Origin of the sequence: Noviherbaspirillum sp. ST9, from assembly GCF_048799745.1 — a bacterium.
Classification (GTDB): Bacteria; Pseudomonadota; Gammaproteobacteria; order Burkholderiales; family Burkholderiaceae_D; genus Noviherbaspirillum.
In genome coordinates, this window is sequence record NZ_JBLWFR010000003.1 from 220,622 (window position 1) to 335,964 (window position 115,343).

Here is a 115,343-nt window from a genome sequence, read left to right on the forward strand (position 1 = left end):
CCGGACTGGTCGACGAATTCGTCGTCGCCAGCTGCAATGCCTTCGCCGGCGTCCATGACCGCGACGGGTTCGGCTTCGACCGGGCTTGCCGCCGGTTGGGCGGCAGGAGCGGCGACTGTTTCGGCGCGGTGGGCGGCTACTTCTTCAAACAGTGCTTCGAGATCGTCGTCTGCTGCGTCGGTCATGGTGATGCTTTCCTATTGGTGTTGTCAGCTTTTGTCTTACGGATGGCGTGAAACCGCGACAGACGCACCCAGGCAGGATGTCCTGTCATGGGTTCGATTATCAGTCACGGTTTTCTTGCGCGCAACTTGGACATCATAATCTCATGCGCGACATGGTCAAAGTGCGGCTTTCCGAAGTGTTGCACTTAGGCGGTGGCTTCAATCAGTTTGATGGTTTCTTGCTGCAGCGCATGGCCCGGCGTGGCGAAGGCGTCGCAAATTGTCAGGTGGTTCGCCTCCGGCAGTGCAACATCGACAACGTGGTTCTGCTTCCATGCGTTTGCGATCAATGCCGTCTGCCGCCCGAATTCTTCGGACTCATGGCCTCCGAACGCAGTGATGAACCGTGCCGCGTGCGATTGCGGCATGCGGTACGGCGACAAGGGGGCGATGTCGTCCTCGCCCAGCTTCAGGTCGACATTGACGAAGTCTGCATGGCGCACTGGTTCCAGGTCGTAGACGCCGGACAGCAGGACGCCGCCTTTCACCAGGTCCGCCGGCAGGTCGTCGCCGAACACCGGCCACATGGCTGCCATCATCATCGCCGCGAGGTGGGCGCCTGCGGAATGGCCGGCAACGACGATGCGCTTGGGATCGAAGTCGTATTTTTCGGCGTTGCGATACAACCAGGCCAGGGCGCGCAGTTGCTGCAGGACGATCTCCGCAATGGACGCTTCCGGGGCGAGGGTGTAGTTCGTCAGGGCGACATTGATGCCTGCGCGCGTATAGGCGGGGGCGATGAAGGAAAAGTCGGACTTGTCCAGCGAGCGCCACCAACCGCCATGGATAAAGACGAGCAGTGGCGCGTCGCCGCGATAGGTCGGGAAAAAGTCGAGCCGTTCGCCGCTCGCTTCGCCGTAGGGGAGGTCGAACAGGGCGGCATGCGTACGCCGTGCCTGGGCGGAATCCTTCAACCAGCGGGTAAAGATGTACGGGTGGTCGGGGATCATGGCCCGCGCGTTGTATTGCTGGCTATAGTATTCGGCCTTGTTTTTCATGTTGGTTGTCTTGTTGCGCTGGAAAGATGCCGACAGTTTACTTGCAGCCGGGCGCGCAGGAAACAATTCCTGTAGTCCTCTTGCCGAATTGACTCCAACATGCGGCGCGCATACACTTTGCGCGTTCTGGTGCCCGCGCGCGTTTCCATGCGCGCAGTTAAACGGGAAACACGAGGCTTGCCAATAAGCTAACGTGTGCTGCCCCCGCAACGGTAAGCAAGCGTCGCCTCACGCGACGGCCGATTACTCCACGCCACTGTGCACTGCATGGGAAGGCTGATCGGTCCGACTTGCCAGCCCGGATACCGGCCGGAATGGTTCCCTGTTTCGTACGACGGGAACGGCGTCACCGCGGACGGGGTTTGCCGCGGCCCCAGTTACTTTTCCTGGCCACGCCTGTCGTGGCACAACCATGCATATTCCTCACATCCAGACTACGGCCGATTCCGCGCTGTCCGCTGCGCTCGACGCCGCCATCAACAACAAGACCAAGCCGCTAGGCAGCCTCGGCATGCTCGAGCAACTGGCGAAACAAATCGGCCTCATCCAGCGCACCGCTGCGCCCCGTATCGAGAATCCCGCCATCCTGGTATTCGCCGGCGATCACGGCATCGTGGCGGAAAACGTGTCCCCGTATCCGCAAAGCGTCACCTGGCAGATGGTGGAGAACTTCCTCGCAGAGGGAGCGGCAATCAATGTGTTCGCGCGCCAGAACGGCTGTGCCCTGCACGTGATCGATGCCGGGGTCAATCACGACTTCGGGTTCCGCGAGGGCTTGATCGACAGGAAAGTGGCCAACGGAACGCGCAACTTCCGCATCGAGCCGGCGATGACCGCGGACCAGTGTTCCATGGCGCTTCGCCATGGTCAGGCGCTGGCCGCGACGCTGCAGGGTAATGTCGTCGGCTTTGGTGAGATGGGTATCGGGAATACAAGCGCGGCGGCGGCCTTGATGCACAAGCTGACCGGTGTACCCGTTGCCGGATGCGTCGGAGCAGGTGCTGGCCTGTCGCAGCAGGGCGTCGAACACAAGCGCCGGATCATTGAACAGGCTGTGGCGCGATATGCGGTGGTCAACGATCCGATGGACATCCTTGCGACGTTCGGCGGATTTGAAATCGCGATGATGGCGGGCGCCATGCTCGGTGCCGCGGAGCGCCGCATGGTGTTGCTGATCGACGGCTTTATCGTGACAAGCGCCTTGCTGGTTGCCGCACGTCTGCAGCCGGCGATCCTCGACTATTGTGTGTTCTCGCATTGTTCCGACGAACGCGGCCACCGGCATATGCTGGAGCACCTCGGCGTCCGTCCGCTGCTCCAGCTCGGGCTGCGCCTGGGCGAGGGCAGCGGATGCGCGCTGGCGATTCCGCTGCTGCATTCCGCGGTCAACTTCCTGCGCGAGATGGCAACGTTCGAATCCGCACAGGTCAGTTCGGCGGACAAGTAGGCGATGCAAACATCTGCTCCGGCCACCGGACGCGTCGTTCACCAGGTGCGCCTGTTCTTCATCGCAGTGCAGTTTTTTACGCGCCTTCCGATCCCTCGCTGGGTCGGGTTCGAGGTGGACTGGCTGCATCAGGCGAGCCGTTATTTTCCGGCGGTAGGGGTGGTGGTGGGCGTGGCCGTCTCTGCGGTGTACGCGCTCGCGCAAATGGTGTGGCCGCCGGTGGTTGCGGTCCTGCTGTCCATGGCAGCCGGCATCTATCTCACCGGCGCCTTCCACGAAGACGGCTTTGCCGATGCCTGCGACGGCCTTGGCGGGGGCGTGACGAAACAGCGTGTCCTCGAAATCATGACCGATTCACGCATTGGCGCGTACGGCGCGATCGGCATTGGCTTGTTGCTGGGGCTTAAGTGCGCAACGCTGTCAGGGCTGCCGGTGCAGGTTGCGATTGGATCGCTCTTGCTTGCGCATCCGCTCTCCCGCCTTGCGGCGACGGTGTTGATCTGGAAGCTGGATTACGTCAAGCAGGAAGGAAAATCCAAACCGCTTGCGCAGCGCATGTCCAATTTCGAATTTGCCATTGCTTCAGTGACGGTCCTCGCCGTACTGATGGTCATCGTGTCAACCGGTCTGCTTTCCTGGAGCGCCTTGGCCGCAGGCACGGCCTTGGCTGCATTGTCTGCGGGATGGCTGGCGCGAAAGTGTATTCGGCGACTCGGCGGGTACACAGGCGATTGCCTCGGTGCGATCCAGCAGTTGAGCGAGGTCGCGTTCTATCTCGGCGTTCTCGCGGTCGCCGCACCGTAATGCGCCTCTACCTCATCCGGCACGCCCGTCCTGTCGTGCAGGAAGGCGTGTGTTACGGCAGCACCGATCTGGGTGTCGATGAAGGACATCAACGGCAAGTGCTGTCGCAACTCCTTCCCGTATTGCCTGCTGGCGCAGCCGTTTTTTCCAGCCCATTCAAGCGTTGCCGCTCGCTGGCGGAGGAGGTCGCGTGTGCGCTCGGCGCCGAGCCGGTTTTCGACGCACGCCTCGTCGAGATGAATTTCGGTGCGTGGGAAATGCAGGCCTGGAACAGCATTCCCCGTGCGGAGATTGATGCGTGGGCCGCTGACCTGCTGCGTTATCGGCCCGGCAATGGAGAGTGCCTGCTGGATGTGGCAGGGAGGGTGAAGTCCTTTCATGAAGCCTTGTGCGCGCGACGGACGGGTTCTGCGGTTGTTATCGCGCATGCCGGGACCATACGCCTGCTGCATGCCGCCACGCAGGCCGCGACGCCGGAGGAAATGGCGTCAATGGCCGCCGCTACTCCAAACAGCATCGCCTATGGCGAACTCACGACAATCGATTATCAAACAGATAACAAACGCCGCGGATGACACTTTTCCTTGTTGTCGGTCTGTATTGCAAGCCTTAAAATGATCGGGTTTTGGTGCCCGCGCGCATGTTCATGCGTGCAGTTAAACGGGAAACACGAGGCTTGCCAGCAAGCTAACGTGTGCTGCCCCCGCAACGGTAAACAAGCGTCACCTGGAATGTCGCGTCTCCACATTCCGCATTGACAAGCGGTCCTTCATAGCCACTGTGCAGTCTGCATGGGAAGGTCGGCCGCTTCGCCTTGTCAGCCCGGATACCGGCCAGAACAGGTGGAAGTGTGCGGACGGGGATCTTCGCGACGCGAATGCGGCATGCCTTGCGGCGTGTTGCGATTCCTGATCGTCAAACCTGTCCGGAACTTCTGTTCATCCAGCCTGCGGGGAAGCGGGCTGGTTGTCTTTCTCTGGAACTTTGTCATGACATCACCCGTTCTTCTGCGCGCAGGCAAGCCGCTTGCGATGGCTGTCGCCGTTTCCGCGGCATTTTCCGTTTCCTCCTACGCGCAGGAAAAAAAACTCGATTCCGTCGTCGTCACCGCGACGCGCTCGCCCCAGATCGCCAGGGAAGTCCTGGCCGATAACGTCGTCATTACCGCGGAAGAAATCGCGAAGTCGGGCGGCACCTCGCTCGCGGACGTGCTGCAGCGTCAGCGTGGTATCGAGCTCGCACGCAATGGCGGCCCGGGCACGCAATCGTCCATCTTTATCCGCGGCGCAGATAACAAGCAGAACATCGTGCTGGTCGACGGCGTACGCGTCGGTTCTTCCACCAGCGGCGGTACGAGCTGGAATGCCATCCCGCTGTCGCAGATCGACCGGGTGGAAATCGTATACGGCCCGCTCAGTACGATGTACGGCGCGGATGCAGTCGGTGGTGTGATCCAGATTTTCACGAAGCAAGGGAACGGAGCGCCTGCTCCTGTCGTTTCCGTCGGCGCAGGCACCTATGGCACGCGTAACGCCGAGGCCGGGGTATCGGGCTCCAGCGAAGGCTTCCGGTACGCAGTGCGTGCAGCACACGAGCGCTCGGACGGGTTCTCCGCCACAAAGCGTGGCAACTTCTCGTTCAATGCCGATAAGGACGGCTATACCAGTAGCAGCGCCAGCGGCCAATTCGGATACGAGTTGGCCAAGGGGCATGAGCTCGGCGCAACCTTCCTGCACAGCCTGCTCAAGAACCAGTTCGATTCCGGCCCCACGATGGACGACAGGACGCGCACCAGGGTGGGTGCCTACAGCCTTTATGCCAAGAACAAGATCCTTCCGAACTGGAACAGCCATGTGCAGCTGTCGCAGTCGGCGGACCACAGCACCAATGACGCGTCGTTCGGCCATACCGAGTTCGATACGACCCAGACAACGATCAGCTGGCAGAACAGTTTCACTGTCGGTACCTCGGACTTGGTCCAGATCATTGCGGAACACCGCAAGGAAGATGTCGAGTCGACCGAGGCCGCGATGAATCGTGACCGCACGACCAATTCCCTTGCAGCCGCTTACCAATTGCGGCGCGGCGCCCATCTTGCTGCGCTGAGCGTGCGCGGTGACGACAATTCGCAGTTCGGCTCGCGCACGACGGGCAGCATTTCCTACGGTTACCGGCTGACCGGCGCGCTACGCGTCAACGCGAGCGCAGGGACAAGTTTCCGCGCGCCGACTTTCAATGAACTGTACTTTCCCAATTTCGGCATCCCGACACTCGAACCCGAAAAGGGCAAGAATGCAGAAATCGGCATGTATTACGAAGACGGCACAAGCCAGTACAGCGCGGTCTACTATCGCAATCGCCTGACGAATCTGCTGGTCTTCACGCCGGTTTGCCCGGTCACTCCTGCCGCGTTCCCGTTCGGCTGCACCTATAACGTCAATGAAGCACTGCTAACGGGCCTGACGTTTGGCGCGAGCACATCGGTCGGGCGCTTTACCTTCCGTGGATCGCTTGATCTGCAGGATCACAAGGACGAAACGACAGGGCGCCAGCTTGCCCGCCGTGCGAAGAAGCACGGCACGCTCGGCGTGGACTACAAGACTGGCGAATGGACGGCCGGTGGCGAACTCGTCTTCTCGGGTGACCGCTTCGACAACGCGACGAACACGACGCGACTAGGCGGCTATGGCGTGCTGAACCTGCATGCCGGCGTTGACTTGTCGAAAGATTGGAACCTGTTCGCACGCTGGAACAATGTGCTCGACAAGACCTATGAGCTGACCCGCCTCTACAACACGGCCGGCTCCAACGTCTTCGTCGGCCTGCGTTACGCGATGAAGTAAGAAAGGCAAGGACACCGTGCATACCGAGGCCATCATGCTGCCCGCATTCCGCGAACGCCGCCGTGCCATCACGATCCTCACCGTGCTGGTGGTGGCAGCCGTGTGCAGCATCCTGTTGGCCTGCGGCGTCGGTTCGGTGTCTTTGTCCGTCACGGAACTGTTCGGAGCGCTGGGCGAGGTCGCCGCAGGCAACCCATCCACGCTGGCGGCGACCTTGCTTGAATTGCGGCTTGGGCGTGCGCTGTCGGCGTTTGTGACCGGCGCCACGCTCGCACTGGCCGGCGTGATGATGCAGGCATTGCTGCGCAATCCGCTGGCGGACCCGTACGTACTCGGCGTGTCCGGCGGCGCGTCCGTGGGTGCGCTGACCGCGATGCTCTTTTTCACCGCGGCATGGCTGGTGGACGTTGCGGCGTTTGCCGGTGCGATTGCTGTCGCATTCCTGCTTTTCGCCCTCGCATGGCGCGACTTGCGCGGCAGTGCGGGCGATGGCAGTGCGCCCATGCTGTTGCTGACCGGCGTCATCATCGCGTCGGGTTGTGGCGCTCTGGTGACGCTCATGCTGTCGATTGCGCCGGACAATCGCCTGCGCGGCATGGTGTTCTGGCTGATCGGCGATCTTTCCGCCACACAGGCGCGCTGGCTGCCCTGGATAGTGTGGCTGGCGGCGCTCGTTTTCGCAGTGCGGGTGGCGCGCGCGATCAATGTCATGGCGCTGCATGCCGAAGCGGCAGTAACGCTTGGCATCCGCGTGACACGGCTGCGCCAGGGACTCTTTCTTTTCTCCGCGCTGCTGACGGCAAGCGCGGTCAGCACGGCGGGCAGCATCGGCTTCGTCGGATTGATCGTGCCGCACGCATGCCGCTTCGCCTGGGGCCCGGATCATCGCCTGCTCTTGCCGGCGGCGACGCTGGCCGGAGGAACCTTCCTCGTGCTTGCTGACACACTGGCGCGTACCGTGGTCGCCCCGCAGCAGTTGCCGGTCGGCGTCATCACCGCCCTCATCGGTGTGCCGGTATTCCTCCTTCAACTGCACCAGATCCACAGGAAATAAGCCATGCAAACGCTCAACCTGGGATTGCGTGCGGGCGATCGTGAGCTCGTCGCCGCATTGAATTGGACCGTGGATGCGGGGCAATGCTGGTGCGTGATCGGCCGCAATGGCGCCGGCAAGAGCACCTTGCTGCGCACCCTCGCAGGCCTGCGGTCGCCCGAGCACGGATGTGTTCATATGGGCGGGCGCGCATTGAGCGAGTGGCCTCTGCCTGCACTTGCCCGCGAGCGCGCCTACCTTGCACAGGGCCGGAACGACGCCTTTGGCTACCGCGCCATCGATACCGTACTGGCTGCTCGGCATCCCTATCAGGATGACCGCTACTGGGATGCCGAAGCGGACTACCGGATCGCCCACGCCGCATTGCGCGCACTCGACGTCGGGCACCTGGCCGAGCGCGACGTGCGCACGCTCTCCGGTGGCGAGCGCCAGCGTGTTGCCATCGCGGCGGTCCTGTCACAGGAAACTCCGTTGCTGCTGCTCGATGAACCGGCCAGCGCACTCGATCTCGCACACCAGGTCGGCGTGATGGAATTGCTGGCGCGGCTGTGCCGGTCCGAAGGCAAGACGGTCGTGCTGGTTAGCCATGACCTCAATCTGTCGCACAGCGTGTCCACGCATGCGCTCCTGCTGATGGGCGACGGCGAATGGCTGGCGGGCCCGGTCGCAGAGGTGATGACCGCCCCGGTATTGAGCCGCTGCCTCGGCTATCCCATCGAAGCCGTGCAACATGGACGGCGCACTATATTCATCCCCGCCGAAGAGGGAAACAATGACTGATGACATCAACGAGCGCCATCGCGCGCGCATGCAACGCAAGAAGGACGTGGTCGATCGCAAGATCGAAGCCGCATCGCGCAATGCCGGCGTCCTGCTGGTCAACACCGGGAACGGCAAGGGCAAGAGTTCAAGCGCCTTCGGGATGGCCATACGCGCCCTTGGCCACGGGATGAAGGTGGGCGTGGTCCAGTTTATCAAGGGCGCCAAGTCGACCGGCGAGGAGCTGTTCCTGCAGCGCTTTCCGGACGAGGTCAGTTTCCATGCCATGGGCGAGGGCTACACCTGGGAAACGCAGGACCGGGAACGCGACATCGCCGCTGCTGAACGTGCGTGGGAACGCGCGAAGGTTTTCCTTAGCGATCCGAGCATCGGTTTTGTGGTGCTCGATGAACTGAATATCGCACTGAAGTATCGCTACCTCGACGTGAACCGTGTTGTTGAGGATTTGCGTGCCCGCCCGCCGATGCAGCATGTCGTCGTCACGGGACGTGCGGCGCCGCCGGAACTGATTGCCGCTGCCGATACCGTCACGGAAATGCAGCCGGTCAAGCATGCGTTTGCGGCGGGCATTGCGGCACAGCCCGGTGTGGAATGGTAACGACAGCGTCATGACACGAAGCCTTGTATTCGGTGGCGCTCGCTCCGGCAAGAGCGCCTATGCGGAAAGCCTGTGCGCTTCGAGCGGGAAGCCTGTGGTGTATGTGGCGACCGCGAGGGCAGGGGACGCTGAAATGCAGACGCGCATCGCCCACCATCGCGCGCGCCGGGATACAGCGTGGATGACAGTTGAAGAGCCCCTCGCACTCGGGAACGTCCTGCGCGACATGTCGGCGCCCGGCAATGTCGTCATGGTGGACTGCCTGACGGTGTGGCTGTCCAATCTGCTGTTCTGCGATGGCAGGATCTATCCCGAAATTGGCCACATCGATCCGCCGGAACACTATTTCCTCGAGCGGGATGCCTTCCTTTCCGCACTCGAACAAGTTTCCGGCGAAGTGGTGATCGTGTCGAACGAGGTCGGCATGGGGATCGTGCCGCAGGGAGCCATCTCGCGCTGGTTCGTCGATGAGGCGGGGCGGCTGAACCAGGCCGTTGCCGCCCGGTGCGAACGCGCGGTCTGGGTGGCCGCCGGATTGCCGCTTGTGCTGAAAGGACCGACATGCTGACGGGTCTTGAACTGTCCCAGGTGGCACTCTTGATGGCAGGCGGTATTGTGCTCGACTGGTTGCTTGGGGAACCGCGCAAATGGCACCCGCTGGTCGGTTTCGGCAGATTTGCCGGTACCGTTGAACGCGGCATGAACAAGGGGCATGGACGTCGATGGCGCGGCGTGCTGGCATGGATGGTCGTCGTACTGCCGCTGGCCGGTGCGGCTGCATGGGCTGTTACTACTGCATCCGCAGTGGTGGGCTTTGCTCTCCACGCCTTGCTACTGTATTTCTGCATCGGTTTGCGCAGCCTGCGCGATCACATGCTCCCCATCGCGCGAGCGCTTGAAGCGGGAGAACTCGCTGAAGCCCGCATGCTGACTTCCCGCATCGTCAGCCGCGATACACGCTGCTCCGGCGAGCCGGAACTGGCCAAGGCTGCGGTCGAATCCCTCCTGGAAAACGGCAACGATGCCGTCTTCGGCACCCTGTTCTGGTTCGCCGTCGCCGGCGGCCCTGGCGCACTGCTTTTCCGCCTGGCCAATACCCTGGACGCCATGTGGGGTTACCGCAATGAACGATTCCACGCCTTCGGCTGGATGGCGGCGCGCACCGACGATGTGCTGAACTGGATTCCCGCAAGGCTCACCGCGCTGTCCTACGCCATCCTTGGCGACACCCGCAGCGCATGGACGTGCTGGCGCACCCAGGCCGCATTGTGGAGCAGCCCCAACGCCGGACCGGTCATGTCGGCTGGAGCGGGGGCCTTGCGCCTCGCACTCGGCGGCGCGGCGGAATATGACGGTGAAATCGAGAAGCGGCCCTTGCTCGGCATCGGCCGTCCTGCTGCCGCAACCGACATCAGACGCGCGTGGAGGCTGGTTGCGCGAACCTGCATCATATGGCTGGCCGTTGCTGCCGCCATGGGATTTCTCATTGAAAGGATGGCCCATGCTTGAGCACGGCGGCAAACTCCGCGAAGCAGCCAGGCAATTTGGACGGCCTGTCGAAGAATGGCTCGACCTGTCGACCGGCCTTAATCCGGTGCCGTATCCGGCGCCTGTCCTGCCTGCGATGGTGTGGCACCGACTGCCCGAGGACGATCCGGCGCTGCTGGAGGCGGCACAGGCCTACTATGGCGCGCCGCACATGCTCGCCGTCGCCGGTACGCAGGAAGCGATCCAGTCGCTGCCACGCCTGCGTTCGCGCTCGCGCGTTGTCGTTTCCGCGCCGTCGTACGCGGAGCATGCCCACTGCTGGCGCCAGGCGGGCCATGCCGTGCGCGCAGTACCATTCCACTTGCTTGACCAGAACGTGGAAGAAGCCGAGGTCATGGTCGTCTGCAATCCCAACAATCCGACTGGCGCGACCGTCGCGCCGGAACTCCTGCTCGCGTGGGCCGACAATCTCGCCGCGCGCGGCGGGTGGCTGGTCGTGGACGAAGCATTCGGAGATGTGATGCCGCAGCTCAGCGTTGCGCCGCATGCGGATCGGCCTGGCCTGATCGTGCTGCGCTCGATCGGCAAGTTCTTCGGACTGGCCGGATTGCGCCTGGGATTTGTCGCCGCCGAACCGCCCATGTTGAACCGGGTTGCGGAATGGATCGGCCCGTGGTCGGTGAGCACGCCGGCGCAAACCATCGGGCGTTCCGCCCTTGAAGACAGGACATGGCAGGAGAGCGCGCGCGTTTGCCTGGTGCAGAACGGCATGCGCTTGCAAGGCATGCTGGCCGACGCTGGCATCCACGCCGCCGGGACCGCGCTTTACCGCTGGTGGCCCGAACAGCAGGCGGAAGCCTTCCACGTCCACATGGCGGAACATGGCATTTGGGTTCGGCTGTTTCCAGACAGGGCACGGGGTATCCGGCTCGGCCTGCCGCCGAACGAATCCGGCTGGCGACGCTTGCAGGAAGCGCTAGGCGCATGGAACCCGTCGCAAGGAAATACCCGATGAAAAGGCTTCTGCTGATGTTGGCGAGCGCCGTCGCTCTTCATGCCCAGGCAGCCATTACCGTAACCGACGATGACGGTCAGACGGTCACCCTGCAGCAGCCGGCGCGCCGTGTCGTCTCCCTCGCGCCGCACGTGACGGAAATGCTGTTCTCTGCTGGTGGCGGCGACCGTATCGTCGGCACCGTCAAGTTCAGCGACTATCCGCCCGCGGCACGCGACATCCCGCGCGTCGGCGACAACCGGCTGGTCGACATCGAACGGCTGCTGTCGCTCAAGCCCGACCTGCTCGTCGTGTGGCGGCACAATGCGTCCTCGCGCCAGATGGACCAGCTGCGCAAGCTCGGGATCCCCTTGTTCTACAGCGAACCCCACAAGCTGGAAGACATCCCCGAAGCGATCATGAAACTGGGGCAACTCATGGGCACGTCGCAACAGGCGCAACAGACCGCGTCGCAACTGCGCACGCAAATCGACACGCTGACCACCCGTTACCGGAACCGTCCCCCGGTACGCGTGTTCTACCAGGTGTGGGCCCGGCCGTTATATACACTGAACGAGCGCCATATCATCAGCGACGCCATCCGCGTCTGCGGCGGCGACAACATTTTCGCCAAACTGACGCTGGTTGCGCCCAGCCTCAGCCCCGAGGCGGTGCTGCAGGAAAATCCGGAAGTGATTGTCACCGGCGACCGGAGCGACCAGACGACGAGCGGTGTCGAGTTCTGGAAGCAGTACCCGTCGATGCTCGCGGTTCGTCGAGGCAACCTCTTCGCGCTTGACGCGGACCTCTTCAATCGTTCCGGACCGCGCATCATTGCCGGTGCCGCACAACTCTGTGAAAAGCTCGACCTGGCAAGAAGCCGAAGGGGAGAACGGCAGTGACCTACCAACGCATTGTCTGCCTCAGCACCGAGGCAGTCGAAACGCTCTACGCCCTCGGCGCCGAGGACAGGATCGCCGGCATCTCCGGCTTCACAACGCGACCGGCCAGGGCGCGTGCAGAGAAGCCGAAGGTCAGCGGTTTCTCGTCGTCGCGGATCGAGCGCATCCTCGCGGTGCAGCCCGACCTCGTGATTGGATTTTCGGACATGCAGGCCGACATTTGCCGCGACCTTGCGGGTGCCGGGGTGGAAGTCCATCTTTTTAACCAGCGCGACGTGGCGGGGATTTTTCGCATGGTTCGTACGCTCGCCGCGATTGTGGGGAAGCAGGGAGCAGGGGAGACACTGGTCACCGAATTGCAGGCACAGATCGACACTGTGCGCGCTCAGGCAGCGCAATGGCTTGTTCGGCCAAAGGTCTACTTCGAAGAATGGAACGATCCATTGATCAGCGGCATCGGCTGGGTGTCCGAGCTCATCGGTATCGCCGGAGGAGATGATGTCTTCCCCGAACTTGCCGGTCATTCGAGCGCCAAGGCGCGCATCATCGCAGATCCACTCGACATCGTGCACCGTGCACCGGACATCATCATCGGATCGTGGTGCGGCAAGAAATTCCGCCCCGAAACAGTGACGGAACGCCCGGGCTGGAACGCCATTCCGGCTGTGAAGGAGGGCATGGTTGCGGAGGTCAAATCCGCCGATATCCTTTCTCCCGGGCCGGGCGCGATTACCGAAGGGCTGCCGCAGATTGCCGCAATCGTGCGCCAATGGCAGGAGCGGCGCGCATGAGGTTTCCGTATTCCACGCTGATGGTCCAGGGCACGACGTCGGATGCCGGCAAGAGCACGGTGGTCGCCGCTCTGTGCCGGCTGCTTGCGCGCGAGGGCGTGCGCGTCGTTCCGTTCAAGCCGCAGAACATGGCATTAAACAGTGCGGTCACCACCGATGGCGGCGAGATCGGCCGTGCCCAGGCGCTGCAGGCGCTGGCCGCCGGCCTTGAGCCGCATACCGACATGAACCCGGTGCTGCTCAAGCCCTCCAGCGACACGGGCGCGCAGGTCATCGTCCACGGCAAGGTACGCGCCGACATGAATGCGCGCGACTACCACCAGTACAAGACCGTCGCGATGCAGGCGGTGCTGGAGTCCTACCAAAGGCTGTCGGACACCTATGAGTCCGTCATCGTCGAGGGGGCCGGCAGTCCGGCGGAAATCAACCTTCGTGAACGCGATATCGCCAACATGGGATTTGCCGAGGCCGTCGATTGCCCGGTGATCCTCGTTGCCGACATCGACCGGGGCGGCGTCTTCGCACACATCGTTGGCACGCTGGGCTGTCTGTCCGAGAGCGAACGCGCGCGCATCGTCGGTTTCGTCATCAACCGCTTCCGTGGCGATATCAGCCTGCTGGAACCGGGATTGGATTGGCTTGAACAGCAGACCGGAAAGCCCGTGCTCGCCGTGCTCCCGTACCTGCATGGACTCTTCCTCGATGCCGAGGATGCGATCCAGCCGGCGCAGGTGGACAAGGGGACATTCCGCATCGTCGTACCTGTCCTGCCACGCATCAGCAACCATACCGATTTCGATGCGTTGCGTGCGCAACCTGGCGTGGACTTGCGTTTCGTCGGCCCTGGCCATGCAATTCCGCCAGCCGACCTCATCGTCCTCCCGGGCAGCAAGAATACACGCGCTGATCTTGCCTGGTTGCGTGAGAACGGCTGGCCCGACGCCTTGCGCAAGCATTTGCGTTACGGTGGAAAGGTGATCGGGATCTGCGGGGGCTACCAGATGCTCGGCAATACCGTGACAGATCCGTCAGGCGTTGAAGGGGCGCCCGGCACGTCGGCAGGCTTGGGACTGCTGGATATCGAGACTGTCCTGGCGACCGAGAAGACCTTGTCGCGCGTGAGTGGACAGTGTGCGTTTGACGATGCACCGGTGGCCGGTTACGAGATTCACATGGGCGTGTCGCGCGGTCCGGCGACCGCGCGGCCGGCATTCCACGTCGGCGGCATCGCCGAAGGCGCACGCTCCGTGGACGACCAGGTAATGGGCTCCTACCTGCATGGCCTGTTCGACCTCCCCGAAACGCTGGGCGCACTGTTGCGTTGGGCCGGCATGGCCGAGGTCGAAGCGGTCGATCTTGTCCGCCTGCGCGAGCAAAGCCTCGACCGCATTGCCGACGCCGCAGCGCCGTTGCTGTCGGCCTTGATGGAAAAGAGAAACCGGTCTCGTCAGCAGCAGGGTGGCGTTTCCTAAACCCAGTTTTCCTGCTCTGCCTTGCGGCAGTGCTTCAGACACCATTGCAGCAGCGATGCCAGTTCCGGCGTTAGTACCGGCATTTCGAGCAGAGATTGCGCCAGACGCACATCGCGCTCTGACATGGGCAAGGTATGTCGGGCGCTTCCCGCATCGTCGACTGACATCGCAAACGCTTCCCACTCCAAGCCGCGATCGATCCACAGACGGGCTGCATTGAGCACAATCTGCACACCGTCAGGATCGGCATCGCAACTGATACGCGACGGAAGCGGTAGTGCATCGAGAAGTTTCCTGACCGTTTCCTTCCACCAGCCCGGTGCATATCCCGGAAGCCAGACAATAATCTCGGCGCTGTTTGCCGTTGAGCGGGCAGCCAGATTTTCAAAGCTGGTCCGGTTTTCGACAAGCCGATAGTGCGTCGCGCGTGTCGCCGCGCCAGTGAGACGGTCGAATACCGAATGTTTCAATGCGATGAAATCGCCGGTTGCGCCGACGTCGAGCAAGCGGGTGCCGAATGTCAGTTGCACATCGCCGGCAATCGACAAGGAAGGTGCATGCTGGTCTACACCGCATGTGCCGACGTCGATGCACTCGGACAGCCATGCCCATTCCGCCGGCTTGATCTGCTTGGTCGCTCCCCGTGCGAACAACGCAAAGTCACGGCGCGTGCCACTGCGGCCGAGGCCAAGCCATTCGTCGAGCTTGCACAGGAGCTCGAGGCGTGCCAGGCCCGCGTCCGGAGCCGCATCAACTAGGGCACTGTACGCATCGGCCAAGGCGTCGCGATTCCATACCCTATCGGCGGCCGCCGCCCATGCCTCGGTGAACGTATTGCGTTTTACCGTTCGCGTGGACATGCCGAGCGATGCACATATGGCTTCGTAGTCGTGCCAGGCAAGCGACTCGATCAGCCATGACGAATACGCAAGACGTTCCTCCAGGATGACCGCACCGCATGCGGCCAGAGCGTTCGCAAGGGATTCCGCAGTCTCGATGCGGGATGGACCAGCGATTTTGAGCAGAGAGTCCCACTTGCGCATTCTGCTTTCGCTTTTCAGCCACTCGCGCAGCAGGACAATTTGTTCGGACGGCAGGATAGCTAACGCGTCGAAGTCGATGTGTCCCGCCGTACGACGGCGCTTGTTGCGGGAAATCGGCTCAATGCGTTCAGCGTTCATGCAGCTTTTTCCACCGTTCCGTTGCGCCGCTGCAGCACGAAGATCGGTTGCGCCCAGTGCGTATCCTTGCGCTTCTTGCTGGTGATCAGCGTCAGCTCCGAGGGATCGTAGACGTCCGTGTTGTGTGTCAGCGGCGTGGTCATCAGGTACTGCGCATCGGTGTTCTTGAGGAACTCGCCGACCAGCTGGATGTTGCGGATATCGAGGTGAGCAAACGGTTCATCGATGAACACAAAGCCACCCGAGCCCTCGTCGGATTTCAGCAGGCCGATCAGCAGGATCAGCGACTTCATCACCTGCTGGCCGCCGGACGCTTCGCCGTCGTTCATCCCGATCGGGCCCTTGCCGTCGAACTTGAAGCGCACATGCAGACCTGCCTGGGCAAGCTGCACGTCGTCGTTCTCCAGCCGCACCGGATCGGTGTGGACCTCGATGTTGGCCAGTTCGCCCAATGCCTTGATGTTGCGGCTGTAAGTCTTGATCGTGTAACGCAGCCGCTCGATATACGCACCGCGTGCATTGTCGGTTGCCTCGATGGCGCGGTTGTTCTGGTAGCGGCGCTCGCCGGTTTCCTGCTGGCGGGTCTGCAGCATGGCCTGAAGGCGTGCATGCTGGTCGACTACTGTCGCGTCGGTTTCCCAGTCGTCGCGCGCAAGATCTTCGTTGAGATGGTTGAGTCGCAATTGCACCTGGTGCGCGTTGTCGTGTTCCTGCACCAGGGCCTCGCGGCGGGCGAGTTTGCGCCAGCCGGAGGGGAGGTGACGCCATGTTTTCCGGAGCGCGGCCAGTCCCTGCGCGTGCGCCGCACGGTCTTCCGCGTTGCGCTTCTGTGCGACACGCAGGTGCGATTCGCTGTCGGCCAGTGTCTTCTTGGCGGCCTGCCACGCATCCTCCGCGCGAGAGCGTGCCACCGCCGCATCGGTAATCAACGGTGACAGCTCACCGAGGCGTCCGCCAACCTCTTTCCGTTCCGCCTTCAGCGGCAGCGCGCAGCGTTCTGCTTCCTCGAATTCCGCCTGGCGCGCGACGAGTTCCTTGGCGGCGTCCACACCGGCCAGGCGCGCCTTGAGGGCGCTGACTTCGCCGGCCAGCTTGCTGATCTTCAGGGTCAACTGGTCTTCTTCCGCTTCCAGCTTCGGCAGCGTCTTGCGCAATGCTTCCAGACGCTGCGCGCGTCCGGCCTGGCCGAAGCGGTAACGTGCCTGCTCGACGAACAACGATCGCCCGCCGCGCCGTTCGCGGTGATACGCCTCCGGCGTGATCCATTCTTCCGATGCCGCCAGCCGCATGCCGTCCTCGACCGAATCAACCCGCGCAATGCGCGCGAGCTGCTCAATCAGCCAGGAGGGCGCAGGGGCGGAAAATCGCACGACCGACAGCAGGCTGCGGTCGCGCACTTCGGGCGCCTTGACACGCTCCGGAACGATGAAATGTCCGTAACGCTCCTTCTCACCCAGACGGTAGGCAGCCGCTGCGTCGCGGGTGTTTTCCAGCAGGACGACCGAGGCGTAGCTGCGCAGCACGCCTTCCACCGCGCCTTGCCAGCGCGGATCGGTAACTTCGACGATGTCGGGCAGCATCGCGTGTTCGATGCCTGCTTCACGCAGTGCGCGGCGCATGGACCGGACGTTTTCCGGCTCGGGCAATGCGGCCTTGCCTTCCAGCGCCGCAATTGCAGCACGGTCAGTTTCCAGTCGTGCAGTAATGTCGCGACGCGCCTGGCGCAATTGCAGGAGCTCGGACTCTTTCTGTTCCGCTTTACCAGCAATGTCGGCAACGTCCTCGCCGGCTTCCGCTGCCCGTTTCTGGAGTTCGGATTTGCGCTCCAGCAGGCTTTCCTGCGGCTTGAGCCGGGTGTTGATCTGCTTCAACCGTTCCTGCAGCACCGACTGTTCCTTCTCGAGCGCGTTCGCCTTTTCGTGTGCCGTGCTCAATGTCTGCATGCGTTCGGCAACTTCGGCACGTTTCGACGACAGTTGCGCGTCCTGTGCCGCCAGGGATTTTTTCGTATCGAGCAAGGTCTGGCTTTCGCGTCCGGCCTTTTCGCGCGCTTCGTGGTACTGCAAGGTGGGTAGGATTTCTTCCTGCAGGTCGCGCTTCTCCTTGTTCAGGCCTTCCCAGCGATGGTAGTTCGCCATGCGCAGCTTCAGCTTCTCCACATTGGTCTCGGATGCAACCAGCTCCGCCTCGAAACGCTGCAGCTCGGCTTCGGTTTCGCGCTGTTGGCGCCGTGCTTCCTCGTAGGCGTCCAGGACTTCCTTGTCGCCGAATACCTGGAACACCAGGTCAAGCAATTGCCGCGGCGCGTATTCGCACAGCTTGTCGGTCTCACCCTGTTCCAGCGCCAGCACCTTGGCCATCGCGGGCGAAAGGCCTGCGTTGGCGAGGCGCTTGCGGTAGGTCTCCAGGCCGAGCCAGTCGGTCGCATCCTGCACGGCCTCGATTTCGACGGCGCCACCGCGCATCAGGTACTGGCGCTTCCAGTCGCCGCCGTTCTTCTGGATCTGGCAGAACAGCGTGACTTCGTCATCGTAGAGGCCGGAGCTGCGGAACGGTCTGTTTGAGACTTGCCGACCAACTACGCTGTTATCCACCACGGCGCGCAGCCACGAGACCTGCTGTCCCGAGTGACGCGCGTAATGCTTGTACGAGCGCCCCATGGAGCAGTCGAGGCCGAACAGCGTGCGCAGGGCATCCAGCAAGGTGGTCTTGCCGGAGCCGTTCTGACCGGCGATGGTGATGATCTTGGCATCCAGCGGAATGTTCTTGATGCGCTGCCAGTAGTCCCAGTGGACCAGTTCGAGGGATTTGATGTGGAACATGCGAAATCTATTCGGAGTGCGTGAGGAGCTGCGCGTCGGTGTCGTCGGGCGCGCGGCGGAAGATGTCGGACAGCGCACCGTTCACAATGCGCTCCTTGAGCATGTCGGTATCCATCATGAGATCCAGCAGCGGACCTTCGAGGATCATGTCGCCCTTCATCTCGACAAAGCCGAGCTTGGCGAGCTGGCCGAGGTTCATGGTCATGCGCGTCTTTTTGCCGAGCTTGTCGCCGAAGTCGGCGAGCAGGGCCTTGAAGGAAATGCCGGTAGAGGCATCCTCCGCGCGCGGCATCGGTTTTTCCTTGCCGAACATGTCGTCCTGGTCGGTTGCGGCATTCTGGTGCGCTTCCTGCCGTTCGCGCTTGGGCAATACGATCAGCGCCCACAGTACGACCAGCAGTGCCACGCCGTCCCGCGCGAGGCCGAAATTATTGTTCTGCCACGCATCGCGTGCACCAAAAATCTTCGGCTCGACATCGCGTACCAGCGCCAGCGCGACGTGGTCGGCATAGACGTTATCGAGCAGCTTCAAGCCGCAGGCGGCCAAGCGGACGTCGAGGTCGGCGCGGAACAGCTCGTCCGACAGTGCGCGCTTGACCAGCTTGTCCTCGCGACGGAGTGTCTGATTGGCCAGCAGGCGTGCAATCAGGATTTGTGCATCATCATTCATTCTGGGGAAACCGTTTGCTTCTCTGTTTTCGGGGAAAGGGTGGCCTTCGATATCGCGGCAACCTGTGGATCGTCCAGCTTCACCATGCGGTCGCCGGGAGTGAATTCGAGCGGCAGGCGTGCCATCGTCGCCGTTCCGCCTTGCAACGCGGCTTCGCTCTCATCGCCCAGCAGCGGCAGCAGCGACGCGCGATAGGAAGCGACCGCGAAACTCGCGGGCAGCAGGGCATCCTGAACCGGCGCGCCGGGATTTCCGTTGAAGCCCGCCAGGCGAGTCAGCCACGCATCGAGTTCGACCGGCATCGAGGCGGCATCGGTTTGCTCCACCCGCACGTCCTCTCCGGAAGGCAGCGCCGATTCAACAGTCGCGATGCGGTCGGCAATCAGTTCCGATTCGGCGACATCGACCATTTCGGATGGCGTGATGAACAGTGGCGTGACGGGCACGGAGATGGCGCCCTCGGCCAGGGATGCGAGGTTTTCCTGTCGCATCAGCCAGGTCTTGATATCTGTCGTGGACAGGCCGGACTGGCCAAGGTGGACGCGTTGCCGCTCGATCTGATTGAGGGCGCGCGAGAACATGCCCTGCATGTTCAGCAACTTGCCTTGCGCGCGACCAATCGCTTGCGCCGCGCGATGCGTCGCATCGTCGGCACGCGGATCGTTGGTGATCGCGTGGATGATTTCCGATCCCTTCTCGACCCAGTCGCATGCGGTGTGCCACTTCGCTTGCGCGGCGCGGAGCCTGAACTCAGACCCGGACGCGATCGCATCGCTGAATTCTTCGGTCAGGTCGACCAGCCGGCCCAGCAGGTGCTGGAGCTGCTCCACGCCGACGCCGCCAACGGCTTGCGCACCGGCCACCTGGGACAGCAGGAATCCCATTTCCGCGTCGTCATCGCCTTGCCCGAGCGCCATCAGGTTATCGATGGCCGCGAGCACGTTGCGGGCAGCCGGCGACACACGGTACACGCCTTGCGCGGCGTCCCAGGACAGCAAGTGATGCGAGCGCAGGCGCGCCAGTACCGTTTCGAGTTTGTCAGCGTCGAGATAGCCGAGCCGCGCGTTGATGTCGGCGCGCGTCAGCGCTGTCGAGGCGGTGTCGCCCGCCAGTTCACCCAGCACCAGGAGACGGAGCAGCACGCCGTCGAATCCGCCATGAAACAGCGCCGTGAACGCCTGCAGCAGCGGTTGCGCGCGCTTGAGGCGGAACACCTGTTCGATATCGTCGGGAGCAATGCCGGGCTTGAAGTGCGCCTGTAGCGGTTCCTGAATGTCATCGGGATCGCTCAAGGCTTCGGTCGAGAAATTTTGCATGGGCGGTATTTTAAGTGAGCTTTAGTCCTGAAAATCGCCCGTGCTATGCTTGCCGGCAATGTTGCGTTCGTACTACGGTCAGAACGATATAAACCATGCAACTTATTGGAGGACAGACATGCCAGTGATCGTCATTGCCAACCCGAAGGGCGGCGTCGGCAAGAGCACTATCGCCACCAACCTGGCTGGTTATTTTGCCAAGCAGGGGCATAAGGTCATGCTGGGGGACGCGGACGTGCAGCAATCCTCGCGCGCATGGCTGTCGCTTCGACCCGGCAGCCTGCCGCCCATCGCTGCCTGGGAAATCGCCAACGGACATGTTGCGAGGCCTCCGAAGGGGACAACGCATATCGTGCTCGATACGCCCGCCGGACTGTCCGGCAACCGGCTCGACGAAGTCCTCCGGATCGCGGACAAGGTGGTTGTCCCGCTTCAGGCATCGATGTTCGATATCCTCGCGACCCAGGAATTTCTTGCCAGGCTGGCATCCGGCCATCACGGAAAGGCGAATGTGGGCGTGCTCGGCATGCGCGTCAACGTGCGCACCCGTGCAGCCGACCAGCTGGCGCACTACGTCAGCAATGTCGGGCTACCCGTGCTCGGTTACCTGCGTGACACCCAGAATTACGTTCAGCTCGCGGCGCATGGCGCCACTGTATGGGATGTCGCTCCATCAAGAGTCGAGAAGGACCTGGAACAGTGGACGGACCTCGTGAAGTGGGTCCAGCACTGAAATCCTAGCGTTCCGTCCGCTTTGCACGAACAGCATCGAGCTTGCGGCACAAATCCTCCGTGCCGTCGAGAATGCGCGGACCGGCGCGATTCATGAGATTGCCGTCGATGGAGATCAGGTTGCCGCGTTTTACCGCCCTGAGGCCGGTAAAACGCCGCCATGGAGCAAAGACATCATCCTGCTCACCACTGCTGGCGATGATCGCTTCCGGATCGGCCTTGATGACGGCCTCTTCGGTTACCGTCGGAGCAAGTTGCGGCAACTTGGCAAAAATATTCTCGCCGCCGCAGAGGCGCAGCGCCGACGACACCAGATGCGATCCGTTCAGCGTCATCAATGGCGAACGCCAGATCTGGTAGAAAACCGTGATGGGCCGGCGTGCCTGGTAGGTATCCTGCAGTTTCTGCCAGCGCTGGCGGAAGGCCGTCGCCGCAACTTTTCCTGCTGCATCTGTCCCGGCAAGGCGCGAAAGTCGCTCCAGCGAATTGGCGATCGTGGCGAAATCGTAGGGTTCGCTCTTGTAGATCGGAATGCCCAGCGGTTCCAGCTTTGCCAGTTGGGTCGCCGCCATGCCGTTGTTCCAGCCGACGACGAGATCGGGCTTCAGCTGGATGATGCGTTCCAGGTCTAGCGACACGCCGCTGCCGACGGACGGGATGCGTTTTGCTTCGGGAGGATAATCGCTGAACTCGGTAGCGCCGACGATATACGCGCCCGCGCCCGCGGCAAAAAGCATTTCCGTCGCATGCGGGGCAAGGCTGACAATGCGGCGTGCCGGAGCGGGCAGTGTGACCGCCCGGTTGGCGTCGTCGACGACGCTTACCGCACCCTGCGTGGCGCCCGGCAGCGCGAGCGCAAGCGCACAGACTGCGGCGAGTTGCTTCACGCTCAGATTTCGAGGTTGTCGATCAGGCGAGTCACGCCGAGCTTGGCGGCTGCCACCACGACCAGCGGTGCGCCTTGTGCCAGGTCGCCGGCGGATGGCGGCTGCAGGTCGGAACGCTTGCGCACCGAAATGTAATCCGGCTTCCATCCACGCGCTGCCAGCTTGGCCATGGCGTGACGCTCCAGTTCGAACATGTCGAGATGACCGGAACGCACTTCATTGGCGACTTCGTTGAGCAACTGGTAGAGCTGCGGCGCTTCGGCGCGTTCTGCTTCCGACAGGTAGCCGTTGCGCGAGGACAGCGCCAGGCCGTCTTCCGCACGCCAGGTTTCGGCAGCAATGATCTCGGTTGGCAAGGCGAACTGCTTGGCCATATTCCGCACGATCATCAGTTGCTGGTAATCCTTCTTGCCGAACACAGCCACGCGTGGCTGCACGCAGGAGAACAGCTTCAGCACCACGGTCGTCACACCGGTGAAGAATCCAGGACGGAACTCGCCTTCGAGGATGTTGCCGAGGTCATCCGGCGGACGTACACGGTATTCCTGCGGCTCCGGATACAGGTCCTTTTCGGTCGGCGCGAAGAGCACATACACGCCTTCCTTTTCCAGCTTTTCCACGTCGGCCTGAAAGGTGCGGGGATATTTGTCGAAGTCTTCGTTCGGACCGAACTGCAGACGGTTGACGAAGATCGACGCGACCACCGGATCACCGTGCTTGCGGGCCAGGCGCATCAGCGACAGATGGCCTTCGTGCAGGTTACCCATCGTGGGCACGAACGCCGTGCGCAGTTGTCCGCGCAGCTGGTCGCGCAATTCGTCAATGGAGGAAATGATTTTCATGGGACGGCCTTGCTACGTTAGTGCCACGTTGTTGCAAGCGTGCGGCGGATGAATGGGAATTCAGGTCGGTGAATAGGCGAGGCGCACGTAGATCGGCGCAAAGGCTTCCGCCTGCGTGATCTCGATCAGGGTTTCCTTGGCCAGTTCGAGCAGCGCGATAAAGTTCACCACGACAACCGGCACGCCGCGCGACGGATCGAACAGGTCGGCGAACTCAACGAACTTCGCCGATTGCAGCCGCCGCAGGATACCCGTCATGTGTTCGCGCACGGACAGCTCTTCGCGGGTAATCGTGTGATGCTGCGTGAGCTTTGCGCGCCTGAGGATATCCGCCCAGACGGCCTGCAACTCGGAGATGTTCACCTCCGGCCATCGCGGCGCGATGCTTTGTTCGATGTAAATCTGCGTGCGGACATAGTCACGGCCAAGCTGTGGCACTTTGTCGAGCTGTTGCGCGGCGAGCTTGATCTGCTCGTACTCCAGCAACCGGCGCACCAGTTCCGCGCGCGGGTCTTCCGCTTCCTCGCCGGTATCGGCCTTCTTCACCGGCAGCAGCATGCGCGACTTGATCTCGATGAGCATGGCCGCCATCAGCAGGTATTCCGCCGCCAGCTCCAGGTTGCGCGAGCGGATCTGGTCGACGTACTCCAGATACTGGCGCGTCACGTCCGCCATCGGGATGTCGAGGATATTGAAGTTCTGCTTGCGGATCAGGTAAAGCAGCAGGTCAAGCGGCCCCTGGAAGGCTTCGAGGAAGACCTCGAGCGCATCCGGCGGGATGTACAGGTCGTTCGGCAGCTTGAATAGCGGTTCGCCGTACAGCTTCGCGAATGCCATGCCATCCACCACGTCCGGCGTCGTATCCGGCTGGTTCGCGAGCGCGTGCTCGGGTGCGTCAGCCGGCAGGTGCGCCAGCCGGGTGTCCTGCGTGGACATTAGTGGTTGGACTGATAGACGTAAGGCGATTGCTTGACACGCGATTCTTCTTCGCGGCGGCGGACGTCGAGGTCGATGGGCGCCTTGTCCCAGAGGATGGCACGGCCGGCGCGCTGCTTTTCTTCGAGCGACGGATTGTTCTGCTTCAGTTCGGTGATGAACTTGGTGAATTCGGACACGTACGTCGTCTGTTGTTTGCTGAATTTCATGGCGAATAGGGTTCAGGGATGGAAAAGCAGGCGCTATTTTACCTTGTCTTCACTGCTGTTCCGTCAATACGGCGACAGTGTGTGGCACGGCTGATCATATTCTTGTCATTCCGTCAACGGCAATCGCGAAGGTGTAGCGCCGCCCGGCCAATGCCAGTATGATTTCCAGAAGGGAATTTCCACGGAAACAGCCAAGGGTTCCCAATGCGTGTGCTGATGAAGAGGGCGCTACATGTTCCTGGCTTCCGAAGATAGCGTGCCGGATATTCTCGTCGTCGACGACACGCCGGCGGATTGCCATTTCATGGCAGCCATCCTCACATCCCTGGGATACCGTGTACGCACCGTGCACCACGGCCGCGCCGCGCTTGCGGAAGTCGATTCTGCCGCGCCGGACCTCATCCTGCTCGACATCAACATGCCCGACATGGATGGCTTCGAATTGTGCCGCCAGTTGAAGCAGTCGCTGCAGCACGCCAGCATCCCGGTCATCTTCATCAGTTCCTACGACGACACCGACATCAAGGTATCCGCGTTCAATGCCGGCGGCATCGATTACGTCACCAAGCCTTTGCGGGTCGCGGAGCTCAAGGCGCGCATCCAGGCGCACCTGCAGCTCAAACGCGCGCAGGACAGGCTGGGCTACCAGGCAGGCCACGACCCGCTGACCGGCCTGCCCAACCGGAGCCTGCTCGCCGACCGCCTGCACCAGGCGCTCAGTTTCGCTGAACGTTACGGTGGCCAGGTGGCCGTCGCCTATATCGACCTCGACAAGTTCAAGGCAGTCAACGACCGCTTCGGCCACAAGGCGGGCGACCAGTTACTGGTCGAAGCGTCGCACCGCCTGCAGGCTTGCGTGCGCGATTCCGATACGATCGCTCGTATCGGCGGCGACGAATTCGTCATCGTCTTTTACGACCAGTCGTCCGAGAATTCCACGGCCTTCGTCATGCAGCGCATCCTCGACAGCATCGCTGAACCGATCTATTTCGATGGCTGTCCCGTCTTCCCGAGCTGCAGCATCGGCTTTGCCGCTTTTCCGCAAGACGGCCGCGACGCGGACACGCTCCTGCGGAATGCCGATACGGCGATGTATCACGCCAAGGAGCTCGGACGGCATAACTTCCAGTTTTATACAGGCGAACTCCGCCGTCGCATGAACGCGCGGATGGCAATCGAAAAGAGCCTGCGTGACGCAATCGCACACGACGAGTTCGAATTGCATTACCAGCCGCGCATCGCCCTCGGCAGCGGGCGCGTGGTCGGACTGGAGGCATTGATCCGCTGGCGCCATCCGGAAATGGGCTTGTTGCCGCCCCTCCAATTTATCCCCATGGCCGAGGAGGCCGGTCTTATCGATCAGATCGGCGAGTGGGTGGTGCGCAGCGCATGCCGGCAGTACGTGGCATGGCAACAGCATGGGCTGTTGCAGGGCCCGATCGCGATCAATATTTCTGCAAACCAGTTCCTCAAGCCAGGCTTTGCCGGCACCATTGCCGCGATCCTGAAAGAGACTGGCGTGTCGCCCGAGCAGCTTGAGCTCGACCTCAAGGAATCACTGCTCATGCATGATCCCGTCGAGTCCATGCGTGTCCTCCAAGAACTCAAGCAAACCGGGATCGGTCTTTCCATTGACGATTTCGGGACGGGATTTTCCAATCTCGGTTTCCTCAAGCGGTTCCCGGTAGACCGGATCAAGCTTGATCCGACGTTCGTGAGCGGTGTGCAGCGCAACCCGGATGACCTGGCCATTGCTGATGCCGTCATCACGATGGCGCATCGACTGGGACTGAAAGTGGCCGTCGAAGGCGTCGAAAACGGCAGCCAGCTTGCGTTGCTGGCGGAGCATGGATGCGATGAAATGCAGGGTGATTACTTCAGCCCTGCCTTGCCGGTCGAACTGTGCACGGCGCTGCTGCAGGAAAGGCGCGAACTGCCGGAGGAAAAACGACTACGGCGGTATGCCGGCCGTACCTTGCTGCTTATCGAGGGGAGCGATGGGCCGGGACGGTCTGCCATCGACATTCCGGAAGCGCCCGCCTATCGGGTGCTCCAGGCCAGTGATGCAGGCTCGGCGTTCGACATCCTGGCGGCGGAAAATGTCAGCGTAGTGATCTGCGACCGGCAGGTCAGCGACATGAGCGGCGCCGAATTCCTCAACCGGATCAGCCGCATGTATCCCCGCACCGTACGCATCATGTGCAGCGACAACAATGATGCTGGACTCATGGCGGATGCGATCAATGTCGGCAATGTGTACCGGTTCGTCCCGAAGTCATGCAAGCGCGACGAACTCGCGGCGATGATTGACGCCGCGTTTGTCCGCCACGAAAGCGAAAGCGGGCTGCAACAGTCCGCTTAAAGGGAATTGGCGCGCATCACCGCGTGCGTCAGGTCTTCCACGCAGTTGTCCACGCCGAGCCGGTCGAGAAAGCCGGTGCGCGTCATCAGGCTGAGCGGCTGGTGATTCGGGCCGCACAGGATAAGTGCGCAGCCATTCTTCTGCAGCGTCTTGTGCACGGTTTCCAGCGCGTCGAGACCCGTGGTGTCGAGGTTGATGAGCTGGGTCATCTTCAGGATCATCGCTTTCTCGGGGATACGGCTTGGCAGGGTCAGGACTTCCATCTTGCCGACGGCGCCGAAAAACAGTGACCCGAAAATCGAATACGCAACGACGCCCGGTGCAGGCCAGACCGGTAACGCCGGTGCGGGAATCTGTTCAATCTGCGTCAGGCTGGAGACGCGGAAAATGAAAAAGACGCAGGCCAGCACCAGTCCGACCTCGACAGCGACAGTCAGGTCGAAAATCACCGTGAGCAGGAAGGTCGATACCAGCAGGATCCGGTAATTCAGCGAGAATTTGCCGAGACGGCGGAATTCATGCCATTCGCCCATGTTGTAGGCGACATGCAGGAGGATGGCGGCCAGCGCCGCGAGGGGCACATTGGTCGCCAACGGCGCCGCCGCCAGCACGATGACCAGCAGTCCAAGCGCATGCACCATGCCGGCGACCGGCGACGTGGCCCCGGTGCGGATATTCGTGACGGTGCGGGCGATCGTTCCCGTCGCCGGAATGCCGCCGAAGAAAGGCACGATGAAGTTCGCAGCGCCTTGGGCCATCAACTCCTGGTTCGGGTCGTGCCGCTGTCCGGTGATGTTGTCGGCCACGCGGGCGCACAGTAGCGATTCGATCGCGCCCAGCAGCGCGATGGTCAGCGTCGGTGCAAACAGCTGTTTCACAACGTCCCAGGAAAGCGGCGGCAGCGTGAAGTTCGGCAGGCCCTGCGGGATGCCGCCGAAGCGCGAACCGATGGTTTCGACAGGCAGGTCGAAGAGGGTGACGGCGGCCGTGCTCAGCACCAGGACCAGGATGGGGCTGGGCAGGGGCTTGAGCAGGCCGGCCAGGCGCGGGAAGCGGAAGGCCTTGGGCGATCCGTCGGGGTTGTTGCGGAATACCGCGGGCCAGCTGAACATCAGCACCAGCGAAGCGGTGGCGATGGCCAGCGTGATCGGCTGGACGGTTTGTGCGTGGGCCAGCAGCACGTTGATCTGTGCGAAGAAGTCGCCCGGCATCCGGACAATCGCCAGCCCGAAAAAATCCTTCAGCTGTGACAGCGCGATCAGTACCGCGATGCCGTTAGTGAAACCGATGACGATCGGGACCGGGATATAGCGGATCCACGTGCCGATGCGGAAGACGCCCATCGCGAACAGCAGGACGCCGGCGCAGATGGTCGAGATCAGCAGTCCGCCGAGTCCGTATTTCTCAATGATGCCGTAAATGATGACAATGAAGGCACCGGCCGGTCCGCCGATCTGGACGCGCGACCCGCCGAGTGCGGAAATCAGGAAGCCGCCAATGATGGCGGTGAAGATGCCCGCTTCCGGCTTGGCGCCGGAGGCGATGGCAAAGGCCATTGCCAGCGGCAGCGCGACGACGCCAACCGTCAGTCCGGCGGCGATATCATGGATGAAGCGTGTCCTGTCGTAACCCTTGAGTGCGTCCACCAGCGCCGGACGAAAGCGGAAGCTGGAAATATTCATGCGGTGAGGCTCCCGGGATGCCTTCTTGTGCCTGTTTTCATGATCAGGGCGGGCGCCCTGTCTTTGATATTGTCTACGTTTTTGCGTTCGCGCGTCACGCTCAATAACCCAGTATCCGGCGCATCACCATAGGCGCGGGCTCAAGCGGATTGGCGTGGGTGTACTCGATTTCCGGCGCAAGTTCGAAACCGAACGCCGAATACAGATCGAGCAGGCGTTCCTGGTCCGCGCGCACGCCGAGGCGCAGTTCGCGCACATCGGCGGCGAACGCGCGATGGATCACTGCTTCAAGGAGATGCTGGGACAGATGTTCGCCCCGGTACGACGGCAGCACACCCATGCGGACAATTTCCCAGACATCGGGTTCGGAGTCGAGGGGCAGCCAGCGCACTGAGCCGATTTCCTCGTCATTGCGCAGCAGGATGAAGCCGCCGCCATTCTGCAGGTCCTGCAGCACGCGCACCGCCGTCTCGCGGTGGCCGCTAGACGTGACGGCCACCTTGCCTGCCCATGCCGCGCGCGTGAGTTCGGCGATGAGCTGGGCGTCCTCCAGGGTTGCCTCACGGACCACGATGTTCATGGCAACCGCACCTCAAGGACGCGTCGACTGGGAGACTCTCCGGCAGGCATGGCTTAACGCACCCGCATGCCCGGCTCGGCACCCGGCCAGGGATTCAGGACATAGATACCGGGGTTGGCCTTTTCGTCGGCGGACGATGCTGCCAGCACCATGCCTTCGGAAATGCCGAACTTCATCTTGCGCGGCGCGAGATTGGCCACCATCACGGTCAGCTTGCCCACCAGTTCTTCCGGCTTGTAGGACGACTTGATGCCCGAAAACACGTTGCGCGTGCGGCCTTCGCCCACGTCAAGCGTCAGGCGCAGCAGCTTGTCGGAGCCTTCGACGTGCTCGCAGTTGACGATCTTGGCAATGCGCAGGTCGATCTTGGTGAAATCGTCGATCTTGATTTCCGGAGCCATCGGTTCGATGCCTTGCTCCTCGGCGGCCTTCTCCGCAGGCGCTTCCGCGGCGGCAGGGGGCTCGAACAAGGCATCCAGCATCTTCGGGTCGACGCGCTGCATCAGGTGCTCGAAGGTGCCGATGGCGGTCGGGCTGGTCTGCAGATCGGCCCAGGTCAGGTCGCGCTCGATGCCGAACAGCTTCGATACCTTGCGCGCCAGCGCCGGCAGGATCGGGGCGAGGTAGATCGTCAGGCAGTAGAAGCTGCGCAGCAGGTTGCTGCACACATCCTGCAATTCCTGGTCGTTGGCCGGATCCTTGGCCAGTTCCCACGGCTTCTTGGTATCGACGTATTGGTTGACTTCATCGGCGAGCGCCATGATCTGGCGGATCGCCTTGCCGAATTCGCGTGCTTCGAAGGCTTCGCGGATTGCCTCTTCCTGCTCGCCGAAACGCAGTCGCCAGCTCATGGCTTCGCCACCGGTGACAGGGTCGCTCAACTTGCCGCCGAAACGCTTGGTAATGAAGCCTGCCGCGCGGCTGGCGATGTTGACGTACTTGCCGATCAGGTCGGAATTGACGCGAGAAACGAAATCATCCGGGTTGAAATCGACGTCTTCCACCTTCGCATTCAGCTTGGCCGCGATGTAGTAGCGCAGCCATTCCGGATTCATGCCGATGTCGAGGTAGCGCAGCGGCGAGATGCCGGTGCCGCGCGATTTGGACATCTTTTCGCCGCTCACGGTGATAAAGCCGTGCACGAACACGTTAGTCGGCACCTTCAGCCCCGAGAACTTCAGCATGGCCGGCCAGAACAGCGTATGGAAGTAGATGATGTCCTTGCCGATGAAGTGGTACTGCTCGGTCGACTGGTCTTCCATGAAGGCCTGGTAGTCACGACCGGTCTTGTCGAAATAGTTCTTCAGCGAAGCCAGGTAGCCGACCGGCGCATCCAGCCAGACGTAGAAATATTTGCCCGGTGCGTCCGGGATTTCAATGCCGAAATAGGGCGCATCGCGGCTGATATCCCAGTCACCCAGGCCTTCTTCGCTCTCCAGCCATTCCTTCGCCTTGTTGACGACCTCCGGCTGCAGGCGGTTGGGCTCCTGGGTCCATTCACGCAGGAATTCCGTGCATTTCGGATTGGACAGTTGGAAGAAATAATGTTCGGACGATTTCATCACCGGCGTCGCGCCGGTGAGGGTGGAGTACGGGTTCTTCAGCTCGGTCGGCGTGTAGACGGCGCTGCACACCTCGCAGGAATCGCCATACTGGTCCTTGGCGCCGCACTTCGGGCACTCGCCCTTGATGTAGCGGTCCGGCAGGAACATATTCTTGACCGGATCGAAGAATTGTTCGATGGTCTTGGTCGTGATCAGCTTGGAATGGTCGCGCAGGCGGCGGTACAGGTCCTGCGACAACTGGTGGTTTTCCGGTGCGTCGGTGGAATGCCAGTTGTCGAAGCTGATGTGGAAGCCGTCCAGGTACTGCTTGCGGCCTGCGGCGATGCGCGCAACGAATTCCTGCGGCGTGACGCCGGCTTTCTCGGCCGCGATCATGATCGGCGCGCCATGGGCGTCGTCGGCACCGACGAAATGCACCTCATTGCCCTGCATCCGCTGGAACCTGACCCAGATGTCGGCTTGGATGTATTCCATGATATGGCCGATGTGGAACGCGCCGTTGGCGTAGGGCAGGGCAGTGGTGACAAACAGCTTGCGGTGCGGTGTGGTGCTCATTTGGCAATAATGCTTGGAGAAATAAAACTGCCATTTTAGCAGTGCGGGGGCTCTTATCGCAGGTCAGCGGTGTCAAACGCGGGCGGATTCGGCCACGAATGGTTTAGACTTGCTGTTACAAAATTCAGGAGAAACAATGAGTATCACCGTTGAGGCCGTCAAGACGGCACTGTCCCAGGTTATCGACCCGAATACCGGCAAGGACCTCGTATCGGGCAAATCAGCGAAAAACATCCAGGTCAACGGCGCCGATATCCGGTTCGACGTCGAGCTGGGTTACCCGGCAAAAAGCCAGATCGAGCCGATCCGCGCGATGGCGGTCAATGCCGTGCGGACGCTGGCCGGCGCCGGGCACGTCGAAGCGAACGTCTATTCCAAGATCATTGCCCACGCGGTGCAGCGCGGCGTCAAGCTGATGTCGAACGTCAAGAACATCATTGCGGTGGCGTCCGGCAAGGGCGGCGTGGGCAAGTCAACTACCGCCGTCAACCTGGCGCTGGCCCTGGCGGCGGAAGGCGCGCAGGTCGGCATCCTGGACGCGGATATCTATGGCCCATCGCAGCCGATGATGATGGGCATCTCCGGCCAGCCGGAATCGCTGGACGGCAAGACCATGGAGCCGCTGGAGAACTACGGCGTGCAGGTCTCGTCGATCGGTTTCATGATCGACCCCGACCAGCCCATGGTCTGGCGCGGTCCGATGGTCACGCAGGCCCTGCAACAACTGCTGGAGCAGACCAACTGGCGTAATCTTGATTACCTGATCGTCGACATGCCGCCCGGCACCGGCGACATCCAGCTGACACTGTCCCAGCGCGTGCCGGTAACTGGTGCGGTCATCGTGACCACGCCGCAGGACATCGCGCTGCTCGACGCACGCAAAGGCTTGAAGATGTTTGAGAAGGTGGACATCCCCATCCTTGGCATTGTCGAAAACATGAGCATCCATGTCTGCTCCAACTGCGGTCACGCGGAGCATATTTTCGGCGCCGGCGGCGGGGAAAAGATGTGCAAGGAATATGGTGTCGAATTCCTCGGCGCCTTGCCTCTGACAATGGCCATCCGCGAGCAGACCGATTCCGGCAAACCGACCGTCGTCGCGGATCCGGATGGCAAGGTCGCCCATATCTATAAAGAGATCGCACGCAAGCTGGCGGTCAAGGTGGCGGAAAAGGCCAAGGACATGACCAGCAAGTTCCCGAGCATCGTCATCAAGAACGACTGATTTCCCGGGCGTTGCCGACAAGGTAAAATAACGCACTTTCCATTTCCACGGCTTTGGCAATCCAAGGCCGTTTTTTTATTTGATTTGCCATGACAGTCCGCACTCGATTCGCACCCAGCCCGACCGGCTACCTCCACCTCGGCGGCGCGCGTACCGCGCTTTTCTCCTGGGCATTCGCCCGTCACCACGGCGGCACCTTCATCCTGCGAATTGAAGATACCGACCTGGAGCGGTCGACACCGGAAGCGGTGCAAGCGATTCTTGACGGCATGAACTGGCTCGGCCTGCATCACGACGAAGGCCCCTTCTATCAGATGAAGCGCATGGACCGCTATCGCGAAGTTGTAGGACAGATGCTGGCTGCCGGCACCGCCTACCATTGCTATTGCACGCCGGACGAGGTGGAAGCCATGCGCGAACGCATGCGCGCTGCCGGCGAAAAGCCGCGCTACGACGGCACCTGGCGTCCCGAACCCGGCAAGACTCTGCCGACTGTGCCTGAAGGCCGCAAGCCGGTTGTGCGCTTCAAGAATCCGCTCGACGGCGACGTCACCTGGAACGACATGGTCAAGGGCACGATCACGATTTCCAACCGCGAACTGGACGACCTCGTCATCGCGCGGCCGGACGGCACGCCGACCTACAACTTCTGCGTTGCGGTCGATGACTGGGACATGAAGATGACCCACGTGATTCGCGGCGACGACCATGTCAACAACACGCCCCGTCAGATCAATATCCTGCGCGCGCTTGGCGCATCGCTGCCGGAATACGGCCACGTCCCGATGATCCTGGGTGCCGACGGCGAGAAGCTCTCCAAGCGCCATGGCGCGGTCAGCGTCATGGAATATCCGGCGCAGGGCTTCTTGCCGGAGGCGATGCTCAACTACCTGGCCCGTCTCGGCTGGAGCCATGGCGACGACGAGATTTTCTCCATGGAGCAGTTCTGCCAGTGGTTCGACGTCGAGCACCTGAACAAGTCGCCGGCCCAGTTCAATCCTGAAAAGCTGGCGTGGCTGAACAACCATTACATCAAGCTCGCGGACAATGCGCGTCTTGAAGGCCTGGTCCGTCCGCTGATGGAGCAGGATGGCGCGAAGTTCGACGGCGCACCGGCGCTGCAGTCAGTGATCGCACTCATGAAGGAGCGCGCGAACACCACCAACGAGCTGGCGGACGCGGCGATGCTGTTCTACCGCGAGCCCAATCCGGACCCGGCGCTGGTAACGCAGCACGTGACGGATGCTGTGAAACCGGCGCTCGTGCAATTTGCGGACGCATGCAAATCCATCGAGTGGAACAAGGCAACGATTTCTGCGACGACGAAAGAAGTGCTCGCTGCGCACAAGCTGAAGATGCCGCAACTCGCCATGCCGCTGCGCCTGATCATTACTGGTCAATTGCAAACCCCGTCGATCGACGCCGTGCTGGAATTGTTCGGCCGCGATACCGTTGTCGCGCGTCTTCAGAAATTTATTTGATAAATTTTTCGAAGAGCATTTACACGCGAGAAAAATCTTTGCTATACTCTCGTTTCTTCGCACACGGGGGTATAGCTCAGCTGGGAGAGCGCTTGCATGGCATGCAAGAGGTCAGCGGTTCGATCCCGCTTACCTCCACCAGCGACAAGAAGTGCGGTAGAAAAAGAAGTTCAAAAGCAATATAATAGGCTGCAGTTCGACAGGTTTCTGTCCCCATCGTCTAGAGGCCTAGGACATCACCCTTTCACGGTGAGTACCGGGGTTCGAATCCCCGTGGGGACGCCACATTAAAACGCCACGCAATTGCGTGGCGTTTTTCTTTTCCGCAGTAACATTTGATTCCGGCTTCGCTGTACACGCGAGTCGCGGCACAAGCACCATTTAGCTGGAAGGACATCACCGACCATGCTCCTCGATAGATCACGCGCAACTTCACTGGCCATCTTCTGCAAGGTCGTCGACAACTACGGCGATATCGGCATCTGCTGGCGCCTCGCTCGGCAATTTCACGAGGAACACGGCATTGAGGTCACGTTGTGGGTTGACGATTTGCACAGCTTCCGACGGATCTGCCCGGACGTTGCCCTGAATGTTGATCTCCAGCGTGTCGACCATGTAGAGGTCCGCTACTGGCGCGACCAGGATGGGCAGTTCGCACCGTGTGACGTTGCGGACATCGTGATCGAATTTTTCGCTTGCGATATCCCGCCGGGGTATATCTCCGCCATGGCGCAATGCGAACCCCGTCCGGTCTGGCTCAACCTCGAAGGACTCAGCGCGGAGGAGTGGGTAGAGGGATGCCATACCTTGCCCTCAATGCATCCGCGCTTGCCGCTGACGAAGTATTTTTTCTTCCCCGGCTTCACGGCAAAAACGGGAGGCTTGCTGCATGAGTCTTCGCTCGAGGAAGCGCGCGAGCAGTTTCAGTCGGATCAGGCAGGTATGGCGGCATTCCTGGCTCGCTTCGGACTGACACCTGCGGAAACCGCTTCGCTGAAGGTGTCCTTGTTCTGCTATCCGCACGCTCCAGTCCCATTGCTTCTGGATGCCTGGCAAGGTGGTGACGCTGCAATCACCTGCCTGGTGCCCGAGGGAGTAGCCAGCGATGCGATCCAGGCCTTTCTCGGCGAGGAGGCAAGGCCGGGCGCGGCGCGGAAGCGGGGTGCGCTCACCGTGCGCGTGCTGCCTTTTGTCGCGCAGCCGGACTATGACAGGCTGCTCTGGTCATGCGACCTTAATTTTGTGCGCGGGGAAGATTCCTTTGTTCGCGCGCAATGGGCCGAGAGGCCATTCGTCTGGCATATATATCCGCAAGACGAGAATCTGCATCATGTCAAATTGGGCGCATTCCTGCGTCGTTATGCGACAGGGGTCGAAAGCCTGAGCGTGTTTTCCCGGGTGTGGAATGGAATGGCTCCAGACGGCGCCGCCGTGGATCCAGACTGGAATGGCCTGTGGACAGAGTTGCATGCCGATATGCCAACCATGCTTCGTAGAGCCAAAGATTGGAAGCAGGAAGTGCTTGCAAATGGCGATTTGGTATCGAATTTGCTCAATTTTGCTCGCCTGCGTGGGTCGGAGGCAGGGTAAAAGGCGATATAATCCTGCGTCGATTGATTGCGTTTGACGACGATCAAACGCAGGCTTACGGTGCCGTTGCCACGACGTGCCCGATGATTATTACGAAACCTATTTTTACGACCATTCCCTATGAAATTTGCAAAAGAAATTCGTGTTGGCAACATCATCATGGTTGACGGCAAGCCTTTCATCGTTCTGCGTTCCGACGTCAACGGTTCGAGCCGCACGGGCTTCACCTACAAGTGGAAGATGAAGAATCTTCTGACGAACGCGCCGCTGGAAAACGTTTTCCGCGGCGACGACAAGTTCGACGTCGTCATTCTCGACAAGAAGCCGGTGACCTTCTCGTACTTCGCCGACCCGCTGTATGTCTTCATGGACGAAGAGTACAACCAGTACGAAATCGAAGCCGAGAACCTGGGCGACGCACTGAACTACCTGGAAGACGGCATGGCGTGCGAAGCCGTTTTCTACAACGGCAAGCCGATCTCGGTTGAACTGCCGACCACCATCGTTCGCGAAGTCACCTACACCGAGCCGGCCGTCAAGGGCGACACTTCGGGCAAGGTCATGAAGCCTGCCAAGCTCTCCACCGGTTTCGAAATCCCGGTTCCGCTGTTTGTGGACATCGGCGACAAGATCGAAATCGATACCCGCACGGGTGAATACAAGAGCCGCAGCAAGTAATCGGCTTTTGGTATCAAAGAAAGCGCTGCCGGAAACCGCAGCGCTTTTTTTTTGCGTGCCTCAAAAATCCAACGAATTTTCCAGCTCACGGGCGCCAGCTTTGCAATGCCGGAGTGTGACGGTATAAACTGAGCGGCGTTGCCCGGAGGGCGACGACAAGAAGAATCATTTTGGCTTGCACAGACAGGGAGAAAGTCGCATGAAGTACATCCGCACGTTGGGCGTGGCCGTTTCCGTATGCATTCTCGCGGGCTGTTCGTCTACCGGGCTCAAGCTTCCCGACTGGATTCCGTCGTTTTCGTCGGCGCAGCCGGCTCCCGCGCAGGAGTCGCCGGCACGGGCGCGCAACGGAGCAACTACCTCCGATATCAAGTTCAATGACGGTGCGGGCGACGTGACGCTCCAGACCGTGGACTTCCGTCCAGGCACATCGTCCACAACGGTCGAGCGGCTTGCAAAACGGTTTGGTTGCGAGGGTTCCACTGGCGCCGGCCTGATTACGGACAAGGGCCCCGTCGAGATCTACCGGATGAAGTGCGACAACGGCACGACCTTCATGGCGCAGTGCGAACTGCGCCAGTGCCGGCCGATGCGCTAATCACTTGGCGCCGCGGATGCGCGCGATGCGCTCCGATGCCGGCGGGTGGCTGGATAAATAGGGCGAGTGATCGTCCGATTCCTTTTCCAAGGCTTCAAAGACGCGGATCAGGGCAGCGCTGTCGATTCCATTCTTCTTCAGCATCGCGAGCGCATAATCGTCTGCCTCGCGCTCGGCATCCCGTGAGTACTTCAGGTCCAGCATCACGGTCGGGATGTTGGCGATCACCGAGGACACATCCCCGAACAACAGCGTTGCCCCCGCGCCGATCATCGAGCCCTGGATCAGCCGACGTGTAAGGTGGCGCTCATGCAGATGGCCCAGTTCATGGGCAAGGACGGCGATCACAGCGTCGTCGCTATTGACAAGGTTCACGAGTTCGTCGGTCAGGACAATGTGTCCGGAAGGCAGGGCGAATGCGTTGGGGCCGATCCGGCTTTTGCGAAAGACAATCGCGTAAGCCGGCATGCCATCTGCTGGAGGAACAAGGGTCCGGAAGCGGCTGATCAAAGCCTGCTGCCGAGCCGCGTCAAGCGCGGATGGCGTCAGCATGCGCTTGTCGAGGAAGGCCAGCGTTTCCTTGCCGATCATGTGCTCCACGCTTTCCGGCAAAGCCTTGGCGGCAAGATCAGCGGCTGCGGGTAGCGCATAGAGGTAGCCGATCACGAGCAACGAGGCCGTCATGGCAAACGCCATCAGCGTGCTGCGCCAACTTTGCTGCATGCGGACGACGAATGAATCCTGAAATCCTGTACGGGCAAGCAGTGCATCGAAAGCGACGGGGTCAAGGATTTCGAGATAGGCGCCGTCGGGAAAAGTCACCTTGCGCCTGGCGTTGCGGAAGCGCTCCGACACGCGCAAATCGCCAATTGCACATTCGCGCCGGACATCGCCGCTGATAACGGCGAGTCCGTTGCGTACGGCGAGGGTGACCGAATGGCGGCGCGACGATTTTCCGTCGAAGTAAAACGCCGCAACGATCAGTTCCGAATTCATCATCAGAGAGACAGGTCGAAATCGAGCAGGTCGGCTGCGGCTTCACCGGTCGAGGAGGCGTTTTCCTGCGCGTCGGCGATGAAATCATCGAGACTGCCAGAGGGAAGGATTGCCATCGACTCGATCCGGTACCGCATTGTGCGGATTTGGGCGAAAGGGATGAACAGGCCGAGTGTGGCAACGATGCCGATCATATTGCTCAGCGCGATGAACGCCATCTTGCCGACGCGCATGCGGCTCATGAAACGATGGTTGCCCAGATGCGTGTGGTTCCAGATCAGGTTCTGAATCAGCGTGAGGAACAAGGGCAGCAGCGAGAACAGCCACGCATATACAACGAGCAGAAAGATCAGGATCGTCCCGACGGCGGCCGCCCCAGCGTCCTTGGGGCTGCCTGCCTTGATGATGGCAGCAAACGTGCCACCGAAGGCGGCTGCAATCGCGACCAGGCCACCGAGCGCGACGAGAAAAGCAATCAGGTAGGCCTTGTAGAAACTGCCCGCCGATGCATGAAAGGAAAATGACGTGCCGCCATACCGGCTGTGCTCATGCTGGAACTTCTTGATGCGCTGGTGCGTGAAAGGCGCAAGGAGGTAGGCACTAAGTAAAGTCGCGAGGGGAAGCACGAGATAGGTGAGGTAGACCTTTCCTGCCGTGCCGCCGAAGCCGAAGCGGATGCCGCGGTAACTGGAGTTGTAGAGCTTGAACTGCAGGCTTTTCCAGATCAGCCAGGGAATGGCCGCGCCGAGCAGCGCGAGGGCAGCGAAGCCGGCGGTGTCCGAAATCATGAACGCAATGTTGTATGCACCGAAAAATGCGAGGGCGACGAGGCGTCCGCGCAGGATGGACATGGGGCTGCCGTGATACTCGAAGCTGGCGCCCGCAAGGATCGTGTTGTCGTAGAAATAGCGCGTCTTCCGTACTTTCGCCCAGGCCGAATAGACGCCGAGCGTGACGATGGTAAGGAGCAGGTTGACGATCCAGATGCGGAAATATTCGCTGCCGCTACCAGTGAATTCGAAAGCTTCCGGGGCGGACAAGTCCTTGCCGGGGAAGTCTGTTTTGGCAAGCAATTCGTCGGGGTTCAGCATGCATCCTCTCCTCGCAGGTTGTATTGTTCTTTGAGCAACTGCGAGAGGGTGACCGTTGGCAAGATAAATGTCAATCGATATGCCCGCACAGCTGTAAACGGCGAATGGCACAGTTGCCTGTGCCATTCAGTCGCAGCCGAAACTTAAGTGTTACTCGTCCTTGGCAACCTGCAGGATCAGTTTGCCGAAGTTCTTGCCTTCAAAAAGCATGAGCAGCGTTTGTGGGAAGTTGTCGATCCCTTCAACGATGTCTTCGCGCGTCTTGAACGTGCCTTCCTTCATCCACTTTGCCATTTCGGTCACGCCGAGATGGTAGCGATCAGCATAGTCGAACACGACGATGCCTTCCATGCGCGCGCGATTGACCAGCAGCGACAGGTAGTTGGCCGGGCCCTTGACCGGGGTGGTGTTGTTGTACTGGGAGATCGCGCCGCAAATGATGATGCGCGCCTTCATGTTGATGCGGGTGAGCACGTCATCCAGGATGTCGCCGCCTACATTGTCGAAATAGACGTCGACGCCTTTCGGGCAATGCTGCTTCAGGCCTTCGCGCACCGATCCACTCTTGTAGTCGATGCAGGCGTCGAAGCCAAGCTCGTTGACCACGAAATCGCACTTGTCCTTGCCACCGGCAATGCCGACCACGCGGCAGCCCTTGTGCTTGGCAACCTGGCCGACGGTCTGGCCCACTGCTCCCGCCGCGCCCGAGACGACGACCGTTTCACCGGCTTTCGGCTGACCGACATCCAGCAGCCCGAAGTAGGCGGTCATGCCGGGCATGCCCAGCGCGTTCAAGTACTTCGGCAGCGGTGCGGCCTTGGGATCAACCTTGTAGAAGCCTGCTGTCTTGTCGTCCGCCGGTCCGGTCCAGTATTCCTGGACGCCGATCCCGCCAGAGACATAGTCACCCACCGCGAACTTGGGCGACTTCGATGCGACCACCTTGCCGATACCGCCGGCGCGCATGACTTCGTCGATTCCAACTGGGCGAATGTAGGACTTGCCCTCGTTCATCCAGCCGCGCATTGCGGGATCCAGCGAAAGGTAAAGCGTCTTGACGACGATTTCACCGTCCGCGATATCACGCACCGGCTCGGAAGTGAAGTTCCAGTCGCTGCGCTTGGGCATGCCGACAGGACGCGCAGCCAGGCGGATTTGGCGATTCGTCAGAGTAGTAGTGGTCATCTTGTCTCCTTCTCGGAATGGGTAGGTGAGTGATCATACATTAAATTGAACGACCGTGCTTTTTTGTCAAAGTGTAACAGTTTCAAACATTCGGGAATTCGGTTGAACTTTCCAAGCGTCATGCTGACCAAGTGAGGAGCCGCAACATTGCTGTGGCTTAAGAGGTGGGGAGGCCGGTAGGTTTGGCTCTTATTCCTGCAGCATAAACGCACGTGAAGTGTTGCCACGTTTTCGATGCGATGGGAATGCTGAGGGCGTTTTCATGACATCGAAAACCGTTTTTAACTTTCGCACTATTTTTTTGGAGATAACATGCTTCGTTCCGAAACCCTCTTTGGCAAGCGCGATACCAACACGCCAAATTCGCCCCTCAGCACCGCCAGCGGCATTGTTCCGACCGGTACTTCGGGTATCTCCAAGCCGATGACTTCCACTGGTACCGACACGCCGGCCAGCAGCACCAACGAGGGTGGCAGCAAGCTGATCGTCGGACCGAATATCAAGCTCAAGGGCGTTGAAATCACCGATTGCGACACGCTGTGCGTTGAAGGCCGCGTCGAAGCGACCATCGATTCCCGCGTGATCCAGATCGCCGAGCGCGGCGCGTTCAAGGGCTCCGCCGAAATCGACATCGCTGAAATCCACGGCGAATTCGACGGCGAACTGACCGTGCGCCAGAAGCTGGTCATCTACTCGACCGGCAAGGTCTCCGGCAAGGTCCGCTACGGCAAGGTCGTGATCGAAGAGGGCGGCCAGCTCTCCGGCGACATCCAGGTTGGTACTGCTGCTGCGTCCAACAAGGGCCTGTCCGTCGCCAAGGTCGGCTAAGCAACAAGAACTATTCTTCGGAGCGCCTTTGGCGTTCCGGACTGCCCGGATCTCGCGGAAGCGACTCCGGGTTTTTTGTTTGTCCACGCGTGCCGTGCGACAATAGCGCCTTTCGTTTTTCGCCTGCTGCATTGCCATCATGACCACGACGCACCCCGAGTACATCCTTACACTGTCCTGCCCTGATCACCGCGGTATCGTTCATCGCGTGTCCGGCTTCCTTGCCGAGCACGGCTGCAACATCATCGATTCGGCACAGTTCGGCGACGCTCAATCGCAGCTGTTCTTCATGCGTGTGCATTTCGCCGCGGAGGACCCTGCCATCAACGATACGCAGTTGCGCGCCGATTTCGAGATCGTTGCGAAGGAGTTGGGGATGGATGCGCAACTGCACGACGCGCGCAAGAAGCCGCGCGTCATGCTGATGGTGTCCAAGATCGGCCATTGCCTGAACGACCTGCTGTTCCGCTACAAGAGCGGCCTGCTTCCGGTCGAAATTCCCGCCATCGTCTCGAACCACACAGATTTCTACCAGCTCTCGGCAAGCTACAACATTCCCTTCCACCACTTGCCGCTGGCAACAGGCGCCCCGGCTGAGGCCAAGCGTGCGCAGGAAGAGCGGATCCTGGAAATCGTCAAGGCCAACGATATTGATCTTGTCGTGCTGGCACGCTATATGCAGATTCTGTCGCCGCAGATGTGCGATGCGTTGAAGGGCAAGGCGATCAACATCCATCATTCCTTCCTGCCCAGCTTCAAGGGCGCGAAGCCGTATTACCAGGCCCACGACCGAGGCGTGAAACTGATCGGCGCGACGGCACACTTCGTGACCGGCGACCTGGATGAAGGCCCGATCATCGAACAGGATGTCGAGCGCGTGGACCATTCGATGGAACCGGATACGCTGACCGCCATCGGCCGCGACGTGGAGTGCGTGGTGCTCGCGCGCGCGGTCAAGTGGTTCGTCGAACACCGCATCCTGCTGAATGGACACAAGACGGTGGTGTTCAAGTAAGTAGCTTGAACGGAAAAATCAAAGGGCGGGTCGCATGATGCGAACCCGCCCTTTTTTTATTGCGGTCAGCCTGGATCAGGCCAGTATTTGCCGAAGCCAAGCGCTCACATCGGCGATCTCTTCCAGGCACACCGAATGCTCCATCGGATAGTCGTGCCACTCCACGGCGTAGCCAAGCGCCTGCAATACATCGCGCGATTTTTCCGCGCGGTCGATCGGAACGATTGGGTCATGGCGACCGTGCGCGAGGAAAATGGGCGTGTCGTGGTTGGTGGCGTGCCGTTCCGCCTCCAGCTTGGTGTGGATGGGCAGGTAGCCGGACAGGCCGAGCAGGCCGGCAAGCTGTTCAGGATGGCGAAGACCCGTCTGCAGCGTCATCGCGCAGCCTTGCGAGAATCCGGCGAGAATGATGCGGCTGGCCGGAATGCCGCGCGCCTTTTCTCTCGCGATCAGTTCTTCGACCAGCACCTGCGACTTGCGCAGGCCAGCTTCATCCTCACGGTTGGTCAGGTCGGTGCCGAGGATGTCATACCACGCCCGCATGACATAGCCGTAATTGATCGTGACCGGCATGGTTGGCGCATGCGGAAACACGAAACGGATTGCAGGACAGCCGCGGAGGTCGAGCTCACGCACGATGGGCACGAAATCGTTGCCGTCCGCGCCCAAGCCGTGCAGCCAGATCACCGCGACTTCCGGGTTCGGGGCGGTTTCAATCTCGATGGTTTCCAGGCTCGGCGTCGTCATGTCATTTCTGCCGGATGGCGGACTTCGGGCGGAATGCCTTGCACACCGCCTCGTTGGTTTCAATATAGGGGCCGCCGATCAGGTCGATGCAGTACGGTACCGCGGCGAAGATGCCCGCGACGACCTGCTTGCCGTCGGCATCCTTCAGTCCTTCCAGCGTCTCCTTGATCGATTTCGGCTGGCCGGGAAGGTTCATGATCAGGGCGGCGCGGTCGGCCGTTTCGCGGATCACGGCAACCTGACGCGACAGGATGGCTGTCGGGACAAATTTCAGGCTGATCTGGCGCATCTGCTCGCCAAAGCCCGGCATTTCCTTTGTGCCGACGGCGAGGGTGGCCTCGGGCGTAACGTCACGCCGCGCCGGGCCTGTGCCGCCGGTGGTCAGGACGAGGTCGCAACCGGCTTCGTCCACCAGCTCGATCAGCGCTTTTTCGATTTCCGCTTGCTCATCGGGGATCAGGCGCGTTTCCATCTTCCATGGGCTCGTCAGGGCGGCAGTGAACCAGTCGCGCAGGGCGGGGATGCCCTGGTCTTCGTACACGCCGCTGGAGGCCCGGTCGGAAATGGATACCAGGCCGATCAGCAGCTCATCGGGGTCAGTCTTCTTCGGCGTTGTCATTCTGTTCATCGTCGGCGGCCGGGGCTTTGGACTGCTGCAATTGCTTGAGGATCTGGAAGATTTCACGGTAAGCCTTGGGAGGCTTGTTCTCCGCCTGTTCCTTGCGAGCGTTACGGATGAGGACGCGCAGTTGCTGAACGTCGACTTCCGGATGCGCTTCCTTCAGCTCGGTAAGTGCCTTGTCGTCGGCCAGCAGCTTCTCGCGTCGGCGCTCCAGCGCATGCATGGCGGCAGTCTCGGCCTTCGATGCACCCTTCCAGCTGTCGATCACCTTCTGGATGGCCGCGATTTCGTCCTCTTCCAGCGTGCGCATCTTCTTGCCGACGTACTGCATCTGGCGTCGGCGGCCTTCGTGATCCTTGATCTTCTGGCATTCGAGGATCACCTCGCGCACATCTTCCGGCATCGGCACGCGCATCACGCGCTCCTTGGGCTGGGACACCAGTTCTTCGCCCAGTTCCTGGAGTGCGGTCATTTCGCGCTTGAGCTGGGACTTGGAAGGACGGTCGTACTTCTGTTCGAATTCGTCGGAGCGGTAGCCGACGCCGCCACTGCCGCGGTTGGGATTAACCATGATGAATCAAAGCCATTCTGTAAACGACTGCTATGATAACCGTTTTAGCCACTTCCAAAAAAACAAGCTCATGAGCAATCCCGTATTTACCCATAGCCAGGACCAGCTGAAACAGATCGCGCAGGACGTACTGCGTTTCGCCAGGGAAAAGGGCGCGTCGGACGCTTCCGTGGAGATCAGCGAGGGCAGCGGCCTGGCGGTAACGGTGCGCAAGGGCAAGATCGAGACGATTGAGCAGAACAAGGACAAGGGAATCGGCGTCACCGTCTATCTCGGCGAGCAAGGGCATATCCGGCGCGGCAACGCCAGCACCTCGGATTTTTCGACCCAATCCCTGCAAGACACGGTCGAGGCGGCATACAACATCGCACGCTTCACCGCCGAGGACGACTGCGCGGGCTTGCCGGACGAAGACATGCTCGAAATGGCGCCTCGCGACCTGCAGCTTTGCTACCCGTGGCTGATTTCCACGGAAGAGGCGGTCGATATTGCTACCCGCTGCGAAGCGGCGGCCTTTGCCGTTGACAAGCGGGTGACGAACAGCGAAGGCGCAAGCGTCTACGCACAGCAGTCCCATTTCATGTCGGCCAACAGCCGGGGCTTCATGGGCGGCTATCCGTATTCGCGCCATACCATTTCCGTTGCACCGATCGCGGGCAAGGGCGCCAGCATGCAGCGCGACGACTGGTATTCATCGACCCGGGATCCGAAAAACCTTGCGCGTCCCGAGGACATCGGTCGCTACGCGGCAGAGCGTGCCCTGGCCAGGCTGAACGGCCGGAAGCTGGATACCCGCAAATGCCCGGTGCTGTTTGAGGCGCCGCTGGCTGCCGGTCTGCTGGGTGCTTTCGTCCAGGCGATCTCCGGTGGCGCACTGTACCGCAAGTCCACCTTCCTGCTCGACTCGCTCGGCAAGCCGGTTTTTGCACCGCATATCCAGGTGGTGGAGGATCCGCACGTGGTTGGTGCAGTCGGTTCGGCGCCGTTCGATGAAGAAGGTGTGAAGACCAGCCGACGCGACGTCGTCAAGGATGGCGTGGTACAGGGCTATTTCCTGTCCACCTATTCGGCACGCAAGCTGGGCATGAAGACCACGGGCAATGCCGGCGGCTCGCACAACCTGACGATCGTTTCCAATCTCACGCGCCCGAGCGACGACTTCAAGGCGATGCTCAAGAAGCTCGGCACCGGCCTGCTGGTCACGGAATTGATGGGGCAGGGCGTGAACTACGTCACCGGTGATTATTCGCGCGGTGCTTCTGGCTACTGGGTGGAGAACGGCGTGATCCAGTATCCGGTCGAGGAGATCACGATTGCGGGCAACATGAAGGACATGTTCCAGCAGATCGCCGCGATTGGTGCCGACACGCTGGTGCGGGGTACGAAGGAAACCGGTTCCATTCTCATCGAGAGCATGACGATCGCCGGCAGCTGATCGGATCAACTCAAACTGAATCGGGCCTGGAGTGCGGCGCATTCCAGGCCCGTTTTCTTTGCATGGCGAATATGACCAGGCCGCCTTGAAACAGCCCTGTGTTTTGAACGTGCCGACGTAAAAAAAACAGCCCGCGAACGGGCTGTCTTTTTGTGAGAGGAGGTCCGCTTTTATGCGGCCTTCGGTGTCACCGGCATGTGGGTTTCAGTCAGGTCCAGAACTTCTTCCGGCTCTTCAGCTTCCTCGAGCGTCTCATTGTTCAGATGCTGGTGCATCTGCGCGACATCGAGGTCGCCCGTCCACTTGCCAACAACGACGGTAGCAACACCGTTACCGATCAGGTTGGTCAAGGCGCGGGCTTCGGACATGAATCGGTCGATGCCGAGGATCAGCGCCAGGCCGGCAACCGGGATGCCGCCGACAGCGGACAGGGTCGCAGCCAGCACGATGAAGCCGCTGCCGGTGATACCTGCGGCCCCTTTGGAAGTCAGCAGCAGGACAGCGAGCAGGGTGAGCTGCTGGGTCAGGGTCATCGGGGTGTCGGTTGCCTGCGCAATGAATACGGCTGCCATCGTCAGGTAGATCGAGGTGCCGTCCAGGTTGAACGAGTAACCGGTCGGGATTACCAGGCCGACGACGGACTTCTTCACGCCGAGGTTTTCCAGCTTGGCCATCATGCGGGGAAGCACGGACTCTGAGGAGGAGGTGCCGAGAACGATGAATAGTTCTTCCTTGATGTACTTGATGAACTTCCAGATCGAGAAGCCATGGATCATGGAGATCAGGCCGAGCACGACGAAGATGAACACCAGGCAGGTCAGGTAGAAGGTGCCCATCAGCTTGCCCAGCGAGAGCAGGGTGCCGACGCCGTATTTGCCGATGGTGAAGGCCATTGCGCCGAACGCGCCGATCGGGGCCACTTTCATGATGATGCCGACAATGGAGAACAGCACGTGCGACGACTTTTCGATGAAGTCGAATACCAGCGTGCCGCGGCCGCCGAACTTGTGCAGCGCGAAGCCGAACAGGACCGAGAACATCAGGACCTGGAGGATGTCACCCTTGGCGAACGCGTCGAAGACGCTGGTCGGGATGATGTTCATCAGGAACTCGGTCGTCGTCTGCATCTTGCCCGGTGCGGTATAGGCGGCAATGCTCTTGGTGTCGAGAGAGCTCGGATCGACATGCATGCCGGAGCCAGGCTGCACCACGTTGACGATCACGAGGCCGACGACGAGTGCGATGGTGCTGACGACTTCAAAGTAGAGCAGGGCGAGGCCGCCGGTCTTGCCGACCTTCTTCATGTCTTCCATGCCTGCGATGCCCACAACCACGGTGCAGAAGATGATCGGCGCGATGATCATCTTGATCAGCTTGATGAACGCGTCGCCGAGCGGTTTCATTTCCGCGCCGAGCGACGGATAGAAGTGCCCGAGCAGAATGCCGATGACGATCGCGGTAACGACCTGTACATACAGCGATTTGTAAAAGGGTTTCTTTCCCGAGTGTTGCATGTCTTGCTTCTCCGTTTGGTTGAGCTGCGCGCGCAAACGTTGGATGAATCGTTGCGCGGATGCGTGGCGCGGGTGATGCGCAATGACTGGCATGCGCGCCCTTTCGCCAAGTGCACGCATTGTGGTGATCTGCGCGCAGCACGACAATTGTGGACATCCACACAAATGCCGCATTGAAAAAGTTGTCGATGATTGATCTTGAGTGTTGATTATTTCGGAAAGATGTTTATCAATTGCATGAGCGATGTTGAGCATTCCTGGCAATGCGAATCCGTCTGACGCCACGCGTGGGTCCGTCTGGTACTGCAGAAGTGGGAATCGTCTACGTGTTACTACCTAAGCACTTGCACCTGAGTGCCTAAATATTCATTGTGAATTTCATATTCGCCCTCCTAGAATCAATGAGGCTTTCATCCGGCATGCGACTGGGTATCAAGGCTCTTCTCAAGAAATCTTGAGTTCAATTCAACTGGAGACAACATGGAACGTCGTTCATTCATGAAGAACGCGGCAGCTGGCGCCGCAGTCGGAGCGGTCGCTGCACCGGCGATTGCACAGACACTGCCGACGATTAACTGGCGCCTTGCGTCCAGCTTTCCGAAATCGCTCGACACGATCTACGGCGCGGCCGAGACCTTCTCGAAGCGTGTGTCGGCCCTGACCGGCGGCAAGTTCAACATCCGCGTTTTCGCCGGCGGCGAAATCGTACCGGCACTGCAAGTCATGGACGCTGTCCAGGCCGGCACAGTCGAAATGGGACACACCGCGTCTTACTACTACTTCGGCAAGGATCCGACGTTCGCGTTCGATGGCGTGGTGCCGTTCGGCCTCAATTCCCGCCAGCAGACTGCATGGTGGGACCAGGGCGGCGGGCGTGACCTGACGCGCGAGTTTTATCGCGACTACGGCATCATCAACTTCATGGGCGGAAACACTGGCACGCAAATGGGCGGCTGGTTCCGCAAGGAAGTGAAGACGGTTGCCGACCTGAATGGTCTGAAGATGCGTATCGGCGGTTTTGCCGGTCGCGTCATGCAGCGCCTGGGTCTTGTGCCCCAGCAGATCGCCGGCGGCGATATTTATCCGGCATTGGAAAAGGGCACGATCGACGCCGCGGAATGGATCGGCCCGTACGACGATGAAAAGCTCGGCTTCTTCAAGGTCGCGCCGTATTACTACACGCCGGGCTGGTGGGAGGCAGGTCTGCAGGTGTCGTTCTACATCGGCATCAAGGAATGGGAAAAGCTGCCGAAGGAATACCAGGCAGCAGTCGAGGCCGCATCGTATGAAGCACATGTGGTGATGCAAGCCGAATACGACGCCAAGAACCCGCCCGCGCTGGCCCGCCTGCTGAAGAACGGCGTCAAGCTGCGCCAGTTCTCGCGCGAGATCATGGATGCATGCTCCAAGGCAGCCAACGAGGTGATGGACGAAGAAGCGTCGAAGAACGCGAAGTTCAAGAAGATTTACGAGCCGTGGAAGCGTTTCCGCCAGGATCAGAATCAGTGGGCTTCCGTCGCGGAACTGCCGCTGCAAAACTACATGGTCACGCGCAAGTAATGCTGCGCATCTGAAATAGCGATCGGACCCGCCGCACGCGAGTGCCGCGGGTCTTTTCTTGTCGCATTCCGATTGCGCGCAAGTGAACCTGGTTCGCGCAGCGTTGCCTAAAATTTGGGCAGGCGTAGCGGCCTTCAGCGAATATTGCAAAAACATGCGACGATTCTGCGTCGCAAGTTTTTTTACCCAAGGAGCCTTCATGGAACGTCGTTCCTTCCTCAAGAAAGCGGCTGTCGGTGCATCCGTCGGCGCAGTCGCAGCGCCGGTTCTGGCGCAGTCCCAGCCAACCATCAACTGGCGTCTTGCTTCAAGCTTTCCAAAATCCCTGGATACCCTGTACGGAACGGCGGAGGTATTCAGCAAACGTGTCGCGCAACTGACCGGCGGCAAACTGAACATTCGCGTCTTCGCGGGCGGTGAAATCGTTCCGCCGCTGCAAGTGGTGGACGCGGTGCAGAACGGCACGGTGGAGATGGGGCATACCGCGCCTTACTACTACTTCGGCAAGGACGCGACCTTCGCATTTGACTGCGCGGTACCGTTCGGTATGAACTCTCGCCAGCAAACCGCCTGGTTCGATCAGGGCGGCGGCCGCGACCTGATGCGCGAGTTCTACAAGGACTACGGCATCATCAACTTCCTCGGTGGGAATACCGGTGCGCAGATGGGGGGCTGGTTCCGCAAGGAGATCAAGACCCTCAATGACATCAAGGGCCTGAAGATGCGCATCAGCGCGTTCGCAGGCAAGGTGATGCAGCCGCTGGGCCTCGTGCCGCAACAGCTCGCCGGCGCAGACATCTACCCGGCGCTGGAAAAAGGCGCGCTCGATGCCGTCGAATGGACGACGCCGTACGATGACGAAAAGCTGGGCTTCTACAAGGTGGCGCCGTTCTACTATGCGCCGGGCTGGTGGGAAGCGGGTGCGCAGTTGTCCTTCTATGTCGGCATCAAGGAATGGGAAAAGCTGCCGAAGGACTTCCAGTACGCCATCGAAGCGGCATCGTTCGAGGCGCACGTGTCCATGCAGGCCGAGTATGACGCCAAGAATCCGGCCGCGCTGGCCCGCCTGATCAAGAACGGCGCCAAGCTGCGTTTCTTCTCCAAGGAAATCATGGAAGCCAGCTACAAGGCTGCCGTGACGACCATGAACGACGAGGCGGCGAAGAACGCCAAGTTCAAGAAGGTCTACGACCACTATTCGCGTTTCCAGCGCGACCAGAACCAGTGGTTCTCGGTGGCTGAACTGCAGATGCAGAACTTCATGTCGAGCCGCAAGTAATCGTGCTTCCTCTGGCCGGCCGCGTCCTGCGGCCGGTTTCTTGACCTGCGTCAGGTCTGGCGCGTTGCTGGCGCTCGCCTCGACTCACGCCAGAGCAGGTGCTTGAAATTTTTTCAGCCACGCTACCGTACCGGAACGCCCAAATGCTTCCGGCCGCGCGGTCTCGTCCATGAATCCCGTTGTCTTCGGGCGCAAATTTTTTTCAACTACGCAATTTTTTGCCCGCCATACAATCGACCGCGACATATAGCAGGTCTATGTGTACCGCGTACCGGTCCGTATGGTTTTGAAGTCCAATCCGAGGAGACAACATGGAACGTCGTTCCTTCCTGAAGAAAGCATCCGTAGGCGCAGCCGCAGGTGCGATGGCAGCACCCGCACTGGCACAATCACTGCCGGCCCTGAACTGGCGCATGGCGTCGAGCTTCCCCAAGACGCTCGATACCGTTTTCGGCGCATCCGAAACATTCTGCAAGCGCGTCGCCCAGCTTACCGGCGGCAAGTTCAACATCCGCCTTTTCGCTGGCGGTGAAATCGTCCCCGCGCTGCAGGTGATGGATGCGGTGCAGAACGGCACCATCGAAATGGGCCACACCGCGTCGTACTACTACTTCGGCAAGGATCCGTCGTTCGCATTCGATTGCGCCGTTCCGTTCGGCATGAACTCCCGCCAGCAAACCGCCTGGTTTGACCAGGGCGGCGGCATGCAGCTGATGCGCGAATTCTTCAAGGACTACGGCATCGTCAACTTCCAGGGCGGTAACAGCGGTTCGCAGATGGGCGGCTGGTTCCGCAAGGAGATCAAGGGCGTATCCGACCTGCAAGGCCTGAAGATGCGTATCGGTGGCTACGGTGGCCGCGTGATGCAGCGCCTTGGCCTGGTGCCGCAACAGATTGCGGCAGGCGACATCTATCCGTCGCTCGAAAAGGGCACCATCGACGCAGCGGAGTGGATTGGTCCGTACGACGATGAAAAGCTCGGCCTGTACAAGGTCGCGCCGCACTACTACGCACCGGGCTGGTGGGAGCCGAGCACGCAGTTCTCGTTCTACGTTGGCATCAAGGAGTGGGAAAAGCTGCCGAAGGAATACCAGTACGCGATCGAAGTCGCTTCCTATGAAGCGCACGTCACGATGCAGGCGGAATACGACGCCAAGAATCCGGCGGCGCTGGCTCGCCTGCTGCGCAACGGTGTCAAGTTGCACTACTTCTCGAAGGACATCATGGAAGCCTGCTACAAGGCAGCCAACGAAGTGAACGAGGAAGAGGCATCGAAGAACGCCAAGTTCAAGAAGATCTACGAACCGTGGAAGCGTTTCCGCCAGGATCAGAACCAGTGGTTCTCGGTTGCTGAAGCAACCATGCAGAACTTCATGGTCACGCGCCGCTGATCGCTTTACCCGCATCGCCAGAACCCGCGTCGTGCAAGCGTCGCGGGTTTTTTTTCGTCCATGCCGCCTTTATTTGGGCTGTGGATTGTCGTCACGCTGACAGTTCACGTAGAGGCGCGGCCTTATCCTGCTGCAAATGATTTCGGCTGCGTAATACTACGCAATCTCGGCTTTTTCGATGGAGGAATTCATCTACGTGTTTTCGCGGGCACAATTGCTGCGACGCAAAATGAGTATGTATTGCCAGTGAAAAATTGACCCCATACAATCTTCGCAACATACAGGATTGTATGGATAACAGACACTCTGGTCACAAACCGGAATTCGATGCGTAACCCCCTAGGAGACAAAATGGAACGTCGTTCCTTTATCAAGAAGGCATCTGTTGGCGCCGCGGCAGGCGCTATTGCAGCACCGGCACTCGCGCAATCGCAGCCGACGCTCAACTGGCGTCTGGCTTCCAGCTTCCCAAAATCGCTGGACACCATTTTCGGCGCCGCAGAGACGTTCTCGCAGCGCCTCTCACAGATTACGAACGGCAAGTTCAACGTCCGCGTGTTTGCGGGCGGTGAAATCGTTCCGGCACTGCAGGTGATGGACGCTGTGCAGGCCGGTACCGTCGAGATGGGGCACACCGCATCGTATTACTACTTCGGCAAGGATCCGACGTTCGCATTTGACTGCGCGGTTCCGTTCGGCCTGAATTCGCGCCAGCAGACGGCGTGGATCAACCAGGGTGGCGGCATGCAGCTGATGCGCGAATTCTTCAAGGATTACGGCATCGTCAACTTCCTCGGCGGGAATACAGGTTGCCAGATGGGCGGCTGGTTCCGCAAGGAAGTGAAGACCGTGCAGGACCTCAACGGTCTGAAGATGCGTATCGGCGGATTCGCCGGCCGCGTCATGCAGCGCCTCGGCCTGGTGCCGCAGCAGATCGCCGGCGGTGACATTTACCCCGCACTGGAAAAGGGCACGATCGACGCCGCGGAATGGGTGGGTCCGTATGACGACGAAAAGCTTGGCTTCTACAAGGTCGCGCCGCATTACTATGCGCCGGGCTGGTGGGAAGCCGGTCCCCAGCTGTCCTTCTACATGGGCATCAAGGAATGGGAAAAGCTGCCGAAGGACTACCAGGCAGCCGTCGAAGCCGCGTCGGCGGAAGCGCACATCGTGATGCAGGCCGAGTACGATGCAAAGAACCCGGCATCCCTGGCCCGCCTGCTCAAGAACGGCGTGAAGCTGCACAGCTTCTCGAAGGAAATCATGGACGCCTGCTACAAGGCAGCGACGGAAGTGATGGACGAAGAAGCCGCGAAGAATGCCAAGTTCAAGAAGGTCTACGAACCGTGGAAGCGTTTCCGCCAGGACCAGAACCAGTGGGCGTCTGTCGCGGAAGCACCGCTCCAGAATTATATGATCACGCGTCGCTGAGCCATTCGACGCCATTCAACCCGCAGCGCGCAAGCCCTGCGGGTTTTTTGTTTCCTTCGGGGTTACACGAGGAAGAATGCTGCGGCAACCGCAGTCGGCAGCAGCGCGCCGAGGAGGAGCCCGCCGGCGCCGATCGACTCATCCTCGAAACCGTTGCGCAGCAAGGCAACGCCTGCCGGGTTGGGCGCATTGGCGATGACGGTGAGTCCCCCGCCCGCGACGGCGCCTGCGACGAGCATGTACTTCGACGTGTCTGAAATTCCCTCGATCAGGGAGCCCAGATAGGTCAAGGCGGCATTGTCGGTAATGGCGGTCAGCGCAAGCGCACCAAAGAATAAGGCAGTCGGGTCGAGGGAGGAAACGATGGGCTGCAGCCACCATTGCTGCATGCCGCCGAGGACGACCAGCCCGGCCAGGAAGAACCCGACCAGCAGTCCCTCCTTCAGGATGAGCGGACTTTGGTAACGGTCATACGCCTGCGTAAACCCGAGGAAGAACAGGAACAGGCCGAGGAAGATCACCGGATGATGCGCGACGAGCACCACGCTAGCGAGAAAGAGGAGGTGAATGGCGCTGACGAGAAGGGGGATAGGGCTTTCCGTTGCATTCCCGGTGTTCTCCGGAACATGGGATCGAAGCAGCCAGGTCATGGCACTGGCGTTGAGGATAACGGCAGCAGCCGCCTTCCAGCCGAAGTTGCCGAGCATGAAAAGCGTATCCCAGTTCCAGGTCGACGCGACCATGAGAACGGGCGGCGCGGCATAGGAAGTCAGGGTTCCGCCGATGGACACGTTCACGAACAACACGCCAAGCGCGGCATACTTCATCCGCTCCGGCATATCGCGGCGGAATACCAGCGGTGCAAGCATCAGCGCGGCGAGCGTCATGGCGGCCGGCTCGGTAATCAGCGAACCCAGCAAGGGAACCGCGGCGAGGCCGAGCCATACTTGCGCCAACGTGTCGCGCAAGGGGACAAGGCGGGCGACAGTCAGGATAGTGGCGCGGACGGTTGCAAGCACCGGCCGGGAAGCGGCTACCACCATGACGACGAACACGAACAAGGGCTCGGTGTACTGGCGGGATTCGACATAGTTGATTGCGTCTTTGCCGCCTGCGGCAAGTGCCATGGCAATCATCAGGATGGCTGCCCAGAACCCGAAGACCACTTCCACTTCGCCAAGCAGGTGGAACAGGCCGGCGTGCTTCGGAAAGCGATCGGAAAGGCGTTCGAAGGATTTTGCTGCGAAAGTATGGATGAGCGCGGCGGCGAACAGGCCTGCGGAGATCACCTCGATGGTCGTCATGGACATGGCATTGTTGCTTTTAAGGTCCGACATTATCCATCACTTGCGACACATTGCTGCAGGCAACAAAAAACCCCGCAGGGCGAACCGTGCGGGGTTTGTTGCTGGCCGGGGCCGGAATTACTTCTTTTCTTCCGGTTCGGTTGAGAAGTTCAGCTGCGGAGCGCCGCCGTCCTTGTTGTCACCTTCGGTCGAGAAGTTCAGCTGGGGAGTCTCGCCACCCTGGTCCTGGCCAGGAAGGTCGATCTTCAGCTCGATCTGTTCCTTCATGTCAGTCTTTTCGGCGATCGAGACGATGTCCGGGAAGCCGATGATCAGGCCCACCATGATCACCTGGATCAGCACGAATGGCACCGCACCCCAATAAATATCTGACGTCGTCACTTCCTTTGGTGCAACCGACCTCAGATAGAACAGCGCGAAGCCGAATGGCGGGTGCATGAACGAGGTTTGCATATTCACGCCGAGCAGCACGCCGAACCAGATCAGGTCGATGCCAAGCTTGTCGGCCACCGGACCGACGAGCGGCACCAGGATGAATGCGAGCTCAAAGAAGTCCAGGAAGAACGCCAGGCCGAAGAACAGCAGGTTCACCACGATCAGGAAGCCCATCGTGCCGCCGGGCAGCGAGGTCAGCAGGTGTTCCACCCACAGGTCGCCGTTGACTGCGCGGAAGGTCAGGCCGAACACGCTGGAGCCGATCAGGATGAACACCACGAAGCAGGACAGACGGGTGGTCGAGTCCATTGCCTGCTTCATCAGCGACCAGGACAGGCGACGGTTCATCAGCGCCAGGATCAGTGCGCCGAACGCGCCCATGCCGCCGCCTTCGGTCGGGGTTGCAATACCGACGAAGATCGTGCCGAGCACCAGGAAGATCAGTGCCAGCGGCGGGATCAGCACGAAGACAACTTTCTCGGCCATACGCGACAGCAGGCCCATTTTCAGCTGGCGGTTGATCAACGCCAGGACAAACGCGCCGATGATCGCGACTGCTGCGGAGTAGATGCCGACTTCGTCGCTGGCAGCCTTCGGATGCGTAGCGGCGTAGTACTCGGCGAATGCAAACGCTGCACCGGTTGCAACGGCGATTAGTGCGAGCAGGGAAATGACACCGCTCTTGCCGTTCGGCTCGCGCAGGTTGCGCGCTTCCGGCGGCAGGGCAGGAACCGAGTGCGGCTTGAAGATCGACATCGCCAGCACGTAGCCCGCATACATTGCCGTCAGCAACAGGCCCGGAACGAATGCGGCCTTATACATGTCGCCAACGGAACGGCCAAGCTGGTCGGCCATCACAATCAGCACCAATGACGGCGGGATGATCTGCGCCAGCGTGCCGGACGCAGCGATCACGCCGGATGCCAGTTTCTTGTCATAGCCATAACGCAGCATCACGGGCAGGGAGATCAGGCCCATCGAAATCACGGATGCAGCCACCACGCCGGTGGTTGCCGCCAGCAGCGCGCCGACGAAAATCACCGCGTAGGCAACACCGCCGCGCACCGGGCCGAAGAGCTGGCCAATGGTGTCGAGCAGGTCTTCCGCCATGCCGGAGCGCTCAAGGATGAGGCCCATGAAGGTAAAGAACGGAATGGCCAGCAGCGTATCGTTGGCCATGATGCCGAAAATGCGGTTCGGCAGTGCTTGCAGCAGTTCAGGTTTCAGCAGGCCGAGTTCGATGCCCATCAGGCCGAAGAAAAGGCCGTTTGCCGCCAGTGCGAATGCGACCGGGAAACCCGATAGCAGGAACACGACGAGGGTACCGAACATGATCGGCGCCATATTCGCAATCAGGAATTGCTCCATTTAATCTGTCTCCGGACGATCAGTTGAGGTTGTTCGCGGCTTTGATCGCCTCGATTTCTTCTTCGGGGGTGGTCGAATGCTTGTCGAATGCGCTTGCATCCACCTTGCCCTGCAGGAAGCCGATACGCTTGATCAGTTCGGAAATACCTTGCAGCGTGAGCAGCAGGAAGCCGGCCGGGATCAGGAGTTTTGCGGGCCAGACGATCAGGCCGCCGGCGTTGCTGGAGACTTCCTGGTTGTGGATGGATTCCCAAGCGTACGGTACGGCGTAGTAGAGAACGAGCAACGTCATCGGCAGCAGGAAAACCAGGAAGCCGAAGACATCGATCCACACCTGGGTGCGCTTCGAAAAGTGACCTACAACGACGTCGATGCGGACGTGTTCGTTGCGGCGCAGGGTGTACGATGTGGCGAGCAGGAAGATCGCCGAGAAGAGATACCACTGGATTTCCAACCAAGCGTTGGAGCTGGTGTGGAAGACATAACGGACCAGCGCGTTGCCGGTACAGATGAGCACCGAGATGAACAAGGCCCAGCTGACGCCGCTGCCTATCTTTTCATTGAGCGCGTCAATGAATCTCGATAACGAGAGTAAAAAAGACATGATTTTGTCTCCATTAATGAAAAATCATTGGTGCCGGACCGCGGGTTTTTTCTATGCGGTCGGAATACTGCGTAATGCCTGACCCTGAGGTTCGGCGCAGTATATGACATTTCAGTGTGCAAGCGAACAAGTGCGGAGAGCGCGCAATATTCTTTTCATGCTGCGTCGCAAAAGCCCCTGTTTTTTTCATGTTTCAAGCGCATTTTTACGGAGAAGTCCTTACGTAGAACTACGCAAATGTGGGTGCGCAACAACGGAGGGGAGGAGATGCATCTCTTCGATGCGCGCCGGGCGGTCGCGCAGAGAATGTCATCGCGACGACAGCATACGCGTTTTCAGGAAAATCTGCAGGCGGGGAAGACGAGGGCTGCCGGCACGTTTGCCGGCAGCGGAGGGAATGCAGGACGGATTAACCGAGCTGGTTACGTACACGCGCGATGGCGGTGCGGACTTGCTCAGGGGCGGTGCCGCCGATGTGATTGCGGGCGGCGACAGAGCCTTCGAGCGTGAGCACGTTGAAGACATCCGAGTCGATCAGCGGCGAGAACGCACGCATTTCTTCCAGCGTGAGATCGGCCAGGTCGCAGCCGCGCTGCTCACACGCGCGGACGGCATGCGCGACGGCTTCATGTGCATCGCGGAAGGGCAGGCCCTTCTTCACCAGGTAATCGGCAAGGTCGGTCGCCGTCGCGTAGCCCTGAAGCGCCGCGGCACGCATTGCCTCCGGCTTGACCGTAATGCCGCGCGCCATGTCGGCAAAAATCCGTAGCGTGTCGGTGACGGTGTCCACCGTATCGAACAGCGGTTCCTTGTCTTCCTGGTTGTCCTTGTTGTAAGCCAGCGGCTGGCCCTTCATCAGGGTGAGCAGGCCGATCAGGTGGCCGTTCACGCGGCCGGTCTTGCCGCGTGCCAGTTCCGGCACATCCGGATTCTTCTTCTGCGGCATGATCGACGAGCCGGTGCAGAAGCGGTCGGCGATATCGATGAAGCCGACGCGCGGGCTCATCCAGATCACCAGTTCTTCCGACATGCGGGAGATATGGGTCATGACCAGCGCCGCGGCGGCGCAGAATTCAATTGCGAAGTCACGGTCCGACACGGCGTCCAGCGAGTTGTGGCAGACATCGTCGAAGCCGAGCGTCTTCGCCACGCGTGCGCGGTCAATCGGGAAGGTGGTGCCGGCGAGGGCAGCAGCGCCCAGCGGGAGGCGATTCACGCGCTTGCGGCAGTCGGCCATGCGCTCGGCATCGCGGCCGAACATTTCAACATAGGCCAGCATGTGGTGGCCGAAGGTGATCGGTTGTGCAACCTGCATGTGGGTGAAACCCGGCAGGATGGTGTCGGCATTCTTCTCGGCGAGATCGACCAGGGCAAGGCGCAGGTCACGCAGCAGGCCGGTAATGTCGTCGATGGCGGAACGCATGTAGAGACGGATATCCGTAGCCACCTGGTCGTTGCGGGAGCGGCCGGTGTGCAGGCGCTTGCCGGCGTCGCCGACCAACTCGGTCAGGCGCTTTTCGATGTTCAGGTGGACGTCTTCGAGATCGAGCAGCCATTCGAACTTGCCGGAAGCGATCTCGGACTGGATCTGCGCCATGCCGCGCTGGATGTCGGCGTGGTCCTGCTGGCTGATGATGCCCTGGTGGGCCAGCATCTCGGCGTGCGCCAGCGAGCCCTGGATGTCGGCGTCGGCCATGCGCTTGTCGAAGAACACCGATGCGGTATAACGTTTGACGAGGTCGGAGACTGGTTCGGAAAAGCGGGCGGACCAAGCCTCGCCTTTTTTGGAAAGTTGTGCTGTCATAATTGAATCCCGGTGAATCCATGATTATAACTCCCATGCCGCTCCCCGCCGCTCCCGACACGGCCAGCCGACCCGCCGACATCCTTATTCCCGACTGTTGCAACATCGGTGTGGTTTTCCGCAGCCTGATCGGGGTGAATGTTGCCGCGTTTGCTGGGATCATGGCGCAGGCGCGTGATTGGGCGGCAGGCACGTTCGAGTTCGTGGAAGCGTCGATGGTGATCGAGCTCTCATGCCTCTGGTCCCTGTTTGCGTTGTGTGGTTTGCGCCAGCTGCTGCTGCGCAGCATCTTGCCGGGGCACCTTCCGGGGTGGCCGCAGCGGGCCGCGAGTATTCTGGTGCCGGTGGCGGTCACCGGCGCCGTTATTCATTTGTTCACATTAAGCAGTGGCCTTGCCGGCAGTTTTGGTGAATTCAGTGCCGAGAAGGGCATGGTGCTGGCCGGACTGTTCGGTGCCTTTTTCCAGCATTACTTCGAGCTGCGCAAGCGTGCCTTTTCGCCGGCGATCGTCGAGGCAAGGCTGCAGGCGCTGCAAGCGCGCATCCGCCCGCATTTTCTTTTTAACAGCCTGAACGCCGCGTTGTCGCTGATCAGGACCGAGCCGCGCAGGGCGGAGAACACCCTGGAAGATCTGGCTGACCTGTTTCGCGTGTTGATGAGCGACCCTCGCAGCATGACATCGCTGCACAATGAAATCCGCTTGTGCCAGCAATATCTCTCGATTGAAAAAATTCGCATGGGTGATCGCATGGACGTGCTCTGGGAAATGGGCGACATCGATGGCGAAGTCCTGCGTCGCGCCCAGGTGCCGGTGCTGTTGTTGCAGCCCTTGATTGAAAATGCCGTGCACTACGGAGTCGAGCCGACGGTCGAGCCTGCACAGATCAAAGTGACCGTTGCGCGATTCATGGACAAGATCGAGATTGTCGTGACGAATCCCTATCATGGCGGCGCTTCCGTCGAGGCGGGGAACCGGATGGCGCTGGAAAATATCCGCGAACGCCTCGCGCTGCTGTTCGATGTGGAAGCGCTGCTGGTGACCGCCGCCAACGGCAACGTGTTCGAGGCCCGGCTGCGGTTCCCCTATGTGAAAGGTGTTGCATGATTCCCCGCCTGTTTATTGTGGATGACGAGGCGCCCGCGCGTGCACGATTGAAGACGCTGTTGTCCGATATCGCGGAGGAGTGTCCGCATCAACTGGCTGGCGAGGCCGACAGCGCCCAGCTCGCCATTGACGGCGTCGCACTGGCCGCGCCCGATATCGTTCTCCTCGATGTGCAGATGCCGGGCATGACAGGTCTCGAGCTTGCGTCATGCTTCATGCGGAATCCATCACCGCCGGCCGTCATTTTCGTGACCGCCTATGATGAATATGCGCTGAAGGCATTCGAGGTCCATGCGCTGGATTACCTGTTGAAGCCGGTTCGCGCATCACGTCTGGCGGAAGCAATCCAGCGCGCCGCCGCCCTGCGTACAACCCAGGGAGCCGCCATCGCCACCGCATCGAAGGCCGGGCAGGGAGTGCGCCAGAATTTCTCGGTGCAGGAACGCGGCCGGGTGCTGCTTGTGCCTGTGCGCGATGTCATCTACCTGAAGGCCGAGCTCAAGTACGTCACCTTGCGCACACGCACGCACGAGTACCTGATCGAGGAGTCGCTGACTTCCATCGAGGAAGAGCTGGGCGAGGTTTTCGTGCGCGTGCACCGCAAGGCGCTGGTGGCGCGTGACGTGATTGTCGGCGTTGAGCGCGGGGCACTCCCGGTGGATGGAGAAGGAGACGGTGATCGCGTGCAGGAATCATGGCAGGTGATCCTGCGCGATGTCGACGAGCGCCTTCCCATTTCGCGCCGGCAGTGGCCGGTTGTCAAGGCGCTCGTCAAGTAAATCAGCCGGTATTGCGCAGCCCCGCGGCGATACCGTTGATCGAGAGGTGGATGCCACGACGCACACGTTCATCAAGCGTGCGTCCCTCCGCGCTTGCCGCACGGTGTCGCTTGATCAGTTCCACCTGCAGGTGGTTCAGTGGATCGAGATAGGCGAACCGGTTCTTGATGGAGCGGGCCAGCAGCGGATTGCCTGCCAGCCTTTCGCGCGCACCGGTAATGACGGCCAGGCTGGACGTGGTCCGCTCATGCTCCTCCAGAATGCGTTTGAAGATCGCATTGCGCACCTTCCGGTCGGGCACCAGTTCCGCATAGCGTGAAGCAACGGCGAGGTCGGCCTTGGCGAGAACCATGTCCATGTTCGACAGCAGGGTGGCAAAGAACGGCCACTCCTTGAACATCTCGCGCAACGTCGCGACACGCTTTTTGTGTTCCTTGGCGTCTTCCGCCTCGTCCAGCCAGGACGCGACCGCACTGCCGAAACCGTACCATCCCGGCAGCAAAAGACGGCATTGTCCCCAGGAGAAGCCCCAGGGAATGGCGCGCAGGTCTTCGATGCGCCGCGTCGACTTGCGCGAGGCAGGGCGTGAGCCGATGTTGAGTTCGGCGATCTCGGCGATCGGCGTCGCAGCGAAGAAATAGTCGGTGAAGCCAGGCGTCTCGTACACGAGATTGCGATAGGCGCGGTACGCGTGTTCCGACAATTCCTCCATCACGCTTTCGAAACCGGCGAGTTTCCTGGCCCGCTTTCCCTCGGCTGCATGCGGCATCAGGCTGGCCTCCAGGGTGGCAGCGACGAGCAGTTCGAGGTTGCGGCGGCTGATCTCCGGGTTGGAGAATTTTGATGCAATGATTTCGCCTTGTTCGGTAAGCCGAATCTGGCCGTTGACCGTACCCGCCGGCTGCGCAAGGATCGCGTCGTAGCTCGGGCCGCCACCGCGGCCGACCGTGCCGCCGCGGCCATGGAAGAGGCGCAGCTTGACGCCGGCGCGATCGAACAGTTCGACCAGGCCGAGTTCCGCCTTGTATAGTTCCCAGTTGGAGGTCAGGAAGCCGCCATCCTTGTTGGAATCGGAGTAGCCGAGCATCACTTCCTGCAGGTCGCCCTGGTTCGCCACGAGGCGGCGCACTTGGGGCAAGGACATGAACCGGTCCATGATGCCAGCGGCGCAACGCAGGTCGGGGATGGTTTCGAACAGCGGGATCACCATCAATTCGTTGCGGGCGTTCGAAGCTTCACCAGTCTCCGTGTCCCATTCCTGGTGCAGCAGGCCGGTTTCCTTTTGCAGGAGCAGCACTTCAAGCAGGTCTGAGACGGTTTCGGTATGCGAGATGATGTAGTTGCGGATAGCCCGATCGCCATAGCGGCGGCGGATTTCACGTGCCGTGCGGAGGATGGTGAGTTCGGATTCCGCCTCGGCAGAGTAGGCGAGGTAGGGCGAGTACAGCAGGCGCGGCTTGCCAAGCTCGGCAAGCAGGAGCGCTACCTTGTCTTCTTCGCCCAGTATGCTGTAATTCTTCTCGACCCCGGCGCGCGAAAACAGTTCGGCCAGGACGCGTTCGTGCACGTCGGAACTCTGGCGCATGTCCAGCGTGGCAAGGTGGAAGCCGAAGATCTCGGATGCACGCTTGAGCACCGCGAGCCTTGGTCTCACCAGCACGGCGCCGTGATGGGACTGCAGGGAATCTGCCAGCACTTTCAGGTCGTGCGTGAATGCTTCCGGTGCTTCGTAAGGTGCGGCCGCGCCGACTTCCTGTCGCAAGACATGGGCTGCGCCGAGCATGCGCGCGGTGGCGGCGAGACGCGAATACAGGCCGATCAGTGCCCGGCGGTAGGGTTCGTCCGAGCGATGCGCCGACTGGTCGGGCGAGGCGTCGGCCAGCGCCTGAAGTTCCGGACTGACGGCGACGAGCAGTGTCGAAATCGACAGCTCAGCGCCCAAAGCGTGCACTTCGTCGAGATAGAAATCGAAGATCGCAGTGGACTGGCGAACAAGCGCGTGTTTCATCGTGTCCGCATTGACATTCGGATTGCCGTCGCGGTCGCCGCCAATCCAGCTGCACATCTGCACGAACGGCGGAAGTTCGTCGGAGGATGCATGACGCTGGGGGAAGTGCGATGCGATCTCGGCTTCGATGTCTTCGTACAGGGCGGGCAGCTCGCGCAGGAAGGTGATGCGGTAGTAGGAAAGCGCGTTCTCGATCTCGTCGGCCACGGTCAGCTTCGAGTAGCGCAGCATCCGGGTCTGCCACAGCGTTGCCACGCAGGCGTGCAGGAGCTGGGTATTGCGTGCCAGTTCCTTCGTGGTCAGCGGATGGTCGCGTTCAGCCAGCAGGCGCGCGATTTCGCGTTCAGCGTCGAGGATGCTCTTGCGCTGCACTTCCGTGGGATGCGCGGTCAGTACCGGCGATACCAGCGCTCCCTTGAAGAAGCCTCGTACCGCCGCCCCGGACACGCCGGCATCGTCGAGCCGGGACAGCGCATACGCAATGCTGCCTTGTTGCGGGGCCGAGCCCGCGAGCAAGTGCGCACGGCGACGGCGATTGTGGTGCTGGTCTTCGGCAATGTTGGCGAGATGCGAGAAATACGAAAACGCCCGTACGACCGAAATCGTCTGGTCGCGCGTCAGCTTCCTGAGCAACCTGTTCAGCTCGGTGCCCGATTGCGGGTCGGATTCACGCCGGAATCGCACTGCCGTCTGGCGGATGGTCTCGACGACGTGGAAGACCGCTTCGCCTTCCTGGTCGCGTAGCACGACACCGAGCAGGCGCCCCAGCAGGCGGATGTCTTCCTTCAGCGGTGCGTCCTTGTCGGTCGTGGAGCTTGCTTGATTAGCCATGTTGAATGTCTGCAATCGATTGGGGAAAAGTGGCCTGCGAGCACGGTTGGGGGACATGCGCATGATAAAATTTGCGCCTCTGCGATCCGAGCCAGGTTCGCATCAACGAACATCGAAAGTGCACGTCGTGAAAGTAACCCCACCCGCAAAACTCGTGATCGCGTCGCGTGAGAGCCGCCTCGCCATGTGGCAGGCAGAGCATGTCCGCGCAAGGTTGTCGGCATTATATCCGCAGTGCAGTATCGAAATTCTGGGCATGACCACCAAGGGCGACCAGATCCTGGATCGCACGCTGTCGAAGGTGGGCGGCAAGGGCCTGTTCGTCAAGGAGCTTGAGGTGGCGATGGAAGAACGCCGCGCCGACCTCGCCGTGCATTCGCTCAAGGATGTGCCGATGGAACTGCCGGAGGGGTTCAAGCTCGCAGCCGTGCTGGAGCGGGAAGATCCCCGCGATGCTTTCGTGTCCAATGACTATGCGTCTCTTGACGACCTGCCGGCCGGCGCGATCGTCGGCACCAGCAGCCTGCGTCGCCAGGCGTTGATCGCGGCGCGCTATCCGCATCTCGTGATCCGACCGCTGCGCGGCAACCTGGATACCCGCCTTGGCAAGCTTGATCGTGGTGAGTATGCCGCGATCATCCTCGCGGCCGCGGGCCTCAAGCGCCTCGGCATGCCGCAGCGCATTCGCTCCCTGATCGCCCCCGAGCAAAGCCTGCCTGCGCCGGGCCAGGGCGCCATGGCCATCGAGATCCTCGACGGCCGCGACGACCTGATGGCCTTGCTGGAGCCGCTCAATCACGAAGCCACCGCGCAGGCGGTGAGCGCGGAACGTACTGTTTCCCGCGTGTTCGGCGGCAGCTGCCAGATTCCGCTGGCGGCATTCGCCACGGTGGACGCCGGTACCATGCATCTGCGCGCGATGGTGGCGACGCCCGACGGCAAGCGCATTGCGACAGCCGATGCCACCGGTCCGGCCAATGCGCCGGATGCACTCGGCAAGCAGATCGCCACCACCCTGCAGGGCGAGGGCGCCGAAGACATCCTTGCCGCATGCAAGGCGATGGACGCCGGCTGACGGTACTCGCTGCGCGGCTCCCGCCGCGCAGCATCCCACTTTTCCAATCGAAGACTTCGACAGGGCGGCAACGCAGGATGGCAAATACAGGTATTCGTCCGGTCGTCATTACGCGGCCGCAGGCGCAGGCCGCGGTGCTGGCGCAAAAACTGTCCGCGCTCGGGCGCGACGCCGTCGTATTTCCCTTGCTCGAAATCCTCCCCCTTCCGGACCAGACCACGCTGAAGGCGACGCTACGGAATGTCGGCAGCTATGCGATGGTCGCCTTCGTCAGTCCGAATGCGATTGACGCCGCGTTCGCGCACATCGATCAATGGCCCGCCCACGTCGCGCTTGCGGTGGTCGGCGAGGGCAGCAAGACAGCGCTCGCGCAACACGGCCTGACGACCGCCAATGCCACCATCTTCAGTCCTGTCGACCCACTGCGCACGGATTCGCAGACACTGATCGAAGCGCTTGATCTTGATGCCCTGCGCGGCAAGCGTGTCTTGATCCTGCGGGGGGAAACCGGACGCGAACTGATGGCCGATGCGTTGCGCAATCATGGCGTGCAGGTTGAACAGGTCGCCGCATACAGAAGGGAGGCGCCCGCGCTCGATGATGCGAAGAAGTCGCAGCTGCACACCTTGCTCGCATCCGGCGCGGACTGGATCATCACCAGTTCAGAGGCGCTGCGCATCCTCCTGCAGATGGTGCGCGACACCGGGGGCGAGGCTGCCGTGGTGAAAATGCAACAGCAATGTCTCGTCGTCCCGCATGTGCGCATCGCGGAAAGCGCCCGCGCGCTTGGTTTCGCCAATATCGTGCAGACAGGATCCGGGGACGAACCCTTGTTAGCCGCGTTACAATTTCGAGCATGAACGAACTGCCATCTTCTTCCGACGCAAATCAGCCAGCGCAGACGGGCGCCGCGCCGCAAAGAGCCGAATTCGCCTCACCTGCTTACCAAAAAGACAATGCCTCCGGCCGCCTCGTCTACGGGGCACTGGGGGCACTCGCGCTCCTGCTGGCGGCACAGTGGTGGACGTCCGACCGCGAGGTTGACCGGCTGCGTGAAGAGATGGCACTACGCCTGAAGACCGGTGAATCGGTGAGCACCGAAACGAAGGTGATCGTCCGTTCCGTCCAGGAAGGCATGAAGGAGCTGCAGGCCAAGGTGAACGTCCTCGAAGGCAAGCAGGTCGAGGCGCAAAGCCAGCAACTCGCACTGGAACATCTTTACCAAGAGCTGTCCCGCAATCGCGACGACTGGGCGCTGGCCGAGATCGAACAGGTCCTGTCCACCGCGAGTCAGCAGCTCCAGCTCGCCGGCAACGTGCAAGGTGCCGTGATCGCGCTGCAGAATGCCGACAACCGGCTTTCCCGCTCGGACAAGCCGCAATTCATCATCATCCGCCGCGCAATCGCGAAGGATCTGGAGCGTCTCAAGGCCTTGCCCACGGTCGACCTGACGGGCATCGCACTGCGTCTCGACAGCATCATCGGCCAGATCGACAGCATGCCGCTCCTGGCAGACGAAAAGCCGGCTGCGGCCGCCACGCAACCGCGCGTGCCTCGCCGTGCGCCGAAGGCGGTCGAGTCGTCGAAGGCGCAGGCACCGGGCGCGCCGAGTTCCGATTGGCTCGGCGACCTCGAAGAGGTGTGGCACAGCTGGACCAGTGAGATGTGGAGCGAGATTCGCCAACTGATCCGCGTGCGCAACGTCGAGACCTCCGACGCCTTGCTGCTTTCGCCGACGCAGGCGTATTACGCCCGCGAGAACGTCAAGCTGCGCCTGCTCAACGCCCGCCTGGCGCTGCTGACCCGCAATGAATCCGCCTTCCGCAGCGACCTGATCGCCGCCCAGGACGCCATCGCCAAGTACTTCGACACCCGCGCCAAGCAGACGCAGACAACGCAGGCCCTGCTGCGCCAGGTCCAGGCAAGCAACCTCTCCATTGAGATGCCGACGCTGGCCGAAAGCCTGAACGCGGTGCGCAACTACAAGGCGAAGCCATAACGATGCGTATCTTCCTGTCGCTCGTTATTCTCTTTGCCGCCGCCATCGGTCTTGCCGTCGGCGCGCGGTTCAACCCGGGCAACGTCGTCTTCTTCTACCCGCCGTACCGGGTGGACATGTCGCTCAACCTGTTCATCGTGCTGGCCGCGCTGCTGTTCGCGGTGCTGTTTGCCATTTTCAATGCCATTCGCAGCACCCAGCAAATGCCGCACCGGGTCGCGGCGTACCGTCGTGAAAAGCGCGACCGCGAGGGCAACCGCGCCATGCGCGATGCGTTGAAAGCCCTGTTCGAGGGTCGCTTCGGCCACGCCGAAAAGGCCGCAACCCGCGCCGCAGAATCGCCCGACAATGCCGGACTCTCGGCCCTGATCGCCGCCCGCGCCGCCCATCGTATCGGCCGCCCGGAACGCCGCGACGTGTGGCTGAACAAGGCGCAGGAGGATGCGTCCCTCAAGACAGCCCGCCTGATGACCTCGATCGAGCTGTCGATTGACGGACATGAACCGGATCTCGCGCTGGATTCGGTGAAGGAGCTGAATTCCAGTGGCACCCGCCACATCCATGCACTTCGACTTGCTTTGAAGGCGAATCAGCGTTCCAAGAACTGGCCCGAAGTATTGCGCCTGGTGCGTATGCTCGACAAGCGCAGTGCCCTGCATCCGGCACTCTCGCGCAGGCTGCGGGAAATGGCCTACGAAGATCTGCTGTCCCACCAGGCGCACGATGCGGAATCCCTCCGTCGTGTGCTTTCCACCATTCCCGCAGAAGACAAGACGCAGCCATTCGTTGCGATTCGCGCTGCCCGGGCCCTCAATGCGAAGGGCTTGCACGACGAGGCCCGGAGCGTTGTCGAGAAGGCATTGGCGGTCGAGTGGGACGAGCGGCTGGTTCGCGCTTACGCGAATTCCGCCGGTGGCGAAGGTTCGCCGGAATTGCTTGCGCAGATCGAGCGCTGCGAGGAATGGGCAAAATCGCATCCGGCCGATGCGGAACTCTCGCTGACCCTTGGGACGCTGTGCCTGCGGCAGAAACTCTGGGGCAAGGCGCAACGCCATCTCGAGCGTGCGCTATCGGATGCCGGCGAGGCGGAAACCGTGCGCGAGGCGCATCTCAAGCTGGCGCAGATGCATGAGGCACTCAACCAGCCCGATCAGGCGGCGGCGCATTACCGCCAGTGCGCGCTGGCCACCCTCCTGTAACGCGGCAGGCAAGGCATTCCCGCTGCTTTTATCATTCCATCCTGACGCTCTGCTGACGTGTGTCAATCACGTCGGCAAGCTTTCTCAAAGACGTGCTGCGTCGCACAAGCTCGCTCTGATTGCCGTTATAATCTCGGCATTTCCGAATTTTCATTTCTACTGAGAGTGCATCATGAGCTTGAGCAATGTTCCCGCCGGCCGCAACGTCCCGGAAGATTTCAACGTCATCATCGAAATCCCGATGAATGCCGATCCGATCAAGTACGAAGTCGACAAGGAAACCGGCGCGATTTTCGTTGATCGCTTCATGGGCACGGCAATGCACTATCCGTGCAACTACGGCTACATTCCGCAGACCATTTCCGACGACGGCGACCCGGTCGACGTGCTCGTCGTGACGCCGTTCCCGCTGATCCCTGGCGTCGTTGTGCGCTGCCGTCCGATCGGTGTCCTGCGCATGAAGGACGAAGCCGGCGGAGACGCCAAGCTGCTCGCCGTGCCGGTCGACAAGGTCCTGCCGATCTACAAGCACTGGCAGAAGCCGGAAGACATGAACGAACTCCGCCTGCAACAGATCCAGCACTTCTTCGAGCACTACAAGGATCTCGAGCCGGGCAAGTGGGTCAAGGTCGAAGGCTGGTTCGGTCCGGAAGAAGCCAAGCAGGAAATCCTGAACGGCGTTGCGGCCTACAACCGCGAACATAGCAAGTAAGACGTTTCAGGTCTGACGAAAAAGGCGCGCCGAAATTGGTGCGCCTTTTTCATTTGGAGGATGCGAATGCACTGATCAGCCGCGCACCGAACTGGTTGAGCGCAAGCCCGGTCAGGACGAGCATGCCGGCGGCAATTTTCCACCATTGCAGCGGCTCGCCGAGCACCCATGCCGCACTCAACATTCCGGCGACCGGCACGAGCAGGGTAAAGGGCGCTACCGTGGCAGTCGGATACTTCCGCATCAGCATGGCCCAGATGCCGAAGCCAAGGATGGTCGTCGGATAGGCCTGGAACAGGATCGCCCCGCCCGACAGCCAGTTCATGCCTTGCAGCGCCGCCGCAATCGCTTCCAGTCCCTCGAGCGCCAGCGATGCGAGCAGGAGTGGCGGCGCAGCCAGCAGTGATCCCCAGACAACCAATGCCAGCGCGTCTGCCTTGCCAATGCGCTTGGTGAAGATGTTCCCCACGCCCCATGAAAATCCGGCAGCAATCACCATCAGAAAGCCGATCAGCGTCGCACGGGCTTCGAGGTGCAGGGCGACCAGTCCCATGCCGGCGAAGGCGATCAGTGCGCCGGCGATTTGCGGCAGATGCGGCCGCTCGCCGAGCATCAAGATGGCCAGGCCAATCGTGAAGAAGGCCTGCAACTGGACCACCAGCGAGGCGAGGCCGGGTGGAAATCCTGCCTGCATCCCTGAAAACAGCAGGGTGAACTGCAAGGCGAACTGGAATGCAGCGTAGCCGCCAAGCAGTCGCAATGGGACGTCGGGCCTGCGTATGAAGAATGCCATCGGCAAGGCCGCGCAAGCGAACCGGAGCGCGGTGAACAGAATCGGCGGCAGGCCCTGGAGGCCGAGTTTGATCACGACAAAGTTGAAGCCCCAGATAAGGACAACGATGAGCGCGAGCAGGATGTCGATGGGCTTCATGGCATTGCAGTGAGGTGGGGATAGATGAATTGTATTGTTTCTCGGCAACCATCGGATTGTGATCGGCATGGTCCGTATCGGCTCAATATCTCTGGCGTTGTGCCGATATAGCTCCAGACGGCACGAATAATATTGATATTGCCCGCATCGACATTGCATCGTGAATGCGTCATTATTGACCTTCCCAGTGCGCACTCTCAGGAACTGTTTAACGTGGTATTCGAAAATACAGGGCCGGCAAAGACCGATGTTCAGTTCTGGGCCGGGGACGACAAGCCCGCCAACCGTGCGCTCGAGCGGCTGCTGCAGAAAATCAGCTCCGAAACGGACCTTCCTACGCTGGGGAGTTCGGTGTCGCGCGTTGTGCAAATGACATCGTCGGATGGCGAGGCCGTCAGGAATCTCGCGCATTTCATCCTCTCGGATGTCGCGCTGACGCAGAAGATCCTTCGCATTTCGAATACCGTCTGCTATCGCACCGCGTCCGGCACGCCCGTCACGACGGTGTCCAAGGCCATCTTTCTGCTCGGATTCGATACAGTGAAGACGGCAGCGCTGGCGATGTTGCTGGTCGATGGCATGTCCGGAAAAAACGCGAAAAGCGTGCGCAACGAGCTCAGCCATGCCCTTTGCGCAAGTATTGTCGGACGCGAGATTGCGCGCCGCAGCCATTTCAAGGATGCGGAAGAAGCAGCGGTCGCCGCGCTGTTCAAGAATATCGGCCGCGTCCTCGTCGCGGCGCACGACCACGATCAATACGACAAGATCACATCGCTGGTGGAGGCCGGGACGCATACTCCGGCACAAGCTTCCCAGCAGGTTCTTGGCTGCAGTTTCGACCTCCTCGCAGAATCGGTCCTGCGCGAATGGAACATCCCCGAGAGCATCGTCCAGGCCTTGAATCCGCCGCCGCCCGGCGTGCTCAAGCCGGCGAAGGGCCGGCAGGAATGGCTTCAACAGGTCGCCGCCTTCAGCTCTGCCGCTGCGCGCCTGATTCCCTCGGCGAATACGCCCGGGCAGGAAGCGGCAAGCAAGGCTGTGCTGACACGCTTCGGCGCCGCGCTGGGCATGGATTACGCCAAGCTCAACCAGTTGTTCGCGGGCGTCGTGCAGGAAACCCGAGTCATTGCGAGCAGCACCGAACTGGCCTTGCACAACGACGAACATGACCACGCCCATGCGCATGACGATGAAGCCGTGCCGGCAGGGCAGCCAGCGCCTGCCGCGGCTCCTGCGCCCGGCGATGCGCCCGCGCCGGACAGCAAGGGGGGAAGTACGCCGGACGTGGAAGGCGACTTGCCGAGCGAGCTTCTGCTGGACGTCCTCGACGAACCGCAAGCCCTGCAGGTAACGGAACGCCACGCGAGCGGAAAGCCGGTGAATGCGCGCGATCTGTTACTGGCTGGCGTGCAGGACGTGACGCAAATGATGGCGTCCGGCCGATGCAAGGTGAACGACCTGATGCTGCTGGTCCTCGAGACGCTCTACAGCAGCATGGGATTCCGGTTTGCGACGGTTTGCCTGAAAGACGTGCATACCCACCAGTTCCGTGCCCGGATCTCGATGGGTGAAAAGAACGCGGAACGCCAGGCCAATTTCGTGTTTCCTGTGCATACCGCGCGGGACCTGTTCCACCTGGCGATGGAAAACAACGCCGATCTCATGATTTCCGATGCGACCGCGCCAAAAATCCGCGACCTGCTTCCCGCCTGGCATCGCGCCTTGCTGCCGGATGCGCGCAGCTTCATCGTGCTGCCGCTGGTCGTGCAGAAAAAGCAGCTCGGCCTGTTCTACGCCGATCGTGCCCAGCCCGCTCCCGAGGGTGTGCCTTCGGATGAGACCTCACTGATCAAGACCCTGAAGGGCCAGGTGCTGACCGCGCTCAACTCCCGTTAGCGGAACAGCAGCGTTGCCGCGGTGGCGGCGGTGCCCGCCAGCAGGACGCCTGCTGTCCAGTACAGGCCGCGACGGGAAACGGACAGGGTGCGCGGACCACGTTGGTCAAGAGCGCGAACCGGAATCTTCATCCGGCGCCGTGCGCGCCGCTGCCGCACGAGGTAACGCTTGATGTCCAGCGCCATCCTTTCCGCGGTTTCGTAGCGCTTCTCCGGGCGTTTGCGCATCGCCTTCATCACGATGTCGGACAATGCCACGGGAATGCGGTAATCGACTTCATGCGGCGCCGGCGGCGCTTTGCTTGCGATCTGCTGCAGGAGCTTGTCGGCATTCGAAGAGTGAAAGGGCTTGCGGCCGACCAGCATCTCGTACATCACGGCGCCGAGTGAATAAATGTCGGTACGGGCATCGACCGGCTTCCCCGCGGCCTGCTCCGGGGACATGTAGTTCGGGGTGCCAAGCAGCCGGTTGCCCACCAGGAGCGTGACGGGATCATCCGGATCGGCGTTCTTTTCGGCGACCCGATTCGGCGCCCGCGCGATGCCGAAATCGACGAGCTTGGGCTGGTCGTCCGCCATCATGAAAATGTTCGCCGGCTTCACGTCGCGATGGATCACGTCGCGCTGGTGCGCGTGGTTCAATGCATCGGCAATCTTCCAGACGATGGACGCGACGTCATCGGGCGCGAAACGATGTCCGCTGTCGAGAATCTTGTTGAGTTCCCGCCCGCGCAGGTACTCCATCGCGATGTAGGTGGTCCCGTGTTCGACTGACGCGTCGTAGACGGTCACGATGTGCGGATGGGAGAGCAGTCCTGCCGCCCTTGCTTCGTTGATGAACTGCAGCTCGTGGCGATTCCGTTCGGCTGGCGTCAGGCGCGGATGGTAGGTCTTGATGGCGATGTCCCGGCCGATCACCGGATCGTGTCCAAGGTAGACGCACCCGACGGTGCCACGGCCAAGCTCGCGTGTGATGTAGAACCGTCCGATCCGGGTCACGGCCGGACTGTCAGGGGCGAGCGATGCGGATGGCGGGTAAGGCATGGTGGCGACAGCATGCCGTGAAGTGTTTAATTTGGCAAGGTTTGGCGAATGGCGCGATCGGTTTGACTGCCGATTACCGCATTTCCCGGTACGGCTGGCGGTCGTTGAGCTCGTCCAGGTAGGCGTCGATGCCGCCTGCTTCCTGCTGGAGGAAGCGCTCGACCGCGTCGGCGAACGCGGGATGGGCCAGCCAGTGCGCCGACCAGGTGCGGTGCGGAAGGAAGCCGCGCGCCATCTTGTGCTCCCCCTGCGCACCGCCCTCGAAGCAGGGGATCTTTTGAGCGATGCAAAAATCGAGCGGCTGGTAATACGCCGTTTCGAAGTGCAGGCAGGGGATGTCTTCCATCGTGCCCCAGTAGCGGCCGTAGAGCGTGCTCTCATCGTGGACGACGAAGGAGCACGCCACCGGCCGTCCATGGCGTTCCGCCACAATCAGGCGCAGGTGCTGCGGCATCGTTCGCCCCAGTCGCTGGAAAAATGCCAGGTTCAGGTAGGGTGTGGAGTAATGTGCGGCATAGGTGCGGTCATAGCAGCGTTTGAAGAATCGCCAGTCCGCCTCGGTCGCTTCAGTCCCCGGCACGTGCCGGAATGTGACGTCGGCTTCCCGCACCTTGCGGCGCTCGGCACGAATGTTCTTCCGCTTCTTCCGGTCGAGCGTGGACAGAAAATCCTCGAAATCACGGTACCCCTGATTGACCCAGTGGAATTGCACGCCGGTGCGCAGCATGAAGCCCGCATCCTTCAATTTGCGCGCCTGTGACTCGGGCGGGAAAAGGATGTGGGTGGATGACAAGCCGTTAGCTTCCTGCAGACCGTACAGCGCCTCGATCAGCCTGTCTGATGCTTCCTCGGTCCGCGCCAAAAGACGTGACCCGGCGACCGGCGTGAATGGAATCGCAGACAGCAGCTTGGGGTAATAGTCGAGGCCATTGCGGCGGTAAGCGTCAGCCCAGGCCCAGTCGAACACGTACTCGCCATAAGAGTGCGATTTGACATAGAGCGGCAGCGCCGCCTCCAGCGATTGTCCCCGCCAGAGCGTCAGGTATTGCGGCTGCCAGCCGCTATCGGGCGACGCGCACCCGGTCGCGTGCAATGCGTGGAGAAATGCAAACGAGAGAAACGGGTTGCGCTCTTGTTGAGTGGCAACCAAGGCGTCCCAACTTGCCTGTCCGATCTCGTCAAGGGAGGAAACGATTTGCGTGCGATAATTCACTATTGATATCAAACCATCCTGTGCCTCAGGCTGGAAGCGCGCATTGAACCGATGCAACGCTATTCCCTCCGCGTACGCCTGCTGCTGTGCTGTTCATTCTACGCAAATTCGGCAGAACGGTTCGACGCGCCACGCTCCGGCCCCCGGCACACAAGGTAAGGCAGACGATGAATACGGAGTTTTTCAACATCTATTCGCACGACTTCGCCCGCGTGGCGGTCGGGGTGCCGACCTGCCGGGTAGCTGATCCGGTGTACAACGCGAAGGAAACAATTGCGCTTGCCGCCGAGGCCGAAAAGAATGGCGCCGCACTGATTGCCTTTCCCGAACTGGGATTATCGGCTTACACCTGCGACGATCTTTTCCACCAGAAAGCCTTGCTCGAGGCGTCACTGAGTGCACTGGCATCCATTGTCGACGCATCGGCAAAACTCAAACTGACCATGATCGTGGGCATGCCGCTTCGCGTCGAGCACCAGCTGTTCAACTGCGGGGTCGTCGTCGCCGGTGGCCGGGTACACGGCGTCGTGCCCAAGAGTTATCTGCCCAATTACGGCGAATTTTACGAGGCCCGGCAGTTCAGTCCCGCCGACAGCGTCACGGTGAGCGAGATCAACCTGCTGGGTAACCAGGTGCCGTTTGGCGCCAACCTGCTGTTTGAAGTGGAAAACCTGCAGCACTTCCGCTTCCATGTCGAAATCTGCGAAGACGTCTGGGTGCCAATCCCGCCGTCGACGTTTGCTGCGCTCGCCGGGGCGACGGTGCTGGTCAACCTTTCCGCTTCGAACATCGTCGTCGGCAAGGCCCGCTACCGGCATCAGCTGGTGTCGCAGCAATCCGCGCGCTGCCTGTCGGCCTACCTGTATTCGTCGGCCGGAAAAGGCGAATCATCGACCGACATGGCATGGGACGGGCAAGCCTTGATTTACGAGAACGGCGAACTGCTTGCCGAATCGCAGCGGTTCTCGGACAGTTCGCACCTCATCTACGGCGATGTCGACCTCGACAGGCTGTCGCGTGAGAGGATGCGGATGTCCACGTTCGGTGATTCGGTCCGGCGCCATGCCGCCGAAGTCGGCAAATTCAGGAAGATTGCTTTTGCGCTCGACCTTCCAGTGAAGGGAAAGCTGCCGCTGAAGCGAAACGTCGAGCGCTTTCCCTATGTGCCTTCCGACGCCAGCCGGCGCGACGAGCGGTGCAGCGAGGTCTACAACATCCAGGTGCAGGCGCTGGTCCAGCGCCTGTCGGCGTCGCGTATTTCGAAGGTGGTCATCGGCGTGTCGGGTGGCCTCGACTCTACCCATGCGTTGCTGGTGTGCGCCAAGGCCATGGATCGCCTTGGGCTCCCGCGCAAGAATATCGTCGGCGTCACCATGCCCGGATTCGCCACCAGCGAGCGTACGCTCCTCCAGGCTCGGCAGTTGATGGACGTGGTTGGCTGCGAAGCGATGGAAATCGACATTCGCCCAAGCTGCCTGCAGATGCTGAAAGACCTTGGACATGCGTATGCAGCCGGCGAGGAAAATTACGATGTCACGTTCGAGAACGTGCAGGCAGGGGAAAGGACGAGCCACCTGTTCCGGCTCGCGAACCACCGGCAGGGCATCGTTATCGGCACGGGCGACCTGAGTGAGCTCGCGCTGGGATGGTGCACCTACGGCGTAGGCGACCACATGTCGCACTACAACGTGAATGCGAGCGTGCCCAAGACCCTGATCGTCCACCTCGTGCGCTGGGTCGCGGAAACCGGGCAGATTGGCGAGGCAGGTTCCGACATCCTGCTCAGTGTGCTTGATACGGATATCAGTCCGGAACTCGTGCCGGGCAAGGGTAAGGACGCGCCGGAACAGAAGACCGAGAGCGTGATCGGGCCGTACGAGCTGCAGGACTTCAATCTCTACTACACCCTGCGTTTCGGGTTCACGCCGTCGAAGGTCGCCTTCCTCGCCCATTCGGCTTGGGGTGATCGCGAGGCCGGGCGCTGGCCGGAAGGCGCGCATGTGGCGCGCAACGAGTACGGGGTAGGGGATATCAAGCGCAACCTCGCCATCTTCCTGCGTAGGTTCTTCCAGACCAGCCAGTTCAAGAGGACGTGCGTGCCGAATTCGCCGAAGGTGGGCTCGGGCGGGTCATTGTCTCCTCGAGGTGACTGGCGCGCACCCAGCGATTCCGAATCCGTCGTGTGGATGGAGGACCTGAAACGCATCCCGGAGCAATGAAAGATATCCGGCGTCAACCCCGTTCCTGCGCAGCATTGCCGTGAGCATTGCGGCAGGGTATCGTAGCGGGAAAATAGGGTGCGCGCCGCGCGATTGATTACAATATGCAAATCGTAAGTGATACAAACTAAGGAGCTGTCATGAAGCTGGTTACTGCAATCATCAAACCTTTCAAGCTGGACGAAGTGCGCGAAGCGCTCGGCGAAATCGGCGTCACCGGCCTGACCGTGACTGAAGTCAAGGGTTTCGGCCGCCAGAAGGGCCATACCGAACTGTATCGCGGCGCTGAGTATGTCGTGGACTTCCTGCCGAAGGTGAAGATCGAGGCAGTCATCGACGAGAAGGTAGTCGAGCAGGCTGTGGATGCCATCATCAAGGCGGCACGCACCGGCAAGATCGGCGACGGCAAGATCTTCGTTCGCGAAGTCGAACAGGTCATTCGTATCCGTACCGGCGAAACCGGCGCAGACGCGGTTTAAGCCAGGATTTTCTGAAAGGCCCGGCGGAGGCGATGCTTCCGCCGGGCCTTGTCGTTTTCGGGGGCTATTCGATCTTCACGCCCTTGGCCCAAGTCACCATGCGGAAAACGCTGATTACCAAGGCGCTTGACCACAGTGAAAAATCCGGCGGTACGCCCGCCTTTTGCATCAGCAGGTACATCCAGCAGCCGGCAAACGAACAGATCGCATAAGGCTTGCCGTCGCGCAGGACCATTGGAATTTCGTTGCAGATGATGTCGCGCAGTACGCCGCCGAAAATGCCGGTGATGACGCCCATCATTGAGGCAATGAACAGGGGCATCCCCGCCTCGAGCGCTTGCGACACGCCGACAATTGAAAACAGTCCCAGGCCGAGTGCGTCGGCAAAAACAATCAATTTTTCCGAAATGAGCTTGCGCAGGGTGCGGATGGCGGGAGCAGCGACCAGCGCGAGGAGGAAGATCAGGATCGCGTATTCCTGATGGTTGACCCAGAACAGCGGCCGACGGTCGAGCAGGATGTCACGCAGTGTGCCGCCGCCGAACGCGGTGATGAAGGCGACGGTGAAAATCCCGACCACATCCATCTTCTTGCTCCGGGCTTCGATGAAGCCGGAAAAGGCGCCCACCAGAATCGCGACGATTTCGAGGATCTTGATCAGGGTCATGCGCGGCGGGGCAGGAGTTGTTTGTCCTGCATGATACTTGCCGCAGGGAGGAAAGCAAGTTACGCCTTGAGCAGCACCACCAGCGCTCCCGCGCCGCCCTCCGCCGCGCGTGCCTGGCAAAAGGCGATCACTTCCTCCTTCTGCACCAGCCAGCTGCGCACCTTGCTCTTCAATACCGGCTCCTTGTTGACCGAGCCGAGGCCTTTGCCGTGGATGACGCGCACGCAGCGCAGGCCGCGCTTGACGGCATTGCGCAGGAATTCGGCAAGCGCTTCGCGAGCTTCTTCGCGGCGCATGCCGTGCAGGTCGAGCTGGGCCTGGATCACCCAGTTCCCGCGGCGCAGCTTGCGCAGGATGTCGCCGCTGATGCCCGGGCGTGCGTAGCTCAGTTCATCGTCGGTATCGAGCAGGGTATCGACATTGAATTCGTCCGACAGCGATTCCTCGAGCGCGGCCTGTTCGTCGGCCATGCGTTGGCGTGCAACCGGCGACGGGCGTTCTCCGGGATGCTCAGCCTTGTTGGAAGGGGAGATCGGTTTGACGTCGCCGATGGATTTGCGGAAGAGTTCGGCGTCGCGGCGGCTTTCCTTTTCGCGCCGGAGGCGTTCTTCCTCGGCGGCCTTGCGCGCTTCTTCCTGAGCCTTGATCGTTGCTCGCAGGCCTTTCAAGGCGGCGAAGTCTTTGATGGAGCCGGACATGATGAATTCCTGAAGCCGCCCGCGATGCTCGCGGGCGGCGTACTGCGGGGTTGGATCAGCCTTCCAGGCTTTCCAGGTAACGCTGCGCGTCGAGCGCGGCCATGCAGCCGGTGCCGGCGCTGGTCACTGCCTGGCGGTACACATGGTCCTGCACGTCGCCTGCGGCAAACACGCCGGGGATATTGGTGGCCGTGGCAAAGCCTTCCGAGCCGCCCTTGGTCCTGATATAGCCATTCTGCATTTCCAGCTGGCCTTCGAAGATGCTGGTGTTCGGCTTGTGGCCGATGGCGATGAACACGCCTTGCACCGGAAGCGGCGTGACGCTGCCATCCTTGGTCGACTTGATGTTGATGCCGGTGACGCCGGAGGTGTCGCCCGTCACTTCGTCCAGTGTATGGTCCCACTTCACCTCGATCTTGCCTTCCTCCACCTTCGCCATCAGACGATCGATCAGGATCGGCTCGGCGCGGAACTTGTTGCGGCGGTGGATCACCGTGACCTTGCTGGCGATGTTGGACAGGTAGAGCGCTTCCTCGACCGCGGTATTGCCGCCGCCGACAACCGCCACGGCCTGGTTCTTGTAGAAGAAACCGTCGCAGGTCGCGCAGGCCGACACGCCCTTGCCCATGAAGGATTCTTCGGACGGCAGGCCGAGGTATTGCGCGGACGCGCCGGTGGCGATGATCAGCGAATCGCAGGTGTATTCGCCGGAATCGCCGATCAGGCGGATCGGCTTTTCATTCAGCTTCGCAGTGTGAATGTAGTCGAACACGATTTCGGTGTTGAAACGCTCCGCGTGCTGCAGCAGGCGCTGCATCAGTTCGGGGCCCTGCACGCCCATCGGGTCGCCAGGCCAGTTTTCGACGTCGGTGGTGGTCATCAGCTGACCGCCCTGTTCGACGCCGGTAATGAGTACGGGCTTCAGGTTGGCGCGCGCGGCATAGACCGCGGCGCTGTAGCCGGCCGGGCCGGAACCGATAATCAGTACGTGGGCGTGTTTCGTGGTTGCCATAGCAATAGATGGGGGAGTGAAGGAATTCGTCGGGGTAGGCGATACATATGTCGCCAAAAGGCAAATATTCAAGCGCTTCCCGAGCACTTATTCGGGATTGCTCCTGAAAAACTGGTTAAGATTATAGACGAACCCGCACCCCGCAGCCGAGCAGCGCGACCAATTCGCCCGCTTTGCGGCCCGGCGTTTCACCGAATTTCGCAGGCACCATGACCAAAACAACACAAGCTTATACCCGCAACACCAATCCGCCCGAAGCGCATCCCTTGCCGAACCGGCTCGTGCGCCTCCTGTCCGAGGCGCGCTGGTTCGTGCTGACCATCGTTACCGTCTACCTTCTTCTTGCCTTTCTGACATATACGAAGACCGACCCGGGCTGGTCCCAGGCCAACGTCGTGCCGCAGATCCAGAACTGGGGCGGCCGGCTCGGCGCATGGATCGCCGACCTGATGCTGTTCATTTTCGGTTTTTCCGCATGGTGGTTCGGCGTGTTCATGCTGCGCTCGGTGTGGGCCGGCTATCGCCGGCTGTCGCATCGCTTCCTGTTGCAGAAGGAGCCGGAGCCCGAGCACCACCAGGAAGTCTGGATCCGCTCAATCGGTTTCATGCTCATGCTGATCGGCAGCGTTGCGATCGAATACCTGCGCATGTATTCCCACAAGGCGCAGTTGCCGCGCGCGCCTGGCGGGGTGCTTGGCGAACTCATCGGCGGGGCGGCGCAGAACTCCTTTGGCTTCACCGGCGCGACGTTGTTCCTGCTGCTGATCTTCGGCGTCGGCTTCAGCCTGTTCTTCCACGTCTCATGGCTCAGCGTGGCGGAGCGTGTCGGCGGCGCGATCGAGGATGGCATCAACGGCATCCGCAAGCTGTACTCCGCGCGGGAAGACCGCAAGGTCGGACAGGTGGCCGCCGTCAAGCGCGAAGAGACCGTGGTGCAGGAGCGCGCGAAGATCGTCGAAGCGACGCCGATCCGCATTGAACCGCAGGTCGTTAGCGTGCCGAAGTCGGAGCGCGTCGAGAAGGAAAAGCAGGTGTCGCTGTTTGCCGACCTGCCCGACACCAACCTGCCGCCGCTTTCGCTGCTGGATGAGCCGCCGCCGGCGCAGGAGACGGTGAGCGTCGAGACGCTGGAATTCACCAGCCGCCTGATCGAGAAGAAGCTGTCGGATTTCGGCGTCGAAGCAAAAGTGGTTGCCGCCTACCCGGGCCCGGTGATTACCCGTTACGAGATCGAACCCGCTACCGGCGTGAAGGGTAGCCAGATCGTCAACCTCGCCCGCGACCTGGCGCGCTCGCTGTCGCTGACCTCGATCCGCGTCGTCGAGACCATTCCGGGCAAGAACTACATGGGCCTGGAACTGCCGAATCCGAAGCGCCAGATCGTGCGCCTGACCGAGATCCTCGGCTCCAAGGTGTACAACGACAGCCATGCATCGCTGACCGTCGCGCTGGGCAAGGACATCGCCGGCAATCCGGTCGTTGCCGACCTGGCCAAGATGCCGCACTTGCTGGTCGCAGGTACGACCGGCTCGGGCAAATCCGTGGGCATCAACGCTACCATCCTGTCGCTGCTGTACAAATCCGACCCCAACAGCGTGCGCATGATCCTGATCGATCCGAAGATGTTGGAAATGTCGGTGTATGAGGGCATCCCGCACTTGCTGGCCCCGGTCGTGACCGACATGCGCCAGGCCGGCAACGCGCTGAACTGGGCGGTGGCCGAGATGGAGCGCCGCTACAAGCTGATGTCCAAGCTGGGCGTACGCAACCTCGCCGGCTACAACAACAAGATCGCCGAGGCGGAAAAGAAAGAGGAAAAGATCCCGAATCCGTTCAGCCTCACGCCGGACGCCCCGGAACCGCTGGACAAGCTGCCCACCATTGTCATCATCATCGACGAGCTGGCCGACTTGATGATGGTGGTCGGCAAGAAGGTCGAGGAACTGATTGCCCGTATCGCGCAAAAGGCGCGCGCCGCCGGTATCCACCTGATCCTTGCGACCCAGCGCCCGTCGGTCGACGTCATCACCGGCCTGATCAAGGCTAATATCCCGACACGCATCGCTTTCCAGGTGAGCAGCAAGATCGACTCGCGCACCATCCTCGACCAGATGGGCGCGGAAACCCTGCTCGGTATGGGCGACATGCTTTACATGCCGCCGGGGACGGGCCTGCCGATCCGCGTGCACGGCGCCTTCGTGTCGGATGACGAGGTGCACCGTGTCGTGCAGCACCTCAAGGCGCAAGGGGAACCCAATTACATTGAAGGAATCCTAGAAGGTGGTGTCCTCGAAGAAGGAGGCGAGGCTGCATTCGGCGGCGAGGGCGGCGGCGATGGCGAGTCCGACGCGCTTTACGACCAGGCCGTGGCCGTGGTTCTAAAGAACCGTCGCGCGTCGATCTCGCTCGTGCAACGTCACTTGCGCATCGGCTACAATCGCGCAGCCCGCCTGCTCGAGCAAATGGAGCAGAGCGGTCTTGTTTCTTCGATGCAATCGAACGGCAACCGGGAAATCCTCGCGCCGGCATCGAACAACCCTGAATAGGAAAGCGGCTTTGAACCAGACAGTACGTCGAACATTTTCTATCGCACAGCACGCCGCGCGCCTCGTCGCGGCGTGTGCGTTTGTAGTGCCTGCAGTTGCCAGCGCCTCCGCACTGGACCAGTTCAAGACCTTTGTCAGCACGACCAAGGCCGCCAAGGGCGAGTTCGTGCAGAAGCAGGTCAAGTCCGTGGGCAAGGGCGAGACGGCCGCCAATTCGTCGACCGGCACCTTCCTGTTCGCGCGGCCGGGCAAGTTCATCTGGACCTACCAGAAGCCCTACGAGCAGTTGCTGCAGGCCGACGGCCAGAAGCTCTACATCTACGACAAGGACCTGAACCAGGTTACCGTGAAGCAGCTTGGCGACGCGCTCGGCTCTTCGCCGGCGGCCATCCTCTTCGGCAGCAACGATCTGGAAAAGAATTTCACGCTGAAGGAAGCCGGTGCCAAGGACGGCCTCGAATGGCTCGAAGCCACGCCGAAGACGAAGGACACGACCTTCGACCGTATCGGCATCGGCCTGAAGGATGGCGTGCCGCAGGCGATGGAGCTGCGCGATTCTTTCGGACAAGTATCGCTGCTCACCTTCAGGAAGTTTGAAAAGAACCCGTCGATCGCGGCGGACCAGTTCCGCTTCGTGGTGCCCAAGGGCGCCGACGTGTTCCAGCAATAACACAAGAACAGCGGGCCGAACCCGCCCGACACCATGGCAAATATTCCGCTCGCCGAACGCCTTCGGCCCCAATCGCTTGATGAGGTGATCGGCCAGCAGCATCTGCTGGGCACGGGCAAGCCGCTACGCGTCGCCTTTGAATCGGGCGAGCCGCATTCCATGATCCTGTGGGGCCCGCCCGGTGTGGGCAAGACCACGCTCGCGCGCCTCATGGCCGACAGCTTCAACGCGGAGTTCATCGCCTTGTCTGCGGTGCTGTCGGGGGTGAAGGACATCCGCGAGGCGGTCGAGCACGCGCAAATCGTGCAGGCGAACTCGGGGCGACGTACCATCCTGTTCGTCGATGAGGTGCACCGCTTCAACAAGAGCCAGCAGGATGCCTTCCTGCCGCACGTCGAGAGCGGATTGTTCACTTTCATCGGCGCCACCACGGAGAACCCGTCGTTCGAAGTGAACAGCGCGCTGCTCTCGCGCGCGGCCGTGTACGTGCTGAAGTCGCTGTCCGAAGAAGACCTCGACGAACTCGTCGACCGCGCCTGCATTCAGGAGCTGGACGGTCTGGATTTCACGCCCGAGGCCAAGGCGACGTTAATCGCCAGCGCCGACGGCGACGGCCGCAAATTGCTCAACAATCTCGAGATCGTCTCCCGCGCGGCAGCAGCCAAAGACTCGCAGGAAGTCGACGAAGCGCTTCTCGGCACTGCGCTCGCCGAGAACCTCCGCCGCTTCGACAAGGGCGGCGATGCGTTTTACGACCAGATTTCGGCCTTGCACAAGTCGGTGCGCGGCTCGAACCCCGACGGCGCCTTGTACTGGCTGGTGCGGATGCTCGACGGCGGCGCCGACCCGCGTTATCTCGCACGGAGGATCATTCGGATGGCCGCCGAGGATATCGGGCTGGCCGACCCGCGCGCGCTGCGCATCTCGCTGGATGCCGCCGAAGTGTACGAACGGCTGGGCTCGCCGGAAGGCGAACTCGCCCTGGCCGAAGCCGTCGTGTTCCTTTCCTGCGCCGCCAAGTCGAACGCGGTTTACAACGCCTACAACGCCGCGCGCGCCTTTGTCGCCAAGGACAAGTCGCGCCCCGTCCCCGAGCATCTGCGCAACGCGCCGACCAAGCTGATGAAGGAACTTGGCTACGGCAAGCTGTACCGCTACGCGCATGACGAGCCGGATGCTTATGCGGCGGGTGAGACCTACCTGCCGGAAGGCATGCGCGAGCCAGGCTGGTACCAGCCGACACCGCGCGGCCTGGAAGGCAAGATCGGCGAAAAGCTGAACTACCTGCGCTCCCTGGACCGCGAAGCGCGCAAGAACGAAAAGAAATAGCCAGCCGGAAGCGGTTTTGGCTGTGATCAAGGTTTTGCCCTTCCGCGCTTGGCGGGAATGCGCCCCGCGCTTGGTACAATGGCGGTTTAGTCTTCTCAACCCGGCATTTCCATGATCGACATTCAACTTCTCCGCAAAGACATCGACACCGTCGCCGCCCGCCTGGCCGCGCGCAAGTTCCAGCTCGACGTCGCCGCCTTCAACGCGCTTGAAGCCGAGCGCAAGCAGATCCAGACCCGCACCGAAGAGCTCCAGGGCAAGCGCAATGCACTTTCCAAGCAAATCGGCATGCTCAAGGGCAAGGGTGAAGACACGACGGCGGTGATGGCGGAAGTGGCCGGCATCGGCGACGAGCTGAAGGCATCGGCCGAACGCCTCGACGTCATCCAGGCAAAGATGAGCGAATTCATGCTCGCCATCCCCAACCTGCCGCATGAGTCCGTGCCGGCCGGCCAGGATGAGTCGGCCAACGTGGAAGTGCGCAAGGTCGGCACGCCGCGCAGCTTCGATTTTGAGGTGAAGGACCATGTCGACGTCGGCGCGGCGCTCGGCCTCGATTTCGATGTCGCTACCAAGCTGACGGGTTCCCGCTTTGCGGTGATGAAGAGCGGCATCGCCCGCCTGCACCGCGCCCTTGCCCAGTTCATGCTGGACACGCACATCAACGAGCACGGCTACACCGAGTGCTACACCCCCTACATCGTCAACGCCGACTCCTTGCGCGGTACCGGCCAGCTGCCGAAGTTCGAAGCCGACCTGTTTGCGGCGAAGAAGGGCGGCCAGGAAGGCGAGGGCGAAGCGCTGTACCTGATCCCGACCTCCGAAGTCCCGCTGACCAACATGGTGCGCGACGAAATCGTTGCCGGCGATGCACTGCCGATCAAGATGACCGCGCACACCCCGTGCTTCCGCTCCGAGGCGGGCAGCTACGGCCGCGACACGCGCGGCATGATCCGCCAGCACCAGTTCGACAAGGTCGAGATGGTGCAGGTCGTGCATCCGGAGAAATCCTACGAAGCGCTGGAGGAAATGGTTGGCCACGCGGAAAACATCCTGAAGAAGCTCGGCCTGCCGTACCGCGTGATCACGCTATGCACCGGCGATATGGGCTTCGGCGCTGCCAAGACTTACGATCTCGAAGTCTGGCTCCCGGCGCAGAATACCTACCGTGAAATTTCTTCCGTATCGAACTGCGAGGCCTTCCAGGCGCGCCGCATGCAGGCCCGTTTCCGCAATGCCCAGGGCAAGCCGGAACTGGCGCACACGCTCAACGGTTCCGGCCTGGCGGTCGGCCGTACGCTGGTCGCGATCCTCGAGAACTACCAGCAGGCCGACGGCAGTGTCGATATTCCGGAAGCATTGCAGTCCTACATGGGCGGCATGAAGCGCCTCGCTCCCGCGGCATAAGCCGGCAAAGGCCGGTCACGCAGACTCGGGCCAGCCCGCTGAAAAAGATCCCTGGCGACGTTCGATGAACACCTTGTTGCCAGGGATTTTTTTCGCCTGTTTCTTGGCGTCGGAGGCGGCCGTCGCGATTTGAAGATGCGACGCGTACTGCCCGGGATCGACGCGTACGACGCCCAGTGACAGACTGATGAGCGAATGAAAGACCTTGCGGCCGCGACGGTCCTCGCTCAGGTAGCCGCCGCGCGCGCGGTCTTCCTCCGTGAAGAAATGGGGAATCGCTCCTGCGAACGCGTCGATGACTGCATTGCAGCGCTCTTCCCAGTCCTCGCTCTGGAACAGGATGATGAAATCATCCCCGCCGATGTGACCGATGAAATCGCGATTCGGATCGCAGTGCCTGCCGAGTATTCGTCCGGTCAGCTGGATTACGTCGTCCCCGCGCCGGTAGCCGTACACATCGTTGAACGGCTTGAAGTGATCGAGGTCCGCGTAGCAGGCCGCAAAGCGCACGCCGTTCTGCAACAGGCGGTCGATATGCTCATTGATGGGTACGTTGCCCGGCAATAGCGTTAGCGGATTGGCGTACCGCGCCGCGTTGATCTGCATCTGCGTAATCTCCCGCATCAAATCCTGACCGGTGCCCATTCCGAGGTAGCGGCCCTGGTCCGTGATGATGAAACCGTTCGACAGGTGGTGCCGGTCCGCTGCGACGATGATCTGGCTCAGTTCCTGCAGGCTGGTGTCCTTGTCAGTAATCAGCGGCCGGGAATCCATAAAGGTGGTGCAGGGCTTCTTCCCGTACAGGTCGCGTGAATAAAGGCGCGCAAAGCGGTCGATCAGGTCGCGCCGCGTGATCAGTCCCACCGGCATGCCGTTGTCCACCACCGGAATCACTTCCAGTTCGGGGTCGCCGTTGAACATGTCGCAGACTTCGGTGTTGGTCATGTCCGGCCGGGCGGCGGGAGCGATGCGGAGCAAGCGCAGCGCAGTGACTGCGCTGTTCTCGAAAGCGTTCTTGGTGGGATAGACGGCCACATTATTGTGATTGATGCTCTTCGCCACTTCCGCCGACAGGGCGGAGCCGGGCGTCGCGTGCGGCCGGGCGATGTGGTAACCCTGTCCATAGGCGATGCCCAGGTCGCGTATCAGCAACAGTTCCGTCTGCGTTTCGATGCCCTCCGCGATGACGACGGTACCCGACTGCTCGGCGATTTCCTGGATGGAGCGTACGAACTGCAGTTTCACCGGATCCTGGTTGATGCCTTGGACAAAGTGCATGTCGATCTTCACGTACTCGGGGCGCAGTTCCGACCACAGGCGCAGGCTGGAAAAACCTTCACCGAGGTCGTCGATGGCGATCTCGAACCCCATCCCCCGGTAGTGCCTGGCGGCTTCGCGCAGCAGGTCGTAGTCATAGGTCGGCTGGTTTTCCGTCAGCTCGATAATCACGCGGTCGGGATTCAGGCCGACTTCCTGGATGTAGCCGAGCGTTTCGCCGTGGCGCGCGCGCGGCTGCAGCAGCATTTCAGGACTGACATTGAGGAACAGCTTGCCTTGCAGGCCCAATTCGGCGAAACGTTCGATCACGACGCGCCGGCACATGTGCTCGACTTCGACGCTAAGGCCGTGGGCGCGGGCGACCTTGAACAGGTTCATGGGGGAATGCAGCGGACTGTCGGATGGGCCGCGGATCAAGCCTTCGTAGCCGACGATTTCGCCGCGCTGCATGTTGATGATGGGCTGGAAGAGTGCGTTCAGCTGGCGCTGTTCCAGGATTTCATTGAGGCGGGATAACAGCATGGCGTCCTTGTTTTCAGGCTGTTTTTCCTGCAAGTCCTGCGTGTCGTTGGCGGCAGGGCTCCAGATTCTGATTCGCCCATGACCGCCCATGTGGACAGCCTTCGCCATGTTTGCCGATTGTGCGTTCAAGACAACCTTCTTTAATTTCTTGTTGGTAATGGTGCGTGCTGGTGAATAGTAGACAAGATTTATGACAGGATGATGATGCGGGGAAAGCAAGGGACTCTTCCGAAATGGATCGGAGCCTGTTATACTCTTTTGCTTTGCGGCTGTTACCCGCCGCAAGACGACCAGGAAAGGTGGCAGAGTGGTCGAATGCGCTGGACTCGAAATCCAGTATACGTTTATGCGTATCGAGGGTTCGAATCCCTCCCTTTCCGCCAAGGACTTCCTGAAAGTCCGACGAAAACCAAAAGCCCGCGATAGCTCAAGCAGTTACGCGGGTTTTTTGTTGTCCTTCGCCGCGACAGCTTCCCGCTCCAGGCGCCCCGCCTTCGCTATTTCCCCGCGATTTTCGGTTCAGTGATATTCTTGCCCTGTTGCAACTTTTGGTGGCGATCGGGTTGTGATTATGGGGAAACGGTTGAACACTTATCGGCAGTCGGACCCGCTCGGTCGTCGCGTGCTCGCCTATATTCTTGTCTGCAGCACGTTCCTCGCCTTCCTCTCCACCGGTTTGCAGCTTCTTCTCGATTACCGCCACGGCGTCTCCGCAGTGGAATTGCGGCTCGACGAAATCGAGCGCGGGTACACGGACAGCCTCGGCGCGTCGCTCTGGACGATGGATGAGCAGCAGACTGGCAAGCAGCTCGAGGGCATCGCCAAGTTGCCCGGAATCGCCCTGGTGGAGTTGCGCGATCCCGCAGGTAAGCTGTTCGGCCGGGCCGGCTCGCAGACGCCGTTGGCCCCGGATACCGTCCGCCGCACCATTCCGATCAAGTTTTCCGAAAACGGCACCGAAGAAAGCCGCATGCCGCTCGGCACACTGGAGGTGACGGCCAGTCTTGGCAATGTTTACAGCGACCTGCAGGACAAGGTCCTTCTCATCCTCGTCGCACAATCAGCCAAGACGGCCATTGTCGTGCTGTTCACGCTCTATATTTTCCGCCGCCTGGTGAGCCGCCACCTGTCTGCCATTGCCAACTATGCGCAACGCCTCGACCTGTCTAATCTTGGTGATCCGCTGCAGCTGCGCCGCCGGAAGCGGCCCGTGCCGGATGAGCTGGATGTCGTGGTGGCTGCCTTCAACGACATGGCCGGCTCCATCCGGCGCGACGTGGACGAACTGGCGCGCTATCGGCAGGGCCTGGAGGAACTGGTCGCGGTCCGGACAGACGAACTGGCGCAGAAGGTCGCCGAAAAGGAAGTGGCCATCCAGCAGTTGAACCGGGAGATGGTCGAGCGCCAGCTCGCCGAGCAGGCCGCGCGCGAGAACGAGGAGCGTTACCGGCAGGTTGTCGAAATGTCGCCGGACGCGATCATGATCGAGCGCGACGAAAAGATCATTTTCGTCAACCAGGGCACTTTGACGCTGCTTGGCGCACCGAACGCCGAGCTGGTGAAGGCGATGCCCTTGCTGCAGCTGGTCCCCGTCGGATGGCGCGAGCGCATGCAGGAAAAGATGGTCGAAATGCTCACGTCGCACAATGAGTCGCGCTCGTTCGAGGGAAAGATGACCCGGTTCGACGGCACGGTGATCGACGTCGAGATCCGGCGCGCGGCCTTCCAGTACGGCGGCGAGCAGGCGATACAGACCGTCATCCACGACATTACGCGCCACAAGGATTACGAGGAGCAGCTGCGCAGGCAGGCGCTGCACGACGCCTTGACCGGCTTGCCGAACCGCCTGCTGCTCATGGACAGGATGGAGCAGGCGATCGCCAATGCAAACCGAAGCGGTTCGCCCTTCTATGTCCTGTTCTTCGACCTCGACCGCTTCAAGTACGTCAATGACACGCTCGGGCATGACGCCGGCGACGAATTGCTGAAGATCATCACCGAACGCATGTCGGAATGCGCGCGCAAGGGAGATACGCTCGCGCGGCTGGGCGGCGACGAGTTCGTCTTCATGCTCGAGGAAATCGACGACGAGCAGGCAATCGTGCCCCTGGTTAGGCGGATCATGGACCGTGTCAGCGAGCCGGTGGTGCTCGGCGAGCAGGAAATTTCCGTGACCTGCAGCATCGGCATCAGCGTCTATCCGCAGGATGCGACCGATACGTTCACGCTGCTCAAGTATGCCGATACGGCGATGTACCACGCAAAGGAAAAGGGCCGCAACGGCGTCGAGCGTTATGCCGCCGACATGCACAGCCGGGTCAACGAACACCTCGTCATGGAGTCGCAGTTGCGCCGCGCGCTGGAGCGCGACGAGTTTCTTGTGCAGTATCAGCCACTCGTCGACCTGCGCAGCGGGCGCATCATCGGAGCGGAAGCACTGGTCCGCTGGCGCCATCCGGAGCTCGGGCTTGTCGCGCCGGCGAAGTTCATTCCGCTGGCCGAGGAAATCGGCTTGATCGCCGGAATAGGGGAGTGGGTGTTGCGTACCGCCTGCAGGCAGGCAAAGACCTGGCACGAGGCCGGCTATCCCGGGCTTCAGGTCGCGGTCAATCTGTCGGCGCAGCAGCTGGTGCGGCCCGAATTCGAGTCCGAAGTCGCAAACGCCCTGCAGGCTTCCGGCTTGCCGCCGCATTGCCTGGAGCTGGAAATCACCGAAAGCGCCTCCATGCGCAGCCCTGAACATACAGTCCTGCTGCTGCTGAAACTCAAGGCAATGGGCATCAGCATCGCAATCGATGATTTCGGCACGGGGTATTCCAACCTCGCGTACCTGAAGCGTTTCCCCGTCGACCGTCTCAAGCTGGACCGTTCCTTTGTCTCGGACATTACCGGCAACCCCGACGATTCGACGCTCGCCCATGCCATCATTGGCATGGCGCACAACCTGGACGTTACGGTCGTGGCGGAGGGCGTGGAGACGCCAGCGCAGGTCGGGCACCTGTCCGGGTTCGGATGTGACGAAATGCAGGGCTTCTACTTCAGCCCGCCCATTGATCCGGATGCCTTCCTCGCCATGCTAAGGGCGGGCAAGGCGCTCGATACGTCATCCCTCGCGATGGATGGCGACGTGACCATGGCGTAGAATATTTTTCAGTTGTTCATTCCGGAAGGCAGGATCATGACGCGCAACCTCAACTTGCCAGGCTTCGCCGACATCCTCCGCAGGATCCGCCATCTGCTGGCCGGCATGACGGTTGCGATTGCGTGCCTGCCGGCTTCGGCGCAATCCGTTGACGACCTCGTGTTCATCACCGAGGACTATCCCCCGTTCAATTTCGAGCGCGACGGCCGGCGTCAGGGAATCGCGGTCGACGTGCTGGAAGAAATGCTGGTCCAGGCCGGCGCGAAGAAGACCCGGGCGGACATCCGGGTCTGGCCGTGGGCAAGGGGATACGAAACGGCGCTCAAGGAAAAGAACACCGTCCTGTTTTCGACGACGCGCACCGAGGCGCGCGAAACTCTGTTCAAGTGGGTCGGACCCATCATGCCGTCACGTATCGTGCTGGTGGCAAAGAAAGAGCGGGCCATCCACATCAAGTCGGCGGACGACCTCCGGCTGGGCGCCTACAAGATTGGTGTGGTGCGTGAAGATATCGGCGGACAGTTGCTTGCCAACCTGGGCGTACAGAAGGATCGCACCGTCCAGGCCAATTCGGGTGTCAGCGTGGCCAAGATGCTCCAGGCCGACCGCGTCGACATGTGGGCCTACGGGGCACCGGTGATCATGTGGAACCTGAAGGAGCTGGGCTATCCGGCGGACGCATACACCGAAGTCTTCACGCTCACCGAATCGCAGCACTACTACTACGCCATCAACAAGGACACCGACGACAGGCTGGTCGAAAAACTGCAAACGGCGCTTGAACAGATCAAGGCAAATGGCAGGTTCAACGCCATTATTGCCCGCTATCGCTAAGCGCGGCGACCGGTCAGGCGCGCTTCTCGAGCAAGGTTCGGTCGTCGAAGGCCAGGCGCGCAATGCGCTTTCCCATGTTTCGAATTGGCGTAACGGTGGCGAGGAGGGCTGCCGGGTCCGCTTCCGCAAGCTTGAAGACTTCGACCGCCTGCGACAATCCGGCCGCCTGCTCCTGCAAGGATGTCGCGGCATGCGCGGCATGCTCGACCAGGAGCGCATTGCGCTGTGTCACCTCGTCCATGTGTCCGAGCGCCTGGTTGACCTGTTCAATGCCCCGTGTCTGCTCCCGGCTTGCCTCGGATATGTCGTGCATGATCTGCACCACCTTGCGCACCGAAGCGATTACCTCCGCCATCGTGCTGCCGGCAGAGTGCACAAGCGCGTTGCCGTGCTCAACCTGGCGGACGGAGTGTTCGATCAGTGTTTTGATTTCGCGCGCTGCGCCCGCGGAACGCAGCGCCAGCCCGCGCACTTCCGCCGCGACGACCGCAAAACCGCGGCCCTGCTCACCTGCGCGGGCGGCTTCGACTGAGGCATTGAGTGCAAGCAGATTGGTCTGGAAGGCAATGCCGTCGATGACCTGGATGATGTCGATGATGCGTGACGAGCTGAGCCTGATGGCCCCCATCGTCTCGACCACCTCGGCGACCGCTTCGCCGCCCTTCGTCGCGATATCGGCCGCGGAGAGCGCCAGCAGGTTGGCCTCGCCGGCGTGACGGTCGTTTTGCCTGACGGCGACCGTCAGGTCTTCCATTGAGCTGGCTGTTTCTTGCAGCGAACTGGCCTGGGACTCGGTGCGCAAGGAGAGATCGCTGCTGTCGGTGGCAATTTCCTGTGCGGTCGCCGTGATCGTCACGCTCGCCTGGCGGACTTGCGCGACAAGCCGGGCCAGTTCGGCGTTCATCCTTCCGAAGGTGTGGGCGAGGTCGCCGATCTCGTCGCTTGCGCTGGACTGCAGGCGAGTACTCAGGTCGCCGGACGCGGCGCGATTTGCCGCCTGTTCCAGCGCCTGCACTTCCCGCGAAAACGATACGTAGAAACCTGCCAGCAGGTAGACAGTCAGCGCCAGTCCAATGACAGCGGCGGCCACGATGAGGAACATGCGCGCCGCATAAAGTTCGATGCGCTGCGCCAGCAAGCCATCGAGCGCAGTTGCCAAGGCTTGCGCCGCCGCGCGGAGACTGCCCATGCTCGCGTTGCCTGCGTCGAAGAACCGCTGTCCCGATGTCTGGTTGTAGGACTTCAGCACCTCGTCCTGGGCGCGATCGAGAAAGGCCACGGCCTGAGCAACCGCCGTCTTGTGCGTCTCCAGCGCCTGCCGGATGCCGGCGTTCTCGCGGAATGCAGCGTCGAGCTGTGCAGGAATCCGGTCAAGGTCCCGGCGGGCGACCATGACGCTCGAGTTGAGCAACATGTCTTCGCCGGCATCCAGAAGTCCGGTGTCGATGTACGCGGCGCCGCGCCCGGCGATCGTCGACAGCATGTCGACGACAGGCGGAAAGCCATTGACAAGCAGGGCGCTGAGCCGATTGCTGTCGAGCTCCGGATCCAGCGTCAGCCCGGACCGGTCTGCGACGAGGTCGAGCAGCCTGGCAAGCTGTTCGATGACGGCCGAGTGGTCCGCATAGCTATCCTTCGCCTTTGCCGACGGCATTTTCCGTTCGATTTCCATCCAGGCGTGAAGGATGGCTGGCCACACAGGACCAAGTCCGAGTGCCTCCGACGACCGGTGGGCAGCGTCGAGACGGGCCACGCTGGACGCGATTTCTTTTCTTGTTTGTTCCGCCTGGTCTTGTACGCCGGCGATGCCGGAAAGCTGCATGTGACGCAGCGCGCGGTGTTTCTGCACCAGGTAGGTCAGGTCTTGCAGCGCGGATGCATAGGCGACGCCCGTCCGTTCCCGTTCGGCCGCGCTGACGGCCTTGTGCAGTTCCGCGTAGAGCAGGACAAGGGCCAGCAGAAGAGGCGTCATGAATACCAGCGTGATCAGCGCAAACTTGGGGAGCAGGCGCATCTTCTGCATCAGGGCAATTGCGGGAGACAGCACGATCTTCACAGTCATTCTTTTTTCCGTTCGTTGTTTTCCAGCAATTGTGTCTGCGGAATATGACAGCCTGATGAACGGAAACGAGGTTGATGAGGTGAAACAAACGATGAACTAATCGCAACCTTCCGCGCTCGAATCGGTAACCAGAATCTTTCTCTCGGATCGACCGGTCAATGCACGAACAAGAGCAGGCGGTTCAACTCAGGAAAACACGCAGCCTCGCCACCGGCCTATTGGTTGCCATGGCCGTCTTGTTCCTCATTTCGCGGTCCCTGATGCCGCGTTATCCCCATCTCTCCTTTGTCGCGGCATTTGCCGAAGCAGCGATGGTGGGCGGACTCGCAGACTGGTTCGCGGTCACCGCCTTGTTCCGCCATCCGCTTGGCCTGCCGATTCCCCATACGGCAATCATTCCACGCAACAAGGATCGGATCGGCGACAGTTTGTCCAACTTCCTTGAACACAACTTCATCACGCAGGAAATCATCCGGGCGGAAATCCGCCCGATCGACTTTGCCGGCTACGCCGCAACGTGGCTGGCTCGGCCGGAAAACAGCAAGGCGGTCTCGCGCCAGGTCGTGCGCAGCATTCCGACCATGCTGCGCGTGATCGAGGACGAGGACGTACGGCAGTTCATGCACAGTCGCCTGACTTCTGCCATGGAGCACACCAAGTTCGCACCGATGGTGGCCGAAATCCTGTCAGTGCTGGTCGCGAGCAACCGCCACGTGGCCTTCTTCAATCATCTGGTCGAAGTGGCCGCGCGCGCGCTCGAGCGCAACAAGGATTACATCCGCTGGAAGATCCACGAGAACAGTCCGCGCTGGCTGCCCAAGGCGATTGACGAAAAGTTCTACCATCGCCTGCTGGACGCCGCGCAGAGCACCTTGGATGAAATGCGGGAAGAGGACAGCGAGTGGCGCCTGCGCTTCCAGAACATGGCCGACGATTTCATCCAGCAGTTGCGGACTTCACCGGCCTACGAGGAAAAGCTCGATGCGGCGCTCAGCGAAATCCTCGGTCACCCGATGGCACGCGATTACATGATTAACATCTGGCACGACATCAAGGCGCGGCTGGAAGCGGATATCGCCTCGCCGGATTCGCACATTGCCGCGCGGCTCGACCAGGGTTTCCGCTCCATCGGCAACGAACTGCTGGGAGACGCGCGGGTACAGCGCAAACTCAACCAGTGGATACGCATCTTTGCCACGGAAACCATCGTGGCGCGGCGCGAGATGATCGCCGACCTTGTGTCGCGCGTGATCAGGAAATGGGACGCCGACACCATGTCCCGCAAGCTGGAACTGCATGTCGGCAAGGACCTGCAATACATCCGCATCAACGGTACGCTGGTGGGAGGTCTGGTCGGCCTCGTCCTGCACGCAATCTCACGGATTCTCTGACCGTACAGGGAGAAAGCGGTAAACTGGCGCGAATTCCAGCACAACGAGAACCCCGATCATGAAAAAGGATCCCCGCTTTCCCAACCTGTTCATCCTTGACCACCCGCTGATCCAGCACAAGCTGAGCTACATGCGTGACAAGGACACGTCGACCCGCACCTTCCGCACCTTGCTGCGCGAACTGACCCTGTTGATGGGCTACGAAGTGACGCGCGACCTGCCGATGACGACCAAGCGCATGGATACGCCGCTCATGACCATCGACGCTCCCGTGATCGCCGGCCGCAAGCTGGCCGTGGTGCCGGTCCTGCGCGCCGGCATCGGGATGAGCGACGGCTTGCTTGACCTGGTGCCGTCGGCACGCGTCGGCCACATTGGGGTATATCGCGATCCGGAAACGCATCAGCCGGTCGAATACCTCGTACGCCTGCCCGACCTGCAGGAACGTACCTTCATCCTGTGCGACCCCATGCTCGCCACTGGAAATTCCGGCGTGCATGCGGTGGACGTGCTGCGCAAGCGCGGCGTGCCGGAAGACCGCATCGTCTTCCTCGCACTGGTCGCCGCACCGGAAGGCGTCTCGGTTTTCCAGGCGGCACATCCGAACGTGAAGGTGTACGTCGCCTCGCTTGATTCCCATCTGGACGAGGACGCGTACATCGTTCCCGGCCTCGGCGACGCGGGCGATCGCTTGTTCGGGACGAAGTAGCTATTTGCCGGCGAGGTCAGCATGTTGCTGATTTCGCCGGTTTGCTTTCTTGTCAATGATGCAATCTCGTCCGGCGGCATCCGACAGCTGACGAGAATCCTTTCCTCTCTCCCATCTCCCTGCCCCGCATTAATCGGTTCCAGAGCAATTCCGGACCGAATATGACCGCTTCATGACAGGAATTCGGGCATTCCACGCTTTATGACATGACGCCGAGTCAGTGTCATAAAGCTGTCACATTCCTTCGCTAAAGTTCGCGCTGTCTTACTTTGACAACTTCACGGAGCAGACATGCGACTGAACAAATTCCTTACATCCGCTGTACTGGCTGCGGGTGCTGCATTTACGTTTTCCTCGGCGGTTGCCGCCGACATCACCGGCGCCGGCGCGACCTTCCCGTATCCGATCTATGCAAAATGGGCGGAAGAGTACAAGAAAGCCAGCGGTACCGGACTGAACTACCAGTCCATCGGTTCCGGCGGCGGCATCAAGCAGATCAAGGCCAAGACGGTTGATTTCGGCGCGTCCGACATGCCGTTGAAGGCAGAAGACCTGGAGTCCGAAGGCTTGATGCAGTTCCCGGCCATCATGGGCGGCGTGGTGCCGGTTGTGAACCTCGAAGGCGTCGCGCCCGGCCAGCTCAAACTGACTGGCGCAGTGCTGGCGGACATCTACCTCGGGAAGGTCACCAAGTGGAATGCCCCGGAGATCGCCAACCTGAACGCAGGCGTCAAGCTCCCGTCGGAAGACATTACCGTCGTGCACCGCGCCGACGGTTCCGGCACGTCTTTCCTGTTCACCGACTACCTGTCCAAGGTGAATGCGGAATTCAAGTCCAAGGTCGGCGCAGGCACGGCAGTGAAATGGCCGACTGGCGTAGGCGGCAAGGGTAATGAAGGCGTCGCCGCCAACGTCCAGCGCATCAAGAACTCCATCGGTTACGTCGAGTACGCCTATGCCAAGCGCAACAAGATGTCCCACACCCAGCTGAAGAATCGCGACGGCCAGTTCGTGCAGCCGGATGACGACACCTTCAAGGCCGCCGCCGCGGGTGCAGACTGGGCCAAGACACCCGGCTTTGCTGTCGTGCTGACCGAGCAGGCAGGCAAGAACAGCTGGCCGATCACCGGTGCGTCCTTCATCCTGATGCACAAGGCACAGGCTGACAGCGCAAAGGGCAAGGAAGTGCTGAAGTTCTTCGACTGGGCGTACAAGAATGGCGGCGCGATGGCCACCGAACTGGAATACGTGTCGATGCCCGCACCGGTCGTGAAGCTGGTCCAGGACGCCTGGAAGGCACAGCTGAAGGACGGTACCGGCAAGGCCGTCTGGTAAGGCAGTTCCGGAACATCAAGCCTGGGCGCGCCAGTACCGTAAGGTGATCCCGCGCCCGGCCTCAACAACCCGCAAGGGTACTTGCCTATGAATGCACATCCCTCTTCGGCCGCTGCCCCCATGGCCCCGTCCGAACAGAAATCCGCCGAACAGCAAGCCGCCGCCAAGGCCATGGGTTCCACCATGCGCAAGCAGCGGCTTCAGGATTTCCTGTTCCACAAACTGACGCTCGCGTTTGCCCTGAGCGTGCTGCTGGTCCTGGCAGGCATCATCGTGTCGCTGATCATCGGTGCCTGGCCTGCGCTCAAGGAATTCGGTCCGGCGTTCATCACCACCGTCGAGTGGGACCCGGTCAACGATCAGTTTGGCGCGCTGATCGCCATCGTCGGCACGGTAGCCACCTCGGTCATTGCCTTGCTGATTGCGTTCCCGATCAGCTTCGGCATCGCACTGTTCCTGACTGAAATCTGCCCCGCGGCGCTGCGTCGTCCACTTGGCACCGCGGTGGAACTGCTGGCAGGCGTCCCCAGCATCATCTACGGCATGTGGGGACTGTTCATCTTCGCCCCGCTGTTCGGCGACCATATCCAGCCCATCTTGAAGAAAACCCTCGGCCAGCTGCCCGTCATCGGCCAGCTCTTCCAGGGACCGATGATGGGTATCGGCATCCTGACCGCCGGCCTGATCCTTGCGGTCATGATCATTCCCTTCATTGCCTCGGTGATGCGAGACGTGTTTGAAATCGTCCCCGCCGTGCTCAAGGAATCCGCCTACGGCCTTGGCTGCACGCGGTGGGAAGTGGTGCGCAAGGTCGTGCTGCCGTACACCAAGACCGGCGTGGTCGGCGGCGTCATGCTCGGCCTCGGCCGCGCCCTGGGTGAAACCATGGCGGTCACCTTCGTCATCGGCAACGCGCACAAGCTGTCCTGGTCGCTCTTTGCGCCGGGCAACAGCATCGCGTCCACGCTTGCCAATGAATTCGCCGAAGCCGAATCGACGCTGCACGTGTCGTCGCTGTTTGCGCTCGGCCTGATCCTGTTTGTCATCACCTTCATCGTGCTCACCGCAGCCAAGCTCATGCTGATGGGCCTGTCGCGCCGGGAAGGAGCGAAATCATGAACCCTGTCTACCGCAAACGCCTCTGGACCCATCGTATCGGCATCGCACTCTCCATCGCCGCGATGGCCGTCGGCCTGTTCTTCCTGGCGTGGATCCTCTTCACATTGCTGGTGAAGGGCTTCGGCGCCCTCAGCCTGGCGATGTTTACGCAGACTACGCCGGCGCCCGGCAGCGACGGCGGCGGCCTGATGAATGCTATTTTCGGCAGCCTGCTGATGGTTGGCGCCGCGACGCTGATCAGCACGCCGATCGGCATCCTGGCCGGCATCTACCTGGCCGAATATGGCGAGGAAAGCTGGCTGGCCCAGCTCACGCGCTTCGTCACCGACATCATGCTGTCGGCGCCGTCGATCGTGATCGGCCTGTTTGTTTATGCCATCTACGTCGCTAACGTGAAGCACTTCTCCGGCTGGGCCGGCACCTTCGCGATTTCGCTGATCGCTGTCCCGGTCGTCGTACGCACCACCGACAACATGCTCAAGCTGGTGCCGAGCAGCCTGCGCGAAGCGGCGTTCGCGCTCGGCGCGCCGCGCTGGAAAGTCGCCATGATGGTTCGCCTGCGCGCCGTCAAGGCCGGCGTGATCACCGGCGTGCTGCTGGCCGTGGCCCGCATCTCCGGCGAAACCGCGCCGCTGCTGTTCACCGCCCTGAACAACCAGTTCTTCAGCGCCAACATGAATGCGCCGATGGCCAACCTGCCGGTCGTCATCTTCCAGTTTGCAATGAGCCCCTATGACAACTGGCGCGACCTGGCATGGGGCGGGGCATTGTTGATCACCTTCAGCGTGCTCGGCCTGAACATTCTCTCGCGCACCCTGCTCAGCCAGAAAGCCCCGAACTGACATGAACGATTCCATGACCATGACCGCCGTGAAACCGACGCTCGAAATCTCCGGCCTGAACTTCTTCTACGGCGGGTTCCAGGGCCTGAAGAACATCAACCTTAACGTCTACGAAAAGAAGGTCACGGCCTTCATCGGCCCCTCCGGCTGCGGCAAGTCGACCCTGTTGCGCACGCTGAACCGGATGTACGACCTGTATCCCGGCCAGCGTGCCGAGGGCAAGATCGTCTATAACGGCCGCAACATCCTCGAACCCGGCCAGGACGTCAACATGCTCCGCGCCAAGGTCGGCATGGTGTTCCAGAAGCCGACGCCGTTTCCGATGTCGGTCTATGAGAACATCGCCTTCGGCGTGCGCCTCTACGAAAACCTGTCCAAGGGTGAAATGGATGAACGCGTCGAATGGGCGCTGAAGAAGGCGGCCTTGTGGACCGAAGTGAAGGACAAGCTCAACAAGAGTGGCCTTTCCCTCTCGGGCGGCCAGCAGCAACGCCTGTGCATTGCGCGCAGCGTCGCCGTCAAGCCCGACGTCCTGTTGCTCGACGAGCCGACCTCCGCCCTTGACCCGATTTCAACCGCCAAGATCGAGGAACTGATCGCCGAGCTGAAAGAGGACTACACCATCACCATCGTCACGCACAACATGCAGCAGGCGGCCCGTTGCTCGGACTACACTGCCTACATGTACCTGGGTGAATTGGTGGAATTCGGCGAGACCGACCAGATCTTCATGAATCCGGCGAAGAAGGAAACGCAGGATTACATTACCGGCCGCTTCGGCTGAGACACACAGACACAAGGAGAACCCTATGCCAGGCGACCACTCTTCCAAGGCCTACGACATGGACCTCGAAACCATCCGCTCCAAGGTGCTGACCATGGGCGGCCTGGTGGAAAGCCAGTTCAATGACGCGATGGAATGCTTTCGCGGCGGCGACGTCGTAAAGGCGGAGCAGGTGATCAAGTCGGACGAAAACGTGAACCGCCTCGAAGTGACGCTCGACGACGCGTGCAGCCATCTCATCGTCAAGCGCCAGCCCGCCGCGAACGACCTGCGCACTGTCATGGCGACGCTGAAGGTGATTACCGACCTCGAGCGCATTGGCGACGAGGCGACCAAGATCGCGCGCACCGCTAAGCACCTGCACGAACGCGGCACGGTCGGCGTCCTCAATCATTACGAACTGGTTCGCGTGCTGGCTTCCAACGCGGCGGCTTCCCTGCACGATGCACTGGATGCTTTCGCCCGCCTCGACGAGAAGCAGGCAGCGCGGATCATTGCCGCCGATGAAACGATCGACCACGAGTTCCGCTCGATCACGCGCGCCATGGTGACATTCATGATGGAAGACCCGCGCACGATTTCCGCCGCGCTGGACACGCTATGGGTAGCCAAGGCGGTAGAGCGCATCGGTGACCACGCGAAGAACATCGCCGAGTACGTGATCTATATCGTCGAAGGCAAGGATATCCGTCATACTGACTACGTTTATACGAAGCTGGACAGCAAAGTCTGAATATGGCCGCAGACAAAACTACCATCCTTGTCGTTGAAGACGAACCCGCGATCGTCGAACTCGTCTCCTTCACCCTGAAGGAGGCAGGCTGGAACTGCCTGTCCGTGAGTACGGTGGCCGACGCCTGGGAATTTATCCAGCGCCGTACGCCGCAGATGGTGCTGCTGGACTGGATGCTGCCCGACCAGTCCGGCTTGCGCCTGCTCTCACGCATTCGCGGCGACAGGCAGCTCAACGAACTGCCTGTCATCATGCTGACCGCCAAGAGCATGGAAGAGGACAAGATCGCCGGCCTCGACAACGGCGCCGACGACTACATCACCAAGCCGTTCTCGCCGCGCGAGTTGACGGCGCGCATCAAGGCGCTGTTGCGGCGCAAGGCGCCCGAGCATGCGCAAAGCCTGATGACTGCCGGGGTGGTGACGCTCGACCCGGTCAGTTGCTCCGTCATGCTGCACGGACAGAAGATCGAGATTGGCCACGCGGAATACAAACTGCTCAAATTCTTCCTCGCCCATCCCGAGCGCGTTTTCTCGCGCAGCCAGCTGCTGGACAAGGTGTGGGGCGATCACGTGGTGATCGAGGAACGCACGGTCGACGTGCACGTCCTTCGCCTGCGCAAGGCGCTCAAGGAAGCGGAGTCCCTCATCAAGACAGTGCGCAGTGTAGGATACATGCTGTCCGAGAAATAATTTCCCTGTATGAATCCTCGCCTGCTTTTCTGGATTCCGGCCGGACTGCGCCTGTCCATCGTTCTTGCCGGTGCCGCTGTCTTCTGGTACTTGTTCGGCATGTTCGCCGGCGTCGTCGCCGTGATTGCAGGCCTGCTGATCCTGCTCATCGTCCAACTGCATTACCTCTTCCAGCTATCCCAGTGGCTCGAAGACCCGAACAGCGCCAAGCTTCCCGATGGGTGGGGTGCATGGACGGATATTTTTTCGCGCCTCTATCGCATGCGCCGCGGCGACGAAAAAAACCAGGCCGAGCTGACCGAGTGGCTCACGCGCTTCCGCCAGGCGATGAGCTTGCTGCCCGACGGCGTGGTCATCATGGACGACGTGCTGTTCCTCGAATGGTGCAATCCCGCGGCGGAGAAACACCTCGGCTTGCAGCTCGACCGCGACAAGGGCATGCGCGTCACCAACCTCGTCCGCACGCCGGAGTTCATGGATTACATCATCCTCGGCCGCTACGATGAGCCGCTGACGATCGGATTCAAGGACCGCAAGCTGGTGGTCCAGATCATTCCCTTTGAAAACCGCCGGCAGATCCTCGTCACGCATGACATCACCGATGCGGAGCGCATCGACATGATGCGGCGCGACTTCATCGCCAACGCATCGCACGAGCTGCGCACGCCGTTGACCGTCATCAACGGCTTCCTCGAGATAGCCACGAGCCAGCCCAACCTCGATCCGCAGACGCGCATGTCCCATCTGAAGCTGATGAGCGAACAGGGCCAGCGCATGCAGAACCTGGTCGAGGACATGTTGACGCTGACCCGGCTCGAGTCGGTCGATTATCCCTTGCGTCCGGAGAAAGTGAACATCCGCATGCTGCTGGAGCAGATTGAGCAGGAGGCGGTGGCGCTGTCCGCGGGCCGGCACACGATTTCACTGCAGCTTGGCGGACCGGACCTGAAAGGCGGGACAGAGGAGTTGCGCAGTGCCTTCGGCAATCTCGTCACGAACGCGATCCGCTACACCCCCCAGGGAGGCAAAATCGACATCAGCTGGGAAGACAAGGATTCCGGCCCCCAGTTCGTCGTCCGGGACAACGGCATCGGCATCCGTCCCGAGCATATCGCGCGCCTGACGGAGCGTTTCTACCGCGTGGACAAGGGCCGTTCCCGCGAAACGCAAGGAACCGGCCTGGGGCTCGCGATCGTCAAGCACGTGCTGCTGCGTCACGATGCCACGCTCGTCATCGAATCCGAACCGGAGCAGGGCAGCACCTTCATCGTCAAGTTTTCAAGGAAACTTGTCGCGGAAAGCTGAACTTGCCGTTGGTAAATCACGGGATTTTTGCGCTTCCTGAATGCGGAAGCAGGAGAGGAGGGGACCCGTCTCCGGATCCCCTGGTACGGAGGAATTACTTGTAGCCGACGCGATCGAGGATGCGCTGTGCGGCGACCTGGTTCTTGCCGATGGTCGCGATCGAGATGTTCTCGGCCTTGAACTTGCCCATTTCTTCCAGCGTCGGGTTCTTCGCGACGGCGGAGGAAACAACCGGCCACTCGTTGTTGCCGTTGGCGAAGTAGCCTTGCGCTTCATCGCTCGCCAGGTACTCGAGGAACTTGACCGCGGCTTCACGGTGCGGCGCGTTCTTTGCGACGCCACCGCCGGAAATGTTCAGGTGCGTGCCGGAGGTCTTCTGGTTCGGCCAAACGAAGCCGACCTTGGTCATCATTTCCTTCTCTTCCGGCTTGGTCGAGCGCAGCAGGCGGACATAGTAGTAGGTGTTCGCAACCGCTACGCCGCACTCCCCGGTGGCGACGCCCTTGATTTGGTCGGTGTCGCCGCCGCGCGGGGGACGTGCGAAGTTGTTGACCACGCCTTGCGCCCATTTCTCGGTCTCGGCTTCGCCGTTGCGCTCGATCATCGAACCGATCATGGACAGCATGTAGGGATGCGAGCCCGAGCGGGTGCAGACCTTGCCCTTGTTCTTCGGATCGCCCAGCGACTCGTAAGTTGCGACATCTTCCGGCTTCACGTTTGCCTTGTTATAGACGATGATGCGGCCGCGGGTGGAGAAGCCGTACCATTCGGAACCCTTGCCGTCGTCCTTGCCGCGCAGGTTTGCCGGGATGCGGGAATCCAGCACCTTCGACTTGACTGGCTGGAACAGGCCGTCGATCTGTGCGCGCCACAGACGGGCGGCATCGACCATGAGGATGACGTCAGCCGGGCTGTTCTTGCCTTCGTTCTTGAGGCGCTCCAGCAGGGCGTTGTCGTCCGCTTCGATACGGTTGATCTTGATGCCGGTCTGCTTGGTGAAGTTGGAGTAAAGCTGTTCGTCCGTCTGGTAGTGGCGGGCGGAATAGAGGTTCAGGACGTTTTCCTGAGCGTGTGCGAAACCGGTTGCGGCTACCGCGACGAGGGCGGCGGCAATCTTCGTACGGAGGGTGGGTTTCATTATTTTTCCTTGTTGTGGATGATTTTCAGCCACGCCGAATATAGCAGCTTTTTATTTAAATAGGAATGATTCTCATTAAGGAAGGGCGCATATCCTCCGATACAATGCGCTCTCCATCTTCGTGACACCCTTGTATTGCTTCATGACTCGCATCCCCTTGGTATCTTTCCTGTCGGCCCTCGTCCTGTTCGTTGCCGGTTGCAGCACGCCGCCTGTTTCTTCGCCCGTCACCGCACAACCGTCCACAGCCACGGTCAAGTCCATACGCCCGGTAAAGATCGGGCTCGCGCTCGGCGGCGGCGCCGCGCGCGGGTTTGCACACATCGGGGTCATCAAGGCACTGGAGGCGCAGGGGATCGTTCCCGATCTCGTCGTCGGCACGAGCGCGGGCAGTCTGGTCGGTGCGCTGTACGCGGCTGGCAACAACGGGTTCGCGCTGCACAAGCTCGCCCTTGAAATGGACGAAGCAGCCATTTCCGATTGGTCTGTCCCCATGTTTGCAAAAGCGACCGGCGTACTCAAAGGGGAGGCCTTGCAGAATTACGTGAACAAGACCGTCAATAATGTGCCGCTGGAAAAATTGAAGCTGCCTTTCGGTGCCGTGGCCACCGACTTGAAAAATGGAGAGCCTATCCTTTTCCAGCGCGGGAATACAGGCGCTGCGATCCGTGCCTCTTCGGCAGTGCCTGGCGTCTTCCAACCCGTGCGCATCGGCGAGCGGTCCTACGTCGACGGTGGCCTCGTCTCCCCGGTGCCGGTACGGTTCGCACGCGAAATGGGCGCGGACTTTGTCATTGCCGTCAATATTTCCGCGCAGCCAGACGCGCAGGCCTCAGCCAGTACGCTGGAAGTGCTCTTGCAAACCTTTGCCATCATGGGGCAAAGCATCAACACGTACGAGCTGAAGGATGCGGATGTCGTCATCCAGCCCAGGCTGGGGTCGATGAAGGGAAATGATTTCACCGGCCGGAATACCGCAATCCTTGCCGGGGAGCAGGCGGCATCGGCATTGATGCCGGAGATCAAGCGCAAGCTCGCGGCCAGGCGCGAGCAGTAGGGGTCATTCCGCCTGGTTGATGCGCCGGGCGCCGTTGAAGCGGTTTTTCCAGTAACTCATGTCCATGCTTTCGATACGCACCTGTCCGCCGCCGGATGGCGCATGGATGAACTTGTTGTCGCCGAGGTAGACGCCGACGTGGGAAAAGCCGCGGCGCAAGGTGTTGTAGAACACCAGGTCGCCTGGCTGGAGTTCGTGGGTGTCGATCTTTTCGCCTACCTGGCTGATTTCTACCGACGTACGCGGCAACTCCTTGCCCCACGCTTCCTTGAACAGATAACGCACCAGGCCGCTGCAATCGAGGCCGTTTTCAGGCGTCGTTCCACCATACTTGTAGCGGATGCCGATCAGGCTCATGGCGTGCAGCGCCAGTTCGGACGCCTTGGAAGTAAATCCTTGCAGTTTTGCCAATGCGGTCGGCGGCTCATTCGGCACTGGCTCTGCGGCGAGAGCCGGCATTGCGAGGCACAGCGCGCAGGCGCTTGCACTCAGCAGGTAGCGAATGAAGTGAAACGAAGTTGTCATATTTATAACGATGTGCTGCTTTGACCGCCTCAATGTACGGTAAGCGGGGAGTTGCTGTCAAAATTTGTTACAGGAGGTTATGCTTGTTCGAAAGCGGCTTTTCACCATTTGGCATGACCTCACATACATCGCTGGACCTACCCGTCAAGCCGCGCGTACTGATTGCGGATGATTCGCGTATCGTGCGCGCCACCCTGATCAAGCACATTGAAGGGATGTTCGAGTTCCGCGAGGCGCTCGATGGCGAGCAGGCTTGGGAAACCTTGCTGCTGGATCCGAGCATCCGGGTCGTCATTACCGATTTGACGATGCCCAAGCTGGATGGCTATGGGTTACTCAAGCGCATCCGTGCGTCGAAAGTCAGCCGCATCCGCGATATTCCCGTCGTGGTCGTCTCAGGCAGCGACGAGCGCGAAGAACGGGAGCGCGTCAAGGCGGCAGGCGCGACTGACCTGATCACCAAGGGCATCGGCACGGCGCAGCTTCTGTCCCGTCTTGATATTTTGTCCAAACTTGTCGGCACGCAGCGCGAATTCGAGCGCAGTCTTGAAACACTGCTCAAGGACGCGGCGTCCGGCCCGCAAATCCCATTGCTGTCATCCGACGAACTGTCGGAGCAGGCGGACAAGCAGCTCGCGCAGGCCGCCGTAGGGAAGAAAAACTTCGTCGTACTGAATGTCCGCATCGGCATCCGCCATGTCGCCCTGGAAGGTGTCGCGGCGCTTCCTCCATCTAGCGTTGTCGACGCGATAGGGCAGTTGCTTCTCCGGACTGTTAGAGGGAGTGACCTCGTGGCCAAAACCGGCGATGCGGATTTCACCCTCGTCACCAGCGGTATCAATCGCGAGGCGGCGCGCATTTTCGCACAGAGGGTTTGCAGCGCCATCAGCAATGCTCACCTTGTGAAGGATAGTGATATGTCCTTTGGTGCGAGCTGCGGGCTGGTTGCAATCAATGCTGTTGAAACAAGCGTGAACCTGCCGGCGTTATGTGACCTCGCCGCTCGCCGGGCCAGTCTCGGCATGAACCAGGCCGTTGCCGGCGTCGTCGGACAGGAAGAGCAAGACGCCCTTGAGCGAGGGGAAACAGCGTTCGTTCGCGTCTCGGCGCCGGCAGACACCGCCACAAAAATCGAGTCCCCCGACCTTGCAACCCTGGTGCAATGGGTAAAAGAGGGGCGGCGCGAGGAAGTCCTGCCGCACATCGGAAAGCTGCCCAAGGAATTGCAGCCGCTGCTCGAACTTCTCCTCAGACAGCGCACGTAGAAATACGGAGGCGGGCACGTAACACCTGCCGTACAATGCGGGCTTCATTGAAGGAGACATCATGCAATCCAGACAAGTGCTTACCCTCGACGACGCCCGCGCAATCGCTGCAGCTGCGGAAGCTGAAGCAAAGGCAAACAACTGGGCCGTGACCATTGCGGTGGTGGACGACGGCGGGCACCTGCTGTGGTTGCAGCGCCTCGACAACGCGGCCCCGATTTCTGCCCATATTGCGCCGGCGAAAGCGCGTACCGCGGCACTTGGCCGTCGCGAAACCAAGGTGTATGAAGACATGATCAACAACGGCCGCGTCTCCTTCCTCAGCGCGCCGGAATTCGAAGGCATGCTCGAAGGCGGTGTTCCCGTCATCGTCAACGGCCATTGCGCCGGCGCGGTTGGCGTGTCGGGCGTGAAGTCGTCGGAAGACGTGCAAATTGCCCGCGCAGGCATTGCTGCGTTGAAGATCTGACACGGGTTTTCGCAGCCCCTGATCCCGGCGGATCGGGGGCTGCCGCCGACGCCTTACCACAAACTTACAAATTTGCAGCGCAGGGCGTTCTCGGCTATAATCTTGGGGTTTAACTAAATTCACCCGCCGTAGCGCATACCCCTTCCATTTCCGTCCCAAAAAGACCCGCGACAGCCAGCGCAAGCCGTTTGGTCGACGGTCGTTCTGGCGCGGCGCAGCGGCGGTAAACATCTCAGGAGTTACCCTTGCTGCCTTTTTTTTCTGGCCAATCAGTTCCGGCCATCCTTGCGCTCGCAGACGGGTCTATCTTTCAGGGTTTTTCCATCGGTGCTCCCGGTCATACGATCGGTGAAGTCGTGTTCAACACGGCCATGACCGGCTACCAGGAAATCCTGACGGACCCCAGCTACAGTCGCCAGATCGTCACCCTCACTTATCCGCACATCGGCAACGTCGGCGTCAACGAAGAAGACGTCGAAGCAAGCAAGATCCACGCTGCCGGCCTGATCATCAAGGACCTGCCGCTGCTGGTCTCGAACTTCCGTTCCCAGCGCAGCCTGTCCGATTACCTGAAGGCGGAAAACGTCGTCGGCATCGCCGGCATCGACACCCGCAAACTGACCCGCATCCTGCGTGAAAAGGGCGCACAGAACGGCGCCATCGTCGCCGGCGAATCGGCAAGCGCGGAAGAGGCGCTCGCGCTGGCGAAGTCCTTTCCCGGCTTGGCCGGTATGGACCTGGCAAAGGTCGTCTCGACCGCCAAGTCCTACGTGTGGAATGAAACCGAGTGGAAGCTCGGCAGCGGCTATGGCAAGCTGGACAACCCGAAATTCCACGTCGTCGCCTTCGACTACGGCGTCAAGTACAACATCCTGCGCATGCTCGCCGAGCGCGGCTGCAAGGTCACCGTCCTGCCGGCGCAAGCCAGCGCAGCAGACGCGCTGGCGCTGAACCCGGACGGCATCTTCCTGTCCAACGGCCCTGGCGATCCGGAACCCTGCGATTACGCAATCGCGGCGTCGAAAGAGCTGATCGAGCGCGGCATCCCGACGTTTGGCATCTGCCTTGGCCACCAGATCATGGCGCTGGCTTCCGGTGCGAAGACGCTGAAGATGAAATTCGGCCACCATGGCGCGAACCACCCGGTGCAGGACCTCGACACCAAGCAGGTGATGATCACCTCGCAAAACCACGGCTTCGCCGTCGATGTCGACACGCTGCCGTCCAACTGCCGCGTCACCCATGTCTCGCTGTTCGACGGTTCGCTGCAAGGTTTTGCGCGCACCGACAAGCCCGCGTTCTGCTTCCAGGGCCACCCGGAAGCTTCGCCCGGCCCGAATGACATCGCCCCCCTGTTCGATCGCTTCGTGGCGATGATGGAGAAACACAAAAATGCCTAAGCGCACAGACATTAAAAGCATCCTGATCATTGGCGCCGGCCCGATCATCATCGGCCAGGCGTGCGAATTCGACTACTCCGGCGCGCAGGCATGCAAGGCCCTCCGTCAAGAGGGTTACAAGGTCATCCTGGTCAACAGCAACCCGGCGACCATCATGACCGACCCGGAGATGGCCGACGTCACCTATATCGAGCCGATCACCTGGCAGGTCGTCGAGCGCATCATCGACAAGGAACGTCCTGACGCGATCCTCCCGACCATGGGCGGACAGACCGCGCTCAACTGCGCACTCGACCTGCATCGCAACGGCGTGCTGACCAAGTACGGCTGCGAACTCATCGGTGCGACCCCGGAAGCGATCGACAAGGCGGAAGACCGCCTGAAGTTCAAGAATGCAATGACCAAGATCGGCCTCGGTTCCGCACGTTCCGGTGTCTCGCACACGATGGAAGAATCGTGGGCGGTGCAGAAGGAAATCGGCTTCCCGGTCATCATCCGTCCGTCCTTTACCATGGGCGGCACCGGCGGCGGCATCGCTTACAACCCGGAAGAATTCGAAACCATCTGCAAGCGCGGCCTCGAAGCCTCGCCGACTTCCGAACTCCTGATCGAGGAATCCCTGATCGGCTGGAAAGAGTACGAGATGGAAGTCGTCCGCGACAAGAAGGACAACTGCATCATCGTCTGCTCGATCGAAAACCTCGACCCGATGGGCGTGCACACCGGCGACTCGATCACCGTCGCTCCTGCGCAGACCCTGACGGACAAGGAATACCAGATCATGCGTAACGCCTCCCTGGCGGTGCTGCGCGAGATCGGCGTCGACACCGGCGGCTCCAACGTGCAGTTCGCGGTCAATCCGAAGGACGGCCGCATGATCGTCATCGAGATGAACCCGCGCGTCTCGCGTTCGTCGGCACTGGCCTCCAAGGCAACCGGTTTCCCGATCGCCAAGGTCGCAGCCAAGCTGGCCGTCGGCTTCACGCTCGACGAGCTGCGCAATGAAATCACCGGCGGCGCGACCCCGGCATCCTTCGAGCCGAGCATCGACTACGTGGTCACCAAGGTGCCGCGTTTCGCGTTCGAGAAATTCCCGACCGCCGACAGCCACCTGACCACCCAGATGAAGTCGGTGGGCGAGGTGATGGCGATCGGTCGCACCTTCCAGGAATCGTTCCAGAAGGCCCTGCGTGGCCTCGAAGTCGGCGTCGACGGCATGAACGAAAAGACCAAGGATCGCGAGACCATCGAAGAGCAGCTTGGCGAACCTGGCCCGGAACGCATCTGGTACGTGGGCGACGCCTTCGCGCAAGGCTTCTCGCTGGAAGAAGTGCAGCAGCTCACGCACATCGACCCCTGGTTCCTCGTGCAGATCAAGGAAATCGTCGATATCGAACTCTGGCTGGAAACCCAGTCGCTGGACGCGCTCGACAAGTCCACGCTGTTCAAGCTCAAGCAGAAGGGTTTCGCAGACCGCCGCATGGCGAAACTGCTGAAGACGACCGACAAGGCAATCCGCGACAAGCGCCGCGAGCTGGGCGTGCGTCCGGTCTACAAGCGCGTCGATACCTGCGCCGCCGAGTTCGCGACCAAGACCGCGTACATGTACTCGACCTACGATGAAGAGTGCGAATCGCAGCCGACCAACAAGAAGAAGATCATGGTTCTTGGCGGTGGTCCCAACCGCATCGGCCAAGGCATCGAGTTCGACTACTGCTGCGTGCACGCCGCGCTGGCGATGCGCGACGACGGTTACGAGACCATCATGGTCAACTGCAACCCGGAAACCGTGTCGACCGACTATGACACGTCCGACCGCCTGTACTTCGAGCCGCTGACGCTGGAAGACGTGCTGGAAATCGTCGACAAGGAAAAACCGTACGGCGTGATCGTCCAGTACGGCGGCCAGACTCCGCTGAAGCTGGCACTCGACCTGGAAGCCAATGGTGTGCCCATCGTCGGCACCTCGCCAGACATGATCGACGCGGCTGAAGACCGCGAGCGTTTCCAGAAGCTGCTGCAAGAGCTCGGCCTGCGCCAGCCGCCGAACCGAACCGCGCGTACCGAAGAAGAAGCACTGCGCCTGGCACAGGAAATCGGCTACCCGCTGGTGGTCCGCCCGTCCTACGTGCTGGGTGGCCGTGCGATGGAAATCGTCCACGAGCAACGCGATCTCGAGCGCTACATGCGCGAAGCAGTCAAGGTCTCCAATGATTCCCCGGTGCTGCTCGACCGCTTCCTGAATGACGCGATCGAAGTCGACGTGGACTGCCTGTCCGACGGCCAGCGGACCTTCATCGGTGGCGTGATGGAACACATTGAACAGGCAGGCGTGCACTCCGGCGACTCCGCGTGCTCGCTGCCGCCGTACTCCCTGTCCAAGGAAACCATCGAGGAATTGAAGCGCCAGACCTCGCTGATGGCAAAGGGACTGAACGTCGTCGGCCTGATGAACGTGCAGTTCGCCATTCAGCAGCAGGAAGTGGATGGCCAGTTGAAGGACATCGTTTTCGTGCTGGAAGTCAACCCGCGTGCATCGCGTACCGTTCCGTACGTGTCGAAGGCAACCGGCCTGCAACTGGCGAAGATCGCCGCACGCTGCATGGTCGGCCAGTCGCTGGATAGCCAAGGCATCAAGAACGAGGTCGTGCCCGAGTACTACAGCGTCAAGGAAGCCGTCTTCCCGTTCAACAAGTTCCCCGGCGTGGACACCATCCTCGGCCCGGAAATGAAGTCGACCGGTGAAGTCATGGGCGTGGGCAAGACCTTCGGCGAAGCCTTCGTGAAGTCGCAGCTCGGCGCTGGCGTCAAGCTGCCGAAGTCCGGCAAGGTCTTCCTGAGTGTCAAGAACAGCGACAAGCCGCGCGCCGTGCAGGTTGCAAAGGACTTGGTCGAACTGGGCTTCTCGCTGGTTGCAACCAAGGGCACGGCGGCAGCAATCAGCGCGGCAGGTATTCCGGTGGCTCCAGTCAACAAGGTCGTAGAAGGCCGTCCGCACGTTGTCGACATGATCAAGAACAACGAGATTGTCATGGTCATCAACACGGTGGAAGAAAAGCGTACGGCGATCACCGATTCCCGTGCGATCCGTACTTCCGCATTGTTGGCGCGCGCGACAACCTACACAACCATCGCTGGAGCAGAGGCTGCGGTCGAGGGCATGCGCCATCTGGACGAGTTGCACGTCTACGATTTACAAGGCCTGCATAAGTCTTTACACTAAACCTCCAACAGTTAAACGTTTGCCACAGAGGTCACAGACGATCCCGGGTTTCCCGGGGTTATTTGTGACCTCTGTGGTTTTCATTTTGTCTACAGAACTTATGAGCACAGTACCGATTACCAAGCGCGGCGCAGAAATGCTGAAGGAAGAACTGCACCGCCTCAAGACCAAGGACCGTCCGGCCGTCATCAATGCGATCTCGGAAGCGCGCGCCCAGGGCGACCTGTCCGAAAATGCCGAATACGATGCCGCCAAGGAGCGCCAGGCCTTCATCGAAGGCCGCATTGCGGAATTGGAAGGCAAGCTGGGTGCGGCACAGATCATCGATCCGACCGTGCTGGATGCGGAAGGCCGTATCGTGTTCGCCTCGACCGTGGATCTCGAGGACCTCGAATCCGGCAACAAGGTGACTTACCAGATCGTCGGCGAGGATGAGGCTGACCTGAAGGAATTGAAGATTTCCATCACATCCCCGATCGCTCGCGCCTTGATCGGCAAGTACGCCGGCGACGTCGTGGAGGTCAATGCGCCTTCCGGCATCCGCGAATACGAAGTCCTCGAAGTCCGCTACATCTGATTCCATGGTTGCCGCCCGCGTCCGCATGCTGCTGGCGACCCTGTGGGTCGGAAGCATGTGGACGATTGGTTACATCGTAGCGCCCACACTGTTTGCCACACTTGCGGACAGGATGCTCGCGGGAATGATCGCAGGGAGGCTTTTCAGGATCGAGGCGTGGGTGTCCCTCGTCGGGGCCATCGCTTTGATCGCGCTGGTCTATAGGGACAGTGGCGTTGATGCCAAGGGGCGCAAGCACCTCCTGTGGATCCTGTTTGGAATGCTCACCTGCACACTGGCCGGTTATTTTGGTTTGCAACCGTTCATGGAAGCGCTGAAGGCGTCCGCCGCAGGCGGCATGATGGATGCCGAAGCACGCTCAAGGTTCGGAATGCTGCACGGGATTGCGAGCGTCTTTTATCTCATCCAGAGCATCCTCGGCGGGCTTCTCGTCTGGAAGCTGCGCTAGGCGCAGTGCGGAGGAGGGGCCGCAGCGCCAGGCGTTGCGGCTGTTTGATCAGGCCTTGCTGGCCGTCGACTTCTTCGACGTGCCCACACGCTTCTTCGCCCGCTTGATGCTGCCGCCAGCGGTCACGCGCTCATTGCCTTTCAGCAGAACCTTTGTCACGGACGGCCGCTTGGTGCCGGACGCGCTGGCCTTGACGATCGTAACCTCACGCAGCCCTTTGCCACGCTTCTCGCTACGCTCTTTCTGGGTTTCTTTTTGCGGGCGGTAAAGCACGAGCAGCTTGCCAATGTGCTGGATCGGAGCGGCATCGAGCTTTTCGCAGATCGTTTCGTAGATCTCGATGCGGGCTTCGCGGTCATCCCCGAAGACGCGGACCTTGATGAGGCCATGGGCATCCAGGCTGGTGTCGATTTCCTTCAGCACTGCCGGCGTGAGGCCGGCGTCGCCGATGATGACGACCGGATTGAGAGCGTGGGCTTCGGAGCGAAGCGCGCTGCGCTCTGCGGGTGTCAATTTCAGCATGATTAATATTCCCTTAAAAGCGGTATTCTACGCGAATGGCAAAGAACAAATTCAACAAAAACTGGCTGCACGACCACATCAACGATCCTTACGTGAAGCTGGCACAAAAGGACGGCTATCGCGCGCGTGCGGTCTACAAGCTCAAGGAAATCGATGAAGGCGAAAAGCTGATCAAGCCGGGGCAGGTCATCGTGGATCTCGGCTGCGCACCGGGAAGCTGGTCACAATACGTGCGCAATAAGCTGGCAGGAAAAGAGGGTGGCGGAATCAACGGCACCATCATCGGACTCGATATGCTGCCGATGGACCCGATCGCCGACGTGCATTTCATACAAGGCGATTTCCGCGAGGACGAAGTACTGGATCAGCTGGAGCAGGTTCTGGAAGGGCGCAAGGTGGATCTCGTGCTGTCCGACATGGCGCCCAACCTCTCTGGAGTGGCTATCGCGGATGCCGCACGCGTGGAGCACATCATTGACCTCGCCATTGATTTTGCGCGCGCGCATATGAAACCTTCCGGGGCACTCCTCGTCAAATGTTTCAACGGCACGGGGTTTAACGAAATTCTCGGAAAGTTCCGGGATGAGTTCAAGGTGGTCGCCCAGAAGAAGCCCAAGGCCAGCAGGGACAAGTCGTCCGAAATCTTCTTGCTTGGCAAAGTACTGAAAAACCCTTCTTGATTGCAACTTTTGTAGATTGCCGTTCTGGCAACACTTGATAAATCCGATTCTGCCCGCATCTCGTCTACGGTCATATCGCCGTGTCTCGCGACCCCTTGCAACTTGTTCCGAGTGACAATTGCGCCAATTTTGCCTTGGATCATCCTCCAATCTGCCGAAATATTCAGGCTGGCAAGCGCAGGTTAATGCGGGTAGAATCAATTTTACAAGTAATGTAAACGGGCGCTTTTGCGTCTAAGGAGTTCTAGTGAACAACATGTTTTCGAAAGCCGCCATCTGGGTTGTCATCGCCCTGGTGCTGTTCACCGTCTTCAAGCAGTTCGACGGCAGGACACTGGCGGGAGGCGCAACGCCTATTCCCTACTCGGACTTCCTGGACGAAGTAAAAGCCCGTCAAATCCGCGAAGCCACCATCGAAGACCGCACGATCATTGCCACGACCAACGATGGCAAGCGCATCAAGACCGCTGTGACCTATCTTGACCGCGGCCTCATTGGCGACCTTGTGAACAACGGCGTGAAGTTCGACGTCAAGCAGCCGGAAGAGCAGTCCTTCCTGTCGCAAGTCTTCATTTCCTGGTTCCCGATGCTGCTGTTGATCGGCGTCTGGGTATTCTTCATGCGCCAGATGCAGGGTGGCGGCAAGGGCGGCGCATTCTCGTTTGGCCGCTCCAAGGCACGCATGCTGGATGAGGCCAGCAATACGGTCACCTTTGCCGACGTTGCAGGTTGCGATGAAGCGAAAGAGGAAGTGCAGGAACTCGTGGACTTCCTGCGCGACCCGACGAAGTTCCAGAAGCTCGGCGGACGCATTCCGCGCGGTGTGCTGATGGTCGGCCCGCCTGGTACGGGTAAGACGCTGCTCGCACGCGCAATTGCCGGCGAAGCGAAGGTTCCGTTCTTCACCATCTCCGGTTCCGACTTCGTTGAAATGTTCGTCGGTGTCGGCGCTTCGCGCGTTCGCGACATGTTTGAAAATGCGAAGAAGCATTCTCCCTGCATTATCTTCATCGACGAAATCGACGCTGTCGGTCGCCATCGCGGTGCCGGCCTCGGCGGCGGTAACGACGAGCGCGAGCAGACTTTGAACCAGTTGCTGGTCGAGATGGACGGCTTTGAAGCCAACTCCGGCGTGATCGTGATTGCCGCAACCAACCGTGCCGACGTGCTCGACAAGGCATTGTTGCGTCCGGGTCGTTTCGACCGTCAGGTGATGGTCGGCCTGCCCGATATCCGCGGCCGCGAACAGATCCTGTATGTGCATATGCGCAAGGTGCCCATCGCGCCGGACGTCAAGGCCGACATCCTGGCGCGCGGCACCCCGGGTTTTTCCGGTGCTGACCTCGCCAATCTGGTGAATGAAGCCGCCCTGTTTGCAGCCCGCCGCAACAAGCGGCTGGTTGAAATGCAGGACTTCGAAGACGCCAAGGACAAGATCGTGATGGGCCCGGAACGCAAGTCCGCCGTCATGCGCGAGGAAGAGCGCCGCAATACGGCGTACCACGAGTCTGGCCACGCTGTCGTTGCGAAGCTGTTGCCGAAGGCCGATCCGGTCCACAAGGTCACGATCATGCCGCGGGGCTATGCACTTGGCCTGACATGGCAGCTGCCTGAGCATGACCGCGTGAACATGTACAAGGACAAGATGCTGGAAGAAATCGCCATCCTGTTCGGTGGCCGCATTGCAGAAGAGATCTTCATGCACCAGATGTCCACGGGCGCATCGAACGATTTCGAGCGTGCAACGAAGCTGGCGCGTGCGATGGTGACGCGTTATGGCATGTCCGAAACACTGGGCACCATGGTCTACGAAGACAGTGAGCAGGATGCTTACTTCGGCCGCATGAGTTCGAAGACGGTATCCGAAGCGACGCAGCAGAAGGTGGACCAGGAAATTCGCTCAATCCTCGATGCACAATACGTGTTGTCGCGTCGTCTGCTCGAAGAGAACAAGGACAAGGTCGAAGTCATGGCCAAGGCCTTGCTCGATTGGGAAACGCTCGACGCAGACCAGATCAACGACATCATGGAAGGCCACGAGCCGCGTCCGCCGAAGGCTGGCGTGCCGGCCAAGCGTTCCGCGTCCGACAATACGTCGGGCGGGGTCTCCCCGAATGCGACCGCGCCTGCATAACGTCTAGCTGCTCTCCGATGTCTGTTCAACAAGGGTGAGGATTATTCCTCGCCCTTTTTGTTTGCCTGAAATGAAGACCAAGCACTTTCAATGCGGCCGGTTTCGCTTTCCGCTGACACCCGGGCAGTCGAGGCCACTGGTGATGGGGATACTGAATGTTACTCCGGATTCCTTTTCCGACGGAGGGCAGTTCCACTCCATCGACCTTGCCTTGACGCGCGCCGAGCAGATGCTTGCCGATGGTGTCGACATCATTGACATTGGTGGCGAGTCCAGCCGGCCCGGCGCGCAACCGCTTCCGCTGGAAGAGGAATTGCGACGCGTGATGCCCGTCCTCTTTGCCTTGCGCGACTGCGGAAAGCCGTTGTCCATCGATACCTACAAACCTGAAGTCATGCGTGAAGCACTGCTGGCAGGCGCCGATATGATCAACGACATCAATGGTTTCCGCGCGGAAGGGGCGTTGACTGCAGTCAACCAGAGCGACTGCGCGTTGTGTATCATGCACATGCAGAAAGACCCACTCACCATGCAGCACAGCCCGCAGTATGCGGATGTGACGCGCGACGTTACGCAATTCCTGCAAGAGCGTCGCGCCGCGATGGAAGAGGCAGGCATCGACCGTTCCAGGATATGTGTGGATCCGGGCTTCGGCTTTGGAAAAACAGTCGACCACAATCTTGCACTTCTCCGCAACATGGAGAGAATGGCGGAAGAGACCGGCGTGCCTGTGCTCGCGGGAGTCTCGAGAAAGTCGATGATCGGCGCAATCACCGGCCGCCCGGTTGAGCAGCGCCTTGCCGGAAGTCTCGCCGCAGCGTTGGCTGCGGTTGCCCACGGTGCGGCGATCATCCGGGTGCACGACGTTGCGGAAACCGTCGATGCGCTGAAGGTATGGGCAGCGGTTGAACAGTCAAAACAGGGATAAAACATGACGCGTAAATATTTCGGTACCGACGGCGTACGCGGCCGTGTCGGTGTGCTTCCGATTACTCCTGATTTCGTGATGAAGCTTGGCTATGCAGCCGGAAAGGTGCTGGCACAAGCGGAGACGAGCAGCAGCAAGCCTGTGGTGTTGATCGGCAAGGACACGCGCATTTCAGGTTATATGCTGGAAGCCGCCCTCGAAGCCGGCTTCGCCGCTGCCGGCGTCGATGTCATGCTCGCGGGCCCCATGCCCACGCCGGCCATTGCCTATCTCACACGTGCACTGCGCCTCTCCGCGGGTGTCGTGATATCAGCCTCGCACAATCCCTTTGATGACAACGGCATCAAGTTTTTCTCGGCCTCCGGCAACAAGCTTCCTGATTCGGTCGAGGCTGATATCGAAGCGCTGCTGGAAGGCCCGATGGACTGCGTGTCCTCGGAAAAATTCGGCAAGGCCAAACGCTTGTTCGATGCGCAGGGGCGTTACATTGAATTCTGCAAGAGCACCTTTCCGAATGAGTTGGACCTCAAGGGGCTGAAGATCGTCGTGGATTGCGCGCACGGCGCGGCATACCATATCGCCCCCGACGTGTTCCATGAGCTTGGCGCGGAAGTTGTGGCCATCGGCAACCAGCCGAACGGCCTGAACATCAATGACGGCGTCGGTGCAACCGCGCCTGCCGCCTTGTCGGCTGCAGTAAAGGAGCACAAGGCGGACCTTGGCATTGCGCTCGACGGTGACGCCGACCGCCTGCTGATGGTGGATGCCACCGGACGCACGTACAACGGCGACGAATTGCTATATGTGATGGTAAAGGACCGCATGGCGACCACGCCGGTTTCCGGTGTCGTGGGTACCCTCATGACCAACATGGCACTCGAAGTGGCACTGAAGCAGATGGGAGTCGGCTTCGCGCGTGCA

Annotated in this window: 99 protein-coding genes, 3 tRNA genes and 2 riboswitches (2 of these 104 running past the window's edge); of the genes, 66 read left to right on the plus strand and 36 right to left on the minus strand. The window is 60.9% G+C overall.

The annotated features are described in order from the left end of the window. Together ACNOHI_RS07510 and ACNOHI_RS07515 are read right to left on the minus strand one after the other, a co-directional pair. A protein-coding gene (locus ACNOHI_RS07510) for a protein phosphatase CheZ (protein ID WP_420474054.1) crosses the window boundary here: on the minus strand, positions 1–185 show its 5' portion. The gene continues 598 nt to the left of window position 1, outside the view; 185 of the gene's 783 nt are visible here — the first part of the coding sequence; the start codon lies at positions 183–185; its stop codon lies off the left edge, out of view. 185 nt (positions 186–370) lie between these two features. Beyond that, positions 371–1,222, minus strand: a complete 852-nt coding sequence (locus tag ACNOHI_RS07515) for an alpha/beta hydrolase (RefSeq protein WP_420474055.1) — start codon at positions 1,220–1,222, stop codon at positions 371–373. 110 nt (positions 1,223–1,332) lie between these two features. After that, a riboswitch (cobalamin riboswitch) is annotated at positions 1,333–1,551 on the plus strand. Positions 1,552–1,634: 83 nt separating this feature from the next. On the opposite strand from ACNOHI_RS07515, the gene cobT reads away from it, so the two are divergent. The 13 genes from cobT (at position 1,635) to ACNOHI_RS07580 (ending at position 14,395) form a co-directional block, all read left to right on the plus strand. Continuing rightward, positions 1,635–2,669, plus strand: a complete 1,035-nt coding sequence (gene cobT / locus ACNOHI_RS07520; protein WP_420474056.1) for a nicotinate-nucleotide--dimethylbenzimidazole phosphoribosyltransferase — start codon at positions 1,635–1,637, stop codon at positions 2,667–2,669. Between the two features lie 3 nt (positions 2,670–2,672). Next, a complete protein-coding gene (locus tag ACNOHI_RS07525) occupies positions 2,673–3,473 on the plus strand; it encodes an adenosylcobinamide-GDP ribazoletransferase (RefSeq protein ID WP_420474057.1) in 801 nt (266 codons plus the stop codon). Beyond that, positions 3,473–4,048, plus strand: a complete 576-nt coding sequence (locus ACNOHI_RS07530) for a histidine phosphatase family protein (RefSeq protein WP_420474058.1) — start codon at positions 3,473–3,475, stop codon at positions 4,046–4,048. The genes ACNOHI_RS07525 and ACNOHI_RS07530 overlap by 1 nt, the downstream gene beginning before the upstream one ends. Positions 4,049–4,082: 34 nt before the next feature. Further along, a riboswitch (cobalamin riboswitch) is annotated at positions 4,083–4,326 on the plus strand. Positions 4,327–4,462: 136 nt separating this feature from the next. Continuing rightward, the gene (locus ACNOHI_RS07535) at positions 4,463–6,316 is read left to right on the plus strand and encodes a TonB-dependent receptor domain-containing protein (protein WP_420474059.1); all 1,854 of its coding nucleotides are present in this window, start codon (positions 4,463–4,465) and stop codon (positions 6,314–6,316) included. A 34-nt stretch (positions 6,317–6,350) separates the two neighbouring features. Next, a complete protein-coding gene (locus ACNOHI_RS07540; protein WP_420474349.1) occupies positions 6,351–7,370 on the plus strand; it encodes a FecCD family ABC transporter permease in 1,020 nt (339 codons plus the stop codon). A 3-nt stretch (positions 7,371–7,373) separates the two neighbouring features. Further along, complete coding sequence (locus ACNOHI_RS07545) at positions 7,374–8,150, plus strand: ABC transporter ATP-binding protein (protein ID WP_420474060.1); 777 nt, start codon at positions 7,374–7,376, stop codon at positions 8,148–8,150. Further along, the gene (gene cobO, locus ACNOHI_RS07550; protein WP_420474061.1) at positions 8,143–8,748 is read left to right on the plus strand and encodes a cob(I)yrinic acid a,c-diamide adenosyltransferase; all 606 of its coding nucleotides are present in this window, start codon (positions 8,143–8,145) and stop codon (positions 8,746–8,748) included. The genes ACNOHI_RS07545 and cobO overlap by 8 nt, the downstream gene beginning before the upstream one ends. A 10-nt stretch (positions 8,749–8,758) precedes the next feature. Continuing rightward, complete coding sequence (cobU, locus tag ACNOHI_RS07555) at positions 8,759–9,316, plus strand: bifunctional adenosylcobinamide kinase/adenosylcobinamide-phosphate guanylyltransferase (protein ID WP_420474062.1); 558 nt, start codon at positions 8,759–8,761, stop codon at positions 9,314–9,316. Next, complete coding sequence (gene cbiB, locus ACNOHI_RS07560; RefSeq protein ID WP_420474063.1) at positions 9,310–10,257, plus strand: adenosylcobinamide-phosphate synthase CbiB; 948 nt, start codon at positions 9,310–9,312, stop codon at positions 10,255–10,257. Before cobU ends, cbiB begins: the two co-directional genes overlap by 7 nt. After that, positions 10,250–11,251 carry a threonine-phosphate decarboxylase CobD gene (cobD, locus tag ACNOHI_RS07565; protein ID WP_420474064.1) on the plus strand — a complete coding sequence of 334 codons (1,002 nt, stop codon included), beginning with the start codon at positions 10,250–10,252 and terminating at the stop codon, positions 11,249–11,251. The genes cbiB and cobD overlap by 8 nt, the downstream gene beginning before the upstream one ends. Beyond that, positions 11,248–12,132 (plus strand): cobalamin-binding protein, encoded by an 885-nt coding sequence (locus tag ACNOHI_RS07570; RefSeq protein WP_420474065.1) that lies wholly within the window; start codon positions 11,248–11,250, stop codon positions 12,130–12,132. The genes cobD and ACNOHI_RS07570 overlap by 4 nt, the downstream gene beginning before the upstream one ends. Then, positions 12,129–12,923 (plus strand): cobalamin-binding protein, encoded by a 795-nt coding sequence (locus ACNOHI_RS07575; protein WP_420474066.1) that lies wholly within the window; start codon positions 12,129–12,131, stop codon positions 12,921–12,923. The genes ACNOHI_RS07570 and ACNOHI_RS07575 overlap by 4 nt, the downstream gene beginning before the upstream one ends. Beyond that, positions 12,920–14,395 (plus strand): cobyric acid synthase, encoded by a 1,476-nt coding sequence (locus ACNOHI_RS07580; RefSeq protein WP_420474067.1) that lies wholly within the window; start codon positions 12,920–12,922, stop codon positions 14,393–14,395. Before ACNOHI_RS07575 ends, ACNOHI_RS07580 begins: the two co-directional genes overlap by 4 nt. On the opposite strand, the gene ACNOHI_RS07585 is transcribed toward ACNOHI_RS07580, so the two are convergent. From ACNOHI_RS07585 to ACNOHI_RS07600, 4 genes are read right to left on the minus strand one after another with little or no spacing between them, the layout of a single operon-like run. Further along, complete coding sequence (locus ACNOHI_RS07585) at positions 14,392–15,576, minus strand: hypothetical protein (RefSeq protein ID WP_420474068.1); 1,185 nt, start codon at positions 15,574–15,576, stop codon at positions 14,392–14,394. The genes ACNOHI_RS07580 and ACNOHI_RS07585 overlap by 4 nt on opposite strands. Continuing rightward, positions 15,573–18,398: an ATP-binding protein gene (locus tag ACNOHI_RS07590; RefSeq protein ID WP_420474069.1), complete on the minus strand. Its 2,826-nt coding sequence runs from the start codon at positions 18,396–18,398 to the stop codon at positions 15,573–15,575. The genes ACNOHI_RS07585 and ACNOHI_RS07590 overlap by 4 nt, the downstream gene beginning before the upstream one ends. A gap of 7 nt (positions 18,399–18,405) precedes the next feature. Next, positions 18,406–19,068, minus strand: a complete 663-nt coding sequence (locus ACNOHI_RS07595; protein ID WP_420474070.1) for a hypothetical protein — start codon at positions 19,066–19,068, stop codon at positions 18,406–18,408. Continuing rightward, positions 19,065–20,384, minus strand: coding sequence for a hypothetical protein (locus ACNOHI_RS07600; RefSeq protein WP_420474071.1), 1,320 nt, complete (start codon positions 20,382–20,384; stop codon positions 19,065–19,067). The genes ACNOHI_RS07595 and ACNOHI_RS07600 overlap by 4 nt, the downstream gene beginning before the upstream one ends. A gap of 118 nt (positions 20,385–20,502) precedes the next feature. On the opposite strand from ACNOHI_RS07600, the gene ACNOHI_RS07605 reads away from it, so the two are divergent. Next, positions 20,503–21,117 carry a ParA family protein gene (locus ACNOHI_RS07605; protein WP_420474072.1) on the plus strand — a complete coding sequence of 205 codons (615 nt, stop codon included), beginning with the start codon at positions 20,503–20,505 and terminating at the stop codon, positions 21,115–21,117. 4 nt (positions 21,118–21,121) lie between these two features. On the opposite strand, the gene ACNOHI_RS07610 is transcribed toward ACNOHI_RS07605, so the two are convergent. From ACNOHI_RS07610 to ACNOHI_RS07625, 4 genes are read right to left on the minus strand one after another with little or no spacing between them, the layout of a single operon-like run. After that, entirely contained in the window at positions 21,122–22,003 is an 882-nt protein-coding gene (locus ACNOHI_RS07610) for a cobalamin-binding protein (RefSeq protein WP_420474073.1), read from the minus strand. A 2-nt stretch (positions 22,004–22,005) separates the two neighbouring features. Further along, entirely contained in the window at positions 22,006–22,845 is an 840-nt protein-coding gene (panC, locus tag ACNOHI_RS07615) for a pantoate--beta-alanine ligase (RefSeq protein WP_420474074.1), read from the minus strand. Positions 22,846–22,905: 60 nt separating this feature from the next. Continuing rightward, complete coding sequence (locus ACNOHI_RS07620) at positions 22,906–23,781, minus strand: segregation and condensation protein A (RefSeq protein WP_420474075.1); 876 nt, start codon at positions 23,779–23,781, stop codon at positions 22,906–22,908. Further along, complete coding sequence (locus ACNOHI_RS07625; RefSeq protein ID WP_420474076.1) at positions 23,781–23,990, minus strand: DUF3460 family protein; 210 nt, start codon at positions 23,988–23,990, stop codon at positions 23,781–23,783. Before ACNOHI_RS07625 ends, ACNOHI_RS07620 begins: the two co-directional genes overlap by 1 nt. Positions 23,991–24,222: 232 nt before the next feature. Between ACNOHI_RS07625 and ACNOHI_RS07630 the strand changes: the two genes are divergently transcribed. Beyond that, complete coding sequence (locus ACNOHI_RS07630) at positions 24,223–26,352, plus strand: EAL domain-containing protein (RefSeq protein WP_420474077.1); 2,130 nt, start codon at positions 24,223–24,225, stop codon at positions 26,350–26,352. Here the strand turns inward: ACNOHI_RS07630 and ACNOHI_RS07635 are convergent. The 3 genes from ACNOHI_RS07635 to metG form a co-directional block, all read right to left on the minus strand. Further along, entirely contained in the window at positions 26,349–28,034 is a 1,686-nt protein-coding gene (locus ACNOHI_RS07635; protein WP_420474078.1) for a SulP family inorganic anion transporter, read from the minus strand. The genes ACNOHI_RS07630 and ACNOHI_RS07635 overlap by 4 nt on opposite strands. 100 nt (positions 28,035–28,134) lie before the next feature. Further along, positions 28,135–28,614, minus strand: a complete 480-nt coding sequence (locus tag ACNOHI_RS07640; RefSeq protein WP_420474079.1) for a GNAT family N-acetyltransferase — start codon at positions 28,612–28,614, stop codon at positions 28,135–28,137. Positions 28,615–28,667: 53 nt separating this feature from the next. Beyond that, entirely contained in the window at positions 28,668–30,734 is a 2,067-nt protein-coding gene (gene metG / locus ACNOHI_RS07645; protein WP_420474080.1) for a methionine--tRNA ligase, read from the minus strand. 136 nt (positions 30,735–30,870) lie between these two features. Between metG and apbC the strand changes: the two genes are divergently transcribed. From apbC to ACNOHI_RS07680, 7 genes are all read left to right on the plus strand, one after another. After that, on the plus strand, positions 30,871–31,959 hold the full coding sequence (apbC, locus tag ACNOHI_RS07650) for an iron-sulfur cluster carrier protein ApbC (protein ID WP_420474081.1): 1,089 nt from the start codon (positions 30,871–30,873) through the stop codon (positions 31,957–31,959). Between the two features lie 89 nt (positions 31,960–32,048). Continuing rightward, positions 32,049–33,440 (plus strand): glutamate--tRNA ligase, encoded by a 1,392-nt coding sequence (gene gltX, locus ACNOHI_RS07655; protein WP_420474082.1) that lies wholly within the window; start codon positions 32,049–32,051, stop codon positions 33,438–33,440. Between the two features lie 65 nt (positions 33,441–33,505). Then, positions 33,506–33,581, plus strand: a tRNA-Ala gene (locus ACNOHI_RS07660). Between the two features lie 68 nt (positions 33,582–33,649). Then, positions 33,650–33,725, plus strand: a tRNA-Glu gene (locus ACNOHI_RS07665). 120 nt (positions 33,726–33,845) lie between these two features. Then, a complete protein-coding gene (gene earP, locus ACNOHI_RS07670) occupies positions 33,846–35,030 on the plus strand; it encodes an elongation factor P maturation arginine rhamnosyltransferase EarP (protein WP_420474083.1) in 1,185 nt (394 codons plus the stop codon). A 120-nt stretch (positions 35,031–35,150) separates the two neighbouring features. After that, positions 35,151–35,708, plus strand: coding sequence for an elongation factor P (gene efp, locus ACNOHI_RS07675; RefSeq protein ID WP_420474084.1), 558 nt, complete (start codon positions 35,151–35,153; stop codon positions 35,706–35,708). Between the two features lie 199 nt (positions 35,709–35,907). Next, positions 35,908–36,306: a hypothetical protein gene (locus ACNOHI_RS07680; RefSeq protein WP_420474085.1), complete on the plus strand. Its 399-nt coding sequence runs from the start codon at positions 35,908–35,910 to the stop codon at positions 36,304–36,306. On the opposite strand, the gene ACNOHI_RS07685 is transcribed toward ACNOHI_RS07680, so the two are convergent. From ACNOHI_RS07685 to ACNOHI_RS07695, 3 genes are all read right to left on the minus strand, one after another. Beyond that, on the minus strand, positions 36,307–37,305 hold the full coding sequence (locus tag ACNOHI_RS07685; protein WP_420474086.1) for a M48 family metallopeptidase: 999 nt from the start codon (positions 37,303–37,305) through the stop codon (positions 36,307–36,309). Further along, complete coding sequence (locus ACNOHI_RS07690; protein WP_420474087.1) at positions 37,305–38,393, minus strand: YjgN family protein; 1,089 nt, start codon at positions 38,391–38,393, stop codon at positions 37,305–37,307. Before ACNOHI_RS07690 ends, ACNOHI_RS07685 begins: the two co-directional genes overlap by 1 nt. 150 nt (positions 38,394–38,543) lie before the next feature. Further along, positions 38,544–39,578 (minus strand): NADP-dependent oxidoreductase, encoded by a 1,035-nt coding sequence (locus ACNOHI_RS07695; RefSeq protein WP_420474088.1) that lies wholly within the window; start codon positions 39,576–39,578, stop codon positions 38,544–38,546. A 312-nt stretch (positions 39,579–39,890) separates the two neighbouring features. On the opposite strand from ACNOHI_RS07695, the gene ACNOHI_RS07700 reads away from it, so the two are divergent. Beyond that, positions 39,891–40,406 (plus strand): bactofilin family protein, encoded by a 516-nt coding sequence (locus ACNOHI_RS07700; RefSeq protein WP_420474089.1) that lies wholly within the window; start codon positions 39,891–39,893, stop codon positions 40,404–40,406. A 139-nt stretch (positions 40,407–40,545) separates the two neighbouring features. Further along, a complete protein-coding gene (gene purU, locus ACNOHI_RS07705) occupies positions 40,546–41,421 on the plus strand; it encodes a formyltetrahydrofolate deformylase (RefSeq protein ID WP_420474090.1) in 876 nt (291 codons plus the stop codon). A 75-nt stretch (positions 41,422–41,496) separates the two neighbouring features. Here purU and ACNOHI_RS07710 read toward each other — a convergent pair whose 3' ends face one another. From ACNOHI_RS07710 to yjgA, 3 genes are read right to left on the minus strand one after another with little or no spacing between them, the layout of a single operon-like run. After that, positions 41,497–42,168 carry an alpha/beta hydrolase gene (locus ACNOHI_RS07710; protein ID WP_420474091.1) on the minus strand — a complete coding sequence of 224 codons (672 nt, stop codon included), beginning with the start codon at positions 42,166–42,168 and terminating at the stop codon, positions 41,497–41,499. A gap of 1 nt (position 42,169) precedes the next feature. Beyond that, positions 42,170–42,787, minus strand: a complete 618-nt coding sequence (gene mog / locus ACNOHI_RS07715; protein WP_420474092.1) for a molybdopterin adenylyltransferase — start codon at positions 42,785–42,787, stop codon at positions 42,170–42,172. Beyond that, positions 42,765–43,361: a ribosome biogenesis factor YjgA gene (yjgA, locus tag ACNOHI_RS07720; protein ID WP_420474093.1), complete on the minus strand. Its 597-nt coding sequence runs from the start codon at positions 43,359–43,361 to the stop codon at positions 42,765–42,767. Before yjgA ends, mog begins: the two co-directional genes overlap by 23 nt. Positions 43,362–43,431: 70 nt before the next feature. On the opposite strand from yjgA, the gene pmbA reads away from it, so the two are divergent. Further along, the gene (gene pmbA / locus ACNOHI_RS07725) at positions 43,432–44,796 is read left to right on the plus strand and encodes a metalloprotease PmbA (protein ID WP_420474094.1); all 1,365 of its coding nucleotides are present in this window, start codon (positions 43,432–43,434) and stop codon (positions 44,794–44,796) included. 170 nt (positions 44,797–44,966) lie between these two features. Here pmbA and ACNOHI_RS07730 read toward each other — a convergent pair whose 3' ends face one another. After that, positions 44,967–46,310 carry a dicarboxylate/amino acid:cation symporter gene (locus ACNOHI_RS07730; RefSeq protein ID WP_420474095.1) on the minus strand — a complete coding sequence of 448 codons (1,344 nt, stop codon included), beginning with the start codon at positions 46,308–46,310 and terminating at the stop codon, positions 44,967–44,969. 480 nt (positions 46,311–46,790) lie between these two features. Between ACNOHI_RS07730 and ACNOHI_RS07735 the strand changes: the two genes are divergently transcribed. From ACNOHI_RS07735 to ACNOHI_RS07750, 4 genes are all read left to right on the plus strand, one after another. Further along, entirely contained in the window at positions 46,791–47,870 is a 1,080-nt protein-coding gene (locus tag ACNOHI_RS07735) for a TRAP transporter substrate-binding protein (protein ID WP_420474096.1), read from the plus strand. Positions 47,871–48,069: 199 nt separating this feature from the next. Continuing rightward, on the plus strand, positions 48,070–49,149 hold the full coding sequence (locus ACNOHI_RS07740) for a TRAP transporter substrate-binding protein (protein ID WP_420474097.1): 1,080 nt from the start codon (positions 48,070–48,072) through the stop codon (positions 49,147–49,149). Positions 49,150–49,460: 311 nt separating this feature from the next. Continuing rightward, entirely contained in the window at positions 49,461–50,540 is a 1,080-nt protein-coding gene (locus ACNOHI_RS07745; protein ID WP_420474098.1) for a TRAP transporter substrate-binding protein, read from the plus strand. A gap of 351 nt (positions 50,541–50,891) precedes the next feature. Beyond that, the gene (locus ACNOHI_RS07750) at positions 50,892–51,971 is read left to right on the plus strand and encodes a TRAP transporter substrate-binding protein (protein WP_420474099.1); all 1,080 of its coding nucleotides are present in this window, start codon (positions 50,892–50,894) and stop codon (positions 51,969–51,971) included. Positions 51,972–52,033: 62 nt separating this feature from the next. Here ACNOHI_RS07750 and ACNOHI_RS07755 read toward each other — a convergent pair whose 3' ends face one another. The 4 genes from ACNOHI_RS07755 to argH form a co-directional block, all read right to left on the minus strand. Next, positions 52,034–53,275 carry a putative Na+/H+ antiporter gene (locus tag ACNOHI_RS07755; RefSeq protein ID WP_420474350.1) on the minus strand — a complete coding sequence of 414 codons (1,242 nt, stop codon included), beginning with the start codon at positions 53,273–53,275 and terminating at the stop codon, positions 52,034–52,036. A 120-nt stretch (positions 53,276–53,395) separates the two neighbouring features. Then, entirely contained in the window at positions 53,396–55,081 is a 1,686-nt protein-coding gene (locus ACNOHI_RS07760) for a TRAP transporter large permease (RefSeq protein WP_420474100.1), read from the minus strand. A 19-nt stretch (positions 55,082–55,100) separates the two neighbouring features. Further along, a complete protein-coding gene (locus tag ACNOHI_RS07765; RefSeq protein ID WP_420474101.1) occupies positions 55,101–55,685 on the minus strand; it encodes a TRAP transporter small permease subunit in 585 nt (194 codons plus the stop codon). A gap of 409 nt (positions 55,686–56,094) precedes the next feature. Then, positions 56,095–57,489 carry an argininosuccinate lyase gene (gene argH, locus ACNOHI_RS07770; protein WP_420474102.1) on the minus strand — a complete coding sequence of 465 codons (1,395 nt, stop codon included), beginning with the start codon at positions 57,487–57,489 and terminating at the stop codon, positions 56,095–56,097. A 35-nt stretch (positions 57,490–57,524) separates the two neighbouring features. Between argH and ACNOHI_RS07775 the strand changes: the two genes are divergently transcribed. Continuing rightward, positions 57,525–58,595: a sensor histidine kinase gene (locus ACNOHI_RS07775; protein ID WP_420474103.1), complete on the plus strand. Its 1,071-nt coding sequence runs from the start codon at positions 57,525–57,527 to the stop codon at positions 58,593–58,595. Then, positions 58,592–59,374 (plus strand): LytR/AlgR family response regulator transcription factor, encoded by a 783-nt coding sequence (locus tag ACNOHI_RS07780; protein ID WP_420474104.1) that lies wholly within the window; start codon positions 58,592–58,594, stop codon positions 59,372–59,374. Before ACNOHI_RS07775 ends, ACNOHI_RS07780 begins: the two co-directional genes overlap by 4 nt. Before the next feature lies 1 nt (position 59,375). Here the strand turns inward: ACNOHI_RS07780 and ppc are convergent, their stop codons facing one another. After that, positions 59,376–62,213, minus strand: a complete 2,838-nt coding sequence (gene ppc / locus ACNOHI_RS07785) for a phosphoenolpyruvate carboxylase (protein ID WP_420474105.1) — start codon at positions 62,211–62,213, stop codon at positions 59,376–59,378. 127 nt (positions 62,214–62,340) lie between these two features. Between ppc and hemC the strand changes: the two genes are divergently transcribed. The 5 genes from hemC (at position 62,341) to ppa (ending at position 67,198) form a co-directional block, all read left to right on the plus strand. After that, entirely contained in the window at positions 62,341–63,288 is a 948-nt protein-coding gene (gene hemC / locus ACNOHI_RS07790; protein WP_420474106.1) for a hydroxymethylbilane synthase, read from the plus strand. Positions 63,289–63,365: 77 nt separating this feature from the next. Further along, a complete protein-coding gene (locus ACNOHI_RS07795) occupies positions 63,366–64,148 on the plus strand; it encodes a uroporphyrinogen-III synthase (RefSeq protein WP_420474107.1) in 783 nt (260 codons plus the stop codon). After that, complete coding sequence (locus ACNOHI_RS07800; protein ID WP_420474108.1) at positions 64,145–65,287, plus strand: uroporphyrinogen-III C-methyltransferase; 1,143 nt, start codon at positions 64,145–64,147, stop codon at positions 65,285–65,287. Before ACNOHI_RS07795 ends, ACNOHI_RS07800 begins: the two co-directional genes overlap by 4 nt. A 2-nt stretch (positions 65,288–65,289) precedes the next feature. Continuing rightward, a complete protein-coding gene (locus ACNOHI_RS07805) occupies positions 65,290–66,486 on the plus strand; it encodes a heme biosynthesis protein HemY (protein WP_420474109.1) in 1,197 nt (398 codons plus the stop codon). 172 nt (positions 66,487–66,658) lie between these two features. Next, positions 66,659–67,198 carry an inorganic diphosphatase gene (ppa, locus tag ACNOHI_RS07810; RefSeq protein WP_420474110.1) on the plus strand — a complete coding sequence of 180 codons (540 nt, stop codon included), beginning with the start codon at positions 66,659–66,661 and terminating at the stop codon, positions 67,196–67,198. A 49-nt stretch (positions 67,199–67,247) separates the two neighbouring features. Here ppa and ACNOHI_RS07815 read toward each other — a convergent pair whose 3' ends face one another. After that, positions 67,248–68,129, minus strand: a complete 882-nt coding sequence (locus tag ACNOHI_RS07815) for an EamA family transporter (RefSeq protein WP_420474111.1) — start codon at positions 68,127–68,129, stop codon at positions 67,248–67,250. Positions 68,130–68,342: 213 nt separating this feature from the next. On the opposite strand from ACNOHI_RS07815, the gene ACNOHI_RS07820 reads away from it, so the two are divergent. Continuing rightward, a complete protein-coding gene (locus ACNOHI_RS07820) occupies positions 68,343–70,025 on the plus strand; it encodes an HDOD domain-containing protein (RefSeq protein ID WP_420474112.1) in 1,683 nt (560 codons plus the stop codon). Here the strand turns inward: ACNOHI_RS07820 and ACNOHI_RS07825 are convergent. Both ACNOHI_RS07825 and ACNOHI_RS07830 read right to left on the minus strand, forming a co-directional pair. Then, a complete protein-coding gene (locus tag ACNOHI_RS07825; protein ID WP_420474113.1) occupies positions 70,022–71,068 on the minus strand; it encodes a serine/threonine protein kinase in 1,047 nt (348 codons plus the stop codon). The genes ACNOHI_RS07820 and ACNOHI_RS07825 overlap by 4 nt on opposite strands. A gap of 73 nt (positions 71,069–71,141) precedes the next feature. After that, positions 71,142–72,281: a GNAT family N-acetyltransferase gene (locus ACNOHI_RS07830; protein ID WP_420474114.1), complete on the minus strand. Its 1,140-nt coding sequence runs from the start codon at positions 72,279–72,281 to the stop codon at positions 71,142–71,144. A gap of 167 nt (positions 72,282–72,448) precedes the next feature. Between ACNOHI_RS07830 and ACNOHI_RS07835 the strand changes: the two genes are divergently transcribed. Together ACNOHI_RS07835 and ACNOHI_RS07840 are read left to right on the plus strand one after the other, a co-directional pair. Beyond that, on the plus strand, positions 72,449–74,500 hold the full coding sequence (locus tag ACNOHI_RS07835) for an NAD(+) synthase (RefSeq protein WP_420474115.1): 2,052 nt from the start codon (positions 72,449–72,451) through the stop codon (positions 74,498–74,500). Between the two features lie 140 nt (positions 74,501–74,640). Beyond that, positions 74,641–74,979 carry a P-II family nitrogen regulator gene (locus tag ACNOHI_RS07840; protein ID WP_420474116.1) on the plus strand — a complete coding sequence of 113 codons (339 nt, stop codon included), beginning with the start codon at positions 74,641–74,643 and terminating at the stop codon, positions 74,977–74,979. A 64-nt stretch (positions 74,980–75,043) separates the two neighbouring features. Here the strand turns inward: ACNOHI_RS07840 and ACNOHI_RS07845 are convergent, their stop codons facing one another. The 3 genes from ACNOHI_RS07845 to trxB are packed head-to-tail and all read right to left on the minus strand — an operon-like array spanning position 75,044 to position 77,356. Further along, positions 75,044–75,646 (minus strand): trimeric intracellular cation channel family protein, encoded by a 603-nt coding sequence (locus ACNOHI_RS07845; RefSeq protein ID WP_420474117.1) that lies wholly within the window; start codon positions 75,644–75,646, stop codon positions 75,044–75,046. 59 nt (positions 75,647–75,705) lie between these two features. Further along, entirely contained in the window at positions 75,706–76,344 is a 639-nt protein-coding gene (locus ACNOHI_RS07850) for a Smr/MutS family protein (protein WP_420474118.1), read from the minus strand. A gap of 55 nt (positions 76,345–76,399) precedes the next feature. After that, positions 76,400–77,356, minus strand: coding sequence for a thioredoxin-disulfide reductase (gene trxB / locus ACNOHI_RS07855; protein ID WP_420474119.1), 957 nt, complete (start codon positions 77,354–77,356; stop codon positions 76,400–76,402). Positions 77,357–77,565: 209 nt separating this feature from the next. Here trxB and ACNOHI_RS07860 point away from each other — a divergent pair, with 209 nt between their 5' ends. From ACNOHI_RS07860 to serS, 4 genes are all read left to right on the plus strand, one after another. After that, positions 77,566–79,902: a DNA translocase FtsK gene (locus tag ACNOHI_RS07860; protein WP_420474120.1), complete on the plus strand. Its 2,337-nt coding sequence runs from the start codon at positions 77,566–77,568 to the stop codon at positions 79,900–79,902. Between the two features lie 10 nt (positions 79,903–79,912). Continuing rightward, positions 79,913–80,572 (plus strand): outer membrane lipoprotein chaperone LolA, encoded by a 660-nt coding sequence (lolA, locus tag ACNOHI_RS07865; RefSeq protein ID WP_420474121.1) that lies wholly within the window; start codon positions 79,913–79,915, stop codon positions 80,570–80,572. Between the two features lie 33 nt (positions 80,573–80,605). After that, positions 80,606–81,901 carry a replication-associated recombination protein A gene (locus tag ACNOHI_RS07870; protein ID WP_420474122.1) on the plus strand — a complete coding sequence of 432 codons (1,296 nt, stop codon included), beginning with the start codon at positions 80,606–80,608 and terminating at the stop codon, positions 81,899–81,901. A gap of 111 nt (positions 81,902–82,012) precedes the next feature. Beyond that, positions 82,013–83,308, plus strand: coding sequence for a serine--tRNA ligase (gene serS, locus ACNOHI_RS07875; protein ID WP_420474123.1), 1,296 nt, complete (start codon positions 82,013–82,015; stop codon positions 83,306–83,308). Between the two features lie 15 nt (positions 83,309–83,323). Here serS and ACNOHI_RS07880 read toward each other — a convergent pair whose 3' ends face one another. After that, the gene (locus tag ACNOHI_RS07880; RefSeq protein WP_420474351.1) at positions 83,324–85,108 is read right to left on the minus strand and encodes a GGDEF domain-containing protein; all 1,785 of its coding nucleotides are present in this window, start codon (positions 85,106–85,108) and stop codon (positions 83,324–83,326) included. 293 nt (positions 85,109–85,401) lie between these two features. On the opposite strand from ACNOHI_RS07880, the gene ACNOHI_RS07885 reads away from it, so the two are divergent. The 3 genes from ACNOHI_RS07885 to ACNOHI_RS07895 all read left to right on the plus strand — a co-directional run bounded on the left by ACNOHI_RS07885 (position 85,402) and on the right by ACNOHI_RS07895 (position 89,084). Then, positions 85,402–85,491, plus strand: a tRNA-Ser gene (locus ACNOHI_RS07885). Positions 85,492–85,691: 200 nt separating this feature from the next. Further along, positions 85,692–88,250: an EAL domain-containing protein gene (locus tag ACNOHI_RS07890; RefSeq protein ID WP_420474124.1), complete on the plus strand. Its 2,559-nt coding sequence runs from the start codon at positions 85,692–85,694 to the stop codon at positions 88,248–88,250. Positions 88,251–88,286: 36 nt separating this feature from the next. Beyond that, positions 88,287–89,084: a substrate-binding periplasmic protein gene (locus ACNOHI_RS07895; protein ID WP_420474125.1), complete on the plus strand. Its 798-nt coding sequence runs from the start codon at positions 88,287–88,289 to the stop codon at positions 89,082–89,084. Between the two features lie 13 nt (positions 89,085–89,097). On the opposite strand, the gene ACNOHI_RS07900 is transcribed toward ACNOHI_RS07895, so the two are convergent. Then, entirely contained in the window at positions 89,098–91,146 is a 2,049-nt protein-coding gene (locus ACNOHI_RS07900; protein ID WP_420474126.1) for a methyl-accepting chemotaxis protein, read from the minus strand. Between the two features lie 158 nt (positions 91,147–91,304). Between ACNOHI_RS07900 and ACNOHI_RS07905 the strand changes: the two genes are divergently transcribed. From ACNOHI_RS07905 to phoR, 9 genes are all read left to right on the plus strand, one after another. Next, positions 91,305–92,537 (plus strand): DUF445 domain-containing protein, encoded by a 1,233-nt coding sequence (locus ACNOHI_RS07905; RefSeq protein ID WP_420474127.1) that lies wholly within the window; start codon positions 91,305–91,307, stop codon positions 92,535–92,537. A 58-nt stretch (positions 92,538–92,595) separates the two neighbouring features. After that, positions 92,596–93,246 (plus strand): uracil phosphoribosyltransferase, encoded by a 651-nt coding sequence (gene upp, locus ACNOHI_RS07910; RefSeq protein WP_420474128.1) that lies wholly within the window; start codon positions 92,596–92,598, stop codon positions 93,244–93,246. A 291-nt stretch (positions 93,247–93,537) separates the two neighbouring features. Further along, positions 93,538–94,581, plus strand: a complete 1,044-nt coding sequence (gene pstS / locus ACNOHI_RS07915) for a phosphate ABC transporter substrate-binding protein PstS (protein WP_420474129.1) — start codon at positions 93,538–93,540, stop codon at positions 94,579–94,581. A 120-nt stretch (positions 94,582–94,701) separates the two neighbouring features. Then, positions 94,702–95,700, plus strand: coding sequence for a phosphate ABC transporter permease subunit PstC (gene pstC / locus ACNOHI_RS07920; protein WP_420474352.1), 999 nt, complete (start codon positions 94,702–94,704; stop codon positions 95,698–95,700). Beyond that, on the plus strand, positions 95,697–96,542 hold the full coding sequence (gene pstA / locus ACNOHI_RS07925; RefSeq protein WP_420474130.1) for a phosphate ABC transporter permease PstA: 846 nt from the start codon (positions 95,697–95,699) through the stop codon (positions 96,540–96,542). The genes pstC and pstA overlap by 4 nt, the downstream gene beginning before the upstream one ends. A 1-nt stretch (position 96,543) precedes the next feature. After that, positions 96,544–97,326 carry a phosphate ABC transporter ATP-binding protein PstB gene (gene pstB / locus ACNOHI_RS07930; RefSeq protein WP_420474131.1) on the plus strand — a complete coding sequence of 261 codons (783 nt, stop codon included), beginning with the start codon at positions 96,544–96,546 and terminating at the stop codon, positions 97,324–97,326. A 25-nt stretch (positions 97,327–97,351) separates the two neighbouring features. Next, positions 97,352–98,059: a phosphate signaling complex protein PhoU gene (phoU, locus tag ACNOHI_RS07935; protein WP_420474132.1), complete on the plus strand. Its 708-nt coding sequence runs from the start codon at positions 97,352–97,354 to the stop codon at positions 98,057–98,059. A 2-nt stretch (positions 98,060–98,061) separates the two neighbouring features. Beyond that, positions 98,062–98,751: a phosphate regulon transcriptional regulator PhoB gene (phoB, locus tag ACNOHI_RS07940; RefSeq protein ID WP_420474133.1), complete on the plus strand. Its 690-nt coding sequence runs from the start codon at positions 98,062–98,064 to the stop codon at positions 98,749–98,751. 9 nt (positions 98,752–98,760) lie between these two features. Further along, positions 98,761–100,056, plus strand: coding sequence for a phosphate regulon sensor histidine kinase PhoR (phoR, locus tag ACNOHI_RS07945; protein ID WP_420474134.1), 1,296 nt, complete (start codon positions 98,761–98,763; stop codon positions 100,054–100,056). Between the two features lie 94 nt (positions 100,057–100,150). Here the strand turns inward: phoR and ACNOHI_RS07950 are convergent, their stop codons facing one another. Beyond that, positions 100,151–101,194 carry a Fe(3+) ABC transporter substrate-binding protein gene (locus ACNOHI_RS07950; protein ID WP_420474135.1) on the minus strand — a complete coding sequence of 348 codons (1,044 nt, stop codon included), beginning with the start codon at positions 101,192–101,194 and terminating at the stop codon, positions 100,151–100,153. Between the two features lie 142 nt (positions 101,195–101,336). Here ACNOHI_RS07950 and ACNOHI_RS07955 point away from each other — a divergent pair, with 142 nt between their 5' ends. Next, a complete protein-coding gene (locus ACNOHI_RS07955; protein ID WP_420474136.1) occupies positions 101,337–102,251 on the plus strand; it encodes a patatin-like phospholipase family protein in 915 nt (304 codons plus the stop codon). A 3-nt stretch (positions 102,252–102,254) separates the two neighbouring features. On the opposite strand, the gene ACNOHI_RS07960 is transcribed toward ACNOHI_RS07955, so the two are convergent. Next, the gene (locus ACNOHI_RS07960) at positions 102,255–102,710 is read right to left on the minus strand and encodes a C40 family peptidase (protein WP_420474353.1); all 456 of its coding nucleotides are present in this window, start codon (positions 102,708–102,710) and stop codon (positions 102,255–102,257) included. Between the two features lie 149 nt (positions 102,711–102,859). On the opposite strand from ACNOHI_RS07960, the gene ACNOHI_RS07965 reads away from it, so the two are divergent. From ACNOHI_RS07965 to ACNOHI_RS07990, 6 genes are all read left to right on the plus strand, one after another. Next, positions 102,860–104,041 carry a response regulator gene (locus tag ACNOHI_RS07965; protein ID WP_420474137.1) on the plus strand — a complete coding sequence of 394 codons (1,182 nt, stop codon included), beginning with the start codon at positions 102,860–102,862 and terminating at the stop codon, positions 104,039–104,041. Between the two features lie 61 nt (positions 104,042–104,102). Continuing rightward, complete coding sequence (locus tag ACNOHI_RS07970; protein WP_420474138.1) at positions 104,103–104,510, plus strand: GlcG/HbpS family heme-binding protein; 408 nt, start codon at positions 104,103–104,105, stop codon at positions 104,508–104,510. Between the two features lie 245 nt (positions 104,511–104,755). Then, positions 104,756–105,910, plus strand: a complete 1,155-nt coding sequence (carA, locus tag ACNOHI_RS07975; RefSeq protein WP_420474139.1) for a glutamine-hydrolyzing carbamoyl-phosphate synthase small subunit — start codon at positions 104,756–104,758, stop codon at positions 105,908–105,910. Continuing rightward, a complete protein-coding gene (gene carB / locus ACNOHI_RS07980; protein WP_420474140.1) occupies positions 105,903–109,133 on the plus strand; it encodes a carbamoyl-phosphate synthase large subunit in 3,231 nt (1,076 codons plus the stop codon). The genes carA and carB overlap by 8 nt, the downstream gene beginning before the upstream one ends. Positions 109,134–109,233: 100 nt before the next feature. After that, a complete protein-coding gene (gene greA, locus ACNOHI_RS07985; protein WP_420474141.1) occupies positions 109,234–109,710 on the plus strand; it encodes a transcription elongation factor GreA in 477 nt (158 codons plus the stop codon). Between the two features lie 4 nt (positions 109,711–109,714). Further along, positions 109,715–110,158, plus strand: coding sequence for a DUF4149 domain-containing protein (locus ACNOHI_RS07990; protein WP_420474142.1), 444 nt, complete (start codon positions 109,715–109,717; stop codon positions 110,156–110,158). A gap of 48 nt (positions 110,159–110,206) precedes the next feature. Here the strand turns inward: ACNOHI_RS07990 and yhbY are convergent, their stop codons facing one another. Next, on the minus strand, positions 110,207–110,680 hold the full coding sequence (gene yhbY / locus ACNOHI_RS07995; protein WP_420474143.1) for a ribosome assembly RNA-binding protein YhbY: 474 nt from the start codon (positions 110,678–110,680) through the stop codon (positions 110,207–110,209). A gap of 35 nt (positions 110,681–110,715) precedes the next feature. Here yhbY and ACNOHI_RS08000 point away from each other — a divergent pair, with 35 nt between their 5' ends. From ACNOHI_RS08000 to glmM, 4 genes are all read left to right on the plus strand, one after another. Continuing rightward, positions 110,716–111,360, plus strand: a complete 645-nt coding sequence (locus ACNOHI_RS08000; protein ID WP_420474144.1) for an RlmE family RNA methyltransferase — start codon at positions 110,716–110,718, stop codon at positions 111,358–111,360. 247 nt (positions 111,361–111,607) lie between these two features. Beyond that, complete coding sequence (ftsH, locus tag ACNOHI_RS08005) at positions 111,608–113,494, plus strand: ATP-dependent zinc metalloprotease FtsH (protein ID WP_420474145.1); 1,887 nt, start codon at positions 111,608–111,610, stop codon at positions 113,492–113,494. A 70-nt stretch (positions 113,495–113,564) separates the two neighbouring features. Beyond that, on the plus strand, positions 113,565–114,422 hold the full coding sequence (gene folP / locus ACNOHI_RS08010) for a dihydropteroate synthase (protein WP_420474146.1): 858 nt from the start codon (positions 113,565–113,567) through the stop codon (positions 114,420–114,422). 3 nt (positions 114,423–114,425) lie between these two features. Further along, positions 114,426–115,343, plus strand: partial view of a phosphoglucosamine mutase gene (gene glmM / locus ACNOHI_RS08015; RefSeq protein WP_420474147.1) — the 5' portion only. The gene runs 420 nt beyond the window's last position; only the first 918 of its 1,338 coding nucleotides appear in the window; its start codon is at positions 114,426–114,428; its stop codon lies off the right edge, out of view.

Coding starts and splice junctions, on each gene's coding strand:
- ACNOHI_RS07515 (WP_420474055.1), bottom strand. CDS start 1,222: ATGAAAAACAAGGCCGAATACTATAGCCAGCAATACAACGCGCGGGCC.
- cobT (WP_420474056.1), top strand. CDS start 1,635: ATGCATATTCCTCACATCCAGACTACGGCCGATTCCGCGCTGTCCGCT.
- ACNOHI_RS07525 (WP_420474057.1), top strand. CDS start 2,673: ATGCAAACATCTGCTCCGGCCACCGGACGCGTCGTTCACCAGGTGCGC.
- ACNOHI_RS07530 (WP_420474058.1), top strand. CDS start 3,473: ATGCGCCTCTACCTCATCCGGCACGCCCGTCCTGTCGTGCAGGAAGGC.
- ACNOHI_RS07535 (WP_420474059.1), top strand. CDS start 4,463: ATGACATCACCCGTTCTTCTGCGCGCAGGCAAGCCGCTTGCGATGGCT.
- ACNOHI_RS07540 (WP_420474349.1), top strand. CDS start 6,351: ATGCTGCCCGCATTCCGCGAACGCCGCCGTGCCATCACGATCCTCACC.
- ACNOHI_RS07545 (WP_420474060.1), top strand. CDS start 7,374: ATGCAAACGCTCAACCTGGGATTGCGTGCGGGCGATCGTGAGCTCGTC.
- cobO (WP_420474061.1), top strand. CDS start 8,143: ATGACTGATGACATCAACGAGCGCCATCGCGCGCGCATGCAACGCAAG.
- cobU (WP_420474062.1), top strand. CDS start 8,759: ATGACACGAAGCCTTGTATTCGGTGGCGCTCGCTCCGGCAAGAGCGCC.
- cbiB (WP_420474063.1), top strand. CDS start 9,310: ATGCTGACGGGTCTTGAACTGTCCCAGGTGGCACTCTTGATGGCAGGC.
- cobD (WP_420474064.1), top strand. CDS start 10,250: ATGCTTGAGCACGGCGGCAAACTCCGCGAAGCAGCCAGGCAATTTGGA.
- ACNOHI_RS07570 (WP_420474065.1), top strand. CDS start 11,248: ATGAAAAGGCTTCTGCTGATGTTGGCGAGCGCCGTCGCTCTTCATGCC.
- ACNOHI_RS07580 (WP_420474067.1), top strand. CDS start 12,920: ATGAGGTTTCCGTATTCCACGCTGATGGTCCAGGGCACGACGTCGGAT.
- ACNOHI_RS07585 (WP_420474068.1), bottom strand. CDS start 15,576: ATGAACGCTGAACGCATTGAGCCGATTTCCCGCAACAAGCGCCGTCGT.
- ACNOHI_RS07590 (WP_420474069.1), bottom strand. CDS start 18,398: ATGTTCCACATCAAATCCCTCGAACTGGTCCACTGGGACTACTGGCAG.
- ACNOHI_RS07595 (WP_420474070.1), bottom strand. CDS start 19,068: ATGAATGATGATGCACAAATCCTGATTGCACGCCTGCTGGCCAATCAG.
- ACNOHI_RS07600 (WP_420474071.1), bottom strand. CDS start 20,384: ATGCAAAATTTCTCGACCGAAGCCTTGAGCGATCCCGATGACATTCAG.
- ACNOHI_RS07605 (WP_420474072.1), top strand. CDS start 20,503: ATGCCAGTGATCGTCATTGCCAACCCGAAGGGCGGCGTCGGCAAGAGC.
- panC (WP_420474074.1), bottom strand. CDS start 22,845: ATGAAAATCATTTCCTCCATTGACGAATTGCGCGACCAGCTGCGCGGA.
- ACNOHI_RS07620 (WP_420474075.1), bottom strand. CDS start 23,781: ATGTCCACGCAGGACACCCGGCTGGCGCACCTGCCGGCTGACGCACCC.
- ACNOHI_RS07625 (WP_420474076.1), bottom strand. CDS start 23,990: ATGAAATTCAGCAAACAACAGACGACGTACGTGTCCGAATTCACCAAG.
- ACNOHI_RS07630 (WP_420474077.1), top strand. CDS start 24,223: ATGTTCCTGGCTTCCGAAGATAGCGTGCCGGATATTCTCGTCGTCGAC.
- ACNOHI_RS07635 (WP_420474078.1), bottom strand. CDS start 28,034: ATGAATATTTCCAGCTTCCGCTTTCGTCCGGCGCTGGTGGACGCACTC.
- ACNOHI_RS07640 (WP_420474079.1), bottom strand. CDS start 28,614: ATGAACATCGTGGTCCGTGAGGCAACCCTGGAGGACGCCCAGCTCATC.
- metG (WP_420474080.1), bottom strand. CDS start 30,734: ATGAGCACCACACCGCACCGCAAGCTGTTTGTCACCACTGCCCTGCCC.
- apbC (WP_420474081.1), top strand. CDS start 30,871: ATGAGTATCACCGTTGAGGCCGTCAAGACGGCACTGTCCCAGGTTATC.
- gltX (WP_420474082.1), top strand. CDS start 32,049: ATGACAGTCCGCACTCGATTCGCACCCAGCCCGACCGGCTACCTCCAC.
- earP (WP_420474083.1), top strand. CDS start 33,846: ATGCTCCTCGATAGATCACGCGCAACTTCACTGGCCATCTTCTGCAAG.
- efp (WP_420474084.1), top strand. CDS start 35,151: ATGAAATTTGCAAAAGAAATTCGTGTTGGCAACATCATCATGGTTGAC.
- ACNOHI_RS07680 (WP_420474085.1), top strand. CDS start 35,908: ATGAAGTACATCCGCACGTTGGGCGTGGCCGTTTCCGTATGCATTCTC.
- ACNOHI_RS07685 (WP_420474086.1), bottom strand. CDS start 37,305: ATGATGAATTCGGAACTGATCGTTGCGGCGTTTTACTTCGACGGAAAA.
- ACNOHI_RS07690 (WP_420474087.1), bottom strand. CDS start 38,393: ATGCTGAACCCCGACGAATTGCTTGCCAAAACAGACTTCCCCGGCAAG.
- ACNOHI_RS07695 (WP_420474088.1), bottom strand. CDS start 39,578: ATGACCACTACTACTCTGACGAATCGCCAAATCCGCCTGGCTGCGCGT.
- ACNOHI_RS07700 (WP_420474089.1), top strand. CDS start 39,891: ATGCTTCGTTCCGAAACCCTCTTTGGCAAGCGCGATACCAACACGCCA.
- purU (WP_420474090.1), top strand. CDS start 40,546: ATGACCACGACGCACCCCGAGTACATCCTTACACTGTCCTGCCCTGAT.
- ACNOHI_RS07710 (WP_420474091.1), bottom strand. CDS start 42,168: ATGACGACGCCGAGCCTGGAAACCATCGAGATTGAAACCGCCCCGAAC.
- mog (WP_420474092.1), bottom strand. CDS start 42,787: ATGACAACGCCGAAGAAGACTGACCCCGATGAGCTGCTGATCGGCCTG.
- yjgA (WP_420474093.1), bottom strand. CDS start 43,361: ATGGTTAATCCCAACCGCGGCAGTGGCGGCGTCGGCTACCGCTCCGAC.
- pmbA (WP_420474094.1), top strand. CDS start 43,432: ATGAGCAATCCCGTATTTACCCATAGCCAGGACCAGCTGAAACAGATC.
- ACNOHI_RS07730 (WP_420474095.1), bottom strand. CDS start 46,310: ATGCAACACTCGGGAAAGAAACCCTTTTACAAATCGCTGTATGTACAG.
- ACNOHI_RS07735 (WP_420474096.1), top strand. CDS start 46,791: ATGGAACGTCGTTCATTCATGAAGAACGCGGCAGCTGGCGCCGCAGTC.
- ACNOHI_RS07740 (WP_420474097.1), top strand. CDS start 48,070: ATGGAACGTCGTTCCTTCCTCAAGAAAGCGGCTGTCGGTGCATCCGTC.
- ACNOHI_RS07745 (WP_420474098.1), top strand. CDS start 49,461: ATGGAACGTCGTTCCTTCCTGAAGAAAGCATCCGTAGGCGCAGCCGCA.
- ACNOHI_RS07750 (WP_420474099.1), top strand. CDS start 50,892: ATGGAACGTCGTTCCTTTATCAAGAAGGCATCTGTTGGCGCCGCGGCA.
- ACNOHI_RS07755 (WP_420474350.1), bottom strand. CDS start 53,275: ATGACGACCATCGAGGTGATCTCCGCAGGCCTGTTCGCCGCCGCGCTC.
- ACNOHI_RS07760 (WP_420474100.1), bottom strand. CDS start 55,081: ATGGAGCAATTCCTGATTGCGAATATGGCGCCGATCATGTTCGGTACC.
- ACNOHI_RS07765 (WP_420474101.1), bottom strand. CDS start 55,685: ATGTCTTTTTTACTCTCGTTATCGAGATTCATTGACGCGCTCAATGAA.
- argH (WP_420474102.1), bottom strand. CDS start 57,489: ATGACAGCACAACTTTCCAAAAAAGGCGAGGCTTGGTCCGCCCGCTTT.
- ACNOHI_RS07775 (WP_420474103.1), top strand. CDS start 57,525: ATGCCGCTCCCCGCCGCTCCCGACACGGCCAGCCGACCCGCCGACATC.
- ACNOHI_RS07780 (WP_420474104.1), top strand. CDS start 58,592: ATGATTCCCCGCCTGTTTATTGTGGATGACGAGGCGCCCGCGCGTGCA.
- ppc (WP_420474105.1), bottom strand. CDS start 62,213: ATGGCTAATCAAGCAAGCTCCACGACCGACAAGGACGCACCGCTGAAG.
- ACNOHI_RS07795 (WP_420474107.1), top strand. CDS start 63,366: ATGGCAAATACAGGTATTCGTCCGGTCGTCATTACGCGGCCGCAGGCG.
- ACNOHI_RS07800 (WP_420474108.1), top strand. CDS start 64,145: ATGAACGAACTGCCATCTTCTTCCGACGCAAATCAGCCAGCGCAGACG.
- ACNOHI_RS07805 (WP_420474109.1), top strand. CDS start 65,290: ATGCGTATCTTCCTGTCGCTCGTTATTCTCTTTGCCGCCGCCATCGGT.
- ppa (WP_420474110.1), top strand. CDS start 66,659: ATGAGCTTGAGCAATGTTCCCGCCGGCCGCAACGTCCCGGAAGATTTC.
- ACNOHI_RS07815 (WP_420474111.1), bottom strand. CDS start 68,129: ATGAAGCCCATCGACATCCTGCTCGCGCTCATCGTTGTCCTTATCTGG.
- ACNOHI_RS07825 (WP_420474113.1), bottom strand. CDS start 71,068: ATGCCTTACCCGCCATCCGCATCGCTCGCCCCTGACAGTCCGGCCGTG.
- ACNOHI_RS07835 (WP_420474115.1), top strand. CDS start 72,449: ATGAATACGGAGTTTTTCAACATCTATTCGCACGACTTCGCCCGCGTG.
- ACNOHI_RS07840 (WP_420474116.1), top strand. CDS start 74,641: ATGAAGCTGGTTACTGCAATCATCAAACCTTTCAAGCTGGACGAAGTG.
- ACNOHI_RS07845 (WP_420474117.1), bottom strand. CDS start 75,646: ATGACCCTGATCAAGATCCTCGAAATCGTCGCGATTCTGGTGGGCGCC.
- ACNOHI_RS07850 (WP_420474118.1), bottom strand. CDS start 76,344: ATGTCCGGCTCCATCAAAGACTTCGCCGCCTTGAAAGGCCTGCGAGCA.
- trxB (WP_420474119.1), bottom strand. CDS start 77,356: ATGGCAACCACGAAACACGCCCACGTACTGATTATCGGTTCCGGCCCG.
- ACNOHI_RS07860 (WP_420474120.1), top strand. CDS start 77,566: ATGACCAAAACAACACAAGCTTATACCCGCAACACCAATCCGCCCGAA.
- ACNOHI_RS07870 (WP_420474122.1), top strand. CDS start 80,606: ATGGCAAATATTCCGCTCGCCGAACGCCTTCGGCCCCAATCGCTTGAT.
- serS (WP_420474123.1), top strand. CDS start 82,013: ATGATCGACATTCAACTTCTCCGCAAAGACATCGACACCGTCGCCGCC.
- ACNOHI_RS07880 (WP_420474351.1), bottom strand. CDS start 85,108: ATGCTGTTATCCCGCCTCAATGAAATCCTGGAACAGCGCCAGCTGAAC.
- ACNOHI_RS07895 (WP_420474125.1), top strand. CDS start 88,287: ATGACGCGCAACCTCAACTTGCCAGGCTTCGCCGACATCCTCCGCAGG.
- ACNOHI_RS07900 (WP_420474126.1), bottom strand. CDS start 91,146: ATGACTGTGAAGATCGTGCTGTCTCCCGCAATTGCCCTGATGCAGAAG.
- ACNOHI_RS07905 (WP_420474127.1), top strand. CDS start 91,305: ATGCACGAACAAGAGCAGGCGGTTCAACTCAGGAAAACACGCAGCCTC.
- upp (WP_420474128.1), top strand. CDS start 92,596: ATGAAAAAGGATCCCCGCTTTCCCAACCTGTTCATCCTTGACCACCCG.
- pstS (WP_420474129.1), top strand. CDS start 93,538: ATGCGACTGAACAAATTCCTTACATCCGCTGTACTGGCTGCGGGTGCT.
- pstC (WP_420474352.1), top strand. CDS start 94,702: ATGGCCCCGTCCGAACAGAAATCCGCCGAACAGCAAGCCGCCGCCAAG.
- pstA (WP_420474130.1), top strand. CDS start 95,697: ATGAACCCTGTCTACCGCAAACGCCTCTGGACCCATCGTATCGGCATC.
- pstB (WP_420474131.1), top strand. CDS start 96,544: ATGAACGATTCCATGACCATGACCGCCGTGAAACCGACGCTCGAAATC.
- phoU (WP_420474132.1), top strand. CDS start 97,352: ATGCCAGGCGACCACTCTTCCAAGGCCTACGACATGGACCTCGAAACC.
- phoB (WP_420474133.1), top strand. CDS start 98,062: ATGGCCGCAGACAAAACTACCATCCTTGTCGTTGAAGACGAACCCGCG.
- phoR (WP_420474134.1), top strand. CDS start 98,761: ATGAATCCTCGCCTGCTTTTCTGGATTCCGGCCGGACTGCGCCTGTCC.
- ACNOHI_RS07950 (WP_420474135.1), bottom strand. CDS start 101,194: ATGAAACCCACCCTCCGTACGAAGATTGCCGCCGCCCTCGTCGCGGTA.
- ACNOHI_RS07955 (WP_420474136.1), top strand. CDS start 101,337: ATGACTCGCATCCCCTTGGTATCTTTCCTGTCGGCCCTCGTCCTGTTC.
- ACNOHI_RS07960 (WP_420474353.1), bottom strand. CDS start 102,710: ATGCCGGCTCTCGCCGCAGAGCCAGTGCCGAATGAGCCGCCGACCGCA.
- ACNOHI_RS07970 (WP_420474138.1), top strand. CDS start 104,103: ATGCAATCCAGACAAGTGCTTACCCTCGACGACGCCCGCGCAATCGCT.
- carB (WP_420474140.1), top strand. CDS start 105,903: ATGCCTAAGCGCACAGACATTAAAAGCATCCTGATCATTGGCGCCGGC.
- greA (WP_420474141.1), top strand. CDS start 109,234: ATGAGCACAGTACCGATTACCAAGCGCGGCGCAGAAATGCTGAAGGAA.
- ACNOHI_RS07990 (WP_420474142.1), top strand. CDS start 109,715: ATGGTTGCCGCCCGCGTCCGCATGCTGCTGGCGACCCTGTGGGTCGGA.
- yhbY (WP_420474143.1), bottom strand. CDS start 110,680: ATGCTGAAATTGACACCCGCAGAGCGCAGCGCGCTTCGCTCCGAAGCC.
- ACNOHI_RS08000 (WP_420474144.1), top strand. CDS start 110,716: ATGGCAAAGAACAAATTCAACAAAAACTGGCTGCACGACCACATCAAC.
- folP (WP_420474146.1), top strand. CDS start 113,565: ATGAAGACCAAGCACTTTCAATGCGGCCGGTTTCGCTTTCCGCTGACA.